The following is a 115,343-nucleotide window of genomic DNA, read 5'->3' on the forward strand; positions in this document are numbered from 1 at the left end:
GGTTTTGGAATCACGGTACGAATCGCCCCACTGGTCCCAATTGTTATTGCAACTTCACCGTCTTTAATAGCGTTTACACCGATATTTGATAGTACTCCATCGCTTGCGCCAATGACGAATTTTGTATTACTTGTAATTCCCATCTCTTTAGCAACTACTTCTTCACAACCTGTAAAGATCTTCGTGGTAGGAACTAATGAAGATAATTGTTCTTTATTTATTCCGGCTACCTGGAGTGCTTCTTCATCCCACGTAAGTTTATCTAAATTCATCATTCCTGTTGCAGAAGCGATGGAATGATCAACTACATACTCACCAAACAATTGATAGAAAATATATTCCTTAATACCAATGTATTTCTTCGTCTTTTCCGCAATCTCTGGACGTTCGTTTTGAATCCATGTAATTTTACTTAAAGGAGACATCGGATGAATAGGTGTTCCAGTTTTAAGGTAAATCTCATGCCCATTCATTTCTTGTTTAATTTTCTTCGCCCAACCAGCACTACGATTATCTGCCCACGTAATACATGGGGTAATTGCTTGATGTTGTTCATCTATGGCAATCAAACTATGCATCGCACTACTGAAAGAAATAAATGATAGATCTTCTTTATCAATACTTGATTCTTCCATTACCTGTTTAATCGTCAAGCGTACTGCTAAATATATCTCTTCCGGATCTTGCTCAGCAGTGGATACATCAGGAGTATGTAAATCATATCCGTGATTTCCTTGAGCAATGATTTCGCCCGTTTCCCGGTATAATACTGCTTTTGTACTTGTTGTGCCGATATCGACACCAAGCATATATTTATTTTGATTCAATGCTCTCCCTCACAATCTTCATTCGTTCATCGTCACTCCAAATACTTTCTACACGATTTTGGACATCATTAAAGTTTTTATAAAAAGCATTATTCACCAAGTCTGCATCTTTATTTTTTATCGATTCTACAATTAATCGATGATTTTCAATAATTCGTTCAAAGTCATTTTCATCCTCTTGCATGCGATAACGCATCGATAAGAGAATCAAGCATTCCATGACTGGCTTCAAATTAGTCCAAAGCATAGCGATATAGTGATGATTAATCGACCGGATAATCGTTTCATGAAATTCCATATCTAAGAACGAAAATTGATCGACATCTTTATACTTAATAGCTATCTTCATCATTTCGACCACTTTTTCAAGATCATTAATCAAGGATGCATTGTCCATATCTAACAATCGTTGAAAAGTAAACGATTCCATCATGAGCCTCACATCATATATTTCTTCTATATCTTTCTCTGAGATACCAATTACTACTGCTCCCATTCGCTCAGGGCGAACGATATTTTCACTGCTAAGTACTTTTAGTGCCTCTCTAATTGGAGATCGGCTGACTTGAAATTCTTTCGCTAATTGATTCTCAGATAAAACGGTTTCAGGTTCAATCGCTCGAGAAATGATACGCATTCTTAATTCGGCAACGACCTGCTCACCCTTAGAACTATTTATGATTTGTTTCCTCGGATAAAAGGCTTTCATAAATTCACCGTCCTCGACATGATGAATACTTGTATACAAGTATACTAACACCTGTAATTTTGTTTGTAAACGCTTGAATTGGATGATTTTAAAGTGGGAAAATTCTATTTTTTATTGGTTGGTTAAAATTTTATCTTGCCTATTTATTCTATTCTTCCCCATATTTCCTTATAGATTCTCTACATTAAATACAAAAATTGATGCTTTTGTCACACTATGTCGGACGGTATATGCATATATTACCAAAAAACAGATTGCTAGTTTACAAGGCTCAGGATATAATTTTCTCATTGAGCTTGTCATTTTACTGAAAAGAGGAGAAAAGATGAAAAAATCGGCATTTATTTTTTGTATTATTTTATTTTCTGCCGTTTTACCGAGTACGATCAGTGCTCAGACAAGTATTACAGAAAAAGAGTTAGAAAGGTTTGCATCTCAAATTAGTCAACAAAGAGGTTTTACGGTAACCATTGAGGATTTGGAGTATAATCTAGCTATTTATGATGCGAATTTACAAGAGTTTGAAACGATCAATGAGTTAGAGCAATTCTTGGGAGAAGTGATTAATAGGGATGGAAGTAATTTAGATTTAATCTATGAATACTATGAATTAGATAGTGATTCCCTTGAAGCATTACTTAATGAATTTGGTGAATCACTTGATGATTATATTTTTATTTATGATTTAGAATCGGCTGTCGACTTCTATATCGAAGAAAAGATAGAAAGAGATCCCTACTTTGATGAGAACCTGGAAATATATTTAAAAGAAGTGAGTGCCATTCGTGGATTTACGGTTACCAGAGAGCACATTGAGCATTCACTCTCTCTATATGAAACCACACTTGAAGAGTTTAAAACCATAGAACGTCTTTCTGATTTCTTAGCAGAAGTAATTAAAAAAGACTTGAGTAACTTAAGTGCCTATTTCGATATGAGTAAAAACGACGTTTTACAATTAATGAAAGATAATGGTTTAGATATCAATGATTATGTGTATTTAGATGATCTAGGAATCGACTTATATGAATTTATCGAATGGGACGATGAATATAGTATTGATTTCGATTATTTAATGAAGACCTATGATTTAACGGATGAAGAATTACTGCGATTAGAAGAGCACATTGGGAATATCCTTGAAAACGCTAGTGATGAAACAATTGAACGTATATGGAACTTAGCAGATAGAATGATGGCATTTGAAGAGTTCGATACTGCAACCGAGCTTACCGCATCTCAAATTGCTGAACTTGTTTCTATCTATCATGAATTTGTTTCTATATTTGAGTTTGATATTGAGTTTAGCTTAATAAAAGATGGGATAGAAGAGCCACTATCGCTAAATGCATTAATGTCTATGACAGAACTAGTAAATGCCGATTTAAAGATTAGCATTTATAACCTGCAAGGAACGTTTTTAGCAGATCTAATTATTACTGGAGAAATGGTAAGCTCTGAAACAATTAATGGCACAGGTGGCGCGATTAAAACGAAACAAACGGAATCAAAACAAACATTCGAGCCTGTACAGAAAAAAGTTGAATCCGAAGCAACTACTTCCACTGTTAAAGGAGCAAAATTACCAGAAACCGCTTCGAGCTATGTAGCAAATAGTCTGTTTGGAATTGCTACATTACTCATTGGAACACTTATTTTCATTCGAGCAAGGAAAGTAACAAGTGAAAAATAAACGTATACTTACTATTATCGGATTAATCTTTATTACTGGTGGAGCATGGGTTTTTTTGAACAATAGTAACTTATTTGTGAATGGCTATGAACTTGGTTCAACAAATGAACATACACTTATTGATAATCGTGATATTGAAAAGAAAATGGTTGAAGAACAGACAAAACAGAAACCCCCGAAGATTGGAGAAGAAATTGGGTCATTAACAATTGAACGAATAGATGCGATCATTCCTATCTTTCATGGCACGGATGAAAATGAATTAGAAAAGGGAATAGGACATTTTGCTAATAGTGTGCTTCCTGGGGAAAAAGATAATTCTGTATTATCTGGTCATAGAGATACTGTCTTTCGACGATTGGGAGAAGTGGAAATAGGTGATAGCCTTATTGTAACCACTGATACCGATACTTTTACGTATAAAGTCCGAAAAATTCGAATTGTTGACGAGGATGATCGTACGGTTATTGTTCCTAAAGCACGAGCAACATTAACTTTGAGTACATGTTATCCGTTTAATTTCATCGGATCTGCACCTGAAAGATATATATTAGAAGCTTATTTAGTAGAGTAACATTTGAAAAAGTTGGAGCTTTAGACCCCCAATAAAAAAGTCGTAGTGCCTTCCTTTTAAAAAAATATATACTATCCAAAAGTGTAGAAACAATCATAGCTTCTACGCGTTTTTTATTGAAATTTTTAGTTGTACAAGCTGTTAGATAGAATAGAATAGATATAAAACAAAGAAAATTAGGCATTGGAGGCATCACTTATGCAGACGTTCTTTAGCTATGTAATATTAGGTCTTTCTCTATCTATTCCGATTGGACCGATAAATGCAGCACAATTAGATAAAGGTATTCATCAAGGTTTTTTTCATTCCTGGCTCGTTGGAGTTGGTGGAATGTTTGCAGATGTGATTTTTATGTTACTAATTTATTTTGGTGTGGCTCCCTTCCTAACGACACCGTTTATAAAAACATTTCTTTGGGTATTTGGATGTTTTATTTTACTTTATATTGGGATTGAATCTTTAACAAAAGCCAAATCTACGCTGAGTAACACATCCAACGTTGAATCCACATCAAAATTCAACTCATTTGGAACGGGATTTATCATAGCCATTTCTAATCCAATAAGTATTATTTTTTGGCTTGGGATTTATGGTTCCGTGTTAGCTAAAACCACTGAAACTTCAACTAATAGTCAATTACTCATATACAGTTCTGGTATTTTTCTCGGTATTATCTTGTGGGATATTTTTATGGCAAGTGTAGCGACAAGCTTTCGGAAATTCTTTCACAGTAAAGCTCTTTATTGGATTTCTATCATTGCAGGTATCGTGCTTATCGGTTTTGGAATATTTTTCGGATATGAGGCATTTAGAGCCATTCAATATATACTGTTTTAGGCATGCACCTAAATGACCTTCTCCTAATAAGCTATCTTTAGGAGGAGGATTTACATGAGCATACTTTTTGATAATGTACAAATAGAACGACATTGGGAGTTACTTTCTCCTTGGAAACAAGATGCTTACCAATATTTTCAATTCATGATTGGTGAAAAAAACGACTATCCTTGTGTACCTGCACGACAAGGATTAAAGAAGAATAGGTTACGATTTGGCTTTCTTGATGATGTTGACGATACGAAGATGTTGGCATCATCACTAAAAGAATATGGAGATATTTCTAAAGCTATCGGGCAATATACTTCTCTTGTTATGTTTCTCCATATGGATGAGACACAGGCAACGATGGAGAATTATCAAGATTTATTTTGGGATTTGTTGTCTGATGTAACGAACTACGATACATCTGATTGGCCAGTAAATATACCGGATAATCCAGAACATCATGAATGGGAGTTTTGCTTCGGCGGAGAACCCTATTTCGTTTTTTGTGCAACTCCTGTTCATCAGTTGCGAAAAAGTAGATATTTCCCCTATATGATGCTTGCTTTTCAACCTCGTTTTGTTTTTGATGAACTGAATGCTTCCACTGCATATGGTCGGAAAATGAAAAAGGTCATCCGCCAACGTTTACAAGCATTCGATTCTACATCGGTTCACCCTGAATTAAAATGGTATGGAAACACCGATAATCACGAATGGAAACAGTACTTCATTGGTGAAGATGACCATAGCTTAAGTAAATGTCCATTTACCCGTTTTAAACAAAGGATATCCAACCTTACGAAGATGAAATAATACGCCAATTCTTTCTCAATCCTAACTTACAAAGAAACCTATCCCTTACGCACAAGTGGAAGTGTCATACAACGAATTCCGCCTCCGGCTTTTTCTAACTCGGAAACTTCAACTTCGATAAAATTTAACTTGTCTACTTGTGAATGTTGTTTTAATCGTTGTGTATGTGCCGCTTTGCTAATTAATATTGTCTCAGGGTTGAGATTAAGATAATTAATATCTGGCAATGAATCATACTGGTGTAGCCAATGTATATCAAAACCATGCCGCTTCAGGAACGTCTCCAACATCTCATACCGCGTGTTTGCTTCCATCGATACATGTACGGGAAAATGTCGCATGAATGCCTTGGCAATAAACACATCTTTTCCAGCGACATTCCCATTCATATCTAAATGCATCGTATCGGAGTTTCTTGGTAAATTAATCACAGCAATTTCTGAAAAACCACTAGAAAAGATAGTTTGTTTTATTTGGTCTACACTATCTAAACTTGTTCTCATCCCTGCATTGATAAGTACAGCATTTTTATTTAAGACCATAACATCTCCAAACTCTAATGCTTTTAATTCGTTGTTTTCTCTTATTTGAAACGAGTCTGGGAACCAATCTTGAAATAATATATGTGATTGCATATACTCTGGTTTTCTCATAAATGTACCTGCTTCACCTGGAATCATGGTTGTTCCAAATACACAAGCTAAATCACGCACAAAAACGCGATGAATTAATTGTTTACTTAATGCTTGGTCATTCTCCGATAAATACGAGCTATACTCAATAACTTCGACCCCAGCTACTTCCAAAGCCTGCTTCATAATCTCAAATTCTTCAACTGCTTTTTTTACATGTACAGCACCGCTCCAACGTACTTCATCCAATACTTTTGGCTCGGAAATGGATACTTCTGCTGGACGGCAAAGGATAACAGCTTTTAATTCCTCATGCTCGGAGTAACTTACTGGGTGTATAGGCTTCATTGTTGATCTTCCTTTAATAAATAAGATGCCCTTAGCGTAACCATCCCTAAAAAAGAATATGTACGATGAACCATTCATGAAAAATAAAATTTTGGGGAAAGTAAAAACGATGTGACATTCATATTAAGGAGGAATATCTATGCAACCAATGAATCAAGGGCAAGGAAATTTAGGAAATCATCAACCAAATCAAATGAAACAGCCATCTAATCAAGCTGGGATGACAAAACCTGGGCAAAGTTTAAATCACGGCGGTCATGAGTTATTTGATGCCCATGAAGTCATTGCTGGTATCATTAGCATGCTTGACCAATATCAAATGTATGAACAACATATCCAAGACCCTGCACTAAAGGATATTTTGCAACGTCAAACAACATTTGTAACGAAAACCTATAATACGATTGTTGAATCTTTTCAAACAGGTCATGATCCTAAAGTACCCACACAAGAATACAAAATGCAACAATCCAATAATATTGTTTATGGTATTCAAGCTGGTAAACCTAAGAAACCGAATGCTTCGACCAGTGAATTATCGGATCAAGGCATCTCTGCCTATATGCTTGGAAATGCTAAATCATTAACATCCTTGCTCGCTATGACAGCAGTGGAGATGACCAACCCAGTATTACGTAGAGTAATCGCTGATACAGTACCGAATTTTATTGAACTTAGCTACGAGATTTTCTTATATCAAAATAAACACGCATATTATCAGGTTCCTCAATTAGCAGAGGAAGATATGATCAATATGTTAAATAGCTATACAACTGTACAACAAACGCCGAATAACCCGCTACACTAAATTAAATAAAGTACCCTGTAGAAGGTCTTTCATAAAGCACCGTAACTTTATCTCTAGCTATATGATTATCATTATACCGGGTACTTTTATTAATTATGGTCTCAAGACTACTTTAATACAGTCATCTTCATGATCATTAAATACTTGATATGCCTGAGCTGCTTCTTTTAAGGGCAGTCTTTGTGTAATGATTTCTGTTGGGTCCAACTCTTGATCGCTAACCTTCTTATATAGCTCCGGCATTAGATGAATAACTGGCGCTTGACCCATTTTTATTTGGATATTCCTCACCCAAAAAGCACCCAATGGGAATGCATTGTAATTTCCTCCATACACGCCCGTAAGATGAACCGTACCAAATTTACGTATGGCTTTCGTAGCTATCTGTATTGGGCCAAGCGTACCGCCTTGAAGTTTGAGTTTTTGTTCCACATATTCGACAGGGGACTTTTTCCCATCCATCCCAACACAATCAATTACGACATCAGCCCCGCCTTTCGTGATTTCTTTTAAGTGCTCTCCCATATCCGGGAACCTGGTAAATTGAAATGTTTCAACTTTGTTTTTCTCTTTCGCATGTTTCAAACGGTAGTCCAAATGATCTATCGCAATAACTCGTTCAGCACCCTCCATCCAAGCAAATTTTTGAGTCATTAACCCAACTGGACCGCTTCCTAGCACTATTACCGTATCTCCTTGTTTGACTCCTGCATTTCTCACACTCCAATACGCAGTAGGTAAAACATCAGAAAGAAATAAGAGGGATTCATCTTCTAATTCACATGACTCAGGGACTAAAAAAGGAGTGAAATTACCAAATGGCACACGTAAATATTCGGCTTGCCCACCTGGATAATTCCCAAATTTCTCTGAATAGCCAAAATAGCCACCAGAATCATAATGAGGATTAGAATGATCACATTGACTTTCCATTTCATGATGACAATAATGGCAGTGGCCACATGAAACATTAAATGGAATTACTACGCGATCGCCTTTTTTCACTTTCGTAACCTCTGCACCTACTTCTTCAACTATTCCCATTGGTTCATGCCCAATAATATATCCCTTTGGCAATGGGAAATGACCTTGATATAAATGAAGGTCTGACCCACATATTGCCGTTGATGTAATTTTTACAATGATATCATCGGGCTTTTCAATTGTCGGTGCAGTTACCTGCTTGATCTCTATCTTTTTTGGACCTTGATAAGTTACAGCTCTCATCATTATCAATACACCTCAGTACTTATTTAATTAGGTTTAGTATCCACTTTCTATTTTGGTTTATTCAGCTATAATAGACGAGAGAATGTGAAACTTATTGCTAAAGTATATCGTATGAATAAAGTGAAACATCATTTAGTGGGATATTACTGCCTGTTACAAGGGGATAATTTAGAAAGGAGATTGAAAATGCACAATCAAATAGAAGAACCAACAGAGAGAATATCTGAAAAAGCTATATTTGTTTGGCGTACGATGAACAGTATTATTTTATCAGTAGCATTTATTATATTAATTGCACTATTAATCGCACATACATATTTTTCTTGGTATGACTGGATAGCATATGTATTATGGGGGCTAATTGCGCTTAGTATACTTGATATTATCTGGTCCATCTATTTAGAACCTTATTTGCTGCAGAAATATTGGCGCTATCAAGTAGATGAGGACTTTGTACAATTTAAACATGGTCGATGGAAGCTTGTTCATATCGTCATTCCTATGACAAAAATTCAGTATGTCGGTTTGAAACAGGGACCGCTACTGCGTAAATATAATTTACATACCTTATCTATCGGAACGATGGCTTCTACACATGAAATTCCAGCTATTCCAGAAGGTACAGCTCGAGCGATACGAGACCAAATCGCTGAATTGGCAAATATTAATAATGAGGAAGGAGAGGAATGATGCAATCAAAACGCATGCATCCATTAATGATTGCTTCATCCATTTTACGTTCGATTAAAGATCTATTCTTTTTAATACTAATCTTTTTTGTAATTAATATAGGATCAACATCAACCTGGGTAGTGATCGGCAGATACCTTCTAATTACAATCTTTATATTACTTATTATAACCGCTATCGTAAGGTGGTTCCGAACTTCATATGAAGTAAAAGAAAAATCGATTGTTATCCGACAAGGTGCATTTGTAATTAAACAACGGTATTTACCTTTTGATCGAGTCCAAAATGTAAAGACGAATACCCCCTTTTACTTTCGCTTTTTGCATGTAACCTCTTTAGTGCTTGAGACTGGTTCAGGAGGTGATGATGCTTCATTCACCTTCCCTGCTCTCCATTTAGCAGATGCAGAGAAAATAGAAAGTATTATCGACCGATACCGAAGAACCGATCATAAGATAGAACAAGTTGAAAAAGATCAAGCATTAACAGAGACATCACAAACCGAGAATGAACGCAACATTAAATCAGAGCAAAAACATTCTGAACGAAGAATTCACTTTACACCGACACGCAAAGATGTATTAAAAGCATCAATACTATCAGCAAGTTACATTGTATTAGTTCCCATTTTGTTATCGATTTTCCAACAGATTGATAGTGTTTATGATATCAGTACTTATCTCGAAGACGGTTACCAGTTCATATCTAACTCGTGGATGGTACTTGTCATTGCGATCACACTACTTATCTTAGCGTCTATTGCTTTTGGCGTTATACAAACATTTTTAAAGTATGGGAAGTATGAGATTGCTTCCGATGAAGAGCGAATTTATATTTCTCAAGGTGTGCTTAGTGAGAAGCATTTCTCCATCCGAAAAAAGAACGTTCAAGCCATTGAAATGCGCCAATCGATATTAAAACGCCTATTAGGAGTAACAAGCGTAAAATTAATTAGCGCTGGTGAAATGGAGCTTTCTGGGGACCCAGTTAATTCTCTATATCCATTCCTACCTACCAAAAGAGCGCTCTCTTTAGTAGAAGAATTACTGCCAGGTTTTGAAATTACGACAGAAATGGAACGAATGCCAACTTCATCGCTTGTGGCAAGAATGCTCCATATTCCATGGATATGGATTATCGCCACAGGAGTTATTCTATATTTCTTCCCACAGTGGTGGTGGACATCTATTGTTTTGCTTATTTTAACCATCATGGGACGTTATCTCGATTATCGATTTGCTAAATTTACGATTAATGGATCATTTATTCAATTACAAACTGGTGGTTGGGAAATCACTACGTTAGTTACCCAGCGTCATAAAGCGATTGAGTTTTCCGTGGAAGAAAATATCATTCAACGTCGCCTTGGGTTAATTACTCTTAAAACAAGCAATCGCGGTAAACCTGTGTATGTGAAGACCCTTGCTGACATTCCTGCACCAATGGCAAAAGAAGCCTATCATTGGTATAAACAGTAGTAGACTTCATAAAAATAGGTTCGAAAGATTTTCACATAAGTGTTAGGTTTAATTTAAAAAACGAACATTTTAGTAATATTTATATAATAATGTATGGGTTATATCAATAACTTGGCTTTGATTGTAATGGAAGACGGCGACTCCAGCAGGAATAGCACGAGCTGAAGATACAATTGAAAAGTGTTCTTCTTTTCAAGTTAGCTAAAGCCGTGCCTGCGGAAAAGCGTCCGTCTTTAATGAACATCAAAACAGCTAACATTCGGATTTCACATAAAATATCTTATTATGAAATTGATTTACATATTAAAATTAACGATATATTTATGAAGCTCAGTATTATAATATGCAAACGAATACTCCACAAGCCGGTCTCTACTATCATATGAATAACGTTCACGTTGTAATAACGGTTGTTTCTCTACTTCCAGCAGTTCGGCAACATTTTGCTCAGGAACAGATACACCGAATTCATCTTTAAACCGATAAAATCGAACCCCTTGCTGATATAACATATCATAAAGGGAATTAACAAACACTTCCGGGTCTTTTGGAAGTGCAATATGTGCAGATATATAATGACGAAAGTGAATATATGGTTTACCATTTAGTATATATAGGCGTTCAATACAATAGACTTCCTTACTGTTTAATTGATGTAGCGGCTCCGAAAGTTCTTCAACAACTGTTAAATCAATAAACTTCTTACGTAATTGATGACCTTCTCCAATTAAATATTCAGAAAAACGTTGTCCTTTCGATAATTTGGAAACCACCTGATTCGCCAAAACCGTTGTGCCGATACCACTTCTTTTCTCTACATAGCCTTCTTGAGCAAGCTGTTCTACTGCTTTACGAATCGTTATTTTGCTTACTTCAAACTCCCTCTCCAATTCTGGTTCAGACGGAATCAGAGCATTGACCTTATATTGTCCATTAATAATTCTTTCTTTCAAGATGTCTTTCACTTGAATATATAAAGAACCTTCCCTTAAATTTAATTTCATGATTGATCTACCTTTCTATATCGGGATCATGATTACTTACTAAAGCCCATACTTCTTTATCAGATGAAATTGGCGAATCACCATACGTTGTATGCGCTAAAATTCCGGCAGCCATGGCAAATTGAATGGTATCTTCTTTCGAGAATTGTTGACGTAATCCATGCATTATACCACTCGCAAATCCATCGCCTCCACCAATACGATCGAAAATTCGAAACACATAACGTTTAGAGAAATAAAAATTCGCATTTGTATATAAAAATCCTTCTATCTCATGCTTATTATCTTGTAATTGCTCTCTTATTGTACCGGCTATTGTTTGAATTCCATATTTCTCTGCTACTTTTGGTATAAGGTTTTGGATTTGTGACTTTCGCTCTACCTCATCCGTAGCGTAGCCTAAAACGTGTATAGCATCTTTTTCCGTCATAAAACATACATCACTTAACTGCAACATTTGTTGATAATCATTTCTCGCTCGTTGGATATTATTTTTCCAAAGTTTCGGCCGGAAATTACAATCAAATACTACTAAAATTCCACGTTCCTTTGCTTTTTCTGCGATAGAAAACATCGTATTTCTAGCATTCTCAGACACTGCTAATCCGATGCCGCAAAAGTGAACCATATCTGTATCTAGTAATATACGTTCCATCTGATAATCCGATGCTACTGCTTGGTGAAAAGCACTGATTTCTCTGTTGGTATATGTGACTACGGATGGACGCAAGTCGAAACCATCTTCTAAAAAGAACATCCCGATATGGTCGCCATCTCGACGAATGTCTTGCACTCCAACTCTTAACGATTGCAAATACGATAAAGCTGCTTCTCCAATATTATTATCAGGCAATGTTGTTATGAGGCTCGTTTGGTTGCCAAATTTTCCTAAAGCAGTAAGCACATTCACTCCTGTACCTGAAAAAGACATATCTAATGCGCGAGTTTGCTCCAACTTCTTGTTACCTGGAACATGTAGTCGCATCATTACCTCTCCAAATGCCTTCACTTTATTCGCCATACTGATCTCCTAATTGTTTTACAAAATGATAGATAGACTGTACATCCTCTAACTTCGTACGACCGGTAGACGCATCAATAATAGAAGAATAGACATGTGGAATAACTTTCTTCACACCTGCTCGGAGGGCAATCTCCATAATCTGCGAACTATTTTGTACATCTATACCCCCTGTTGGCTCTAAATAAAAGCCTTCTCTAGCACAAGCCTCAGCTACTGCTTCATACTCTTCTAAACGACTCGTTCCGCCCATCGGAAAAAACTTCAGTGAATTCCCGCCCATTTCTTTTGATAACTGGATCGCTGCTTCCACTTCCACAATGATTGGATCTTTATTCGTTGGACCTGTAGCAATATCGACAAAACCTGGTCGCCCCGTAGGTTTTACAAGGCTATTAATCATCGTTTGGGAATGGTTTACAGTAGCTCTTGTATATCCTACTTTTGGGAAAACTTGATTAATATGCCTCGGTTGGTATTCACGACTAATATCTGCAACCATCTTCCATTGCTCTGGGTTCCCTCCACCTAAGCCGAGTGAAATGGCTCCATCTAGTTCTTTATCATATACTTTTATATCTTCTAACGCTTCATGTACACTATTATAATTGCTAGATAATAACCCAATGAGTACATGACCATCGGTTGCTTCATAGATTTCCTTAGCATTTGTTATATCGGCAGATAATACATTTAAACAAATTCGACCGTTATAAAAGTTATGAGCCATCTCATCCACCTCCTATTAGGTTAGAAATTTTTTGTACAATAATATCCATATCTCCTGGCAATAATGGTCGAGGGTCAATATCAAAATGTCCTTCATTTGCGTGGTAATCCCTTGTGTAAATAGCAGGAATTCCGTCTTTTAATTGATTTACTAATGTTGAAGCATCCAAAGGGGCTTCTGCACCAATATGTACTCTCCCACGGTAAATTTCTCTTCCCGCTTCATCAGCCTCAATAGTTATCTTGATTCCGCTCCATTCGTTCAGTTGCTTTAGTTTATCTAAATCTGCTAATTGGTGCGATACATCCGTTTTTTCGGTGACAAATTGTTCTAATGCATGCAACAGTCCGAAGATAGCTTCTTTCCCTACTTTCATTGCTCTCCCGATTCCTTTCATGTGGAGAGTTGCATACTTTATAAGTTCAGTTTTCCCAGCTAATATGCCAGATGTAGGACCTTGAATCGCTTTGGAACCACTAAAGATTACAAGGTCTGCGAGCTCTCCATATCCAGTAATATCTTCTTCTGCCGCTGCATCAACTATAAGTGGAAGATTTTTTTGACGTGCCCATTCACTTACCTCTTGTAACGAAGGCATATTTTTTTGCACACAATGATGGGATTGTACAAAGAGAATTGCTGCTGTATTCTCCGATACTGACTGGTCGATTTGATCGATGCGACAGCCGTTCGCATACCCTATCCCTTTAGGTTTTCCACCGCCTACATGTATCATCACATCTACCGGAGCTCCATAATCTACTTGATGCCCCTTCATAATTAATATTTCTCGTTGAAGAAAAGCATCTTCATATAAGTGCTCAACAAGGTAGCGATCATCTTTTGATATAACCCCTGCTACTGCAAGGGATATCGCTGCGGATGCAGAATTTGTAATTAACGCATGTTCTGTATGTACATACTTCGCTACTTGTTGTCCGGATTCCTGCACTAGTTCTTCCATTTTAAAATAGTGTCTTCCTCCTCTAGCAATGCCTTCGAGCACATAATCAGACATCGTAGACACACCCAATATACTCATTCTTCCACTTGCATTAATCACTTTTTTCAAGTTCAACATAATTCCCTCCTATGATGACTGCTTCAGCATTAATAAGTGAATCTCCATGAATACTCGCACCGAATGAATCCGTTAATTTTTTTGATGTTTCTTTTACTGTGAAAAAAGTTAAGTCTGCAATCGATCCAGGTTGTAAGCTTCCTAATTCCGGTTTACTTAATATTTTTGCTGGTTTTATCGTAACCGCTTCGATGACCTCTTCTAAACTATATCCTAACGCTAAAAATTTACTTAATGTTGTTTCCATATTATAGACAGGTCCATTCTTTTGATTGTTTTGATAAATATCGGTTCCTAAACTATCAAAGTAGACTCCTTGTTGTTTCGCTTTTTGTGCAATTCTAAACGAAAAGCTCGAGCTTCCATGACCAACATCTAAATACACCCCTCTATCAATAGCATCTAATAATGAGGGCTCTACAGATCCATCTTCTCTAAAAATATGATTATTTTCTTTTTCATGATAACAGTGCGTTAGAATATCTCCTTTTTTCATATAACTTAATACTTTGCTTAATTCAGGCGGAGCTGTACCGACATGCACCATTAATGGCAGTGCTAATTTATTACGAAAAGTCTCAGCTATAATCAACGGTTGTATGCCATTCCCACAAACAACACTTGCACTCATTCGGGCTTTTAATCCAACTATAAATTGCGGATATTTCTCCACTGTTTGCTGAATCGCGTCAAATGATAGATTACCTAAATCTGAAAGTTCATCCTGACGCATCAGTCCAATTCGGGATATATTTAAAAAAGCGAAGACTCTCGTTTTTGCCGCTTGTGCAATTTGGTAGAATTCATCAACGTTATCTGCACCGCTGCTACCAGCATCTACAATCGTGGTTACACCTGTTTTGTAGCCAATTTGATCTGGTATCGCACAATACGGTTTATATTTTGGAAATGCATGTGTATGAAGGTCAATCCAACCTGGGGAAACATACATACCAGCTGCATCAAAAATTACATCACCTTGAACTGTAGTCGTTTCTGCTACTTCTACAATTCGCTGATTATCAATTACTATATCTACGGTTGCTCCATTTACTAGCGTTGCATTCTTTACAATTTGTACCATGGTATATACTCCTTCTCGAATAGCGCTGCAGCTAATTGATACTTCCCCCAAAATATTTTATCTATCTTGCATGTAACAGGCAGTAACCCCACACGGAATGAAGTTTCAATTTATTGTTACTGGTAGACCACCTAGAATGTCGCCTTTCCCGAACACAGTACTCGCAGCTACTTCCAATGCTGGGTAAGATACTTCATATGTACATATACATGCTTGAAGCTCCGGGAGTATAGCTACATCGTAAGGACTTTTCATTACGATTGCGATTACTGGAACATCATTTGCGGCAAGTATTTCTAAAAACAATTGTTGAACTGGATGTTGGGCTAAATATTGGACACCGAATATAACTGCATCGTACTGCTTCCAATGTTCTATTTGTTCATGTATATATTCTTCCGTCCAATCCTCTGTTAATGTTATATTTTTGGCATGTGGCTGATATGCACAAATTACATCATAAAGACGAATTGCTGCATGCGACGAATCCTCTGCTGCCGACTGTACAGCCGCTAATGGTGTGACTACTGCCATATCGCTACCACTATCAATCGGTATCAGCCCATGATTATAAACCATTGTCACACCTTGACGATAAGCTTCCTTAGCCAATTCACGATGGTCATTTCCTCCGACAAAAGAAGGTACACTTGCACTTGAATCTAAAACGGTATTATTCCAATTGATATATGTATCTTTAACACGCCTAATTCGTTTTACCGATGATAAAATAGATTCTCTGCTCAATTTCCCTGACTCTACTGCTAGTTTCACTTCTTTTAGAGCACCAATTTGCTTCTGCAACGTATGCGATACCATTGCTAGGTCCACACCTGCTTGTAACGCGGCAACGACTCCTTTCTCCGTACCAATTGTTTCCGAAATCGCATTCATTTCCATACAATCCGTCGTAATTAGCCCGGTATACCCTAATTTATCTCGAAGCAATCCCGTCATTACTTCTTTGGATAATGTAGCTGGTTTATCTTTTGCGGGTTCCAATGCAGGGAAATAGATATGTGCAGACATTATCACATCGGATTCCAAGCACTCTCGAAAAGGCCGTAACTCGATATCCTCTAACCTCCCTATATTATGGGGAATAACAGGTAAGGCTAAATGCGAATCCACTTTTGTATCACCATGACCAGGAAAGTGTTTGAGCGTCGTCACAACACCTGCATCTTGCATACCTTTCACCGCTGCTTTTGCTAAACGAGTGACACGTTCTGGTGATTCTCCGTAAGAACGAACACCAATAACTGGATTATCTGGATTTACATTCACATCAACTACTGGGGCCAAATTCCAATTAATCCCCAATGCTCTTAACTCTTTTCCGCTAGCATAACCTATCTGATATGCATTCTCTTCACTGTCACTTGCGCCAATCGTCATGCCTCCAGGAAATATTGTCGTTCCTTCTCCGAGACGTCGTACTGTACCATTTTCTTGATCAACACAAATGAGTAGTGGACGTTCATATCCTGCATCTCGTGCTTCTTTCTGCAAAGCAGCGGTTAGCGCAAGCACTTCATTAGGGCTTCCAATATTACGAGTAAAAAGAATAATGCCACCGATATGATAATTGTGGATAAGCTGTTTGATGGATTCGGGAATAACTTTACCATCAAAACCGATTACAAACAGTTCTCCTATTGTTTTTTCAATCATTTGCTACCACCTCTTTCTACATTTATTTATTCTGCACTTCATATTTTGCAAAAGTTTTCGAAACTCCCCACATTAAAATGTAGGCTGTTACACTTCCTCCAAACAAAAATAGTAATGCTGGTAAAGAATAAAAAGTAATAGATAACAGCAGACCAATTCCCACTAATAAAACCACCGTTAAAATAGGATGAATGATTCCTATAATAAATGGCCATTTGATATAGTCCATGGATTTTAAATTAAAGTGAACATAGATTGGAAAGAAAAAAGCAACTACCATGACATATAAAATTAAAATAACGACAACACTAAACTGAACCATCTGATAAATAAGACTTGTTTGTGTCCCAAGTATTTGGAATTCTATCGTTAGAAGGTATCCTATTGCCACTAGCAAAAGTCCTAATCCATTTGATTTTACAAATTCTTGACGAAATGTCTTCCAAAACAATGGAAAAATAGTAATATCCTGCTCACCCATATTCCACTTCCGAACCACTGCAAACATTGCTACGGTTGCTGGCATAAGACCAAATATTCCTAACCCTAATATAGTAAAAGCCACCCAGAGAATATTTAAATATGCAAAACGTGTTATCCAAACGGCTATTGTATAGTATCCTTGTGCAATACTCGTCATCTATCTCACCTCTCTACTCAAATCATTGTAAACAGAGACAAAAGTAGCTATCAATTCTATTACAACCTCTAGTTTCACTTGCACTGTTCCACTTTTGCCTCCGTTTATTTATTCCTTCACCGAACCAATTAGAACTCCCTTTACAAAGAAACGTTGTAAAAATGGATATACAATTAATAATGGTAGTGCAGAAACAATGATTACTGCATATTTTACTAAGGAAGCTGTTTTTACTTGTTCTGCGAACGATTGTGCAGAACCAGCAGCATTGGAAATACTACTTGCATTTACTTCATTCAAGATTAAAATTTGCCGAAGTATCAGCTGTAATGGAAACTTATCTTCTGTTCGCAAATAAATTAAAGCATTAAAGTACTGATTCCATAAAGCTACCCCATGAAAGAGTGCCATTACGGCAATAATTGGTAATGATAACGGTAGCACCACTTTAATAAATAAGTAAAAGTCACTTGCCCCATCAATTTTAGATGCTTCGACGAGTTGATCAGGTATTGTTTGTTGAAAGAATGTTCGAGCAACAAGAATCGACCAAGCTCCTACAACACCTGGGATCACTATCGCCCACATTGTATCGAGCATTTGCAAATTACGAACAACTAAGTACGTTGGGATAAGCCCTCCATTAAATAACATCGTGAATAAAATAAACCATAACCAAAGCTTCTTTCCCAATAATTCTTTACGGGACAAGGCATATGCTGCTGGCAATAAAACAAACAAGTGTACAAGCACACCAACGATCGTATATATAATCGTATTTTTATATCCCGTCCAAATCGCATCATTTTGGAAGACTCGTTGGAACCCATCAAAAGTAATATCCACCGGCCAAAGCCACATTTTCCCTGTGTTCACAGCTTGAGGATCGCTGATGGATGCGCTCAGCACAAAAATTAGTGGATAAATGATGATTATTGTAATGATCGATACAAAGAGTATATTTAACCGGTCAAAGGCTTTATCCGACAAACTAAATCTAGACATGTTGCATCCTCCTTCCTACCATAAGCTGTTCTCACTAAATTTTCGTGCGATTTGATTAACGGTAATTAAAAGAACGATATTAATCGCCGATTCAAACAAACCAACAGCAGCAGCAAAACTATATTGACCTTGTAGGATACCCGTTTCATATACAAACGTTTGGATAATATCCGACGTCTCCGAATTCAATGTATTTTGCATGAGTAGCACTTTCTCAAAGCCAATTTGCATAAAGTTTCCGATATTTAAAATAAATAATACGACGATGGTTGGCATAATACTTGGAATATTTATTCGGAAAATACGTTGCAATCTCGTGGCACCATCCACTCTTGCTGCTTCATGAAGCTCCGGGTTCACCCCTGCAAGAGCTGCCAAATAAATAATTGTACTCCACCCTAATGTTTGCCATTGACCAGACCAGACAAAGATATGTCGGAACCAATCTGGACTTGTTAAAAACGGAATTGGTTCCATCCCTAAAGCACGTATAAGATGATTGATTAACCCTGTATTGGGATCTAAAAATGCAACAAGCATTCCTACGACAACGACGACAGAAATAAAATGTGGTGCATACGTTAAGGTTTGCGTCCATTTCTTAAATGCCCCATTACGTAATTCATTAAATGCTAGTGCTAAAATAATCGGTAATGGGAATAGTATGAGCATGTATAGATTTAAGACGAGCGTATTTTTTAATAATCTCCAGAAGTAATATGAGCTAAAAAAACGCTCAAAATGTTCAAAACCAACCCAAGGACTTCCCCAGATTCCTAAGTTCGCAAAGTAATCTTTAAAAGCAATTTGAACGCCATACATTGGTATATAATGAAAAATAAAAAAGTACGAAACTACAGGTAAAAGAAATATATATAATTGCCAATTTGCAAGTAAATTCTTTTTTATTTTGTAGCCTCTACCCCTATGAGCGGGCGCTAGTTTTGCCATATTATTGTCTACCTCCTTAAACAGCTAACTAATATACAACCTTGACACGTTTACCATATCTTCCTAATGAAACAACCTTGATTGGCAATTATGTATACTTTTGAACATTGCTTCACTTACAAGTCTGAAGTTGTATTGTCATGCTGGTTACTAGGAAGTAATGCTGTTCAACAGAATCTACTCTCTTTTTCTTTTTAGCGCGTGCTCAAAAAGGACCGAGAAAAGCAAGCCAACGAGCTTCCACAGGACGTGGGCTATTTTAGTAGAAGATCCCCCAGATAATTATCATTTTCACCGGACTTTTTGAACAACCTCTTTTAGCAAAAGGTAGAAGAGAGAGGAAAAGGGGGAACCTCTCTCTTCAAATCCATCTGTAATCAAAATAATTAATTCTCTGTATAACGGTTATAAGCATTTTGATGTACTTCTACAACCTCTTCTAATCCCATTTGGTTTAGTGTGTCTACATAATTATCCCAGTTAGCTAAATCTTCATCACCAGTAATAAATTTGTCGCGCATTTCTTCGATATAGTTGTTGATATCTTGACCAGTAGATTGCAAGATAATATTCTCCTCATCGGTAAATGTGAAACGCGGCCAAATTTCTTCTGGAACAAAAGGTTCAATCTTCTCGGCAGCTTCCATGGATTGAGGAGCAGTTTCTCCACCTTGGAAGTAATCTGCTTTAATAATCCCATTAATCGATCCTAACCATGTTAACTGTTTCGATAACGCTTGTTCGAAAGTAATATCTCCTTCAGGATTTAAGATGTGATCCTTATAAACCGCTTCACCGTCTTCTATTTCAAATGTTTCACCTTCTACCCCCATATAGTAAAGTTCCGCACCTTCATCACTATAGAAATGGTCCATCCAACGTACAGTTGCGGCTGGATTCTCATTCTCACTTGTGATTACTAAGTTTGCTGGATCCCATACAGAAGAAGAAAGTTTATTATAGGTTTGATGTCCTTCTGGTCCTTCTAACGCTGCAACACTGTTATATTGAGCTCCAATATCTTCCCCAAATAATTCAATTGGATCATAGAAAATCATGCTTCCATATAAATTATCAGATGCATTCGCTAGGAATTGCCCCCACTCGATCGTAAAGATACTTTGGTCAATCAATCCTTCTTCATACAGCTTGTTAATATATTCAAGCATTTGCTTATATTCATCTGTTATAGCAAAGTTACGAACTTCACCAGAAGAATCTAAGTCATAATTCATATTCGACGTACCTTGATTCATCACACCAAAAGAACCAGCTAACCATTGAACTAATTCTTGGATTTGCGTCCCTCCATAAGGAATCGTTTTTCCTCCACCTACTGGATCAAGCTCTTTCACGGCTTTCAAGTATTCATAGAATTCATCTGTTGTTTCGGGTATTTCCATTCCTAATTCATCTAGCCACTCTTCATTCACCCATGGACGAGCACTCAGACGTAAGGATAAGAAATCCTCCTCAATAAGTGCTGGCATGGAGTAAATGTTTCCATCTGGAAACGTAACAGCTTTACGGATACTTGGATCCTGCTCCATTAACGCTGTAAGATTTGGAGCGTATTGTTCAATCAGATCATTTAACGGTAGGAATACTTCTTGCCCTCCATATCTTAATAAATCCGTACTCGTAAGCTGCGATAGGAAGAATGCGTCTGGTAAATCTCCACTACCTAAAGCTAAATTACGATTTTCTTCTAAAGCATCTGGACTCACAAGATCCCAATTCACATTGATGTTTGTTTGATCTCTATACTCATTCCAAATTAGGATATCGTTCCAATTATTGTCTTCATTTTGAGCAGGCTTGTTTGCAAAAAAAGTTAGCTCTAGCTCTTCATCGACAATAGGCATTCCTGACTCATTTACACCTTCATTTGCGGCAGTCGCATCACCGCCGTCACCACCATCTTCGCCACCTTCATCATCGCTATTACAAGCTGATAAAGCGGTTACAAACGATATTAGTAAAAGAATTAACAATAATCTTTTTACCTTCACTTTGCTTTCCCCTCCCTAGAAATATATATTTCTACAAAACTGTTGATCCCCCTATGCTTCATCAAACCAAATCTATCGTTTATGTATCACCCCTCCATTAAAATAAAATTAAGAAATTATAAAACTTAAGTAAAATTTCTACTTATTCTAAATAGTAACACTATTCTAATGTTACGTCAATATAACATTATAATGTTTGTAATGAATTTTTTAGGAAGCTGCTACTTCCTTCATGTTAAAACACTTATTTTTTTATCTACATCACTTTTACACAAACTGGTCTTGGCAGTGCGTGCCTCTGATTGGAATGTACTAATTCATTCTTCTGTGTTTTTCTCATTACCATTAACTCATTACTATGTTCGTTGGCGATAATTAAATGTTTTTCACCAGGGACCTTTGATTGAAAATGCCTTGGCCATTTGCTGCCTAATCTCGAAATCGAATAGTTCTTTAGAAGTCCATTGTTTATTATTTGATAGGTTGTAATAGAATCGTGCCCTCGATTTGACACATATAGTAATTTTCCGTTGCATTGTACTTCTGCACTATAATTTTCTTGTTTACAATTACTTGGTAACGTGGTTATTCTTTGCTGTAACTGTACGAACTCCTTTTCTACATCATATGCATATACGAGTACGGTGGAATCAAATTCATTTACAACGTATAATACTGCTATTTCTGGATGGAAATCAATATGCCTTGGTCCTGAAGGATAAGGTGTTTCCGCTTCAAATCGCTGCTGAAGTTTTCCTGTCTCTTGGTTAAAATAGAGGAAATATAACTTATGCTTTCCTAGATCTGTTGCAACATAATAATCACTTTCAGGCAAGCGCCGTATGGTATGCAATCTTGATTCAGTTGAGAAATGGACGCAATCGGTCTCTTCTTCAATCTTTCCATTTTCATTTGTTCCATAAACGACTATATTGCCACCAGTATAATTACTTACAAAAACATAGTCACCATTTACCTCAACATAACAAGGCCCACCATGGGTAGGATGACGACTCCATTCTATTAATTGCTTGTGAACTGGATTAATTCCATAACAGATGACCTCACCTTGTTCAACCTCGCTAATAGCATATAGACAAGATTTACTCGTGTTAACTTCTAAAAAAGAGGGGTGCTCAATTCCATCAAAAGCTGCTACTTTCTCAAGCTTACCGATACGTGGGTCAAAAGAAAGCCAGTGAATTGTTTCTTCATTCCTTTCTCCATAACTCCCTACAAATACATCGAATAATGAATTCATTCGCTTCTCCATCCATTTCTAGTAAATTGGTAAAACATGAAAAAATACATTAGGGGATGCCATACGATAATAATAACTACCCCACCCGAGGCCAGTAGATTGTTCGAATCTTGGTGAATAATAAAGTCTCTCTTGATCTAACTCCTCAATTTGATCTAATTCACCGTGTACAAAACGTTCAATGCGATCTTTTGTAGTTTCTAGACGATTCAATAAACCTCCATAACGTATATCAATTACTTCCCAACCAAACGGTTTATTCATTGTTAGCCATTGTCTGCGATGTGCAGATCGAAGTTCACAAACATCACTTAATAATGGCACTATCTTTGTATCTACTAATTGTGTTAACTCAGACAACTGTTTCTTATCATACGCCTGTTTTAAATTTACTCCGAGAGATGCTTTATTCGCTAATACAGTGCATAGCTTTTTAGGTACGTCAAAATGATATTTACCGTATTCGTGCGCTTCCTTTTGCTTCCGTTCGATTTGTTTAGAAAGATCTTTATAATACTCGTCTAAATCCAGTCCTTCTATATGTTTATCAAAAACACCTAATAATGGATCTTGCCATAAAAGGAACTTAGATGGATTCGTCTGCTGAAGATTTCCATCCGCTACACCAGGTGGTTGATCCAACTTGTTCAATAATAATAAGGCATCTGCATCAATTCCAGTTATAAATGTTGCTCTCTGTTTGACTTGCAATTCATCTACTTGCTCGCTAAATGCATGTTCTGCGTAATATTGTAATCCATAAAGAGAAGTGTACACATTGTTTTCATATCCATCATCACCCCATAAAGTCACAAACACATCACGAATTCCGTTATCTTTACATGCTTGAAGTGCTTTTTCACTCGCGCTTAAAGAAATATGATAGTTTGGTGCGAACGTATTCCACACCCACATGCCTCCTGCGAACGCTGGAGTCCTGCCAAACCGTTTTAATTGACCTATCATATTGTCATAGTGATCATAATCCGTTTGGTTATACTGCCAATACATAAATTGAACATTTTCTGGTAATTGTTGAATAATATATTCTGGCAGATTCGTAGATTTGTCGTACTGATCTCCTGTTTCCGATGCTAACTTTAAAAACATATCACTCCACATCATCGCTTCTAATTCATATTTATCCGTGATTTCTAATACCCTTGTTAAATGTTTCGACATCATCTCAAAGCGGGATTGATAACCATGAATATTTAGGAACCTTCCTCTACCTACTTCTTCCGCTTCGTCCATACCTATATGAATACGTTTACTGCGGAATGGTTTTGTAACCGCATGTATCATTCTATCTAGCAAATCATACGTATCTTCACTTTCCAGCAACAATGCACCTCTTGTATCCTTGTATTTATAGGCAGCATCCCATTTTAGAAATTCCTCCAAATGAGCCAGTGTCTGGATACACGGTATTAGCTCTATCCCGAATAATGCAGCGTATTCATCCAATTCACGTAGTTCGACTTCTGTGTAACGTCCACGCATGTAACCAAAGTAAGGTTCATCACTCACTTCATAGGTATCCTCCATATAAAGCATGATGCTATTATGCCCCATCATAGCTAACTTTCGGATAAAATCTTTTAATGTTGTTAATTTCATGGTCATATTCCGTGAAAGGTCGAACATCGGTCCAACAGTTGAAAATTGCATTTTTTCGTTTGTTTCCAGAGGAGTATCTTCTTGTTGTAGATGTTGAAGCAGCATACTAAAAGCGCGAAAGAATTGATTAGGGTATGCGTATGTGATGGTCCCATTTCCTTGTCTATAAGAGATTGCTAAGCCATTGAGTGTTTCTTCCTGCACACAAGTAATGTTAATCTCGGATCGTTCAGCCAATGAGAAATCATAGCTTGCTTGTAACTCGCTTAACCCTTTCATGATAATGGCACTATCGCCTGTTATCGTAAATTTCATATTCTATTCCCATCCTTTCTATTAAATTATTTCTACATGAAACCTCCTATCTAGATTTTTATCAATCAAAATTTATTATTTCAAATTTTCAACATTTTCACAACAGTATTTTTAACTTCTGTTTATGTACACTTGTACTAGATGTAGCTGGTTTCAATTATTTAGTTATTCATAGCACACAAATGAGTCTATTTTATAATCAAAATATTTTGTGTGAAGTTCGAATGTTCGCTATTTTTATTTTCATTACAGCTTTCCCCAGGCACAGCATCAGCTATTCTGAGCAGGTGTCGCCTTCTTTCATTACAATCAAAGCCAAGTGATTGCGGTTAATCTAACGTTGTTATATAAATACCAATAAAACATTCGATTTTAAATAAAACTTAGAATGATGAAATTGACTCAAATATTATAATTCACGCAACTAAAAAAACTGTCCATAGCCTTCGTTTATCACGGTGAGACTTCTGGACAGTTTGTTCATACTAGTTCATTCCGACGCTCTCTATTTGGAATTGTTCGTTTAATGATATCATTTCAAGTAACCCGAGCGCTGTTTCTGCACCTTTATTTCCAGCTTTCGTTCCTGCTCTTTCTACAGCTTGCTCAATCGACTCTGTTGTTAATACACCAAACAATACTGGTATGTTGCTATTCATCCCTACTTGGGCTACTCCCTTGGAGACTTCATTACAAACATAATCATAATGTGTAGTTGCTCCGCGGATAACTGTTCCTAACGTTAATACACCGTCATATTTTTGTGAATTAACTGCACGTTTAGTTATAAAAGGAATTTCAAAAGCGCCAGGAACCCAGATCACATCGATATTTTCTCTAGCTACGCCGTGACGAATAAGCATATCTTCTGCACCGGATAATAGTCTCGCAGTAATAAACTCATTAAATCTACTTGTTACAATCGCAATCTTCTTTCCCTGTCCATTATAGTTTCCTTCATATATTGTCATACGATCAAACTCCTCTACGATTAATTTTCTATAGCTATTTCTTTTTTTCGATATTGAACGAGATCTTCTACTGTAATTAAGGTTAAATGCCATTGTTTCGCCAGTGTTTCAAGAGCTGGATATCTTGCCATCGATCCATCATCATTTAAAATTTCACAAATATACGCCGATGGAAACGAGTTTGATAGACTTGCCAAATCAACAGCTGCTTCTGTGTGACCTCTACGTTCCAATACGCCTGCATTCTTCGCTATTAATGGAAACATATGACCCGGACGCTTGAAATCTGTCGTTTTTGATAATGGGTCAGCTAAAGCCCGTATTGTATCTGCACGATCAGCCGTAGAAATCCCTGTAGAATTGGTATAATGATCAACACTAACCGTAAATTGAGTACCATACGTATCGGTATTATTTTTAGACATTGTATCTAAATCTAATTCCACCGCTCGTTTTTCTGTAATTGGAACGCAGATTAATCCTCGTCCGTATTTAGTCATAAAATTAACATTTTCATGCGTTACCAACTCGCTGAGCCCAACAAGATCTCCTTCTGCTTCTCGGTCCGCATCATCTGCAACAATAATCAATTTTCCATTCCGCAAATCTTCTATCGCCCGCTCTATCTTGCTTTGCTCGTTCATATTTACCCTCCTTAGAATCCATTTTCTTGTAAAAAGGACTGTGATAAGGTTTGCTTGTTTGCTTGAAGAATATATTTAGCAAGCATATCCGTCTCCATATTTACGTAATCACCCACTCGACGTTGGGACAAAATCGATGCTTGCTGTGAATGGGGAATCAAACTAATCGTAAATGTATGACTAGATTTTTCTACAACCGTTAAACTGGTACCATCCAAGGTAACTGAACCTTTCGCAATGACTTCTTGCGCATATGGTATCGGCAATGTGAAGCTCATGTAATATGCATTTTGGTCTTTCCATGTACGTTTGACGGTAATAGTGGAATCTACGTGACCCGCAACGATGTGCCCTTCAAATCGATCTGTTGCACGCATCGCCCTTTCCAAATTCACAGATGAACCAATACTCACATATTGAAGATTGGTAGATCGAAATGTTTCAGGCATGACATCAGCCATAAATGTATCCTCAGCTACTTTGGTGGCAGTCAGACACACTCCATTAACAGCCATGCTGTCGCCAACGTTGTAATGCAGCAATTGCGACTCTGTTGTATGAATAACAAGTTGAATTGTTTCTCGTCGTTTCTCCACGTTCGTTACTTGCCCAATTGTTTGAACAACTCCTGTAAACAAACCATCAGCTCCTTTTATTTAATTTAATATCAGAAATGAATGTGATCTCTTTGAAGGGGGAATAATACTGAAATAGAGAGTAAGCAACTAAATTAGTCTCACTCGTAGAACGATGTAAGGAAAAATGAATTACATAATCTCCATATAAATAGCCCCGCAATATGTAGATTGCGGGGCATAGCTAACTCTAATAAACGATATGTGTAAAAATACGTAAATTTAAGACAACTAGAAACAACCTAGTTTTCTCCACGTCAATAGATATACGTATCCATACAGCTATTCTTCTCCCATCCAGACTATTACTGTCGGTTCTAGATTCTCACTAGATCCACCGCATGAAAGCGGGTCACGGACTTCAAGTTCTTACTAACTTGTCACCGCCGGTCGGGAATTACACCCTGCCCCGAAGAATACACTATTCAATTCTAAGTAAAAGTGTAAAACTTCAGATAGTTAATGTCAAATAAAATAAATAAATTAATTAAGTACGTAGCTTGCCAATACGGTTTGAACTTCATATATATTTAAGCTTTTGTTAAACTGCTTTTGGAAAGGCACAGAATTACCAGATATCCAGATTTTTAACTCCGCATCTAAATCAAAACTTCCAGCAGTTTCAATACTAAAGTGAACTATATTTTTGTAAGGTATCGAATGGATTTCCATCTTTTTACCTGTTACACCTTGTTTATCTACTAGAATTAATCGCTTGTTCGTAAAGATAAATAAATCTCGAATAAGTTTGTACGTTCTCTCAATATTTTCTGATTCCGCTAAAACTTGCTGAAATTCTTCTTCAATCTTCCCGTTATCTACTTCGGATGCATTCCCCATAATACCATCAAAAAGACCCATGTAAATTCCTCCTAAAAGTTTAGTTATATAGGTAATTATACCATATGAGTAAATTTCCATTGCTTAATTTTATAAAAACGAATAATAAGACTGAATATAAATATTAATGTTCGGATTATTAGAATTACTTGGTTTTGATTGAAATGGAAGACGGCGACTCCTGCAGGATCAGCACGAGCTGAAAATCCACTAGGAAAAGGGGGTTTTTTTCCTAGTTAGTTGAAGCCGTGCCTGCGGAAAGCGCCGTCTGCAATGGAAATCAAACAGCAATACATTCGGATTTTATTAATTATGAAATTGATTCACATATAAAATATTTCACTTTTTTTATTGACGCTAAATTCTATCGTTAATTACAAACATAAAAAAGCTCTTATTGTGATCATTTTTCTCACAATAAAAGCTCTTAATAATGTTGTCTATAAGAACATTTGTATGATTAAGCCAGTAATGAGCAGTATAATTGCTCCACCTAAGCGAGAGGAGATTTGAGCGAATGGCATTAATTCCATACGTTTGGAAGCAGATAATACTGCTACATCTCCCGTACCTCCCATGTTGGCCATACATAATCCACCTGTAATAGCTGCCTCAATTGGGTAAAATCCTACGAGTTTACCTAGTAAACCTGCACCAAGTATTGCTCCTAGTACGACAGCAAATACAGTTAGAATATATTGAAGTGTCAATGCTTCGATTACTGTATTTAAATCAGTGTACGCAACCCCGATTCCGAATAACAGTGCTAATGTCCAGTTACTAGCTACAAACTGATACCACTGACTTGCACCATCTAAAACCGTTTTTGGTAAGATATTCGCAATTTTAGTTAAAGCTACTAAGATAATCATAATAGCATACGCATGAATTGGTAAGAAATCACCTAACACAGAGCCAATTGTAAAGAAAGCAATTGCTGCAAGCAACCCTGCTCCCATTAATTTAATATCATATTTTTGTTCCTTTTTCTCTTCCGTTACTCCTTCAATAATTTGCCCGTTCCCTGTTAAAGAAGGATATTTCTTTCCAATTAAATTTAGTACACTAGCTAAAACAATCGCAAATACATTTCCTAGAGCTAGTGCAGGTACTAACATGGAGATATAGTAACTTGGACTGTTGCCTAATAGTTCTGAATAGATTTGACTCATCGGAACAGCGCCTGCTCCCATGCCTCCACCCATAATCGGTAACGTTAAAACAAGTATTGCGTCTTGAATCGTGAATCCTACAATGCTACCAATAATAGCTGCTAAAATAATCGCACCAATGATTGCTCCGAAGATAGGAACAAAGAAACGGACACCAACTTTAACTAATAGCTTAGAGCTCATTCCCAAAATACTTCCGGTAATAAGTGCTGCAATATAAAAATCAAGAAAACCGCCAGTTGTCATAAAATCAGTAACGCCTGTAACGACATACTCTGGCAATATACCGCTATATACCATAAACGCAGAGCCGAATATCGCGACAATTGCTCCCCCACCAAGGAAGGTACGTACGATTGGCGTTCTATCTCCGACGAATCCTAATAGTTCACCAATTACAATCATGACAAGTAAACTACCAATCATACCAGCTGGAAGGCTACCAGAATATATTGCGATAATCGTTATTGCTGAAAATAGAAGAAACCATAACACTGGCAATCCAAATATTTTCACTCCGGTTTGTGGAAGGGAAACTGTATTATTTTTTGTTGTATTCGTTTTCATTTCTGTAGAATCTTTCATTCTATTCACCTTTCTCATTCACTTTTGTTTTTTGAAGAGCCTCCCTATAAAAGATAAGGAAGACTCTTCCCCTCTTACATTAACTTACAGAGCTTGTTTCTTTTTCTGTTGAATAGCACTCGACATAACAGCTTGCGCAACACGTTCTGCCGCTCTCTCATCCAAGGCATTTGGGATTACCTTATCTTTAGAAACTTCCTGATCATTTAGTACATTCGCAATCCCATAAGCTGCAGCAACCTTCATTTCGGTAGTAATGTCCCTTGCTCCCGCATCAATTGCTCCTCGGAATATTCCTGGAAATGCAAGTAAATTATTGACTTGATTCGGATAATCAGAGCGCCCCGTTGCCACGACTGCTGCACCAGCTTCTATCGCCTCTTCTGGATAGATTTCTGGAATTGGATTCGCAAGTGCAAAGATAATCGGATCCTTCGCCATTGTTTGAATATGTTCTTTCTTTAATGCTCCTGGACCGGATACACCGATGAATACATCCGCCTCTGTAATCGCATCTTTTAAAGTACCGCGAACATTATCTTTATTAGTTACTTCTGCCATTTCTGCTTGCATCGGATTCAACCATTCTTCGCCTTTTGCTACAACGCCTTCTAAGCTTACTAATGTGATATTTGTCAATCCGGCATGATAGAGTAGCTTCGCTATGGCAATTCCTGCTGCACCAGCACCATTAATCACAATTTTAATTGGACGAGTTTGTTTGTTTACCACTTTTAATGCATTCGTTAATGCTGCTAGAACAACAATTGCAGTTCCATGCTGATCATCGTGGAATACTGGAATATCTAATTCTTCTTTCAGACGTTTTTCAATTTCAAAGCAGCGAGGAGCTGCAATATCTTCAAGATTAATCCCAGCAAAAGTTGGTCCCATTGCTTTTACAATATTTACAATTTCATCTACATCCGTAGTATCTAAACAAATAGGAAACCCATCAATGTTAGCGAATTTCTTGAATAATAATGCTTTTCCTTCCATCACAGGCATTGCTGCTTTTGGTCCAATATTTCCTAGGCCAAGTACTGCTGTACCGTCTGTTACAATCCCTACCATGTTTCCCCGAGATGTAAGTGTATTGATTTTTTTCGGATCGTCTGCAATCTGTTTACATACATCCGCAACCCCAGGTGTATACACAAGACTTAAATCGTCTTCACTATTTATTTCCATTTTCCCTGTGATTTCTAGCTTTCCTTTATGTTTATAATGAAGTTCAATTGCTTCATCTTTTAAATTTTTATTTACCACTATAATTACCCCCACCGTAATCGCTTTCAATTCGATTTCATATTTATTATAAATATTTGACAAAAAATTGAACGGTTTTGAAACTATTAAAAGGGTTTTGAAATTAAAAAAAGCAGCCAATTCTAAATTAGTTGCTTACATACGGATGTAAGTGATGGTCATTTTCTCTTTTATACTGATACGAATAGACTGGTCGTCCTATCCCATATGTCATCTTCTCTTCGATCCAATCAATGTCTACTAAGAACTTTAAATATTTACGTATAGATACACGGGAAATATTGGTTTGTTCTGCTAATTCATCTGTAGAGAAAAACGCGCCATGCTGTCGCCTGATTTCGGATACGATGACTTGTAACGTTGACTCTGTCAGACCTTTTGGCAACATTTTTTCTGATTCACTCGCTTCTTCTTCCACATGCATAAACTTGTCCAGTTCCTTTTGAGTCATACCTTCTTTGTCCATTAATAATTCTTGTTTTTCTTTATAAACAAGAAGTGATTGTTCTAATCGTTCAAATTCAAATGGTTTGATTAAATAATCTACAGCACCAAATCGTAGGGCTTGCCGTATACGTTCTTTATCTGATGCGGCAGTTATTAATATCACATCCACTTCCACATCCTTACTTCGAATATAAGAAAGTAGCGCTAATCCATTTTCATCTGGCATATACACATCCAGCAATAATAATTCAACTGTTTGTTGTTCCAAGATTTTCTTCGCTTCGGTTGTATTCGTTGCTATTGCTGTTACTTCGAATCCATCGATCAGCTGAATATATCTATTATTAAACTCCGCTACCATTGGATCATCTTCCACAATTAGTACCCGAATCATCGTATATCTCTCCTTATCTTATAAGGAACTTCAACTTCAAAAATAGTTCCAGCTTCAAGCGTTTCAAAACGCAGGGATCCACCCAAAGCTTCTACGCTCTGTTTTACTAAATACAAACCATACCCACGATTATTTCCTTTTGTGGAATATCCTTTTTGAAACATCTGCTGTTGTGTATTTTCATCTATACCAACACCATAATCTTGAATTCCAATATAGAGCCAATCGTTTTTATAGCTTACATACATATCAATTGTTCGGTTTTCTTTGGATATTATTGCATCGATTGCATTATCTATTAAATTGCCGATAACAGTAATTAATTTATGAACAACTTGATTATCGGGAACGGCAGGTATTTCTTCTGCAATATCTATTTGAAGATTAACATCTCTTTCCCTTGCATCGCTTAGTTTGCCTAGAAGAAATCCAGCCAAAATCGAGTCTTTTACATTCTTAACGACGTGATTGAGTTCTTCATTACGCTGATTAACAATTTGTTTAATATAGTCATCTAACTCATCGTAACTTTTTGTCGTTACCATGCCATTAATCACATGTAATTTGTTCATAAATTCATGAGACTGTGCACGTAATGCTTCTGCATACAGCTTAACACCTGATAATTGTTTGGCTAATTGTTTTAGTTCCGTTAAATCTCTAAAAGTAGAAATAGCACCTACCACTTCGTCATTCACTACGATTGGCATACGATTTGCCAAAATCGTCACTCCATTTATTTTCTGTTCAACATCCATCGCAGGTTGTTTACTTTCTAAAATTTCTTCTAAATGGGAGTGAGGAAGAACTTGTTCTACGCTTTTCCCAACAGGAGATTCAGTAATTCCTGCTTTTTCAAAAACTTTCATCGCTGCTTTATTTACTATCGTTATTTTATGGTCTGTATCGATGGTAATAATACCTTCTCTAGCAGACTCTAACGTAGCACTTCTTTCTTTTAACATCTTAGCAATCTGAAACGGCTCTAGTCCAAATAATATCCGCTTAATATAACGAGCAATAAACCAAGCTCCCAAGATTCCAATAATTAAACCAACAATCGAACTAATTAGATTGCTGATATGGTTGTTATAGATGACATCATTTATTTCTTGTAATGATATCCCCACCGATACTGCGCCAATTTGTTCGCCGTCTCCATTAAATATCGGCGAAAAAGCGCGTAATGAGTCCCCAAGCGTTCCCTCCGATATGGAAATATGCTCGATACCTTGTTCTAATACTGTATCTTCATCTCCTCCTACAAAGGGTTTTCCAATTAACTCCGAGTTCGGATGTGACTTACGTATACCATTCATATCCATTACTACAATAAATGTTAAATCCGTGGAGCGACTTATTTCATTCGTATATTCTTGTATATGTTTTTCCTCATCTTTATTCTGTAGTCCATTAATTACCCATTCGGACTTGGCCATTGTTCGAGAAATAATCACTGCTTTCTCTTCAATATTTTCTTTAAGCCGTTCACCCGTTGCATAATTAATTAACAGATCATTGGTAATGAGAACAATAATAACAACTAAACAAACAAGCGTTGTTATCAATACGCTAAGGCGTGTTTTTTTCTTACCCATCGATATTTCCCCCAAGATTATTATCACTTTATGCTATCATAGAAAATTCATATAAGAGTAGTGATCAACGAAACTTGTTTAGGTATTAGTAAAGAGTCTACATTCTTCACCAATGAGTATCCGGAAGAGTCGTTGTTAAGTTGTAAATTTTAAATAAAAGTTAATACAATTAATCTAAGATAATTGGAATGAATGCCTTTGTAAAGACGCTCACCTTGTGGTGTGGCGGTTGAGATTTGAAAAGAGGACCACGGATTACCCCGGCACAATCCGCGTTTTCTCCTAGCCCAATCCCAGAGGGCATTTCGTGGTCTAGAATTTAGAAATGTTATTGTACATTTGCGAGGGAATTCTTTAGTTTTTTGGTTATGAGAGCTGGTCTATTGACCACTTTTTTGCTTTTCTTTAGATTTTTTGTTTATGAGAGCCGGTCTATTGACCAATTTTTTTGCTTTTCTTTAGTTATTTAGGTTTTGAGACCTGCTCTATTTACCATCCCAATGATTTTCTCTAGTTGTTTTGGGTTTTTACAACTGCTTTACCTTTGAAAGAGATTTATCCAAATCGATATAAAGCTCCTGAAAAATTAATTGTTTTTCTTTCGCCGCCACTGAACTGAACCATAAACGGTTTCTCACCTTTTGTTTGTAGAAAAGATTCTACTTTTCCATTAACATTCGGTTCATAAAAGATAAAATTCCCACCTGGAATAAGTAACGGATATCCTGTTGCGTCAAGCTCTCTATCAATAAAAGAATTGCCTACCTTTACACCGAGCAATTCACTCCATGATGCAGCAATTTCTGCTCCATTTTCTACTGCAAATCCAATACTCTCCAAAGCTATATCTCCTATTGGGTGATCTGCAATAGCATTGCTTTTCTCTAAATCTTGTTTTCTCCATTCATCTGATTCGTCCCATTCAATGAAAAATGGCAATTCAGGCGATATTCCATCACGCCCTACAAATAATAACTTCCATTTGATTATACTTCCGTCTGGCCGAGTGTGGGTCCATTCACCTCAAAGCCAAGAGAAGCAAAACGTTCTGTGTCAGCTTGTAAATCTTTTGAACGTAATGCTACTCGTACAGCTCCTTCTTCTTTTTCATCTAGAACACTTTTGATAAGCCCATGATTGACCTTAGCCGCTTCGTTTGCAAGTTGTTCGCTAAATACATCAATAAACTCAATATAACTAAGGCCAAAGTAACTTAACGCGTTATAAGTCCCTAAATTCTCATGTCTTCCTCCTTGAACTGCATGGATTCCGAGTTCCTTACAACGTTCCATCGCTATCTGTGGATCGTTTACTACATGTACAAAATGATCAAATAAAAAAGACATGGATGGCCTCCCTAAATGAATAATATTATTCTACTTTTACCATTTGTTGTATCCTTTGTAAAGTTGATTATACGCTACTTATTACAGGAAAATGCAGCAGTCGTTAATATTCGGTTTCATCCTGTTCACTTAATGATTCGCTCGTAAACACCACAGTTTTTGTGTTTTTTGGAGCAACCAATACTGGCCACCAAAACGGAGTTCCTCTCCATCCTTTTTCTTCCTCTCCATTTTAACGTAATAAAAGTAAAGCCGGAATATCTGTAGCTACTTGCTTCGCTATTCTTAATTCTCCTTTTTCGCCAGCAGGGGTATCTGGAGCATCTTCATAACGGTCAGAACCAGGACGAATCCTACTCATATTTCTGCCTCGCTTCACAATACACCAAACATGCCCTTGATAGTCGGAATCGGTATGCCGGGACAAATATTCCATACTTGCTAGAAAGGCTTTTACATCCCAAGATGGTCCTGTGTTGTCATCAAATGTTTTTGCAATGGTTCGTATAATTTTCTTTGCATTATCAAGCCGTATTAAAAAAGCAACGCCATCTTTTTTACCACTCTCCCCAATCGCTCGATCGATTTTTTCTACTATTTGGCTAATATATGTCTTATATCCAGTCTGAAAACCAACTGGCAGCATTCGTTTATACGGGCGTAATGTTGTTGTTTTTGACAGTAATAATTTATTAGGGCTGCACGGAATGATTTCATTACGTAGATCTTGTTGGATAAAGACGACCCCCTGATCTTGTCCACCTTGTTCAAAAGCCTTTCGTAATCCAGCATCAAATTCATGTATCTTCATCATGACATTATAAATTTCTTTCGTTGTATAAAATCTTGTAACAGCTAAATCTTCCTTAGGCCGAAAACCATACATACGGGAATGTTGCAGAACAGTATCTTGCTGAAAGCGACGAGGATTTCTGCCATAATAAAAGCCGATTAAATTCGCAATAGTAATCCCTCTATCTAAGATTTGGCCTCCAATAAATATATTTAGTGGAGCTCTAAGTTTCAATTGTCCTGAGTTATCTAGAAGCTGATTTATATCCGTTTCTGAATTGACTTTTGAAATCAAAAGATGATCTTTCTGAAGTGCCCATAAGGTTTCAAATTGCACTTCGGCAAATGAAGGAATTTCCGCTCCTAGACTCGTTAATGACTTTTTCATGTTTTCAAATGAAGTTTTTATGAAATTAAGGAGTAATTCTGGTTGTGTATTTGCCGCTTGTTGTAAATGCCGTTTTACTTCTAAGACTATCGTTTCTTGCCACTCATGAGATAACTTAGATTGCTCGGTATGGATAATGAAGCTATACTTATTCATTCGTGTTCCTTGCTGCTTTTGTTGAATCCGGCGCATGACGCCCCCAACAACAAAATGAATAATTGAATTTCTGAGTGAGGCAATCTTATTACTTTGTAACGCTTCTTCTAATTTAAATCTTCTTCGGTCTGGCTTTTTTAAAGCAATTAATTCACCTTCGTTAATCGGTTCATATATATTGGAAGAAATAGAATCGCCTATCTTACTATCCCCAAAGTAATACTCCCCACCAATATATTCATTTGGTACAGGCACCAGTTCTGTAAATACAGGTTTTACCGGTTCAAAGACCTTTGTAGACCCATCTACTTTTAGTGTTTCCGGCTGTAAATAAAGAGAATATGGTGTTGCGGTTACTTGTAAGAAACTAACATCTGTTAGATTCCTGCGAAGACTATCAATTTGTCCAGCGATTACATTGATTTCTGTAATCTCTCGCTTTGTTTTAGAAAAGCCGATACTTGCAAAGTCTGCCTCATCATCAATTATTAGTGTTTTTTTCGTTGCTAAAGTTGGATATCTTATCGATAAAACTTCTTCCAAACGCTTCAAATTATTAGTTTCCTTTTTCACTACGATCATTTGTTTTTGCTGTAATTCATATTCAATTAGATTTTCTGGCATCGACATAATATCATGAATTTGCAAGACATCCTCATCTTCGATACCAGCAAACTCTAGGTATAAACGTTGTAATGTTTGTCTAGCTAAAGCTCTGGTTCCTTTTGTCAAAACAATGATTACATCAAAGCCATTATCCATCGCAAGCCCTGATAAACCAATAAATGTTCGAGTCTTCCCACTTTGGATTTTCCCTAGCAACATCCCTGGTCTGTTCAGCGTAGTTCCATAACGTAATAGATTTTCTAACGTTTTTTCAATACAATGCATTGTTTCATTGGAATACGTATTTTTCTCTTTTAAATATGTATAAAACATTCCTGTTGTATGTGTCTTTACTTGTTGCATATTTTCCTCCGTTGTTTCTACCCTGTTTACTCACTCTCAAGCATATATAAGTTGGTTGATTTATTGTATAATTAATATAATTGATTCTATCATAGAAATAAATTATCCCACATGAAACGGAGAGTAAAATGACCATCAAATAAAATTTCACATTATCAAACTGGTATTCATTTAATTACTAAAGGAAGTAGATAAGTAATGCTTAAAAAAGTATTCCTATGGGTAGGAATTTTACAACTACTCATTATTATATTCACACTGTTTATGTATAAAAAATTAGAGCTTCTATCTTATATTAACGTTGCTTTTGTTATAGGCTCTATTTTTTTGCTTATTTCTTTAACTCTTTTTGTTATAAAAGGACGTTTTTTTGATGTTGTATTTTTTAGTTTCCAGAATATTTTTAGCCGTATGGAAGACAAGGATAGAAGCCCATTATCTAAGTTAGTTCCCCAAAACTATTCAGCACTATTTATAGCAAGCATCGTCACCATTATTATCATGCTAGCTGCTCTACTACTACAAACTAGCTAATATACCAAACAAGGCAGCCATTCAAAATGACTGCCTTGTTGTTTTATTTATTATATTCAGTTTTATAGTTTTTAAATTCTTCTTCTGAGCAATATACGAAATGGCCTGGTGAAACCTCACGCATCGCTACTTCGTCACTTTCCTTATACTGATGTATTCTCGGATCATATGATTCTCTAGTACGAGAACGCTCATACTCAGGATCCGGAAGTGGGATAGCTGAGAGTAAGGATTTCGTATAAGGATGCAGTGGATTACGATATAAATCTTCCGCTGGAGCCAACTCTACTAATTTCCCAAAATACATAACTCCAATTCGATCACTTATATATTTCACCATCGATAAATCATGCGCAATAAATAAGTAAGTCAGTTGCTTCTCATGTTGAAGTTTTTTGAGTAAGTTAACTACTTGTGCTTGAATAGATACGTCTAATGCAGAAATCGGCTCATCGGCAATGATAAATTCAGGCTCAACCGCTAATGCTCTGGCTATGCCAATTCGCTGTCTTTGTCCGCCAGAGAATTCATGCGGGAATCGAGTAGCATGTTCTCGATTCAAACCTACTGTTTCTAAGAGTTCATACACTTTCTCCATACGTTCTCCGGTAGTTTTAGCAAGCCCATGTATATCGATACCTTCTGCAATAATATCAGATACTTTCATTCTTGGATTAAGTGAAGCATATGGATCTTGGAAAATCATTTGCATCTTTCTATTAAATTGCTTTAAATCTTCTTTGGATTTTTTACCATGAACGTTCGTTCCTTTATATAATACTTCACCATCTGTTGCATTATATAGACGAATCATCGTTCTACCAGTAGTAGATTTACCACAACCTGACTCTCCTACTAAGCCTAGTGTCTCACCTTTATATATATCAAAAGAAATATCATCTACCGCTCGTACTTCTTTTGCCTTTCCTTCATTAAAATATTGCTTTAAATTCTTTACTTCAATTAACTTTTCCGCCACATCATTTCCCCCCGTCTGACGAACTAGTTTGGTTATTGTGAAACTTATCCCATCTTTCTTTCACAGCTAGTGGGGGCTCCACTTTAGGCGCGTTAGAATGCAACAACCAAGTCGCAGCAAAATGCGTATCTGATATTTTAAACATTGGCGGTTCTTCTTCTAAATCGATTTTCATAGCATATTTATTTCGAGGAGCAAATGCATCCCCTTTTGGTGGATGAAGTAAATCTGGTGGGGTTCCAGGTATAACAAATAACTCTTCATCTTTCGTATCTAGACTTGGCATAGAACTAATTAATCCCCATGTATATGGATGTTGTGGATTATAAAAAATCTCATCCACGGTACCCACTTCTACAATTTTTCCACCATACATAACAGCAACACGGTCAGCAACATTTGCTACTACACCTAAATCATGCGTAATAAAGATAATAGAAGTTTCGATTTGCTTTTGTAAATCTTTCATTAGATCCAAGATTTGTCCTTGAATAGTTACATCTAAAGCTGTAGTCGGTTCATCCGCAATTAAAATCTTCGGTGCACAAGCAAGTGCAATAGCGATAACGACACGTTGTCGCATCCCTCCTGAAAACTGATGAGGATATTGTTTAATACGGATATCCGGTTTAGGAATCCCTACTAAATCTAAAAGTTCGATTGCTTTCTCTCTCGCAGCCGATTTACTTAAGTTACGATGTTTTATTAACGGCTCCATAATCTGCTTACCAATTGTCATCGTTGGATTCAGAGATGTCATTGGATCTTGGAAAATCATCGAGATATCTTTCCCACGTATTTTCTGCATCTCTTTTTCCGATGCACTAATAAGATTTTGGTTATTAAAGTTAATTTCACCAGACTTTATTTCTGCATTACTGGTAAGTAATTTCATGATTGATTTCGTTGTCACTGATTTACCAGAACCAGATTCACCAACAATTGCGAGTGTCTCTCCTTCATTTAATTCAAAATTAACACCTCTAATTGCTTGTACTTCACCGGCAAATGTATGAAACGAAATATTCAAATCTTTCACTTCTAATATTTTTTTCAAGTTCCGTCACCTCAGTTATTAATCGCGCATTTTTGGATCAAATGCGTCACGTAGTCCGTCACCTATTAAATTACACGTGATTAAAATAATACAAATTACAATACACGGAATAACCATTAAATGCGGTAAGAATTGGAAAGTTTTATACCCATCTTCAATTAATGTCCCTAACGATGCTTGTGGCGCTTGTAGACCGATTCCAATAAAGCTTAAAAATGCTTCAAAGAAAATAGCACTAGGAATAGTAAACATTGTATTGATAATGATTATACCTGATAGATTCGGTAATAAATGTTTAAATAATAACCTTCCATTCTTCGCCCCTAATGTACGGGAAGCAAGTATAAATTCCTGGTCTTTTAATTTCAGTACCTGTCCCCTAACGACCCTGGCCATACCTATCCAACCGGTAATTACCATTGCTAATGTAATCGATAGAATACCTGGTTCTAAAATTAGTAGCATCAATATAACAACGATAAGATTGGGAATTCCTGACATTACTTCTAATATTCGTTGCATATAATTATCTACTCTACCGCCTTTAAATCCTGACACAAGTCCATAAATTACACCGAAAGCCATGTCAATCGCAGCAGCTAATAATGCAATGTACAGAGATACTCTCGTTCCTAACCAAGTACGTGTAAATAAGTCTCGACCAAGACTATCTGTACCAAACCAATAATATTCCTCTATATTTAAATCCTCATATTTATTTGTCTCAACTCCACCAATAACCTGATTTCCATCAAATATTCCGAAATCTTCTAAAACAGGTACTCTTGGAGGTAAATTAGATTTCGACACATCTTGTGTAGTGCCATCATAAGGGGATAAATATGGACCTATAATAGCCATCAACACGATGAAACCTAAAAAGATAACGCTGATTACCGCGCCTTTATTTTTTCGAACTCTAAGCCATGCATCTTTCATAAAAGAAAGCTGAGGCTTCTCTATTTTTTCATTATTTTCATTGTCTCTTGGAGCGGGCTCAAATTGACTTTTTGGTATTTCTGTCATATTACTCATGATTTATCCCCTCCAGTCAATCGAATTCTCGGATCAATTATTCCATATAATATATCAATAATAAGAATAATTACCGTTAATAAGAAAGCAAAAAATAACGTTGTTCCCATAATAATTGGAAAATCATTTGTTTGAATCGATTTTACAAATTGCTCTCCGATACCTGGAATAGCAAATATTTGCTCAACAACCATTGAACCTGTCATCAAGCTAACAGCCATAGGACCTAATACGGTCACTAAAGGAATTAACGCATTTCGAACAGCATGTTTCATAGAAACTTCCATTCTAGAGTTTCCTTTAGCTTTTGCTAGGGTAATATAATCAGAACCAAAAACTTCGATTAGTTCTGTCCGCATGAATCTGGCGGCGGTTGCGATTGGGAATATTGCCAAAGCAATCGTAGGCATAATAGATGAGGCAAAACCATTCCATGAAGCTACCGGTAATAACTCTAGTTGTACTCCAATTACATACTGCATTAGTGCTGCTAGCACAAATGAAGGGATGGACTTACCAAGTACGGATAAAAAGGTACTTCCATAATCTATCCATGTATTTTGGAACATTGCAGCAAGTACACCTAGTAATATACCGACGATGGTCCCAATCAACATTGCTTGAAACCCTAATTGTAGTGAAGGACCGATACGATTTGCTAGCAAATCTGTTACTGGTTGATTATCAAACTGAAAAGAAACCCCTAGATCTCCTTTAGCTAGATTGGTCATATAGTTAAAGTATTGCACAGGGATTGGCTCGTCCAATCCATATTTTTCATTTAATATTTCACGTTGTTCAATAGATAACTTCTCTTCATTCTGAAAGGGCGTACCAGGTAAAAACTTCATCATAAAGAATGTCACAGAAGCTATGATAAACAACGTAATAATTAAGTATATAATACGTTTACCGATGTACTTCAACATCCTGTTTCCTCCTAATAACTCATAAATAAAAAAATTCTAATAAATACCGGAAATGGGAAAGAGAGTATTTTTTCAAATACTCTCTCTCACTATTTAAGAATTATTTGTTAATTTATATTATTTTTCGATTGTTACATTTTTCAATGTATAATCTGGTCCAAATAAATGCTCTTCTAATCCCTTAACATATGGCTTAATTAGAACTACTCTACCACGTTGGTAAACAGGAGCAATAACTGTATCTTCTTGAACTAATAGTTTTTCGGCTTCTAACATTGCTTCCCAACGTTTCTCAGGATCGTTTGCATATTTCACTTTAGCATCATCAATTAATTGATCATACTCTTCACTAGAGTAACCAGTGTTATTATTTGTACCATCAGTTACATATAAATCAAGGAAAGTCATTGGATCAAGGTAATCTGGTCCCCAACCGTGCATAACGATGTCATAGTCTTGATCAGTAGTAGTCTGTAAGCGAACTTTGAAAGGAACGTTTGTTAGTTTAATAGATAGACCTTCTAAGTTAGTCTCTAATTGATTTTGAAAATATTCAGATGTTGTTTTTGCATTTTCAGTATCATCACTTAGAAAATCAAGTTGAAGCTCTTCAACACCTAGCTCTTCTAACCCTTTTTCCCAATATTCTTTTGCTTGTTCTGGGTCATAAGAAATTAGATCTCCACTTTCTTCTCTAAAATCTTGATCAGTTTCAGGATTCTTAGCTAATCCTTCTGGAACATAACCATCAGATGGTACTGAACCATTTGCCAATACTGTCTCTGTAAATGACTCTTTATCAAATGCCATTGCTAAGGCTTTACGGATATTTTCATTAGCTAAAGGAGTTTCTTCTCCTCCACGTTCTTGGTTAAATTTAAGATACCACGAACTACCTTCTTTAAAAGTAGATGCATTTTCATCGTCTTTATACTGTCTAGCATACTCGGAACTTAAAGCAGCTGTACGATCAGCTTCATCAGTATTAAATAAGTTTACAGCTGTACTTGGTTCTTTCGAAACTTGAACATTTACTTCATCTAAACTTACATTTTCGTTATCCCAATATTGGTCATTCTTTACATACTTCCATGTTAAGCCTGAACCATTCCACTCCGTTAACTCAAATGGACCATTTGCTAACATATTTTCACTGTTTGTACCGAAGTCACTACCTTTTTCTTCTACAAATTCTTCATTTAAAGGTAGATACGTTCCAAATGCGAGAAGTGAATTTAAGTACTCAACAGGCTGTTCTAATGTTACTTCTAATGTATAATCTTCTTTAGCTTCAACGCTTAACTCTTCTGGATCTTTTTCACCATTCATAACTTCTGTTGCATTTTCAATAATTCCTGAAAACATATAAGCATATTCAGATCCTGTATCTGGATCGATTGCTCTTCTCCATGCATATACGAAATCATGCGCAGTTACTGGGTCACCATTCGACCATTTTGCATCTTCACGTAATTTGAATGTATATACTTTTCCATCTTCACTTATTTCTGGTTCACCATCTGCAATTGCAGGAATTGGTGTATCGTTTTCGTCCAAAACATATAGACCTTCCATCGTTTGTCCAAAAACAATAAAACTAGCAGCATCAGTTGCTAACGCTGGATCACCTGTAGGAATCTCAGCAGTTTCTATCATATTAAAAACTTGTTTATCAGAAGAATCAGTACTGCCACTGCCACCACTTGAACCTTCTGAATCACTACCACCGCAGGCAGCTAGTACAAGTGCTGTTACTAGTAAAATGACAGCAATGTAAAAATGTTGTGACTTTTTCATGTAGACCCCCACCTTTTTTTTAGTACTTTTCCAATTATACAACTATTGTTTTAATTGTAAATACGAACAAATGTCCGTTTATTTTATAATTATCTCACTTTTCCATACCTAAATTTTACAAATATTTACTTTTAATATTTTAAATTTAAACTTGTAATCCGCTCTACATCTGCTTTTGAAATTTTTCGGAAAATTACTACCATTTAAATACCAATTGTTAATATTTGGGTTGTTTTCCTAAAAAAATAAGCGGAAGTTTAAATTTTCAGTTAAAATTAACTATTACAAAATACATGTTTTTGTAATCTAAAAAAGCTTGCAAAGGATGGATTATCCTCTACAAGCTCTAGTAGATATTTTGTATTTAAGAAGAATGCTGTTGTAACTCTTTCATTTTCTTCACCTTAAATGGTGCATAAATAAGAACTCCAATTAAAACAAGTCCTAAATAACCAATTAATGGATAGAAGAAAGCTACAAGTTCTGTAAATCCTACAAAACTACATGCGAATCCTGCTAAGATAACAATGATATAAAAATTCTTAAATTTCTTTGTACCAACATCAGCGAATCGAGCACCGAATGAATAGAACATACTTAACGCTGTATTGAATATCATAGCGAATATAACAATTGCCATAATAAACCCTAAAATTGGAGAGATATCGTTTACAATACCAAGCATAGGCATGTCCATGCTTCCTACCTCTTCAATTTTAGAGAATATTGCTAAGTGGCTAAATACGATTAGAATACCTAATCCAAGTCCACCTACCAAACCACCAAGTGCTGCAGTTCTTGAGTCTTTTTCAGCTCCACCCATTACTAGTGCCATTGATGCCCCTACTGCAGTATTAAAGGAAGCATAGTTAATACCAGCGATAAACCAGTTTGGTAATGATGATGTGTGTTGTTGTGCAACGTTATCTAATGCAGATATAGACCCATCGAATGTAAAGAAACTATAAATGGAGATCAGTATAACAAATAAAATTAAGAATGGTGTAATACTACCAATTATAGATACTACTCTATCAATATTTACCATCCCACATATAATAACTAAAACTGTCATTAAAATAGTCCCTACAATCGCAGGTACCCCAAACTGTTGATTTAGGTTTGATCCTGCACCCGCCAGCATAACGACACCTACACCAAAGAGTGTAAAGATAAGAATGTAGTCGATAATGAGCCCAATCCACTTTCCACTAATTCGATATATCACATCTTTATGTGAATTTGTTTTCATCACACTTCCTAACCACACAAGCGCAAATCCAATATACGCAAATAAAGCGGTTGCAATTACGGCCCCAATAGTTCCCATGAGACCAAAACTAGTAAAATACTGTAACACTTCTTGGCCTGAAGCAAATCCTGCACCTACGATTACGCCGATAAAAGCGCTTCCAATCAGTAGAATTTTTTTCATGATGTATATCCTCCCAACTTGTGTCATTATATACTATATCACCTTAAATATGAAATATATTTGTGTATATACTAAAATAGACAGATACATATTTGTTTATTTGTTTAAAATTGATGGAGGAAAATGATGAATTTAAATATAGATATACTTCATAAACGCTTAAATGATATCGTCACTTCACCAAATCAATTAGCCGACAACATTGCTGATCTATTCGAGTGTCCGATTACGATAGAAGATTCTAATCACCATGTTATTTCATATAGTCAGCATAAAGATGACATCGATCAGGTACGTATTTCTACGATTATAAATAGGAAAGTACCGGATAAAGTTATTAATGCTTTTTGGAAAAAAGGTTACATGCCTAAACTAATTGATAGTGACGACCCTGTCGTGATTCCAGAAATACAAGAAGTAGGACTTGGAAATAGAATTGCTATCTCTGTTAGAAAACAAAATGAAATACTGGGATTTATCTGGGCACATACATCCGATAAAACCTTCACGGAAGCAGAAATATCCCTCTTTAAAGAAGCTGCCACCTATGTTAAAAAATATTTTTTGAAAAATCGTCAGCACAATCGAAAATCCGAAGAAGGTTATCGCGATTTCTTCTGGCAACTTCTGCGCGGGGATCTACAAAACACGGATGATATCAATCGGCAAGCAAAACAATATAACATCCAATTACAAGATGATAAAACGATTGTTGTTATTCGTTTCTCGGATGAAGTGAATGAACAAATGGAAAAACATGCGTATTATTTATCCGAGTCCCAAGTGAAAGTTAATGTTATTACACGCCTATTTGATGATAATGATTTCATTATGCTAGTAGGATTACCGACGCAGTCTGATTCAAAACAATCATTATATGAATTTATTCAACAATTCATCCACCGTATTGGAGAGCAACTAAATCTAAACAATGTATTAGGTGCTGGAGGGTTACGTTACGAACAACCGCAATTGATTGGACAATCCTATCAACAAGCGAAAAACGTATTAAAACTCCAACAACTAATACCAGAAAGAATAAATGATATCCTTTTATATGAAGATTTAGGAGTATTACAGTTTATTGATATGCTTGCAGAAACTAGAAAAGATGAACATTATTACAATCCTTACATGGAAAGACTGCGTTCTTATGATAAGCGACATCAAACTTCTTTATTAGAAACATTAGATATTTATTTGCAATGCGATAGTAATGTATATCGTGCTGCAAAGAAGCTATTTGTTCATCCGAATACGATGAATTATCGATTGAAACGGATTAAAGAAGTAAGTGGAATTGACCTGAAAAACGCGAACCAAAAAACAAACATTTATCTCGATCTGCTTATCGATAGCATTCAGAAAACATGATTTGTGTATTTGCACAAATCATGTTTTTTTATTTTATATTTTTAAATGATGAAACCGCTTCACGAAAGCTGTACGATAAGGGTAGAAATTGATAAAGGAGTTGTTTATAAATGATTATTGGTGTTCCTAAGGAAATTAAAAACAACGAGAATCGTGTTGCAATGACACCTGCTGGGGTCGTTCATTTAATAAATGCTGGTCACACTGTACAGATTGAGAAAGGTGCAGGACTAGGAAGTAATTTTACAGATGCAGAATACAAAGAAGCTGGTGCAGAACTTATCGATAGCGCTGCTAGTGTGTGGGAAAATGCAGATATGATTATGAAGGTAAAAGAACCGCTTTCTTCTGAATACAAATACTTCCGTAAAGGTCTTGTTTTATTCACTTATCTTCACCTTGCTGCTGCTCCAGAGTTAACAAAAGCATTAGTTGACAGTGAAGTAACTGCAATTGCTTATGAAACAATTACAGTAAATGGTACATTACCACTATTAACTCCAATGAGTGAAGTAGCAGGACGTATGGCTACACAAATCGGTGCACAGTATTTAGAGAAATCAGAGGGCGGAAAAGGTATCCTTCTTGGTGGGATTCCAGGAGTAAGCCGCGGTAAAGTAACTGTAATCGGTGGTGGAGTTGTTGGTACACACGCTGCTAAAATTGCTCTAGGTCTTGGAGCAGAAGTAACGATTATTGACTTAAATCCTGTACGTCTTCGTCAATTAGACGATATCTTTGGTTCAAGCATTCAGACATTAATGTCTAATCCGTACAACATTGCAGAAGCTGTAAAAGATTCTGATCTAGTTATTGGTTCTGTATTAATTCCAGGACGCAAAGCTCCAAAACTAGTTACAGATGAAATGATTCAATCTATGCAACCAGGATCTGTTCTTGTAGACGTTGCAATCGACCAAGGTGGTAACTTCGAAACTGTAGATCACCCGACTACACATGATGAGCCAATCTATGTAAAACATGATGTACTTCATTATGCGGTCGCAAACATCCCTGGTGCAGTACCACGTACAGCTACTGTTGGTTTGACAAATGTAACAGTACCATATGCGGTACAAATCGCTTCAAAAGGTGCAGTAAAAGCTATTCAAGACAACCCGGCAATCCTTTCTGGTGTAAACGTAATGAACGGTAAAGTAACTTACGAAGCAGTTGCTGCTGATCTTGGGTACGACTTTGTTTCACCTGAAGATGCAATCAAAAACACAGAATTAGTTTAATTTTATCCTTTAGAAAGAAGGATGAAATTAAACTAAGCATATTCATTATTTCATCTTTACCGAACTTTTTAACACATCCATTTTCAAGTACCCTTCCTGCTATAAGCTTAGAAGGGTACTTTTATTCTAAATGACGCAATTATGGTATAACCACCTTCAACCAATTATATTTTCCAGCCACCTAAGGAGGAATCACAATGATCCAAGGAAGTTATCGTGAAACATGGACAGAAGTATCTTTAGATGCCATCTATCATAATGTAACAGCATTTAAAAATCATATCGATCATCATACAAAGCTAATGGCAGTTGTAAAAGCTGATGGATACGGGCACGGTGCTGTAGAGGTTGCACAAGAGTCTTTAAAAGCTGGTGCGGATTATTTGGCTGTTGCAATCTTAGACGAAGCTATCCAACTAAGAGATTCAGGAATTGATACTCCGCTACTTGTTCTAGGATACACTCACCCCGATGGTTTAAGAACAGCAATCGAGCAACAGATTTCACTCACTGTTTTCACAAAAGAAGGTGCAGAACAAGTGAAAATAGCTGCTGAGTCTCTACAAATGACAGCCCGTGTACACCTTAAAATCGAATCTGGCATGAATCGTATTGGCATTGCTACGAAAGAAGAAGCTGTCGATGTAGCAAAAACACTTCATTCTTCTTTTGTCATACTTGAGGGTGCATTTACTCATTTTGCGGATGCGGACAATACAGATCCCGCGTATACAGAGATGCAGTTTCACCGTTTTAATCAGATTATTTCTTATTTAAGAACCTATTGCCATATTCCTATCGTCCATTGCTGTAATACAGCTGGGACAATTGCTTATCCAGATATGCATTTAGATATGGTTCGTGTTGGTATCGGCTTGTATGGATTATATCCAGAAACACACTTGAAAGAATTGATAGATTTAAAACAAGCAATGAGTTTAAAGACAAAACCTGTTTATGTTAAAACGGTTGATAAGGACACAGCAATTAGTTATGGTCTTACCTTTACGACAGAGCGTAAAAGCGTCATTGCAACAATGCCAATTGGTTATGCAGATGGATTTTCTCGTCTACTTTCTAACCGTGGAAATGTTGTCATAAATGGTGAACATGCTCCTATCGTCGGAAGAATTTGCATGGATCAATCTATGATAGATGTTACTGACATAGTGGAGGATGTTAGTCTAAATGATGTAATTACTATTTTTGGTGAACCTTCAGAAGGGTATATCGCGATGGAAGAAGTAGCCAATCTAATGGGGACGATACATTATGAAACAGCATGCCTAATTGGAAAGCGTGTTCCACGTATATATATGAGCCACAATGAAGTGGTCAATTATAGGGGATTAATGAAGAAAGAAATTGTTACGTCCTAGTTTCTAGGTACACAATATATTTTAAGATAGGCGGGTACTCCTTAGTATCGTTTCAGCCCGTGCTATTCCCACTGGAGTCTCCGCCTTTTCTTGCATTTTTATCCATTGCATTTTTTAACCACCAGGCATCATTCATAGTTATTTGTCATTGACAATACCATAACAGTATAAATCATGGAAAGTACCATCTTTATAAATATGGTCTTTTTGTGTTCCCTCGTAAGTCATTCCACACTTTTTCATCACCCTACCTGACGCTGGGTTGATTTTAAGATGGTATGCAAATACGCGATGGAAATTCTTTTCCGCAAAGTGCATGTTCAAAAAGGAGGATGGAAAGGATCGAGAAAATCGAGGCGGCGTAGCTTTGAGTACCGGAACGTATGCAGTTAATACGTGAGGAATGGAAAAGCAAGCTAACGAAGAAATTCGATGTGTCATTTTCACCGGACTTTTTGAACAACCTCTTCAATGCAAATTGAATCATCGCTTTACTTGCTTCTGTAACAAAGCCTCTGCCCCAAAATTCTTCCCCTAGCCAATAAGCAATTTCTCCATTTTGATGGTTTTTACGATTAGAAAGAGATATAGAACCGTAAAGTTCTCCACTATCTTTATCTGTGATGGCAAATTGGTAAAGCGTATCTTCTTTTCTATTAATTTCATGACTCGAGATCCATTCTTTTGCATTTTCTAACGTGTATGGATAAGGAATATGTAACGTTGTTTTGTATATGTTGTAGTTATCGCAGAGATTCGTGACATCTTCTGCGTCCTCTAATGTAAATGGTCGTAATGTTAATCGTTCTGTCTCTATAATTTTTGAAGCTAATGTCATGCCTACCCTTCCCCCCTTTAGTTTTCAGTATAATAAAAAAATAAAAGGTAGGCTAGTGTTAATGAAAACTACACGTTTGTTAATTAGTTGACTTAACCAATAATGTGCACCATCGAATATATTCATTACTCCATGTATAATAAACACCGCGATTATAAAGTACATCCATACACGCTTGATATCCCCTCACTATCTATAGGACTTTTTTAATCTTATTATAATTACTTGAATACATATCATTTATCACCTATATAAAAATCGCAGGTAAAATACAGTATTCTTCCCAGGCGAATTGCGATTGTATTTTACCTGCAATAAATATCTTGTTTTCTATCTATTCCATTACGTTCCCTTCAGCAGGAATTGGATTTTCTTTTAATAATTTCGCAATGTGAATAGTGTTATAAGCAAGCATCTTCACATGATTTTGTGTAAATTCATTTTCTTTCCCATTGGCTTCCATGAATGATGGACCTGGTCCTGCTTCTCCTACCCAGTAGGTATCGACATTTGGCGGAATGAGAAATCCGATATGAGATAATCCATAAATAAGGGATGTTGCAGCGTTTTTTGCACCGTCTTCATTTCCTGTAACAACAACACCACCGACTTTATTATAATAAATCGATTGTCCTTTTTCATTGGTCAACCCACTTCCACCATAAAGCCGCTCCATCGTAACGGTTGCAAGACTACTCTTCTCACCTAACCAAATCGGCGTACCAATAATAACAATATCAGCTTCTTTTACCTTTTTTAAGATTGTCGGCCATTCATCTTCACCACCTAAATCATCACTTATCCCAACAGGAATATTGTAATCCGCTACTCGTACCGTTTCGCTAACTACTCCCTCATTTTCATAAATACGTTCCACTTCTCCATATAAAGCATCTGTATTTGAATCCTCATTACTTGTTTTCAAAGAAGTATTTAAAAATAATGCTTTTAGTTTTGCCATACTTATCTCTCCTTTCTAAGTCTGTACCCGTAAATGGAGAATATAAATCAAAGTTTCTGCCACGATAAAAGCAGATATTTTTTATTTCTAGTTGCATCCTTCTATAATAGAAAAGATGAAGTGGAGGAAAAAAGATGTTACAAAAACAATTCCGCCAAAGAATTGGTTTATCCGAAAATGAAGAAGTTACTTTTAATAAACTTGAAGATATATTGATAAAAACAGCAACAACCATTCCATTTGAAAACCTATGTGTGATTCATGCGACAACGAAAAACATTACTAAACAAAATTTAGTCGATAAAATATTAATACAAAACGAAGGTGGTCTTTGTTATGAATTAAACTCTATTCTGTACTACTTTTTATTGGAAAATGAATTTGATGTTTCTTTAATACGTGGCGTCATCTATGACAATAACGCACAAGATTGGGGACCCATGGGAAAAACACATATTGCTATACTCTTGAAATATGATGGAGCCATCTATCTTGTCGATACCGGATTTGGTGGGAATCTTCCACTCAAGCCAGTACCAATAACCGGGGAAACAATTCAATCATTTAATGGAGAATTCCGGGTCATAAAACAAGATACACCACACGGAAACTTTCTTCTTCAATTAAAACTTAAATATAAAGACGCTGATTGGAAGACCGGCTATGCTTTTGACTCTAACTATATAGTTCAACATATTTCGGAATTAAATAAAATCCAAGAAACCATTATAGAACACCCACAATCTCCATTTAATAAAAGATCTTTAGCTACTAAGCTTCAATATGATGGAAGTATTACCTTGACAGAGAATTCACTTACAATTTGGAAAAACGGAGATGAAACAAAAGAATCTCTTCCACCACATTCATTTAAACAGCTATATATAAAACATTTTCAATAATATATTTTTGGTGTGCAAAACTGTCTCTTTAGTTGGGTACACCATTTTTATTTAAAAATTTTCGGAAATTTGTATTGATTTAATACAATAATGTGGTATTGTTAATATATCAAAAAGATATATCTAATTGATATAAAGAAAGGTTGTACTAAAAATGAAAATGTATAACGATACTGCTTATGTAATTTTAGGTATCTTAACAACGGAATGTACATCAGGGTATGATATTAAAAAGCTAATTGATCAGAGTCTGAATCATTTTTGGAAGATTAGCTATGGACAGATTTATCCAACGTTAAAGTTACTAGTGGAGGAAGAACTAGCGGAAGTTGCTCCATCTTTAGAAAGCGGAAAAAAAGACAAAAACGAATATTCACTAACTGAAAAAGGGGTAAACACACTAAAATCATGGTTAGAAGAACCTGTTCAACAATTACCCGTGGAAAAAAACGAAATTTTACTTAAATTATTTTTTGGAAACCATCAATCAAATAAAGCGAGCATTCGTCTTATTGAAGATTACAGGACAAAATTACAAACACGTTATCAAACCTACGTAGCAATTGAAACATCCATTAAAGAACATGACTCAGCTTCCAAAGACGCGAAGTATTGGTTATACACGTTAGATTATGGAAAGAGAACAACGAAAGCTGCCATGGATTGGTGTGCAGCAACTATCAAAAATATCCCAAAAGGAGAGGAAATGTATGAGTAAAACGATTTATACGGGTGGATATACAACGGAAAACTCCGAAGAAATAGTAGTGTTTATTATAGGAATGCGAATTAACAAGTGTCTTGCTATCCATAAATGGCTTCCTGTATTTCTAGCAATGCCGCGGATGATTAAAGAATTATATACGCAAAAAGACTCGCTTGGCTTTATTTCAATGGAAAGCTACTTTGGCCTAAGGACGACGGCAATGATTCAATATTGGAACTCAATAGAAGAGTTACATGCTTATGCAAGAAAAGACAAACATCTAACGGCATGGAGAAACTTTAATAAAAAAGTTGCCAACAATGATGCTGTCGGTATTTATCACGAAACATACCAATTAAAAAAAGGTGAGTACGAAGCAATTTACAGAAATATGCCTCATTACGGGCTAGGAAAAGCACTCACACACACTCCCATTACCCCTAAGGCTAATTCTTCGCGTAAGAGATTGGCCTAAAACATTCTACAACAGAATTGTTTTCTAATACAGTGTCACTTTATTAATAAATTTCTACGTTATGAAATGCTTATACTATGATTTTAATTCATATAAAAGAGGCATGCTGAACGCTGTGCCTCTTTTATAAACTCACCATTAACTATGACATTATCCATAAATTAATTAATTTTTAATAACTTCTCCTGCAGTACCAGCCTTCATTACTTGACCTGCTAGCTGATATCCTAAAATTCTTTCCAACTTCTTAGACGTATTTATTAATTTTTGAAGGTTGATAGAATGTTCTATAGGAATTTCCATTTCCATAAACATATGGACAATATCCTCCAAACATACGTTACCTGTAGCTCCTGGAGCAAATGGACAGCCACCTATCCCTCCCAGAGATGCATCAAAATGCCTTACCCCCGCCTTATATCCCGCAAGCAAATTCACTAATCCCATCCCTCTTGTATTATGGAGATGTAAACTAAGTTGCACGTGTGGAAAAACTTCTTTCAACGTTGTAATATAATGACGAATTTTTTTTGGATTCGCCATTCCAGTTGTGTCTGCTAAAGTAACCTTATCTATACCATTATTGATAAGTTGTTCCATTATTGAATAAACCTTACTAACATTGTATTTGCCTTCAAACGGACAACCAAATGTTGTTCCTAAACTTACATTCAGAACTGTTTGTGGCGAATTTATCAGTTTTTGTATCGAATAGACTTCTTCTAGTGACTCTCTAACTGTATGATTTACATTTTTTCTATTGTGAGTTTCACTTATTGATAATACAAAATTGATTTCATCTACACCTGATTCCAATGCGTTTTCTGCACCTTTGACGTTCGGCACTAAAGCCGCTACGGTAATTTCTTCATTCTTCAAATTCCCTACAACCTCTTTGGCATCTTTTAATTGAGGTATAGATTTTGAAGATACAAATGAAGTCGCCTCTATTCGCTTTATTCCAGCATTAAATATCCCCTGTAGAATTAATAGTTTATCCTCTGTTTCAATCCAATCCTTTTCCATTTGAAACCCATCTCGTCCGGTAACGTCGGTCAAATATACTTCAGAATCGTCCACATAGATACCCCTCTCTAACAATAATTAGAAACTGAAAAATTCATAGATTCTAGTATATATTCCAGCAAGTCTCCCTAAAGCATCTAAATTCTTTTGATCTATTTTAAAGTTATCTTTGTATAAGCTGTCATCTATAAAATAATTAACAATTTTACCAATGACTAAGGAATCTGTTCCCAGTTCAATAATTCAATCTAACTCTAACTCAAAAGATATTGGATATTTTATTACTCTTCCTAAGCTAAGTTTATTTCTTCAAGTTCCTCTTCATTCTCATTTGATTTTGAAATAATAAATGAACCAATTACTGCTATTAAAAAGTTCACTCCTAATCCAATAACTCCACCATGTACCCCAAACACTGTGCTGTTTCCAGTTAGTGTAAGAGTACCTGCAATTACTGCTCCGACCAACATACCCCAGAATACAGGTGTTGACGCCATCCTCTTCCAATATAGACCTAATACAAAGGCAGGAAATACTTGAACTAGTAGCTCAAATTTTAATATGAATATTTGATATAATGTTCCAGGAGGGTTCCAAGCAATCATTAATAAAAGAAACACTACAATTATCCCAACAATTTTTCCAACAAGAACTTTTCTCTTTTCGGGTGCATCCGGTCGTATAAATCTACCATATACGTCATTTGAAATTACAGATGAAAAACTTAATAATACAGAGTCCGCTGTAGAAATAATCGCTGCAACGATTGCTCCGAAAAAGATAATCATTACCCAATAAAATAAACCATTAATAGAGGCAATTTGGTTGGCTAGCATTCCTACAATCTGTTCGGATTGGCCATTGGATAAATCAGGAATTAAAGTAATACCCAAAATCCCAATGATAAGGACTAATCCTGTTGTAATTGGAGGCATCCAAGCCATTCTTGCAAAAGACCGTTTTAACGTTCTTTCGCTTTCAGCTGAATATATACGTTGTACCGCATGGGGATATATTGCTGCACCAAAACCTACTAATAAAAGCATGCTCAACCAATTTATTGAGGTCATAAGTTCAGGTACACCAACTTTAACAGGATCTACCTCAGCAATACGTTGAGTAATACTAGCCATATCTCCTCCGGCCAGGTAAAATGCTCCTCCCACAAATATAATTACTCCAAACATTAACACTACACCTTGCATGACATCTGTAAACGCTACTGCTTTCATTCCACCTAACCATTCATAAATCAGCATTACAAGCACAAAAAAAACTACTGCCCATTGATATGGGATCGTTCCGCCTGTTATGCCAGAAACAGCTTGACCAATAGCTACTAATTGCTCTAATAGGTAATTACCTAACCCCCATAACATCAGAAATATCGCAAGTAAGGTTACTTTATTTGATTTAAAACGATATCTAATCCAATCCGTTGGAGTTACAAAATTTCTTTTTTTGGAGATTACATATAATCGTGGCGCAAACAATAAATATACTCCAATAATAATAGTCATAAAAGAAATGGATTGCAGCCAAACAAATCCTGATCTATATGCAGTAGGAGCATAACCAACAATTGTATTCCCACTATACTGTGTTGCATAAAGTGTGAAGAAAAGAGCTATGAAACCTAGATTCTTGCCGGCCAAATAATAATTACTTAAACTATCTTGAAGATTTTTGTTCCCTCGTCCAGAATAATAACCAATGAGGAGCATGATTAAAGCATATAAAGCTAAAATAATAACTCCATCTACTCCAGCAAAAACTAAATCATTCATTCTTCTCCCCCTTTGTCACTCTCCTCTTCATCTTCAACGATGTTCCATTGGTGAATACACAACCAACTTAGGTAAGCACATAATAGTAGAGAAAAAATAACAATGATAAATGCCCAGTACGGTATTCCCAAGATTAAAGGCTTGTATGAACCAACCGAAAAATACCATGGAACATTTCCTAGTAGAATGATTACCATTACAATCCATATCCATTTTTTTCTTATCGGTTCTTTTACGTTTTTTTCACTCAAATTCACCACCCCTTTTTGTAAGCGATTACATAATTTGCATTTAAATCACTTTATTGCTTTTATAGATACTTAACTGGTCATCATCGTAATTTAATAACCTTTGATATATGTCTTCATTGTCTTTACCCACTGTCTCTGCACCTACTTTTCTAACTTCGCCCGGTGTCCTGCTTAATTTCGGAACTACTCCAGGCATTGGGAATTTACCTAATTTCGGATGATTTTTTTCAATAATCATCTCCCTTTCTTTATAATGAGGATCCTTTACAATATCTTCTATAGAATAAATTAATCCGGAGGGTACACCATACTCATGTAATAATTCTAAAATAACTTTTGATTCGTTCTCTTTTGTCCATTTTTCAATGATGCTGTCTAATTCATGCTGGTTTTCCCCTCTAGCTATATGTGAATTAAATTTTGGATGGTCACATAGAGAAGAATTTCCCATCGCCTTACAGAGACGCTTAAATACTGAATCCGAATTTGCACCAATTACAATATAAGTCTCATCTTTTGTATAATATATATTGGAAGGTGCTACATTTGGTAGAATATTCCCCATACGTTCTCTAACATAGTTTGCCAAAAGATAATCGGGGACCAAACTTTCCATTACCGAAAAAACAGATTCGTATATTGCCGTGTCTACGATTTGCCCTCTCCCAGAAGTATGCCTTTCATTTAAAGCAGTAAGTATTCCAATAGTTGCAAATAAAGCAGCCAAAGTATCCCCAATAGATATCCCGATTCTAGAAGGCGGTCTATCTGGAAATCCAGTTACATAACGGATTCCTCCCATAGCTTCTCCGACACTACCAAAACCGGCTCTATCTTTATATGGTCCAGTTTGACCGTATCCAGATGTTCTTGCCATTATAATTCTAGGATTTATTTGAGATAGCTCTTCATATGATAAATTCCACTTTTCCATCGTTCCCGGCCTGAAATTCTCAATAATGATGTCTGACTCTTGAACAAGTTCTTTAAAGATCTTTTGTCCTTCTGTTACTCGTAGATTTAAAGTTATCGACTTTTTATTCCTAGACTGAATAGGCCACCAAAGCCCCACATCTTCTTTTTTTCCTCCCCAATCTCTTAAGGGATCCACTTTATCTGGAGCTTCGATTTTTATAACTTCAGCTCCAAAATCTCCTAATAATCTCCCAGAAAAAGGTCCTGCTAAAAGCGTACCTAATTCCAAAACACGTATACCCTTTAATGGCAGATGCTCATCCATTAATTTATTCCTCCTAATCGTTGTAATTTTTTAATAATTTTGATTTGAATTAAAATTACATTATTGTATACAATTAGTCAACAGTACTTTAGTTCTATTTTATAAATAGCTTACATATCAACATTTTTATTTGTGGCAATATCAATTATTGTATACAATATATTTAAAAAGGAGATAATTATGAACGTGTATGATGCTATAAAAAATGCCATTTTTAGTGGAGAGTTCAAGCAAGGACAAAGGCTAACTGAAACTTATTTAGCTGAGTACTTTAATGTTAGTCGTACACCAATTAGAGAAGCTTTAAAACAATTAATCTCTGAAGGGATAGTACATCCATATAAAAAGAAAGGTATAATTGTAAGAAGTTTTTCTTCTGATGATATCAAAGAAATTTATAATGTAAGAGCATTATTAGAAGGTTACGGTACAGGAGAAGCTGCATTAAATAGAACAGAAGAACAAATCGCTAGAATGGAAGAGAAAAATATAGCTTATAAAGAGGCAATTTATAGTTACAATGCTTCTGATTTAAATATAACTAAAAATATCCAAGAGACGAATCAAGGTTTTCACCATGAGATATTTGTTGCTTCACACAATAATCAAATCTTAGAATTGATTGATAAGGTTGTAGTTGTTCCATTAATCTACAGATCTTTTTATTGGTATAAAGAAGAACACCTATATCAATCATTAGAAGTACATAACACAATTTTAAACTCTATTAAAGATAAAGATATCGATCGTGCAAAGTCTGCAATGCAAGAACATATCTATACAGGGAGAGACCATGTATTAAAGAATGTAATTAATAATTAATTGTTGGCTTAATAATGTTTGCCTCACAAAATTTAGTTTTCACCTAGAAAAGATTATAAAAAAAAGGAAAGAGTATTCCATGCTTTGAATTACTGTATGAAGTTTAACCCGATTTACCGACTATCATCCGTTCTATATCTATTGACACTTTTTTCCCATCTTTGCAATAATAAAATATAACTAAAATAATAATGAGTGGGAGATATGTAAAATGGATTTTGATTTACAGCAAGCGAGAACAACCGAGACTATAATGAAAGTACTTCAGAAATACCCTCATAAAATAGAAATAAAACTGGATAATATTTTAATAGATCGCAACATGACACAATTTCAATTACATAAATTAACAGGCATCCGTATGGCAACAATTAGTGAATTTATTAATGGTAAAAAGGGATCTGTGAATTTTGTACACCTCGTAACAATAATGGCAGCGCTTCGCATTACTGATATCTCTGAAATTATTAGTGTGAAGTTTGATAAAGAAGTAGAAGAAGCTTGGAAAGAAGAAATGAGTAATTATGAAGGTCGAGGACTAACAGCGAAACAACAAGAATTGGAAGAAGAAGTTGTAAAAACCATGTAACGCAGAGAAGAGGTTGAGTCTTTATTCAAAAGATAAATGAATTGGGCATAAAAAGTTTTGCATAAAACATGGATTCTAGCTAGAACATGCGCAAGAAATATACGTAGACTCCTTCAAAATCAAAAATCGATTTTCTGTGTGCGATGCAATGCTGTCAAGGTCTTCCTTGTCCTGTGGGAAGAAGGCCTCGGTAAGACCCCGGATTGCGATAGCAACGGAGGCTTACCAGCCGCCCACGGAAAACGAAGTATATTTCTGAAGCGGGATATCATAGCCAATTTACCCTACAATGATTCTCTTGCTTTTCCGGGAATTTGCGTTAATTGCACTTCATCATAAGAAGTTACATGGTTCCCTTTCTTTATATACAATTTCAAGTATGCTCCTTGTTCTAATTCCTTCTGTGCGGAGAACTCCACTTTCACTGCACTACCATTTTCTTTATAAGCAGGTAGTTCGTACCAATACGTTGACATAATCTCACCTGAATCAAGCTTTTCTTCTTCCATATAGGATGGTGCTCCAACTTGCACATAAACATTTTCTTTCCCAAATCTATTAAAGTCAACTGTAGCTAAGATTACCACAGACACTATTAATAAAATTAAAGAGATACCAATGATTTTTTTCATTTACGTAACCTCCTTTCCGCTGATAAGAATGGTTTGCTGAAAACTTCTTACTGTAATGAAATAGTAGATAATATAGATAAACGCATATGCTGCCATCCAAATAGTGACTGGTATCCATAGGTTCATTTGTAAAAGATTCGAGAATGCGATTAGTGCCACTGTTCCATGTAATAGTCCGAGTACAAGTGGGGCAATAAATATGAATCCTATTTGATAGCGGATCGTACGCTTCATTTCTCTTTTTGAGACACCTATTTTATATAAAACAGTGTATTTATCCTTATCATCCTCTGCTTCTGTCATAATTTTAAAGAAGATGACACTTCCAGTAGCCACTAGAAAAACGAGTCCTAAGAAACTACCTACGAATAACATCACTCCTGAACCTTCTAATGAATCCTGATAGTTTTGGACTGCACTGGAAAAATCTACTGTTTCCGATTTTGCTTGGAGCTCTTGTGATAACTCAAGATGTTCCTTATCATTCGTTAATTGCACGGCTTGATAGGTAGATTCATCTGCTTGTAAGTCGGTATATTCTTGTTCATTCATGACGAGCACTGTTCCAGGTATTGTATATATATTAAAGATGGAATCTCCATAAAATTGAGAGACTGTATGTGCTTCATTGTTCAGTGTTACTTCCTCTACCTCTTCAGACCATCGCTCATCGTAAAAAGGATCGACCATCAAAACCTCATCTTCGTCTAATTCCAATGATTCGATATCCCAATCTAACGCTTCTGCCAATCGTTGAAACGCTGTAGTATCAATAACGGTATATTCTCTCTCTATTTCGTTTTCTGTTACACGAATATCTTTCGTATCAATGGAAATAGAATCTTTCATAATTCCTTCATCCAAGTTTTCTTGAGGACCTTGCCACATAAAGCTAAATGGTGTATATTGCTCTACATTTTTATCCGTATTGTAGTATGTTCCAAATACCGCGCCACCTGCAGTAATGGTAGTTGCACTTAGTGTCGCTATGATAGTCAGTGTCTTCGCGTTTCCACGAACTCGATATAATAATTGGGAAGCTGTCATTAAATTTAAGCCCCTCCATGCCCAATGCTTTCTTCCTTTTAATAAATGGAGTACATATACCATGACACTATTAAACAATAGATAAGTTCCGAATACCGTTAGTCCAATAATAACAAGAGGCATCGCAACACCGAGCATTCGCCATGCACTGGATGTCATTAAATCTTGTAATGCTAACCAGTAAGCCACAAATAATGACACTATACCGAATAAAGCTGCAATCAATCTCGCTTTCGGTAATGCTTCTCTTTTATGGGAAGCATGAAACAAGTCTATTAATTTAAATTGATAAATTACGCGATATCCTTGCAGAGACGTAAAGAGAAATATAATCAAGAATACAATGATTGTTTCTACGACTGCACTTGATGAGAATGCAATGCCAATTGAGATATTCAAGCCCATTAATTTCAATAGCAAAGATAATAAAACTTGTGACAAAAAGAAACCGAGTACCACACCGATAATGAGTGAAACTAAACCAATAACGATATTTTCAAAGAATAATAGAAATCCGATAGTGCGTTTTCGAACACCCATTAAGGAGTATAATGCTACTTCTTTTTTTCGTTTTCTCATAAAGAAAGAATTCGAATAGAGAATAAAAATAGCAACAAAAATCATTAGTACAAATGCGGATGCACTCATAATACTACTAATTTGGTTCGATGTTTCTGCCAATCCACTAATATCGTTACTATGCTTTAATGTTGCAAATGTAAAAAATATAATAATCGAAAAGATGGTCGAACCAATATATAGTCCGTAGCTTTTCATATTACGACGAATGTTTTTTAGAGCTAGATCAAACAGTGTCATGTCCGTCACCGCCCAATTTTGCTAATTCATCTAATATCATTTGGAAGAATTCTTTTCGTGAATGAGTACCGCGTATCAATTCCTTAGATAATCTTCCATCACTAATAAATAGAATTCTTCTACAGAAACTTGCTGCATATGCATCATGCGTCACCATCATAATTGTCGCTTCTTGCTCAATGTTTAATGTGCTTAAGCTCTCTAGTAAATCAGTAGCTGATTTGGAATCGAGAGCTCCAGTTGGTTCATCAGCAAAAATTAACTTCGGGTTCCCTACTAACGCTCGGCATGATGCTGTTCGTTGTTTTTGTCCACCGGAAATTTGATATGGATATTTTTCCAGAATACTTTCGATACCAAATGCTTTAGCAAGTTCTTCTACTTTTATATTAATCTCTTTCGCAGAAACCTTCGCTATCGCTAACGGTAAAAGAATATTTTCCCGTACGGTTAATGAATCGAGTAAATTGTAATCTTGAAAGATAAAACCAAGATGATCTCTACGGAAATCAGCTAATTGATTTTCTTTCATTTTTGCAATATTATCATTCTCTAAATAAATATCTCCGTTTGATGGGGAGTCAATTGTTGCTAGTACGTTTAATAGCGTCGACTTTCCGGCACCAGAAGGACCCATTATTCCTACAAATTCTCCGTGATCAATTGTAAATGAAATATTTTCTAAAGCTTTAAACGTATTTATACCTTTACCGTAAACCTTTTCCACATTGTTTACTTGTAATAAAGATTCCATTATCCATGCACCTCTTTCGTATACCTTTACTATAGTCCTCCATCCTTAAACAATCTTCACGACTACCTTACAAAATCCTTAAAAACGTTTTATTCAAGAAAATTCCTGTTAAGATAGAGTTAAGCATTATAGCTAGCACGGACGAATAATAACCACAATAAGTAGTAGATAATAAGAAGGAAAAGGGTGATACGTTTGGAAAAACCACGAATTCTTATCGTCGATGATGAACAGGATCTTTGCCAATTAATGAAAACAACGCTCAACAAAGAAGGTTTTTCAGAAATTGAAACAGCAAGCACATCAGAAGAGGGTTGGAACACATTTCAAACATTTGAACCAAATCTTGCTATCTTAGATGTGATGTTGCCTGATGGAGAGGGATTTGATTTGTGTAGACAAATAAGAGAAGTATCACGCATTCCCATTCTTTTCTTATCTGCGAAATCGGATGAAGTGGATAAAATATTAGGACTCGCCATCGGTGGAGATGATTATATTACGAAGCCGTTTAGTCCGAAGGAAATGGCTTATCGTGTTAAAGCACAGCTTCGACGAGCTGGTGTATATACCTTAGATGCGGCTATCGAAAAAGTACCTGCCCAAGGAAAAACTGTAGGACCTTTTGACATAAATGCAGATGAAACCGAAGTAAAAAAAGATAACCATGTACTGGAACTGACCGCTAAGGAAGTTGGTTTAATGGCAACGTTCATGCGGAATCCAAACCAAATTATTAGTAAAGAAACGCTTTTTCGGAACGTCTGGGGTGAAGAATTTTACGGCGCGGATAATACATTAATGGTACATATTCGCAGACTTCGAGAAAAAGTAGAAGACAATCCTTCGAAACCGAGTTATATTCAAACTGTAAAAGGATTAGGCTATCGATTTGCAGCAACAAAGGCGCAAGCGCCCGTTTAGAAATGCAGCGAGTGCGCCCCTGTTTTCAGGGTACTTGGACGGTCGGTCGAACTTCCTTTGCATCACGGTAAAGTGACGAAACGATGATGTATTGTATGACGATCTCGTGAAGCCTCCTAGTTTCTAGGCGCTGGAGCTGGACGTAACCGTTTCTGCCTACGAACGATTGTAATTCCTAGTTTTTATACTTTCTTATCTTTCGAAATAAGCGCGTGCTTTTCCTTGTATGAAGTTTTTTAAATGGAAGTTAGAAAAAGGTGATGTAATATGAAATGGAAACTTACCTTTCGTTATTTGCTATCAATATTAAGTATTGTCTTTATCGTGCTGATTGCCAATACAATTATTCTTTTTGGAATACTTATTTATCAATCCACACAAGGCGGGGTGGAAGATTATGAGTATAGCTCTGGAGAAAATTTTACTCGCTCGTTCTCCCAATACCTTACATTAGAGGAAGGTCAGCCAACTGTCACTGAAGAAGGAGAACATGCATTAGAAGCTTTCGGTGCTTGGCTACAAATTTTAGACGAAAATGGAGAAGTTCTCTCTTCCTATCGCACACCAGATAATATATCCACGCATTATACTCCAATAGAGCTTGTCCATAGGTATAAGTATATGGACAATAATTTTAATACGTATTTTATCGGAGAATTTGAAGCGTACAGTTACTTGATTGGTGTACCGAATTCAAATGAAGAGCGCGCTGTGTTTATGCTCAATCCAACTACACTTCTCACTTATGCATCACAATTTCTCGGCGCAATTATTATTGTCGATTTAATTATTGCAGCTATCGTCGGTTTTCTATTCAGTACCGTCCTTACTAAACCGGTAAATCGGATTATCGAACGGATTAGTGAGTTAAAAGAACGCAAATTCCAGCCAAAGAAACCAAAACGTCCTGGTGTTTTTAAACATGTATTTTCGAACTTAAATGATGTATCTGCGACCTTGCAACAGCATGAGGATGAACGACGCAAACTGGAGAAGATGCGAAACGAATGGATGAGTAATGTTTCCCACGATATTAAAACACCACTTGCTTCCATTCGAGGTTATGCTGAACTTCTCCGTAGTGATGATATATCACCGGATGAACGGTTAGAGTATGCTGAAGTAATTGAGCGCCAATCCTTGTATATGAAAGAATTATTGGATGATTTTAATTTGACAATGCGATTACGGAATCATGAGATGCCGCTACATAAACAAGAAACAAACATGGATCGGTTTGTCCGTGAGCTTGTGATTGATTTATTAAATGATCCACAGCTTGGAAAAGATCAAATTCATTTTCAAAATGACTCACATGATTCTATTTGGAATGTTGACCAGCATTTATGGAAGCGCGCGTTACTGAACTTTATCAATAATGCAATGTTGCATAATGATGAAAATGTAGAAGTACAGGTTCATCTGTCTGACAAGACAATTACAATCCTAGATAATGGAAAAGGTATTGCAAAAGAGGATATCCATCAAATTTTCGAACGTTATTATCGAGGTACCAATACCGAAAACATTCGCGGAACTGGGTTAGGACTTGCGATATCTCGAGATATTATCGAAGCGCATGGTGGAAGTGTAGACTTACACAGTGAAGTCGATAAGGGAACGACCGTTACTATAAGAATGAACTAAAAAGGACTATAGTTGGATTGATTTTGAACTGTGAAATGCCTCGTGTCAAGTAAACAATGTGCGGTTCATTTATCCAACTATAGTTCTCTTATGGTTTGGGCATATTAAACTTCTTTTACTACCGTTTCCGCATACGTATCTTGAGGAAGCACACTACCATCTTTCCCCTCAAATCCTTTACGGTCCCCAAGATATTTAAATGTACTAAAACAATCTCGATAAGCCATTCGTTTGATAATTTGGTTTGGAGTCGGGGCTTGTCCGTCTGTCCCTTCTATTTTTAAGCCTGTTTGTTTATACCCTATTGTTTGCCCACATCTGCGAAGTTGTGCGTATTCTAATCCCCACATGACAACCGTTGGAGTGACCAATGCATGCACAGCTTCACTCTTAATTTTCTTCCGCATTAACTGCTCTACACCAATCGTAACTGCCGTTGAGATAGCTAAGTCAATAAAATACGCTTTCGTTCTTTTTTTCGTTATCGCCTTCATTTTTTCCCTACCCCCTTGTAGTTGTTACGTTATGTACGCTTATACATCAAGAATGGTTTCAATATTTTTTAATTCTCGCTATAATCATATAAACATGAATGTTACGATATGTATAGAAAGGTTACTTCAACCTCAATTATTTATATTCAAAATAGGGTATACCTAATATGAAGGAGTGATAGTGATGAACCAAAAGCAATTGGAACAAATGAAAAATAGTAAAGGATTTATCGCAGCACTGGATCAAAGTGGCGGAAGTACACCGAAGGCACTTGCAGCTTATGGAATTCCTGAAAATGCCTACAACAATGAAGATGAAATGTTTGATTTAGTTCATGAAATGCGTACAAGAATCATAACTTCCCCATCGTTCGATTCGGACTTTATTATTGGAGCAATTCTATTTGAACAGACGATGGACCGTGAAATTGAAGGCATGTATACAGGGGATTATCTAGCTGAAAAAAAAGGCATTGTACCTTTTCTAAAAGTGGATAAAGGACTCGCTGAAGAAACGAATGGCGTGCAATTAATGAAACCGATTGATAATTTAGATGAGACGTTACAACGTGCTAATGAACGTAATATATTCGGAACAAAAATGCGTTCCGTAATTAAAAAAGCGAACCCCGAAGCAATCAAAGAAGTCGTAGATCAACAATTCGATATCGGCAAGAAAATTATTGCAGCTGGATTAGTTCCGATTATCGAGCCAGAAGTAGACATTCATAGCGTAGAAAAAGAAAAGTGCGAAGACTTGTTAAAAACAGAAATACTTAACCATCTCGATCAATTAAGTGAAAATCAGAACGTTATGTTAAAATTAACAATTCCAACAAAGAAAAATTTATATAAAGAGCTTATCGACCATCCAAGAGTAGTGCGTGTTGTTGCATTATCAGGCGGCTACTCGACTGATGTCGCAAATGAAAAACTAAAAGAAAACGACGGTTTAATCGCAAGCTTTTCCCGTGCATTGAGCCAGGATTTAAATGCCGATCAATCCGATGAAGCATTTAATATATCTCTACAAAAAGCAGTAAAATCCATTTATGATGCATCTGTGTAAATACGAATAGAGGATAATGAAGTGGATTGTAAAATAGCAGCACCCTAGGCATGTAGGGTACTGCTATTTGTTTGGTTCGGTGCTTATGTTTAACTCCTGTTTATAAGATACAATTTATATTGGGGTTTTAGAGCAGATCTAGTCTATTTACTATAATTTTTGTGGTTTGGTTGTAGTTTGGTTGATAGACCCGTTCTATTCACTATAATTTTTGTGGTTCGCTTGTAGTTTGGTTGATAGGCACGTTCTATTCACTACAATTTTTGTGGTTCGCTTGTAGTTTGGTTGATAGGCACGTTCTATTCACTATAATTTTTGTGATTTGTTTGTAGTTTGGTTGATAGGCACGTTCTATTCACTACAATTTTTGTGATTTGCTTGTAGTTTGGTTGATAGGCACGTTCTATTCACTATAATTTTTGTGGTTTGGTTGATAAACAAGATTAAACGTTTTAAAAACAATATTCAAACCTAGCTAAAAAACAATCACCTACCTAAATAAGCGACTCAATTACACCACAGAACCATTACTCGACTTTCTTAAATCCCTGTGACTCAATTAATTCTATTGATTTCTCCAAACTAATTCCTTCAGACGGATCTCCTTCAAACATGGAACCTTCTAATTCCGCTATTTCACTTGCATCTGCTTCATTGTAATCTACTGTTACCTTCTCCACTACTTTATCATCTTGGTAATCAATTTCATGGGTTAAGCCATCGACATTTTGATAATCTTCGGCTAACGGTGCTAACAGCTCTTCTGCTTCTTCTTTTGTCGCAACTCCCAATGCCCTGTATTCTATCTCACTTTCTGATACTTGCTTTACAACTTTGTCATCTTCTGCTGTATAGGTGAGTGTAATCAAAATCCCATCTTCTTCAGCCTGATACTTCACCGTTTCTTCACTGTTACAAGCAACTAGAGCGAACATCGCAACAGCGATGAACAACAATCCTGCCATTCGAACCAACAAACGTTTTTCCATTCATTCCTCTCCTATCATCGCTAAGTTAATCAAAGGGTGTCTGTATAAAGATAGTTTGAGGTTAGGTAATTTAAAATTTGAAATAATATGAAGTCCAAAAAAGAATCGTTAGTCTATGTAATGGTTGCTCCATTTCCCAATTTGTTTCCGTTTATCCCTTATGAAACACACTATACAAATGTATTCCTCTGAAAAGTAATTATGCAAAAAAAAGAACCATAATTCTAGGACATCCCCCCGGGAACTATGGCTCATGTAGTGATTCCCTCCTTATTATGTTTTTCTTTTTGGGTATACATCTGTTCTGTCAGCCCAGTCTTCCCAAATGTTAATCATTTCTTTTACCAACTCGGGATAGTGATCTTTGATGTTATTCATTTCTGTTCGATCGTTATCGATGTCATATAATTCCCAGTCCATTTCCCTTACTTTGGACAATTTCCATTTTCCTTTTCTAACGCCACAATGATGTTCATGTTCAAAACAAAAAGTACGTTCTGCTACATTTTCTCCTTCAAAGGCAGGCACTAAGCTTTCTCCTTCCATTGGTAGGATTTGATTACCGTTATATTGACTTGGATACGGCGCACCAGTGATATCTACCAATGTTGCCATAATATCAATAAAATGACCTGGTCGATGGTCAACTTGACCTTCTTTTAATACCTTAGTAGGCCAATGCGCAATTAATGGAGTGCTAATTCCTCCTTCATGACTATAATGCTTATATAGTTGAAGTGGCGTACTGCTCGCATTTGCCCAGCCAGAACCGTAACTATGATACGAATCTGGGCCGCCCATTTGATTCAAATCTTCTTTCCGGTGTAGGAAATTAGATGTCGTAATCCAATTATCAAATCCCCATGGATCCCATTCGGCACATGCACCATTATCTGAACAAAATAAAATAAGTGTGTTTTCCATTTCATTATTGTTCTCTAACTCTTTCAAGACTCTACCAATATTTTGATCCATACGGTCAATCATTCCTGCATAAATCGCCATGCGCTTCGTTAAATCTTGTTGTCTGTCGGGGTCAATCGAATCCCATGCTGGATTGACACCTTGAATGTCCCGATCACGATTCCAATATTTCGCACGTGGTGACAGTTCTGTATCCTTTGATACAATGCCTAGCTTTTTCATTCTTTCTAAGCGTTCTTTTCGTATATGATCCCAACCGACTTGATATACTTTTTCATATTTTTCTATTTCTTCTTTCGGCGCTTGCAATGGAAAATGCGGTGCATTATACGATAAATATAAAAAGTATGGTTCACCCTCTGCTTTAGCATCTTCCATAAATTCTAATGCATAGTCTGTAATAGCGTCTGTGGCATAAAAATCTCCGTTGTTATAACGCTTTTCTGGTCGTCCTTTTGGAAGTCGAGAATAATCCGACTGGTCCCAAAAACTTGTGAAACCACCAAGCAGCCCATAAAACTCGTCAAACCCGCGTTCTGTAGGCCCAATCTCTCCTACATGCCATTTCCCAGACAAATACGTACGATAGCCTACTTGCTTCACTACCTCTGCCAATGTCACGCATTGATTTTTTAAAAACCCGCGATATCCCGGTGTCTCCTGATCTTCCGTCATCTCTCCGACACCTGCTTGATGAGGATACAATCCACTTAAAATAGACGCTCGGCTTGGGCAACAACGAGCAGAATTATAGAATTGTGTAAAGCGTAATCCATTCTCTGCTAATCGATCTAGATTCGGCGTATGAATCTCACTACCAAATGAACCTAAATCAGAGAAACCTAAGTCATCGGCAAGTATTAGAATAATATTCGGCCGTTTTGTCATTCAATTACCTCCAACTTTATTGCTTTTATCGATCATTCACTTCTTTTATTTTCTCTAAATCTATTTTTGGTTCTCTATTTTCTTTCAACAGACCATTAACTTCTTGCTGCACATCGGTTGTTTGTGTATAACAGTAGCCACTTACGTACGGTAATTTCTTAATGGCATCTGTAATATTTTGAAAACGCTCCAAGAACGCTTCTTTTGTAGATACTTGGTTCCCATATCCCCATCCGTTTTCATCTTGAAAAGCAATTCCACCATATTCGGTGATGATTACTGGCTGGCCCTTGTAAAAGTAGCCCTGTGCAAAAGCATACTTGCCGTTATTATGCGGGATTTTATTTTGTAAAATGGTCTCTTTATCTTTGTATCTATCATAGAAAATTTCACCTACTTCTTCGTAATCATGTAATGCGATGATATCAGAGATTGTATGCTCCCAACCGTCATTCACGATTACTGGGCGTTCATCATCAAGACTTTTTGTTAAATAATAGATTGCTTCGGTAAACGTTTGTTGTTTCTTATCGGTAAGAATATGTGGCACGCCCCACGATTCATTGAATGGCACCCATGTAATAATCGAAGGGTGATTATAATGTTGTTTCACAATCTCTTGCCATTCTCTTGTAAAATTCTCCACAGCTTCATCAGAAAACTCATATGTTGCTGCCATCTCTGACCAAACAAGTAATCCTTTTTTATCACACCAATAAAGGAATCGTTCATCTTCTACTTTTTGGTGTTTACGTACACCGTTATATCCCATTGCTAATGTCTTTTCAATATCTTCAATTATCGCTTCATCCGATGGTGGAGTTAGCATCGTATCCGTCCAATAACCTTGATCCAATAAAAGTTTTTGATAAATCGGGGAATTGTTTAATAATACTTGATCTCCTTTGATTGAAATCTTTCGCATTCCAAAATAAGATTTGACCTCATCAACCAAAGCATCTGCCACATACAATTTAAAAGTCACATCATATAAATGAGGATTTTCCGGCGTCCAATGCATGACTCTCCATTCATGAAGGTTGGAGTCTATCGACACTTCCAGCTGTTCATCCTTTCGATTGGGGTTAATGGAAAACCGTTTTACTGTATCCTCATCGAATGTAATAATTGTTTCAATGCGACACGCTTCAGTTGGCATTCGATTTAACTGATATTGAAAATCTACTGCGTTCGTATCTAATTTCGGTGTCATTTTCACATTATCGATTGATGTCTCCGGAAGAAATTCCAACCAAACTGTTTGCCATATACCTGTTTGTTGCACATACCAACAACCAAAATTATGATCGATCCAACGTTGTTTCCCTCTCGGTTGATAACAGCTCTGACTGTCCTCGACTTTGACTACTACTTCATTATCTGTATCAAGGGTAATTACATCAGATATATCAAATGAAAATGCAGCATACCCCCCAGCATGAGAACCTACAAATACGCCGTTCACCCATACTTTCGTCAAGTAATCAGATGCTTGAAAACGCAGGATGGTCCGCTTATCAGCATGTTCAGTAGGAATTTGAAATGATCGTTGATACCATACATTCGGATGAAATGTCTCTTCACCAATTCCACTTGCTTTTGTCTCATACGTAAACGGAACTTGTATTTCATCTGTAAATGATGGTTTCTTATTCCACTGGCTTTTTTCCCCGATATTATTATCATCGAAGGAGAACTTCCACGTACCGTTTAAATTTATCCATTCACTACGTTGATACTGCGGTCGCGGATATTCTGTGCGTTGATATGTTTTCGTTGTCATTGTCTCTTTCATTATGAACACTCCTCTATTATCCTTTAATTCCTGTAAAGCTGATTCCCTTTACTATTTGTTTTTCAAATATTAGAAATGCAATAATCACCGGTATAGATGCAATTGCATTTGCTGTCATCGGTAATACATAGGCTTGTGAATAGGTAGAATTAAATACTGGTAATCCTACAGGTAAGGTATATAATGTTTCGGAAAGAATTGATAAATATGGCCATAGAAAGTTATTCCAAGACCCAATAAAAGTAAAAATTCCAATTGCCGCAAGAGCAGGTTTTGCTAAAGGAAGCACAATTTTGTAATACAATCTAAAGTAGGAGCAACCATCAATAGTTGCGCTCTCTATCACTTCCTTTGGTATACCATCAAAGAAGCTTTTTAAAATGATAACTCCGAGTGGGGATGCGATCATTGGTAATATTAAACCGGTATAACTATCAATTAGCCCCATGCTTTTCACAATTTCATATAATGGAATAATCGTAGCTTCTCCCGGTATCATGAGACCTAGCAGAAAAAATATAAAAATAAAATTTTTAAATCGAAACTTCATTTGTGAGATCGCAAAAGCCGCAAAGGACGTAATAATAAGGGTAAGAATCGTTGTAATAAAAGCAACAAAGAAGCTATTAAACAACCATCGTAAGATTAAACTATCCATGACAATGTCGATGTAATTTGTAATCGTATATGGCGGTAAAAACCATTCAACCGGATTGGAAGTAGAAAAATTATCAGGTTTAATGGAAACAAATAACATCCATATAATAGGGATAAGAAATAGTAACGACACAATTACGCCTAACAGCACTTTTCCTTTTAGTAACGGATCACGGTTACGCTCCAGCGCTTTATTCCTCTTCACTTTGGTTGCCATATTAATTTCCCTCCGATCGTTGATTTTTCAATTGCACAATAGATAAAATAAGTAAGATAAAGAATAGCGCATACGACATCGTTGCTGCATAGCCTAAGTTATTTTGGGTAAAACCGACTTCGTAAATATACTGAATCAATGGACGGGTAGCTCCACCTGGTCCACCACCGGTAATTAAGAGAATTTGTGCAAATACCTTATAAGAAGCAAGGATTTGCAACAGAATAATGACACGCCCAATAGGAATGAGTTGTGGTAGAGTAATATAACGAAATTGCTCCCATCTCGTAGCACCATCAATTTCACTTGCTTCATAATAAGAATCTGGTATTTCTTGCAAACTAGTAAGGAACAAAATCATATTAAATCCAACCGACCACCATAGAGTGACAAGAACGATACTTATCCAAGCTAATGTCTTGTCTGCCATCCAAAATGGTTCTGCTTGAATACCGAATAGTTGAATAACGTTATTTATTAGACCATTGTATGGTTGCAACATAAAGATAGCTAAGAACGATATAACCGCAACGGATAAGATACTTGGTAAAAAGAACGAACTTCGGAAAAATGTTCTCCACTTTGTATTTAAGTTAGCGAGCAAGGCTAGACCTAAAGCTAATATAACCATGGTTGGTGTTGTTAATAACACAAACAATGTTGTATTCCATAATGTCTGCCAGAAGAACGGGTCATTAAACATTTCTACATAGTTTTGGATTCCTACGAACTCCATCTTTCGAACGAGATTCCAATCATATAAACTCATTTCCAACCCTTTAAAGATAGGTACTATCGTAAACAGCATATATGCAAGAAAAAAAGGTAACAAAAATGGAATCGCTTTCATATCTTTCATCCATGCTCGTTTATTCATTTATTTTTCTCTCCCTTCTCTTTAATCTTCTCCAATCAATTCTTTTACTTCTTTTTCAATTTGTTGAAAAGCAACTTCCGGTGTCACTTCATTACTCCATATTCGATCAAGGTTTCGAAGCATGATATCATTGATTCCTCGATAATAGATGTTTCGGTCAGCAAAATTTACGTAATTCGCAACTTCTGCATAGTCTTCACGATAGGGCATTTCGGTAAATGCTTTGGAATTCACTACAGTATCTTTTGCAGGAATATGACCAGCTTGTGCCCAAATCGCTCCTTTATCTGTAGCAAAATCCATAAATGCAACCGCGCCTAATTGCACATCCGGATCAATTTCTTCATAAGAAGGTAAGACAAATGTATGAGAACCGCCCCACGCTCCTTTTTCTCCAAATATGGTAGGTATCGGCATTGCTGTAAATTCTAAATCCTCAGTCCCTTCCCAAATTCCTGTAGACCAAACGCCTGTGGCAATGGTCGCTGCTCTTTCGGACTGAAAATCAGTATAAAAATCAGCAAGATTTAATGGAATGACTTCATCTTCATACCAAAATTTATGCATATATGCTGCAGCTTCAATCGCCTTTTCGGTATCTAGTACATATTTCGGGTTGTTTAAATCATCCGATACGATATTTTCACCACCTAGTTGCGTGTAAAAAGTCCACCAATGACGATAACTGTCCATTCCAACAGTAGAGAAAGCGAAGGGGAATTGATTTTCTGGCAGTTCTTCTTTTAGCGTCCCAAAAAAGTCCCTGTATCCATCTGGTGTTTCTTCCATTTTGATTGTTCCATCCCCATTGATTAATCCAGCCCCATCGAGTGCTTTGTTATTCACATACATAATGTGCGGATGGGTATCTATCGGTATCGCATAATGATCATTATCAAAAACTGTTTGTTCCAAAATATTGGGATTAAACTCAGTCCAATCCACTCCTGCTTCTGTTGCATAGTGATCAATTGGTTGTAATATTCCTAAATTAACAAGTTCTGGTAACGTATGAGAGTGAGAAATTGCAATATCTGGACCTTTACCAGCACCTAGACTTGTAATTAATTTTGTATAGTATTCATCATAATCTTGTTGGATGTTATTAATAAAGTACTTATCTTGGCTTTGGTTAAACTCGTCAACGATTGTTTGCATAAACTCCGCATCCCCGCCAGCAAATAAGTTCCACATCTTAATCTCTATGGCACCTTCTGGTACATCAGCACTTTTTCCTCGAACAAGACGATCTACACTAGAACATCCCGTTGTAGTCAATATAGCGAATACCAAGATAAAACTAATCACGACGAAATTTTTCTTCTGCATGCAACACTCCTCCTTTTATTTATTACATAAAATGTGTATATATTCTGATTTTCTGTTTATTAAATAAAATAATACGCTTATATTTCTGAAAAGTCAATAAACATTTTGAGCTAGTTCAAAATAAAAGCACACGCGCCCGTTTAGAAACGTAGCGAGTGCGCCCCTCGACAGTGGGTCGAACTCTTACCTAATAAAAAAAGATCCATTCTAAAGAATGAATCTTAAAAATCTATGAGAAATCAACAGATAATTTAATATCCTGATCATAATCTCCAAACCCTTTTCCAAACAAGTTAATCCCACCTTTATGTAGGGCACCTTCCTTGATACCTACTTTTACAGTTATATAGCTTTGTTTAGAAATATCTAACTGGCCGATGGTACAACCTGATAATCGAACATCATCAATAAAAGTTGCTTCATTTGTTACTTTCCAGGTTTTCAAGCTTCCGTATTGTGTACTGGTTGTTTCTGCCCAGAAATTAGGGTTTAACTTCCCAGGACGATCACCATAGTCTCCAGGACTTGTCCATGTACCAATGTCCATATCATTTATCCATACCGTAATATCAGATGGCCAATTGTGATCGTGGTTCGGTGCTTCCGAACATATTTCCATTGATAACTTCACATTTGTTATCTCTGCATCACGAGGGATAACAATTGGAAACGTATACTCGAAGTACCCCTTTCTGGTCCATATTAATTGTGCCTTCGAACGTTCTGGACTATAGAAATGCACGGGCTCATCCTCTGGTATAAGAAACTTTTCGTGATTGACCATTCCACACGTTGGGGCAACCTGAAAGTCGGTATACTGCCCTATTGGCATTTCTAATGTATAATTTTTTTGTTTTGATGTATAATCCTTTTGGTTGAGTTCAATATGTATATCATCAAAGTTTCTAGAGCATACTTTCATTGCTCCTCTTGTCGCTGGGCGTAACTCTGTGTGAATAAGTGATGCCTCTTCAAGTACTTTCACATGAGAAGCAGTCGTAGACACAGGAATATTTAAGGTTTCTGCCATCTGATGGATATTCATATTTCCTTCATTTAACAAATTTATTATTTGTAAGCGTACATCAGATCCTAACGCATGTGCTACTCTCTTCAATGTTTCTGGATCTTTAATTGAAAGCTCTAACACTCTAACAACCCCTCTATTTCATTAATAATTACATATTTATTGTAAATATACAGATTTTTTATTTATTAATCTCTATATTACTATAATTTCTAGAATAAATGAATCTATATATAAATTTAAAAATGAGATTCTTTTCTATAAAAAAAGCAATCCCCCTACTGATTAGGGTAGATTGCTCGTAAGACTCATTCTTACTCGAGTACATTTGATTTATCCCGGAATATCACTCAACGTTCTTTAGACTTCACAAGCACAGAATATTTATCTTAATTAATATTCTCCATCTGTTCTTCTTCCTCTTCCGCTTTTTTACGGCGTACTTGATCTCGCCATGCAGGTACGACTAAAGCAATAATCATAATCACGAACAATGTCACTGCAAGTGGGCTGGTATAGAATATACTCCACGATCCACCAGAGATCGTTAGCGACTGACGAAGTGCTTGTTCCATCATTCCACCGAGAATAAAAGCCAAAATAAAAGGCGCTGCTGGAAAAGCGAAGACACGCATAAAGTAACCTAAGATACCAAATAAAACAAGTAGGTATAAATCAAATGTGCTAAAGCTCACCGCGTATACCCCGATTAAACTCGAGATAATCACTAACGATATAAGTAGTGGCCTCGGAACTTTCAAAATCTTCACAAAATAAGGTATCAACGGAAGATTTAAGACTAATAGAAAGATATTTCCGATGTACATACTTGCGATGACACCCCAAAAGATTCCAGGATTTTCCGTCATTAATAATGGTCCTGGCTGAACACCTAAGACAAGGAATGCTCCTAGCATAACTGCTGTTGTACCTGAACCCGGAATACCTAAGCTCAGCAACGGAACGAAAGCACCACTGGTTGCAGCATTGTTCGCCGTTTCGGGAGCGGTTAGTCCTTTGACCGAGCCTTTTCCAAATTCTTTTGGATTCTTGGCTATCTTCTTTTCACTTATGTATGCCACAAAAGAAGATATTGTTGCTCCAGCGCCAGGTAACACACCTAGTATAAATCCTAGAAATGATTGCCGCGTTAATGGTCCTTTCATTTCTTTTACATCTTGTTTTGATAGTTTTAAGCTTCCTATATTGGCTAAACCATTCATCTTTTGTTTACGATTCAAAATTAAAAAACATACTTCTGCAAGGGCAAACACCCCAAGTGCAATTACTAGAAAATCAATACCATCTAATAGATTGACACTGCCGAACGTAAAACGACTGGTACCCGTTTGTGAATCAATTCCAATGGTTACTACCATAAACCCTAATACAGCAGAGATAAGAGCTTTAATCGTCGAACCATCCGATAAACTTGCAATTGCCGTTAAACCAAGCAACATAAGTGCAAAATATTCAGGAGGACCGAAGATAATTGCCACACTTGCAAGCATGGGTGCAAAAAGCATTAATAAGATAACACTAACGGTACCTCCAATAAATGAAGCAATTGCTGAAATCGCTAGCGCTTTACCAGCTTTTCCTTGCTGTGCCATTGGATATCCATCAAAGGACGCCGCCACTGTCCCTGCAACCCCAGGAGCATTTAACAAAATCGAAGAAGTAGAACCTCCGTACATGGAACCGTAGTATACACCTGCCATCATTACCAACGCTATGGTTGAATCCATTCCGTAAGTTACAGGAATCATAATCGCGATTGCACTAATTGGCCCTAGTCCTGGGATCATCCCAATAATGGTTCCAATTAATACCCCTAAAAATACAAACATAATTGCTTCTAAACTGAAAGCTACTTGGAAACCTTGTAAAATACCATCAAACATTTATCGTCTCACTCCCTTCTTTTTAAAATGGCAGAAATCCTGCTGGTAATCGAATTGCTAATGCATAATTAAACAAACTATACGCCCCGATAGAAAATAATAATGCAGTTAGAATTAACACCGTCCAGTTTTTATATCCTAAAAATCGTGAACTTACGATAATGAACACCGATGTCATAATTACAAAACCAATCACTTCTAAAATGGTGATATATAATAGAATCATTGCTAATACACCTAAGAGCATAAATACTTCTTTTTTTGGTATCACACGATTTTTCTTCTGATCTTCCGTATCTGTATCTTTCGCAAAGAAAAAGAAAATAGCTAATAATAATAATGCATATCCTAATAACTTCGGTACTAGATCTGAATCTACAGGTACAAAAATATACGCTGGTAGTTGATAGGCCATAATTAGATACCCAACCGAGATGATAATCAGCACCAAAGAAATGCCTCTATTTACCGATAACTTCATATACATCCTCCTCTATTCATCGATAAAACCAAGATCGTTCAGTATCTTCTCTAATTCGACATATTGCTCATCTAAAAAGACTTGGAATTCTTCACTATTCATAAATTGTTCGTCCCAACCATACATATCTCGAACCTCCGCAAATGCTTCTGATTCAGAGACTTTCTGGAATGCTTGTTCATAATAGTCAAGTTGTTCTTCTGTCATATCCGGAGGACCAAACACCCCTCTCCAAACGATAAATTCTGCATCAATACCTTGTTCTTTTGCTGTTGGAAGAGTTTCTAAAAATTCGTCACCTTCAATTCTCTCTGGTGCGGTTATCCCTAGAATTTTCATCTTTCCTGCGCGTGCTTGATCGGCAGCATCCATCACACCTGTTGAAATAACGTCCACGCTACCATTTAAAACCGAAGTCATTCCTCCACCATCTTGGTCGGAGACATAGCGTATCTTCGTAATATCCACACCCGCTTTATCTGCGAACATCATAAACTGAATGTGATCCATACTGCCGGGAGAAGATACACCTACTACGGTTACACTCTCTGGATCTTCACGCATATCTGCAAACAATTCATCTAATGTATCCCATTTTGCATCTTCACGAACGGCAAATGCGCCATAGTCTGCGATTAAATTCGCAATTGGAGTAAAGTCTTCATAACCATATGGGGATTGCCCATTTAAATACACAAAATGTAATGGCGGAGAACTGACAAAGATGTTATGTGGATCGTTTCGTTTATGTATGTACGACCATGCTACTGCTCCCCCACCACCAGGTTTATTGACAACCCCAAAACTTTCATCTGTTATTTTCTCTTCATCAACTGTTCTTGCTAACATTCGTGCCGTTGTATCCCATCCTCCACCAGCAGCTGCTGGAGCAATAATTTCAATAGAACGGTCGGGCACCCACTCTCCCTGGTCGTTCACTGATCCACTTTGGACAGGCAGCGAGCACCCAGCAAGTAAAATAAGCGGTAAAATAAAAAATGACACTGACCTTTTTAACAATGTAAGCGCCTCCTTTTTTGTTATTTTCTCATTTTACTTACAATTTTTGATTTTGTAACCGTTTACAAAATAATGTTCATTAAATCTCTTTTATTCATTTTGTTCATTTTGTTCATCAGTCTTTTACACTTTCGATAAAAACAGCATTAAAAATAGGCGTTTTCCATGAGCACAGAATTGACTTCAATATACTTGAAATAATCTACCAAGTAGTTACTCGTCTCGTACCGCTGGAATCGCCTATATTTCTTCTATATAGTTATATTGATTTTCACTCAGTAACATATTTGCGTTCTGGTCGACCAACAATCCCGTATTCTAATTCTGCTTTAGCTTCTCCCACAGATATTAAGTATTCCAAGTACCTTCTTGCGGTAGTCCGAGAAACGCCAATATCTTTTCCTACTTGATCTGCTGTCATACCATTGGATTGTTTCTGCAATACTCCTTTTATCTTCTTAAGTGTGAGTTCATCAATTCCTTTTGGATATTCTTGTTTTTCCATATTTTCTTGTTGAAATTGAAAGAGCTGATCTGCCAGTTGTTGTGTAAATTCTCCTTGCGACTGAATGAACTGATGATTTTTCACAGCTTTTTTTATTGATTCTGCTAGCCGATCTAGCGCAATAGGTTTTATTAAATAATCGATCACACCAGATAGGTAAGCTTTCTTCAACATTTCCATATCCGTTGCTGCGGTAATCAATATAATCTGTAGTGATGCATTTTCTTGTTTGTATGCTTCAATCATATTAATACCAAGCTCATCTGGCAAATACACATCCAATAATAATAAATCAAAACTGCCTTCTTTCAACTTAGATAATGTTTCATAAGCATTTGCGGCTCTGTCAATATAATGTATATCTTGAAACTTCTCCAAGTATTGACAATGAATATCCGCAACCCGGTAATCATCCTCTGCAACAAGAACATTCATGATTCCGCTCCCCCTTTTTTCGGAATATACACAATAAATACGGTTCCTTTTGGTTCGTTTGCTGTTATTTCTAAGAAGCCTTTTAATTCTATTAAAGCTGCTTGAACAAGGGATAACCCATACCCATGATTCTGCCCATCTTTAGTGGAATAACCTTGTTTCATAATTTTATCGTAATCATCTGTTTTAATTCCCGTCCCATTATCAGCAACCTCAATTACTAAATCATTGCCTATATCCGTAAGAAAAATATCTATCTCTGGATTCACTGTATTTACAACGGCATCAAAAGCATTATCTATAATATTACCAATAATTGTTACCAGTTGTGCTGTCATCTGCTCTGGCCATTGATAGTTTATATAACTATCTTCATTAATAGTGAATTCTATTTTTTTCTCTGAAGCTTTCGATAATTTACCGATTAAGATTGCTTGGATGGTAGAATCCGTAATTTGTTCAAATAATACCTTCTCATAACTCTGTTGTTTTCCCACCTCTTCATGAATAAATTGCTTCGCTTTATCCGTATGTCCCAACTGTAACCAACCTGAAATTACATAGAGCTTATTGGTATATTCATGTGTCTGTGCTCGTAAATCTTGCGAATACTGCTGGACCTCAGATAAGGTGTGAATAATTTCTTGTAAATCCGATCTTACTTGAAAACTAGCAACCTTACCTCCATAATCCCCATTATCATCTATAAGTTTATAGCGTACTAATAATACAGTTTGGTTAATCGTTGTTTCAAAAGAACCCTCTCGATGTTCTTTGGTTAAGACATACGCTAGCTCCGTATTAGGTAGTACTTCTTGAATTGGTTTGCCAATAACATCATCGTGTATATGTAACATTTCCTTCGCAGAGTAATTGACCAACGTTATATGACCACGTTGATCAGTGGCAATTAATCCTTCTTTTATTGATTCTAAGATCGCTCCACGTTCTTTATAAATACGAGCGATTTGATAAGGTTCTAAACCAAACGTATCTTTACGAATACTTTTGGCTAATAAAAAGCTTCCTGCAACACCAATAATAAATATTAACGATAACCAAACTAAAAATCCGATAAGACCTTGCTGAAATAAAGAATCTACATAAGAAATCATATAGCCTACCGATACAATTCCAATGATATCTCCATCACTATTGTGAATAGGCGATTTTCCACGAACAGATGCACCTAAGCTTCCATTTGCAATAGATACATAGTTTTCCCCGTCCACCAAGGCTTGTTCGTTATCTCCCCCCACCATATTCATACCGACTTTATCGGGATCAGGATGCGTATACCGAACTGAATTATGATCACCTATCACAATAAATTCTGCACCAGATTGTTCCCGTATCCGCTCAATAAATGGTTGGAGTACATCTGCATCCAATTCTTGATCAATGACATGTTGTACTTCTGGAATTTCCGATACTGCAATAGCAGTAGTCAGTGCTTGTTGACCAATTAATTGTCTTGTCTGATCTCGTTCATATGAAATATATAGAACCATCACCAGCAGCATGATGACGGTTACAAGAACGCAACCAAGAACAAGAAACTTTCTCTCTAACGACCATTTCATCTCCCCTGTCCTCCCATACAAACAGTATAGCGACTATAGGGAAAAAAGGTAAGAGGATACGAATAAATTGGGGTAGAGCATATTTTTCTCAAGTTATGTATTGACCTGTATATCAGGATTGTTTTTTTCTAATTCTTTCATAAGCCGCTGCATATCTCTTGGGGAAATCTGAGTTACTTTATAGTTACCGTACATAATCTCAACACGGTGGATGGATAGACAAGGCCCAACAAATAGATTCTTTGTATTCCGAATAGATCTAATCTCGTTGATATCAATCGACTGCTTTATCGGTCCAAAAGATATCCGGAGCGACTCATTATCGATTTTGTATCTCGTGTTGAACCAGATAGATCCCAATAAATAAATCATTACCCCCATTAGAGTGATTCCTAATATATCAAGATCAACAAACAAGCATTGGTATAAAATCCAGATGAACAAAATAATAAAAGCCCAAATCATAACGCCTATCCATATATCTTTTCTTGACGCAAAGACCATTTATATTACCTCCTTCCTAACATTCATACGCAGGCTAACTTCATTCAGTTTCATCTGAAAAAATTATCAAAATAAAAAGCTAACCTAGGATAAACTAAATTAGCTTTTTACATCATATTATTACCTGACTAATTTTGATTAGATTTTTAATACTTCACATCAAAGTTCGTGAATCCCGAGTCTTCTTCCAATTCATAAACTTGCATATCTTGAACTCTGGAAAAATTTAGTAGGCCTTGTTCTACTTCTTGTAAGAAGAAACCTATGTTTTTATCTTCGCATAGACAAGCTTCTTTAACACCTCTGCATCTTCATAGAATTGATTCACATCATCTCTATTAACAAACTCTAAATAAGCATAAGTGGGTGTATTAGTTGATGGTTCAAGTATATGAAAATAGTTTAACCACGTTGAGTAACCCTGTTCTAGAGGGTATCGTTGATATTTATCCCATTGAAAAACATGGATATTACTTATATAACCGCTTAACTGTTTTAATGCAGATACATTAGCTGCTTGTGATTTTATCCAGAGGGGCTGCCAATAGCAGTATAAGTTTGACCTACTTACTTCTTCGAAAAATTGAATGGCTGTTATTTTATCTTCTGTTACGGTCTTTTCATGTAATTCTAGATGGAGGCTTTTATTATGTTCCTGTGCCAAATCACATAGCATTTGCGTTTCTTGAACGTATTGCTTCCAATCAGAGGGTGTAATATTTCGTGGGCTCTTATTTCCACCCCAAATTCGTATTTGGTGCGCATCAATTCGATCTGCAATTTGAATACATGATTTAAAGTAATCTAACGAACTATCGTTCAACCGGTAATAGGTACCCAGTGATGGTGTTTCAATCCCGTAATATCTGCATTTTTCTTTGATGGATTGTATATATGTTGCACTTTTTTGTAAAGTTAAATGGACATCCGTCCCCCATTCAATGGCTTCCAGGCCAGATGTTGCCACCAGATGAATAACCTCTTCTGGAGATAGGTTTCTGAATGTAACCGAGCATAGTCCAGTTTTTAACATGTATTAACACCTGCCTTTTATTCTTTAATCGCACCACCAAGAATACCTGCTACAAAATACCGTTGCATAAATAAAAAGATAATAAAAATTGGAATAACCGAAATGGTTGCACCAAGCATTAGCTGGCCATAATCAATGGTATCTTGATTTGCTATTGTAGCCAAGGCTACAGGGAGTGTGTACATATCTTTTGTTATTAAAGACACTAACGGCCAGAGAAAATTATTCCATTGAAAGGTAAATAAAAAGATACTTACAGCTGCTAGAGCCGGAATCATAGTCGGTAATGCAATTCTAACAAAAATAAAGATTTCGCCCGCCCCATCAATGCGTGCAGATTCTAGCAGGGAATCTGGAATGGACTTCATATTCTGCATAATTAGAAATATAGCAAATGGATACGTCAGCTGTGGGAGAATAACAGCAATATGTGTATTAAGCAATCCAAAATTAGCAAATAAATTAAATTGGGGTATAACAAGTGCTTGATAAGGAATCATCATCGATAAAATAAACATTGCAAATATAATTTTTTTACCTTTAAAATGATACTTAGCAAAAGCAAACCCTGCAGCAGCACTTACAATGCCAGCTATAATCGTATAGGTAATCGTTATGATTGATGAATTAAGCAATGCTTTCCAGATGTCTACGGAACCCATCAAATTCTTCAAATTCTCTGCAATAAAATCCCCTGGTAAAAACTTCGGTGGATAAGATAGTATTTCATCTGTTGCGTTAGTAGATCCAATTACCATCCAATAAAAAGGGGCCACTGTAAACACTACCCCCACCAATAATAGGGCATAAATAATTAGTTTATTCATTAAAGAAGATTTCAATTTTTATCCCCTCCTAATTTAAATTGGAGATAAGTTAGTATAGCAATGAATCCCACCAATACATAGGCAATGGCAGATGCATATTCAAAATCAAAAAACTGAAATCCATTTTCATATAAATACATAGTTATAGTTGTCGTTGCGTTAACTGGACCCCCATTGGTTAGAATATAAGGCTCATCAAATAATTGAAAAGAACCAATTGTAGACATGATCAAGCAGAATAATAATACAGGTCGTAATTGAGGTATCGTAATCGAAAAGAATTGACGAATTTTAGTTGCCCCATCAATACTAGCAGCCTCATATAAGTCTTTCGAAATAGACTGTAAACCCGCAAGAATAATTACCATGTTATAGCCTGCCCATCTCCAAGTTCCTTGTAGAATAATGGATACCTTTGCCCAAAAAGGGGTGTTTAACCATCCGATTGAGTCGATACCTACTAATCCCAATAAGAAATTAATTAGTCCATTATCCTGATTCAGTAATAATAAAAATATAACGGATGCCCCAACTAGTGAGGTAACAGCGGGAGTAAAATAAGTTAACCGAAAAAAGTTCTCTAGTTTAATTAACCCCGAATTTAATAAGGTCGCTGTAAGTAATCCTAAGATAATAACCGATGGGGTTTGAATAACCCCAATGATTAAGGTGTTTTTCATCGCTTCGTAAAACAAAGGATCTTGAAACAGGCGAAGGTAATTATCAAATCCTACAAAGCTTGATTGTCCTGCTTCTGACTTTTGAAAACTAAGAAGCAAAGAACTCACAATAGGGTAAGCAATAAACAACGAAAAAAACAGAACTGCTGGTGCTAATAGAACGAGGGGTGCATGATTCTTTCCAACATCTAAACGATGAATACCCATGTTGGTTTTTTCCATATTAATCCTCCTCGCTTGATTCTCGCCCTGTGCTGGACTGTAGTTTTTTTAATACCGATTGCCAAGCTTCCTTAGGACTCTTATTTTGCAACATCATAGAAGCTAATTCATCTGAATAGGTAATGTTCGCACGTAAATAATCCGAAGTATAATTTACTTTTGGTACCTCTTCGGAAATCTCGGCAAATAACTGCAGCACCTTTTGATTTCCAAAGTACGCGTTCCCTTCCTTAAAGATTTCTTCCTCATATAAAGGGGTATAAGCAGGGAACATAAAATAGTTTTCAACTAAGCTAGTTAAACTTTCCAAGTCAGTAGTAGCAAACTTAATGAATTCATAAGCTATTCTTTGATTATCAGAAGCTTTAGGTATGACAAAATTCGATCCGCCATCTGCTGCTGCATGTGTATTGCCTTCTTTAAATTCTGGTAATTTCATTACTCTCCAATTCCCTTTTGAATTTGTTACCTGTTGCATCAAACTTCGTGACCACCAGACTGCGCCGGGTACTGTTGCAACCTGATTATTTTGCAGTGATGCAATTCTTCCATCCCAATTTGTAACATTTGCTGCTATCCCACTATGAAACAATTCGTTCATCAACAGAAATGCTTTCTTCGATTCCTTTGATTCTGTAGTAATTTCTCCGTCTTCATTAAAATAAAAACTTCCTTGTTGTTGCAATAAAATCTTATACAAAGATATATCATCATTTGCCATAAAACCGAGCATATCGATACCCGTTACTTCTTTAATAGTTTTTCCAGCATCAATATAGTCATCCCAAGTCTTTATGCTTTGCGGATCAACATTAGCATCTTCGAAAACATCAATTCGATAGAATAAACCAACAGGTCCAATATCACCTGGCAATCCAATTAAGTTTCCCTCTTCATTTGATAATGCTCCAACTTTTGCTTCAGGCAAGACATCAGCATATTGATCAAATCCAAACTCTGTTAAATCCACAAAGCTATTAGGGAAGTTGTTATTGTAAATAGGTAATCGTTGTTCTTCCATCTGCACAATATCTGGCAACTGGCTTGATTGGCCTGATGCTAGACCAGTAGTTAATCTTTGATAGACTTGCTCAACTCCTTGATTATTTACATTGATGTTTATGCCTGGATTACGTTCTTCAAAAATAGGAGCTATATCTTCTAGATGTTGAGCCCATCCACCCCATGCCCATACGGTAATTGTTTCTTGTCCTTTTCCGTCTGCAACGTTAGTGGTATTTTCCGCTTTGCTTAGAAAACTTATAATTATTACGGTGAAGATTAATAAAACAATACTAAAAATAGCACCTTTGTATTTCATCATCTCACCCTTCCCTCTGAACAAATGTTTCAGACTCACCCTGTACCACTCTGAATCCATGACGCTCTCTAAAGAAACGAGGCACATTCTCCAATACAGGAGGTTGAGTACCACCATAAATTGCTGAAACTAATAAGTTATTTCCTTGTACGATATTAGCCTCCAAAGAAGGTAAAAGAATAGGATTAGAAGTAAGAATATTCGTATTTGGCTCTGTAGTAATTACTTTCCCTCCATTATCATAACCATGCAAATTAGTAATAGTGGAATACAAGTTTCCATCCGATACATAAGAACTATTTTCCTCTTCATGTATTTCTGCGTTAGCCCCTTTTAGTACATCCGGTTTTGGGATACTAAATGCACCTTCAATTGCTTGTAATTCTCTAGTTGAATTAATTTCATGAATACGAATATGCCAATTATTAAATGGTATGAGATATGTTCGGATTTGAACGTCATGCCATGGATACCATTCTGAGAAGAGGTAGCTTTCATGTAAGGATATCTGAGCGCATTCTCTCCGAAATCGAAATAGGTCATCATATTCACTTAAAGAAAGCATGGAATCTCCAGCCACTTGTGATCGTAGATAATTGGAATGTGCAATATTAAACCCAAAAAGGTTGGAATACACAAATTTCGCATATTTTTCGGCATTATGCAGATGTTCACTTTTAGAATATTGTCCAGAAGTGTATAAATAGACTTGATCGCTTTCTGGACGGACACTTAACATTCTTGCTTCTTTTAGTAATTTTCTTTCATTTAATAATGGGAGTGGTTCTTCATTCACTTTCCAAAATGTGTGATCCTTTGATAAAGCTGTAATAATCAATGTTTTAAATGCCCAAAAGGAAGAACCCGGGCTATTATATCCTTCTGCCATAATCAGGTTTGGGTACGTATAACCAATCGGTAGAAAATTGTTATATTCAATAATTGGCTGTTTCCTCCACCAGCGCAAATTCCGAAAGATAATCCCTTTAATAACTTCCGTACGAAAAGGTTTTATGTCACAGAATGCAAGTGCACTCCAAAAAGCGGACTGAGCGAATTTATAAGTCATGCTCCTTCCGAAAGGTACTGCATCTCCTTTGGAAGAGAACCAATAAATAAAATCTTTAGCAAATATTAAGGCTCTTTCTTTATAGGCTTCCGATCTTTTTGCATCTTTTTCTTTCATAAAATAGGCATAAAGTAAACTAAAAAAATGAAATCCAAAAGAAACATAATAATCCATTTGATTTGGTGAACCATCTGAATACCATCCATTACCAAGATAAAGGCTTTCTATTACCTGTAATGATTCATTTTGTTTTTCGATATTCAAAGATACGCCGACTTTTTCTAGTCCAATATTGACGATGATTCGAAAAAAATGCCAATTATTATTTGGTAGTTCTATATGGTTAATCTGCAGTAACCAATCGACTAATTGTTCTTGTTGTTTTATAGTTAAATTATCCCAGAGTACAATTTCATTTAAAAGCAGGGCATAGCCTATTACAGCCATTTCTACGGCTCTTTGATCTCTATCGCTCAATACTCCCCAATATTTTGTAGATAACGGGTCAATACCGTCTATAATCTTATTCAAGATGGTTTTATTTATCGGTCTGTTTTCAGAATGAGCAAGTGATGCCTCTCCCCATAACGGCCTAAGTATGGATTCAATTTCAGTGATGCCTTTGCCATAGGCTGTGTCCGTATAGTCGAAAATCAATTGATTTTCATTATGAAGCTTATCTTCCACATGTTTTACATAACTTTGAATGAATTTATTTACATCATTTTTTGTTTGCAAAGCTAATCTCCCCAATACCAGTAGTTATTTGACTTGCATATAGCTTAGTTTTGCTATAACAGACGGTACAAATGAATATTGGAACACTAATTCCAAAAAACAAGGATAATCCTGGAGCTACTAGTAGAAATTGCAACCATAAAATCATAAAAAAAACGATTAATACATTTAGTGGAAAGTAGTAGAATGCTGCTATATAAGATAGTTTGATCATTTGCTTCACTGAAAATGTTTTATTGGTAGATTGAAGTAGAGCAAGATGGATAAGCACAAATATAGTTGTGATAAGAACAGTGATACTTCCATAAAAAGTTGCCATTCCGAATAGGTTGGTTATACCAAGCGTTATGTTTATATTCATTATGGCAATAATTCCAAAGAGTAGAGGGATGACGGATGCTAGATTGATTGGTATGAATGCGGATGTAAAAAAATCATAGAACTGTTTAGCGACATCTCGATAAGTAGGCGACGACTGGTTTAGTTCTTTTTGAATAGTCTTTATTGAAGCGGACATAGCAGGAACGAATCCAAATAAAACGCCACCTAAGAAAGTAAAGATGATGAAGATAATGTTAATAAAGCTAAAAAAAATTAACCACTTTAATAATCCATGAATAGACGTTATAGATACCCCCTTTAACTAAAGCGTTTACATTTGATGTTAATTTTCTAACTTTATTCTGTCTTATCAATTTCAGAAACACATTATTAAAATAAGAAATAAAAGAGTCTATACGTTATATGTTTTTGATGAATAAGCATGTCAGCAGTCTTTTCCATCCATAAGAAATTTTAAACTATTCCGCTTTAGATGCTTTTTCATATAACGCCAAAATAAAAAGCTAACCTAGCATAAACTAAATTAGCTTGTTAAATACTCTATTTTCATTTTAATATTTCACTTCAAACTTGGTAAGCCCAGCATCTTCTTCCAACTCCGTCAGTTCCATATCTTGAACTCTGGCAAACTTAGTCGGACCTTGTTCTACTTCTTTTAAGAAAGCATCCATGTTTTGCTCTTCACCCTGCGCTTCGATAAGAACACTTCCATCATCTTCATTTCTAACCCATCCAGCGATAGCATTGTCTGACGCTGCATGTTGTGTAAAATAACGAAATCCAACGCCTTGTACTTGCCCTTTTACCTTTACTTTTACGTGTCTCATCTTATCACCTCTAAATTCTATAATAACAACTCCGAATTTCACTGACTTCTAGAGATAATGATAATATTAGAAGATTTGAGAGTTTCTAGAAACAATACCCCTTAATGAATCACACATAACATTTCTATCAATATCTTGTTAAAAAAACGTATGTCCGCCTGTTCTTTCCCTAAAATTTTCTTGGAATCCTGTTTCTAAATGTAATGCTTTCCTTCATAGCTATTTCAACTTCTTTTACTTGGTCCTCAATGGCTTCCGTCCGATAGTGAACATATTCTTTAAAGTAAGATATTGTTATTTCGTTAACTCATCCATGACCCAATTTGCTCTAGCGCCACTTTCACCAGTGCTAGGGCTTTGTTTAGTTTCTGTGGTTAAATCTTTCATGATCGTTTCAATCAACGGTTGATGGACATGCTTCGGACGCTCAAATGACCATTCTTCTTGCCCATCAGCAGTTGTCAAAACGACTGGATCATCCCCATAGGTGGAAAACGTAATTTTCCCCTCGCTCCCGACAATTTCGTTTTTATCTACATTCTCAAAAGCAGTAAAACACCAATTTCCTATACCATGTACCCCAGACTCAAATCGATAGATGCCTGTTACAATATCTTCTGCTTCGTAATATCCCGCTTGATTGGACTTTATTCCATGCACTTCTTCGATAGGCCCAAGTAAGAAATCAAGAATATCTAATGTATGACTGGCAAGGTCAAAAAACAGGCCGCCCCCCGATATTTCTGGTTGTAACCGCCATGGAAGTGACGGTTGCTCTTTTATATCATCAGCGATCTTTTGATATTGCGTGGTAGACACAAAACGTACGTCACCGATGGCTCGTGCGTCCAATAGTTCCTTTACCTTTTTAAATCTAGGTTGTGCTCTTCGATAATAGGCAACATACAATGGAACGTCTGCATCTTTACACGCTTGAATCATCTCCTGGCATTCTGCCTCGTTCAATGCCATTGGTTTTTCGACATATACCGGCTTTCCTGCTTGAGCCACCTTCAATGTATACTCTTTGTGAGAACCTGGTGGAGTTGCGATATATACCGCATCCACTTCTGAATCGTTGATTAAAGCATCCGCATCATCATACCATTTTGGCACACCATGACGTTCTGCATAGTCTTTTGCTAATTCACCGGTTCTTCGCATGACTGCCACTAGTTGGGAATTGCTCACTTTTTGAAAAGCAGGTCCACTTTTTACTTCTGTTACATCCCCACAACCAATAATCCCCCAACGTACCTTTTTATATTTCATTGGATTTCTCCCTTCACATTTAAACAAATTTTCAATTTATTGATTGTAGTGTACCACTAATTCTTTATTTTTGATATGGCATTTCATTACCTTCCTGAGTAACTAGGAATAATTTCCTGAAATACTGATTTTTCTATTCTCATTTGTTTAATCTTATTCTTAAAGGGAATGGAAAATTAACACTTCTCACATTTAAAGGAGGAACCAATATGAGTAATCAAGAGCAAAACAAAAAGAACCAACAACTAGATAAATTCCGAGTTAATGATAAAGGAAAAGCACTAACAACAAATCAAGGATTAAAAATGAATGAAGATGAATTTTCACTAAAAGCAGGTGATCGTGGTCCGTCATTATTAGAAGACTTTCATTTGCGAGAGAAAATCACCCACTTTGACCATGAACGCATTCCGGAACGTGTCGTTCATGCAAGAGGATTTGCTGCCCATGGGGAATTTGAAGCTTATGAATCACTTGCCCCATATACAAAAGCAGATTTCCTTAGTGAAGCTGGCAAGAAGACACCTGTCTTTGTTCGCTTTTCTACCGTAGCAGGTTCTCGTGGATCAGGTGATTTGGCGCGTGATGTCAGAGGATTTGCAACAAAATTTTATACAGATGAAGGAAATTATGACCTAGTTGGAAATAATATTCCAGTCTTCTTTATCCAGGATGGCATTAAATTCCCAGATCTAATTCACGCGGTAAAACCTGAACCACACAATGAAATCCCACAAGCAGCATCTGCACATGATACATTTTGGGACTTTGTTGCTAATAATCAAGAAACCGCACATATGATTATGTGGCATCTATCCGACCGAGCAATTCCACGAAGTTTTCGAATGATGGAAGGCTTTGGAGTGCATACGTTCCGTTTTGTTAATGAAGAAGGACAAGCATTCTTTGTAAAATTCCACTGGAAGCCGGTTTTAGGCGTTCATTCCGTGATCTGGGATGAAGCACAAAAATTAAACGGTAATGATCCTGACTTTCAACGTCGTGACCTTTATGACGCGATCGAAAATGGCCAATATCCAGAGTACGAGCTAGGATTGCAAATCATTAAAGAAGAAGATGAATTTAACTTCGATTTTGATATTCTAGATCCAACCAAGATTTGGCCAGAAGAAGATGTTCCTGTAAAAATTGTTGGTAAAATGACATTGAATCAAAATGTAGATAATTACTTTGCGGAAACCGAGCAAGTTGCATTTCATCCAGGTCATGTCGTACCAGGAATTGATTTTACGAATGATCCGTTGTTACAAGCACGTCTATTTTCTTATACAGATACGCAACTCATTCGTTTAGGTGGACCAAATTTTCATGAACTACCAATTAATCGACCTGTCTGCCCATTCCATAATAATCAACGTGATGGATACGGCCGACAAACGATTAATTCTGGACAAGTTAGCTACCATAAAAACTCCTTAGCGGATAACACACCAACACCTGTTAGTGAAGAAGAAGGCGGTTATAAACACTACCAAGAGAAGGTGGAAGGCAAGAAAGTGCGGGCTCGAAGTGTTAGTTTTGAAGATCACTTTACACAAGCTGCTTTATTCTGGAACAGTATGAGCGATGTAGAGAAACAACATATCATTGATGCATTTAGCTTTGAACTTGGGAAATGTCAGGAAGTAGCGATTCGTGAACAAGTTCTCGATATGTTCTCAAATGTAAATCACGACTTAGTAACAGGAATTGCAGAAAACCTTGGACTAGCTGTACCGAAGAAAAAAGATATAAACTATACAAAATCTTCCCCTGCTTTAAGTCAAGCCAACACGAAGAAAAAAGCGGATACTCGTAAAGTAGGAATTATTGTCTCTGATGGATTCGATGAAGAATTATTCTCCTATATAAAAGCGCTGAACAAAGCAAACATCAATCCAGAGATCATCAGCGATCACCAAGGATCGATATCAAGTAAAGGTGGATCCAAAATTCCAGTGCACCACACCTTTATGACGGCAGATTCTGTCCTCTTTGATGCAATTCTAATTGTCAACAAAGAAGGAACAAAACCATTATTTACAAAAGAAGCTCCCAACTTCGTTAAAGAAGCTTATATGCACTATAAACCAATTGGTGCTATTCAAGATGGTGCTTCTGTACTTCATGATTTAGGACTAACAGATGAAAAAGGCGTTGTTACCAATAATGCGAAACAATTTGTAGAAGCCGTTGCCGAAGCGAGATTTTGGAATCGTGACGGGAAATAAGTGAAATATGAGCAGCTATCAACCCATTTGATAGCTGCTTTATTATCCATTACAACAAAAACCCACCATAAATTAATGCACCTGCAATTACAAATGCAGGATGTAATTTTATACGCTCCATAAGAAAATAACTAGCGACTGCTAGAATAGCTGTTTGCCAGAATCCAATACCGATGTATGATTCACTAAAGAAATTCCATGCCATCACACCCAGTAAGATTCCAATCACCGGTCGTATGTACAACGTCATTCTTTTTACTTTTGGAGAATTCTTATACCGATAAAGTATGCCTAATAGCGCAAGGATTAATACTAGCGATGGGGCGACTGTTGCAAATACAGATACCGAAGCACCGATAACACCTGCAACATCATAGCCAATATAACCTGCCATCTTCGTAGCAATTGGTCCAGGTAAAGAATTACCTAGCGCAAGCACTTCACTGAATTCTTGAACAGTCATCCAGCCGAATCGACTTACCACTTCGTTTTCGACTAATGGAATCGAAGCTGGACCTCCTCCATAACCGAGAATTCCTGGTATAAAAAAGGCGATAAATAGTTCCCAATAAACCATTACGAACCACCTTCCCTTGCTGTTCTCTCTTCCTCTTGTTCAGGTATCTTATTCTTTTTTAATAATGCTATGGCTAACAACGTTGCAATAAGAATTCCAGGATGGATGTGTAACATTTCGAGTAGAACAAAAACAATGATTAACATGATACCTGTTTGTAGCCAACCCATTCCGCTTCCGGCTTTTTCAATGAATTGCCAGGTCAATGTCGCTAGCATCACTGCTACAACAGGGATAACTGCAGCCGTCATTCCTTGCACCCAATCATATTCTCTAAAAGATGACAGTGACACTAACAAACCTACCATTAGAAAAATCGTTGGTACAATACCAGCTAGTACTGCATTAAGCATTCCCCAAAAGCCTGTAACTTGATAACCGATATAACCCGCAAGCTTGGTCGCTATTGGTCCTGGAAGTGTATTCGCAAGTGCTAATACATCACCAAAATCTTCATCATTCATCCATTTATATTTTTCCACTACTTCTTTATAAATGAGCGGTATGGAACTAGGCCCTCCACCAAATCCCAACATACCTACGCGAAAAAAAGCGATAAAAATATTCCAATGTGTTCTCATATAGCAAATTCCTTTACTAAGCTGTTGTTGTTACTTACCAAGCGGCAACCGTACCATCCGTACGGGATTCCGTTCCGCCAACCAGTACTCCTGTTTCGGGATTTCTCCAAATGATCTGTCCACGCCCAAAACTATTCGGTTCTAATTGAATACGTATGTTATGACCTTTCCTCGCTAAGTCCATTGCGATGTGGTGTGGAAAGGTGTTTTCCACTTCTACTTGTTTGTCTTTCATCCATTGCCATCTTGGTGCATCTAAAGCTGCTTGTGGATTTAACTGAAAATCAATGGTATTCATGATTACTTGTACGTGACCTTGAGGTTGCATAAACCCTCCCATCACACCAAAAGGACCAATTGGCTCGGCATCTTTTGTTAAAAATCCAGGAATAATCGTATGATACGTCCGCTTGTTTCCAGCTAGTGCATTCACATGATTCGGATCCATCGAAAAATTATGCCCGCGATTTTGCAGGGCAATTCCTGTACCAGGAACTACAAGGCCAGAACCAAATCCCATATAATTACTTTGTATAAAAGAAACCATGTTTCCTTCATTGTCTGCCGTTGCTAGATATACAGTACCACTTAGTGCTGGTTCGCCTGCTTCCGGTTGCATCGCTTCATCTTCAATTAACCCTCTTCGATACTCTCCATAAGAGTCACTTAATAAATCTTCTACCGAATGTCTCATATGATTTTCTTCTGTCAAATGTTCTTGCCCATCAGCAAAAGCCAGCTTAATCGCCTCAATCTGCCTATGGTATGTGTCGGTTGCCTCTTTCGTTCCAAATGTAAATCCTTTTAAAATATTCAATGCCTGTAGAGCGATAATCCCTTGCCCATTTGGTGGTATTTCCCAAACATCATAACCACGGTAGTTTACTTTTATTGGGTTCACCCACTCTGCTTGATGGGCTGCCAGGTCCTCTGATGTTAAAAATCCGTCATTCGCTTCCGAGAATGCACTTATTTTCGCTGCTATTTCTCCTCGGTAAAAAGATTCACTGTCAGTATCGGCAATCTCTTGTAATGTTTTGGCATGGTTAGGCGAACTCCAAATCTCTCCTGTTTCTGGAGCACGACCGTTTGGAGCAAATGTTTCAAACCATTCATGGAACATGTCATCGGATAATTCCTTTTTAAATACGGTATACGCTTTTTTCCAAAACTTACTTAACGTCGGCGACAAAGGATATCCTTCTTGTGCATAGTCAATCGCTGGTTGTAATACTTCTTGTAACGAAAGCTTGCCAAACCTCTTAGATAAAGCTGCCCAAGCGCTCGGTGCTCCAGGTACGGTAACGGGAATCCATCCATATTTAGGAATCTGTTCATTTCCTGTTTCTTTCACCTTATCAATGGAGATCGATTGAGGTGAACGGCCACTTGCATTAAGTCCATGCAGTTTACCTTTTGTCCACACTAACGCAAAAGCATCGCCGCCGATCCCATTCGAAGTCGGTTCAACGACCGTTAAACATGCCGCTGTAGCGATAGCAGCATCTATGGCATTACCACCCTTTTTTAATATCGAAAGTCCTGCTTCTGAGGCGAGTGGTTGAGATGTTGCCACCATTCCATTTTTTGCATAGGTTGCATGCCTCGGATTTGTATAAGGATATGTTTCTGTATGAAAAAAATTCATCAAATCTCCCTTTCTAGTGCGTGTTCAAAAGGAGGATGGAAAGGACCGAGAAGATCGATGCGGCGTAGCTTTAAGTACCGGAACGTATGCAGTTAATACGTGAGGAACTAAAAAAGCAAGCCAACGAGCTTCCACAGGACGTGGTGATTTCTGCGTTGCCCACAGGACGTGGACTATTTTAGCAGAAGGTCCCCCTGTTAAGTGTCATTTTCACCGGACTTTTTGAACAACCTCTTCTATTATTCTTCCACTTTTTTATTCATCTTCATATTACTATAGATTCCATAACCCATCGATATTATGGATAAGACAATTAAACCTGCTGAGATCGGACGAGTGAAAAACATAGACAGATCAGAACTTACCGACACCGCTTGACGCAAGTTTTCTTCAATCATTGGTCCTAAGATAATCCCTAAAATAAATGGTGCTAATGGAAACTTGTTCGCCTTCATCCAAAAACCGATTAGCCCGAAAATTAATAGTACCCACACATCAAAGATTCGATTATTTACAGCAAAACTTCCTAATACACATAATAATAGAACGATAGGAACTAATAAATGATGAGGGATTTGGTTAATCTTCATAAAAACTTTGATACCAAAACTTTGGATAATCAACATTAAAATGGCCGCGATGAATAATGAAATAAATATTCCATTCACAAGTACAGGCTGGTTTTGCATTAACAATGGTCCTGGTTGAATACCGTGAATTAATAAAGCTCCAAGCATCATTGCCGTAACGGCATCACCTGGGATCCCGAATGAGAGCATCGGTACAAGCGAACCACCTATGGAAGAGTTATTCGCAGATTCCGCAGCAATTAATCCATCCTTACTCCCTTTGCCAAATTCTTGAGGCTTCTTGGAAAACTTTTTCGCAACATCATAGCTTAAGATATTGGCAATACTACCACCGGCTGCTGGTAAGATACCTACTAATGTACCTACTAGGCTCGACCGGATCACATTCACTCCGGATTTCCATAAGTCTCGGATGGTTTTAAGTATAGGATAAGAAACTGAAGCACTGCTATCGAGAGATAATTGGCCTGGTGGTTTACGTATATCATCCATTAATTGAGAAAAAGCAAATATCCCAATTAGAACAGGGAGAAAGTTAAACCCAGCCATCAGTTCAGTGAACCCGAAGGTAAATCGCGACACAGCGGTAAGCGGATCGGATCCTACCATCGAAAACATTAATCCTAAACTACCAGCGATTAAGCCTTTTAACAATGAACCATCACTGAGACTTGCAATGGCACTAATACCGAATAACATGAGAGCAAACATTTCCCATGGCCCAAAGGCTAGTGCCCATTCTGCTAAAATCGGTGCAGTGAAAATTAAAATAATGCCGGATATAATCGTACCAACAAAGGAAGACCACAATCCAATCGCTAACGCCTTACCGGGTTGTCCACTTTTTGCCATGGGATAACCATCAAACGTAGTCGCCATCGCTGAAGGAGTTCCTGGAATCCCTAATAAACAAGCCGTGATTAAGCCTCCTGAACTACCACCAACTTGAACGCCCATCATCAGTGCGATTCCATTGATTGGCTCCATTCCAAAACTAAATGGCAACGTTAAAGCTACTCCCATGGTAATCGTGAAGCCGGGTATACTTCCTATAATGATACCTGCAACTACTCCCGTAAGCAGGATAAGAATGGTTTGTACATTTAAAATCGCTTCAATACTTAATAAAATAGATTCCATTTAGTTAATTCTCCTTTTAAAAGAGTATGCCAGGAGGTAGAAATACGGATAGTACCTGTTGAAATACCACATATAATATGAAAACCAATCCAATCATGAATAAACTAACGAGAATAATTTTATTCTTATTGGGTGCTAAGACGGTATATAAACTAATCAAAAATAAGATTGAAGCAATAAAATATCCAGCGTATGGCAGGATAAACACATATGCTGCGAATAACCCAAACGTGATGATGACTTTTTTATTGCTACGGAAGGCATTACGTATTGATACGTTCTTCGCTTTTGGTTCTTTCGTGAAGCGATATATACTATGCGCAAGCAAACAAACACTTAAAAACACTAATACGGCAATAATAATATTTGGAAAGAAATTGGCTTCTGTTTTTCCGAATCCTTGAATCGGTATTTGAGTTGAACCGATATAAGCTAACCCACTGAACCCTAACAAGAGAATCGCATTTAACAAATCACGTTTTGCACTAGTCAATGCCTATAAACCTCCTACTTATCTAGTAAGCCACTTTTTTCTAGTGATTCTTCCATGTCTTTTTCATTGTTTTGCAGGAAATCAACGTATTCCTCTGTTCCTTTAAAGTTCACATCTGTTCCAATTGCATCTATTCTCTCTTTAAACGAGTCGCTATTAGCCACATTCTCTAATGCTTCATTTAGTTTAGAGACAATTTCTTCCGGTGTGTCTTTTGGAACAACAATTCCACGGTTCGCTGCATTGACGACATCAATTCCTTGTTCTTGTAATGTAGGTACATCTGGTAAATCAGGATGTCTCTCTTCTCCTGTATAACCTAATAATTTCATTCGGTCATCTTTCATATAATCCTTACCTGCAGCAATAGACACACTTCCTAATTGTACGTCATTTGCTACAACTGCTTTCATTCTGTTCGCTGTGCCGTCGTAACCTACGATATTAAATTCGATATCTGACGCTGTTTGGATTAAAGCAGGTTCTAACTGGGAGGTAGATCCAATCGATGCTCCATACGTTATTTGTCCAGGATTTTCTTTTGCATCAGCTACTACTTCTTCCATTGAGTCCCACGGATTTGAAGGATTCGTAGCAACGAGTTGATATGTAGAAGTCATTAAAGATACAGGTTCAAAGTCAAAGTAACCAAAGTCTGCTTGTCCGGTTAGCTGGGACATCGCTACGGAATCATGAACAGCAAGTAGTGTATACCCATCGTTATTTGCTTGAAGCGCTTGTTGTGCTCCTACGACTCCACTTCCACCAGCTATATTCTTCACGACAACCGTTGTATTTAATTCCTTTTCCAACTCTTCTGCGACAATTCGATTAATCGCATCAGTATCTCCACCAGCGTCCCAGGGTACAATTAACTGAATATCTTTAGAAGGATAATTCTCCGCCTGTTCCCCGCTGCTCGTACTTGGGGGACTGCATGCTGCTAATAAAAATAGACAAAATAGAACTAAAACACTACATAAACGACGTTTCATGACATTTCCTCCTCTTATTTGTCAGTAATTTCATACTTTTTGTAAATTAGTTAATATAATAATAAACAACTATACGGCTGTCAATATATTTTTTGTACAATTGTAAAGTTTTGATAAAATTTTACTTACTAATTTAATGCATTTAGTAAATTTTACTTACTTTATGTTGTTAGTTATAATATTGATAACATGTCGTTTTTCTTCTTGTCATATTCTGATAAACTAAATTTAGCCTGAAATATAATTATAGGAGCCGAAAACTATGAAACTTGATAACATTGATAAAATGCTATTAGAAGAACTTTCAGAAGATGGCCGCTTATCGTATGTAGAGCTAGCAGAAAAGGTTGGCTTGTCTCGTGTTGCGGTAAAAGATCGCATTAAAAACTTAAAAGAAAAAGGTGTCATTGAAAAATTTACGGTAGTAATCAACTCAGAGAAATATGGAAAACAAGTGTCCGCATTTTTTGATATAGATGTTGAACCAATGCAATTGCAGGAGGTAGCACAAAATTTAGCCAATCATCCGCAAGTGGCTAGTATCTATCAAATGACGGGACCAAGCACCTTACACACACATGTATTAGTTGAGGATTTTCAGAAATTAGAAGTCTTTATTAATGAAGAATTGTATTCAGTTGAAGGCATTACACGTGTCGAGAGCTCAATAATATTAAAGCGTTTTAAGAGTCGTACTGGGTTTAAGTTGTAGAGGGTTTGAAAATAGGCTGACGGCCTGATTTAAACGAGTTGAACCAGCTTTGACTAATTTGAAATCATATGGAGGTACAAGTCCAATGGTAAAAGAATAATAAGAGGAAATCTATTTCATAACTATAGACTAAAGCATGTAGATTTTCTCTCTCTCATAAAATGAAAATATTTAGAAAAGAGGAAAAATAACATGTTAAATAGATTAAGTGATACTATTTATTATTTATCCAATCAAGAGGATAAGGAACGACCAACATTAGGACTGGTATGTGGTGACCGATATAGTCTAATCATAGATGCTGGCAATTCACCTCGGCATGCTAAGGACTTTTTAATCGAAATCGAGAAGCTAAATGTTCCGCAAGTTAAGTATGTTGTTATTACCCATGCACATTGGGATCATTTCCTCGGAATGAATGAATTTGATGCGACTATTATAGTTAATCATCAAACAAACGAATTGATAAAAGAATGGCAACGTTTATCCTATGATGACCGTTCACTACAAAAGTATGTGACTACTAATCAGATGAGTGCTATGTGTATGGAGATTATACAAACCGATATGCCAAACAGGGACAGGTTTAAATTGAAATCTCCAGATGTAATCTTTGAAAATACATTAACTATTGATTTAGGTAATAAAGTTTGCATTCTCGAACGTATTAAAAGTACTCATACAGATGACTCTACAATTATTTATATTCCTGATGAAAAAGTTGTTTTTTAGGTGATTGTGCATATGGGACAACGACAAATTCTTTATTTCATTACAAGCAATCCTTGTTATTGCCTATGATGAAAGACATTCAAAAATATGATGCTGAAATGTTCCTACTAGGTCATGAATCTATCTGTGATTTAAATGAAATGAATATATATTGGGAAGAGCTAACAACAGCAAGTCATGTTGTAAAGTCCATTTCACTAGAAAATGCGATAGAGTCTTTCAAGTTAGAAAATAAAAGGAATCCTAATGATAATGAATTATTTTTTATACAAGCATTTGTTAATGATCATATTATTCAGTCACAATGATCCGTTAACCAAATGACTTCTACACTAATTAAGTCTTCAGGATTTTCCTGGATCCATCTCTTATAGTTGAATAAATCATATTCCGACGTAGCCCATTGTAACCCGCTTTTGGGTTTCTCACCCTAGCTCGCTCGCCACCAACAAGCTATACACCGTATCTATATGCGGAGTATTTAAGCCATGCTCCTGACTTTTCCGATATAAAAATCCTTGAATATAATCAATTTCCATCGGGTTACCATTTAACACATCGTAATACATGCTCGTACCCATATTCGGCGGATAGCCATCATAAATATCCATAATGTCTTTTATGGTAGAATTCTCAAAATGGATCCCTTCCGCATTAGCAATCTTAATCCCTTCTTCAATCAATGATTCACACAGGTTTCTGACCTTTTCATTGGTTAAAATACGTGCGGTATTTCGACTCAATGCAGTGACGGAATTAATCCCGAGATTGACGATTAGCTTAAACCACATATCGTTAAGATAATTAGGGCTAATTTGAATAACAAGATCACTTTCCCCAATAAATTGATGTAACGCGATTGTGTCTTTATTTTCCGGTAAAATTAATTTCCGGTCACGAAAATGCGTTATCGTTTGATCTTTTTTTTGCCCGCTAATATACACTACTGCTTGATAGGTATGCGGCATATTTATTCGTTCGAGTTGCCCATAGCCATTTTGACAAATAATCGTTACTGTATTTTCATGTGAAAGCTTTTCTACAATTGGAAGCACGTTCGATAGCTGTGTTCCTTTTACTGCGATAAAAATATAATCAAGAGTTGTTTGAAAGCTGGACAGTTCTTCTACGGACAATGTTCCTTCAGACAACTGCCCTTCTCGTTCGATACGTACTTCACCAGCATTTCTTCCTAATAAATGTACACGTTGGCCATTTTCCAACAAAATTTCTGCGATTACGGAACCAACTGCCCCTGGTCCAATAACTCCAAAATTTTTCATAGCTATGCTCCTTTTTATCTACGAAACGCATTGTTAATCTATACAGATAATTCTATAATAAGTACAAGAATAAAAATAGTAGGTGACGAAAAATGAAAGCCTTGAAAGATTTCATGCGAATGAAGCATGATGGAGAAAAAATTTCCATGTTGACCGCCTATGATTATCCGAGCGCAAAGCAAGCGGAAGCTGCTGAAATAGATATGATTCTCGTCGGTGATTCGTTAGGGATGACAGTACTTGGTTATGAAAGCACTGTCGATGTAACTCTCGAGGATATGAAGCACCATGCGCGTGCAGTACGTCGTGGCGCGAAGGACACTTATGTTGTCGTCGATATGCCTTTTGGAACAATCGGTATTGATGAAAGCGCCGATACGGCATTTGCGATCGAATTATACCGAGATACCAATGCAAACGCTATAAAGATCGAAGGTGCGCATGCCGCTCCTGTTATTAAAAAATGCCATGCTATCGGTATTCCTGTCGTTGCTCATCTTGGACTGACACCGCAGAGTTTCGGTATCACAGGCTACCAACTACAAGCAACCTCCAAGGAAGCCGCTAAACAGCTAATTGAAGATGCTAAACTTGTTGAAAAAAGTGGTGCGATGATGCTTGTCTTGGAAGCAATACCGAGCGACCTCGCCCAAGTAATAACCGAGACACTAACGATTCCAGTAATTGGGATTGGTGCTGGTGTAGGAACGGATGGACAAGTACTTGTGTATCATGACGTGCTTAATTATGGTGTGGAGCATAAACCAAAGTTTGTAAAGCGCTATGGTGACTTTTCTACCGGAGTAGAAGCATTAAAAAATTATCATGACGAAGTGAAGCGACAAGCGTTTCCTGCTGAAGAATACACATATAAGAAACAAATTATGAACGAGGTAGACGAATGACAATAAGAATTACGACCATAAAAGAAATGCAAAACCTTAGTCAAACATGGAAGACAAATAATAAACAGATTGGGTTTGTACCAACCATGGGGGCATTGCATGACGGACATTTACAAATGATTAAGCAATCGATCGCGGACAATGATTATACTGTAGTCAGCATCTTTGTAAACCCACTGCAATTTGGGCCTAATGAAGATTTCGATGCTTATCCAAGAACCATGGAAGATGACCAAGCACAGTTAGATGCTTTAGGTGCCGATTATGCCTTCTACCCAAGCGTGGAAGAGATGTATCCAAAGCCTCTCGAACTTTCGATAAACGTCCATCGAATGGCGAAAGTACTAGAAGGAGCCAAGCGTCCGGGTCATTTTGACGGTGTGGTAACCGTCGTCAATAAGTTATTTAATATTATTCGTCCTGATATCGCCTATTTCGGAAAAAAGGACGCACAGCAACTGGCAATTGTCGAAAAGATGGTCGAAGAATTTAATCAACCGATTACTATTAAAGGCATGGATACCATACGTGAATCAGATGGCTTAGCAAAAAGCTCTCGCAACATCTACTTAACAGAGAATGAGCGACAAGAAGCTGTTCATTTATATCAAAGTCTATTAAAAGCTAAAGAATTATATGATGCGGGTGAACGAAATAGCGATATCATTATCGATGAAATTCACACCCATTTAACCAAACATACATCAGGGACTATTGAAGAGATCGCGGTCTATAGCTATCCCGAGCTCGTGAAACAAACTCAGATTACTGGTAGGATTTTTATATCGTTAGCGATGAAATTTTCCAAAGCAAGATTGATTGATAATATTATTGTGGAGGAAAAGTAGAGAGAGCATTGCAGTTTCTATCCGGCTGGTAAATTGTATAGTGGCATAACTAGATATTGGGCATAAGACAGATGATAGTTATATACGGAGACTCCTTGAAAATCAAAAATCGATTTTCTGCGTGCGATGTAATGCTGTCGAGGTCTTCCTTATCCTGTGGGATTGAGGCATAGGTGAGACCTCGGAATGCGAAGCATCCGAAGGCTCACCAGCCGCCGTTGGATAAGCAGAGTATAATTCTGAAGCTGGTTCTCATCATCAATTCATTCGGATTTATCATTTGAGTAAATACTTTTGTCCAACCTTTTTTTTTCATTCATACCTTAAATATATGAAATCAATGTTCCACCAATAGCCCCTGTTAGAACTATCACCCACGGTGGAAGTTTCCAATATACAAGCATACTGAATAATATCGCAGCAAAAGCAAAGTCAATTGGAGATAGAACTGCACTTGTCCATATTGGCTGATAGAAAGCTGCAATCAATATACCTACTACGGCAGCATTTACTCCCATTAACGCTCCTTTTATCTTGTGGTTGTTTCTCAAACTATTCCAAAACGGTAAGGTACCTAATATTAATAAAAATGCCGGTAAGAATATAGCTATGGTAGCAACCAAACCACCGATCCATCCATTCATAACTGCTCCTAGATAAGCAGCAAATGTAAATAATGGTCCAGGTACAGCCTGTGCAGCACCGTATCCCGCTAAGAAAGCTTCTTCACTTACCCAACCTGTAGGTACAAACTCTCTTTCCAACAGTGGAAGAACAACATGTCCACCACCAAAAACAAGCGAACCTGAGCGATAAAAGCTATCAAACATAGCAACCCAATGGGAGGTCGTTATTTCCCTTAGGATTGGGAAAAGTAATAACAAACCAAAAAACAATGACATGCAAATAAAACCAAACTTTTTCGTTAATATTTTTACGTGTGTATGTGATGCTTGTACATCATTGCTATAATTTTTGTATATAACATAACCAATCATTGCTGCAATCAAAATTACAACGACTTGTGAGTAGACTGTTTGCCATAAAAGCGTAACGACCAGGGCAACTAAGGCAATCGTTTTTCGTTGTAAATCAGGTGTTAATTTAGTTGCCATTCCAATTATTGCATGCGCTACAATAGCAACCGCAACTAATTTTAACCCATGTATCCAGCCCATTTCTCCCACATTAAAGCTTTGCATCAATAAAGCAAAGATAACGAGTGCAACAACAGATGGTATCGTGAATCCGATAAAAGAGACTATTCCACCCAGGGTACCTGCGCGCATCACACCTATTCCGATTCCCACCTGACTACTAGCTGGACCTGGTAAAAACTGTGCTAACGCAACAAGGTCCGCGTAACTTTTTTCATCCATCCATTTTCTTCTTCTTACATACTCATCGTGAAAATAACCGAGGTGCGCAATTGGCCCTCCAAAAGAAGTTAGTCCTAATCGAGTTGAAATAAATAGTATTTCCAATAACGCTTTTAATGAAGATTTTTCATTTTGTTTATAACTCATATACCATATACTCCTTTGTGAAGTTAGTCTTTGATTTCTTTAAAGAGTTCATATGCTTTTTCTCTTGCCTCTTGTAAAATTACTACTCCCTTGTCTGTTGCTGTGTAATATTTTCTAATCTTTCCTTCGACGTTCCGATCCTCTTTTAAAAGTAGTCCGTCTTTTTCCATCGAATGTAGAATTGGATAAAGCGTTCCCGCACTTATACTATATCCATGCTCTCTTAATTCTTCTAACATCCATAACCCAAAAACCGGGTGTTCATTCGCATGGTGCAGAATATGAATGTGTATAAACCCTAGAAACAGCTTTCGTAATACTCTATCCTCCAAAATTATACCTCCAATAGTGTCAGTTTCGATATCGGAATTCGTTATCGAAACTCAATAATGATCGTAACATATATACTTTTCACAAAAAAGCTAGTTTACAAAAACTTAACAAAAGAGGTTGTATACATAAGTTATAAGCGTAAAAATGAATAGGAATTAGTTTAAATTATAATATATATAAATCCAAATTGTAATGAGAGCTTATCTGCTTTTTCTATCCTATCTTATGGCCGTGATGCTAAGCTACTTTTCAAGGGCATTGTAGATAATGCACTTGAGTACTACCATTCCGTGTGTGGAGGGGGAATAAAATTCACTACAGAATGAAGTTTGACTTTGTGTTACTATTTTAATAGGTAAAATGTTATGTGTAGATAAGGGGGAATACGATGATCTTTTTCAGGCATTTGTTTGTAAAAGTCATCCGATTAAATAATTGGTTTCTTTTACTTTCGACATTCACGTTGGTTCTGGCAAGTAGTTACTTTATCTATTTTTTAGAACCTGATACATTTGCAGATCCTTTTGAGGGGCTTTGGTGGACAATGACAACAGTGACAACCGTAGGATATGGTGATGTGTCGCCAACCACTGGTCCCGGTAAAATATTCGCAATGTTTTTATATATTATTGGAATTGGAATCATGACTATTTTTATTGGTAAAGCAATTGATTTTCTAAGTGTTCGGAAACGATTAAAGGAGGCAGGCAAATTGAATATCACAACAGAAGATCATATTATCTTAATAAATTGGACAAAAAAGGCTAGTATTACGCTAGACGAATTACTAAAAACCTTTGAAGATATATCTATCGTCATCATTGATGAAGCAGTTAGCAAAATACCGATTTTACATGAACAAGTAGAGTTCGTTCATGGGAACCCAGCAAATACCGATGTATTGTTCCAAGCAAACTTACTAAAAAGTAAATCGGTAATGGTTTTTGCTTCAGAAGATAGTGTCGCAACATCCCAAGCAGATGGTCAAACGCTGTTAATTGCCACGACATTAGAAAGTATCGGAAAAGAATACGAAAAAAATATTTATACAATATGCGAGGTTTTAGAATCAAGACATATTAAAGCATTTCAACATGTCTCTGTTGAGGAATTTATCACTGCAAATGATACAGCAGCCCATTTAGCACGTTCCATTTTATACAATGGCTCAAGTGAAATTATTAGACAACTAACCAGCAATACAGCGTATGATTTGTACTCCATCAGTAAAAAAGACACCTGGCAGACCTATGATGATGCTCGTTCCGATTTAGCAGCTCAAGGTGCCATGCTGATATCAAATGGAAATGATTTATCGATTATTAAACAATTATCCGCGCCTATCCCAAATGATGCCAAGTTGTTTATTATCTGTGATGAAAGTGCTTGTGAAAAAATTATTTCTTAATATAATGAGAAGTGGTTTCTACATATTTGAAGCGATTATTTGTTAACGGGGACCGGAGTTGGATTTGCGAGGCTTGTGTAGGCTGGGGTGCTCTATTTACCACTTTTTTCCGGTTTCCTAAGCTTCGTTTTGGTTTTTGAGCCGCTCTATTAACTATTTTGCCTTTTTAGTAAGAGCTCTGTGTTAATAGATCACGTCAATAAACACTTTTTCTAATAGGTTCTTTCGAATAACTGTACTAGTATAAAAAATAAGCAGCCCCCTTCCTATGTATTGAACTTCAAAATGTTTTCTAAATTTCAGAATTTATATTGACAATAATTGTGAAATGTTTCACAATATAGATGGAAGATATTTCATATTCTAAACGATAAGGGTGTGATGTAGATGAAAACAAGTCAACAAGCAGTGAATCGTGTGGTACTCATTGGCGGTGGATCGGTTGGTATTAGTTATGCATTTGCATTGATGAATCAAGGTGTGACAGAAGAGTTAGCAATTATTGATTTAGATGCGGATAAAGCATTAGGTGATGTAATGGATTTAAATCATGGTAAAGCCTTTGCTCCTTCATTGACTAATGTATGGTTAGGAGAATACGAAGATTGTAAAGATGCAGATATCGTGTGTATTTGTGCTGGGGCTAATCAAAAGCCCGGGGAAACTCGCTTAGACCTTGTAGAAAAAAACATGATAATCTTTAAAGAAATTGTGGCTGACGTGATGAATAGTGGATTCAATGGCATCTTTTTAATCGCTACAAATCCTGTCGATGTCTTGACGCAAGCAGTCATAACATTCAGTGGTCTACCGCCTCATCGTGTAATTGGAAGCGGGACTACACTCGACACAGCGAGGCTACGCTATGAATTAGGAGAATACTTCCATCTATCACCGAAAAATATTCATGCCTACATCATTGGTGAGCACGGAGACACGGAACTCCCGTTATGGAGCACGGCGACTATTGGAACGGTACCACTACTTACGTATCTAAATCGAAGTGAAACCTATAAAAAGGAAGACTTAGATGATATCTTCATTAATGTTCGAGATGCTGCATATCGCATCATTCAGAAAAAAGGAGCAACCTTCTATGGCATTGCGATGAGTCTCGTCCGTGTAACAGAAGCAATATTAAAAGATGAACATAGCATTTTAACTACCAGCACCTTCCTTCAAGGTGAATATAGTGTAGACAATGTATGTATCGGTGTTCCAACGATTATTAATCGGAATGGCGTTTGTGAAGTAATTGAAGTTCCAATGAATGAAGAAGAACATAGAAAATTTACGCATAGCGTTCAGACACTTAAAGGCATTTACGAGCCAGCAATTCAAGCGATACATGTATGAAATATAAATAGTAATGTGTTAGTTGGATGGACCTTTTTTGAAATAGATGTTTAATTTTCCGTTATACACGGGAAAATAACTTATACGTACAAATTCAAGAAAGGATGCAATCCATATGCCACAAAATCCAAGAACGAAATATACAAATGAAGACTTTCCAAAACAATTTCAAGAACAACCAGGTATTCAAAGAGAAATGACACCTATTCCTGATTGCGGGGAAAAAACTTATAAAGGATCGGGACAACTAAAGGGGAGAAAAGCATTAATTACAGGCGGTGACTCTGGTATTGGAAGAGCTGCCGCTATCGCTTATGCTCGGGAAGGAGCAGATGTTGCGATTAACTACCTCCCTGTAGAAGAACCAGACGCATTAGAAGTAAAAGAACTGATTGAAGATGCTGGTCAAAAAGCAGTATTACTTCCTGGTGACTTACGAGATGAAGATTTCGCCCGCTCGTTAATACACAGTGCTATTAAAGAATTAGACGGATTGGACACGTTAGTGATGGTTGCCGGAGAACAGCAAGCTGTAGAGGATATCACGGAACTTTCAACAGAACAATTAGTATCCACATTCCAAACGAATGTATTCTCCATGTATTGGATGGTTCAAGAAGCGATTCCGCACCTGCCAGCAGGAAGCTCAATTATCACCACTTCTTCGGTGGAAGGCTATGATCCCTCACCAATTCTAATGGATTATGCGCCAACGAAGAGTGCCATTATTGGATTCACCAAAGGTTTAGCCAAACAATTAAGTTCCAAAGGAATCCGTGTTAATTCCGTCGCGCCCGGCCCTTACTGGTCTGCTCTGCAAATATCCGGTGGTCAGCTGCAAGAGAATATTCCGAAGTTCGGTAAAGAAACCCCGGCGACACCTTTAGGTCGTGCAGGACAACCAGCGGAGCTAGGTGGACTATATGTGTTCATTGCTTCAGAACATGCAAGCTATGCTACTGGACATGTATTTAGTGCAACTGGAGGAATGCGTGCGAACTAAATATTTGTTGACTAATATCCCATCAAACGGATGAAGTACATCACTTTTTACAGTGGTGTACTTTTTTATGGTATTCCGGATGATGGATGACCATGTAGAGCTGTTATTTATAAGGATAACGAGATATCACTTTTAATAATGTTTTAAAGAAGAACGCCTTTGTAATACAGTTGTATCCTATCATTCATTGGTATCTGGTTGATATAGGTCAAAGGCATTACCATATAAATCTTCGAAACCTACGCCCTTTCCACCAGGAACTGGTTTTGGTTCACCATGAAATATCACACCACGTGCTTTCAGTTCACAATAATCCTTCTCTATATCATCACTTAAAAACATAATCAAGACTTGGTTGGCGGCTTGTTTACCAATCATCTCTTCTTGCTCTGGTGTCTCGGCTTTGACTAATTCTAGCCTTGTTTCATTTGTAAAATCTGGTGAAACGGTCACGTACTTCCATCCCGGTGAAAATTCTAATTCTTCTCGAACAATGAATCCTAATTTTTTAGTATAAAAGTGCTTTGCTTCTTCAATGTTGTTCACTAAGATAGAAACTTGGGCTGCTTGGGTAATCATGTATTCATTCTCCTTTCTAGATAATAATAGACTATATTTTACTACAAAAAAGATGAATTAATTTCTTTCAGATTGCTACTACCTGGTCTGTGGTATCCTTTTTCGCCTCGTTTTCTATTATAATGGTAATAATATTTGAAAGAACATTTTATATTTTCACTATTGACCTTGGAGTTTAATCCAATGTTATGTTGATATAGGGGGCTGTGAGCGTGCAAATTAAAGACTTTGCTACAAAATATCAAATTCAAGCTGATACAATTCGTTATTACGAAAAAGAAAACATCTTAACACCAAAAAGACGAGAGAATGGTTACAGAGAATATAATGAAGAATGCGAGAAACAGCTACAGTTTATTATTGTATTAAAGCAATTAGGTTTTACCATAAAAGAGATTCAACAATTACTCCAGTTAAGAGACCAACCTATATCAACGGAATGTAATGTTTCCACCGTATCGTTATTAGGCGAAAAAATAATTAGTCTTGAAGAAAACATTCAGTTTTATCAAAAAGCATTGCAAGTAGTGCATAAAATCAAAGATCTAATTGACGAAGATAAATATGTAAGAAATCAAGGTGTCATCGAGGAATTAATGCTAGGATTTTTCAAAGACACTCAAGCAAGGAGGATAAGATGACGAATAAACAGATTGTTCATATTGAGTATGGAATTGCTTTTGTATTTTCATTTTATATGTATAGCCAGCTCGATTTTCCGATTTGGATGTTTTTTGTATTTTTACTCATTCCTGATATTTCTATGATTGGATATGCAGTGAACAATAGGATAGGTGCAATGATTTATAACATCGGACATAGCCTGATACTGCCGTTACTACTTATTTTTTGTTCCATCTTCTTTGCGATAGATTTATTACTTTCACTATCTATCATTTGGGTTGCACATATCTTTATGGATCGTTGTTTTGGCTACGGGTTGAAGTACCCAGATGAATTTAAGCATACACATATTCAAGAGATTTAAATTCTGCATAAAAAAGATAGATGAGCCATTTTTCTGCTACATCTATCTTTTTTATGTTATCCAACCACTTCTGATTCCAAATAAGCTGCCATCACTTTTGTTCCATTGGCTAAATCCTTTGTTTCTGTAAATTCATCTGGATGGTGGCTTATTCCTTTATGAGAAGGGATAAAAATTAATCCGCTCGGCCATTTCAATGCCATATTCATCACATCATGACCGGCACCGCTATCCATTGAAATTGTTTTAAAGCCTAATGACTTACTTACTGCAGATAGCTTGTCTTGCATGTCTTTATCTAATTGGACAGATGCATCCTTCACAAGCGTCGTGATCGTTATTGCTACGTCTCTTTTTCTCTCTACGTCGTTACAAAATTCGTTTATGGAGTCAAAAAGCTCTTGTTTCAACTCATTGTCCGTACTGCGAATATCAATTCCTAACTCAACTTCTCCAGGAATCATATTCATCGCATTGGGCTTCACATTCGCCACACTGATTGTCGCTACAATATTTGCTCCTCCTCGTTCATTCATTTTAGAAGCTTCTTCTTCGACAAAAGTGATAAGTGGAGCAATCGCGACTAGCGCATCCTGACGATTATTCATCGGGGTTGTCCCTGTATGATTTGCCATTCCCTCAGAGCGTACTATTAGACGAATTGGCCGGGCGATACCATTAACAACACCGATGTCTAACCCTTGGTCTTCCAGTATTTTACCTTGTTCAATATGTAATTCGAGGAACTGCTCCAAATCTGTCTCCGTGCGCTCTGCTTGTTGCACCGTCTCCCAGTTCAGGCCCGACTGTTCCATTGCTTGTTTGATGGTCTTGCCGTCCTGATCAGAAATAGTTTCAATCGCCTGTTTGTTTAACTCTCCCGACACTGCTTTACTACCAAGTGTAGAAACACTGAAGCGTGCTGATTCTTCAGATGCAAAACAGATAATCGCGATATTCTTTTTCGGAGTAATTTGCTTTTCTTGTAATGTCTTCACTGCTGCTAATGCACACAGCACACCAGCGACTCCATCATAACCTCCTCCGTTATATACTGTATCTAAATGGGAACCGAGTCCGATCGTTGAAGCTTGCTCATCCACTTTCCACACTGCCCATTGATTCCCTGCTTCGTCTCCAGACGTTTGCAGACCGAGTTCATTCGCAATTTTTATAAACTGCGCGTGTGCTTGTTTTTCTTCAACGGAATAGCCTAGTCGTGTGAATCCTTCCGATTGATTCATTGATGATCTTACATTTAATGCACATAACTTTTCTTCTAGCCAGTTGATCAACGTAACCTCTCCTCTATGATGTTTATATATTTATGCGAATATATTGTTCTATTATATAGGGAAACAGAAAAGTATCAATTATTATAAAAATGAGATTAAATTTCAGAGGAAAAGACAATAATGATTATGAGGTGATAAAATCATGCTACTGTTTACTATTGTCATTATAATTCTAATGTTATTAGGTTTTATGTACTTAATATGGAGACAAAACGAAAATACATTGAATGATTTCCAAGAAAAACAATATCAAGTAACCGATGAATTTAAAAAAACACTTGCGTTTGGAATATATCAACGATTTTGTACGGAAAATGAACCAATTATCCGTTCTAAAACTTTTATTAAAAATACACCTTTAGAGTTTGAAAATTTTATAGCTAATATTTTAAAACATAAATATGGTGAACACACTTATATCACCAAGAACACAGGTGATTTTGGCGTAGATATTGAGCATGGTTTTGGTGAAGATAAAGTGTTAGGACAAGTAAAATGCTATAAGGAGGACTTGTCTTTCGAACCGATTGCTATCCTACATTCAAATATGGTGAAGGAAAATGTTTCGAAGGGATATGTTGTTACTACATCAGATTTTTCAACATATGCAAAGGAGTACGCAGAAAAACTAAATATTGACCTCATTACTGGTACGGATTTAGTAGAATTGTGGTTACATTATGCTGATCCAGTATATGACTTATTGCAAGACAAGAAAACTGGCAATGTGACTAGAAGAATCGATGCACCTATTTAGTATCTTTCAAAGATTTTTAAGTTTTTACTTATCTTTCTTTTTATCAATCCAAACCCACGTATAATACGTTATCCAAAATAGTACTACAACAATAAAAGCATATAGTACATTGTCTTCTGGTAACATAAAGAATAAAGCAATTAGTATAATTACTGTTGGAATGAATAATGTGAAATATTTTCTTTTATCCAATGTGTTACCTCCTCTAATGTTTCAAATTTATAAATATACTTCTATTACCGCTTCACTTTAAAATTAAAGGAAGACTAGAATGTAAAAGCTACAGGAGAAGCTGTGTATTAACTGCTGACGGTAGAGTTAGAATGAACTTTCTATAGAATTTCCATGGTAATATTACTACTAAGGAGTAAACGAAATGAAATTTAACAACTTACGTAATCTGGGAATGCTTTCAATCATTATAAATTTCTTAAGTGTATATAATATTATATTTGGCATATGGTCTATAATTATGCTTATCTTGGCATGGTTCATATATAAGAACAGTAACGAAACACACAAATTAAATAAAGATAAAAAAATCACTGCCTATATACAAACTTTTATGGCTAGTGTATTTATGTTTTTAAGCACCGTTATGGGAGGTATAGGAATTTATATGTTTTACCTTTTTCTTCGATTTAACCTATCAAATTATGTTTACTATTCTAACAGTTCCAGGACTTATTATATACTACTACTTTGTTATTAAATTGATTAAACACTCTATTCGAATAATAAAATCAAATGGTAGTAATGATTCATGAACACACGTTATATACCTATGGCATGCATTTCTTCATACAGGAAACAAAATTACTAGTGCAGGTAAATGGTTAGGGCGCGGCTTTATGGCTGCAGGTACAGCTCTAACTGCTGGTTTTAACTATATGTATGATAACAACATTCTAGGTTTACAAGATGGTTTAGACTATGTAGGCGGAAAATTAGATGATTTCGGCAATACAGTAAAAGATTCATTTAATGATACGGTCGATAAAGCAGGAGAAGCAATCAGTAGTGGATTAGATGCTATTAATCCAATGAATTGGGGATGGAGTTAGATATATGAGTTCTGAAGCAAATATTATATTAAAAAATTTAAGATACAATTTGTTAAAAGTAGATAATGAATATTATATTATCGATAAAGATCAACCTTTCCTTATCAATTTTTTACTGTCATTCCTTTATTGTTTTTTTCCTAAAAGGGTTAGAAAAATAAGTGCGGATACAGCAGAGCAGAAACAAACTGTATCAAATAAAGAAGCTCCAACTAGCAAGGTTAGTTATATCGGTATAGGTATTTCAGTGATTCTAGCTAATTTAATCGGACCTTTACTAGTTTATCTAGATGTGGATATAACACCTTTTATTGCTTACTCAATTCTATTTTTAATCACTCTTTTGTTGGAATTATTTAGGTTGATAGTGAGCAATAAATTTAAACAATCTCTTTTTCAACAAGTCTATTTATCACCTAATCAGGTAGACGCAACTTTATGGGTATTACCTAGTAGAGTTAAGAATATTGCTGGCTTACTCTTTTCCACTATATTCATTTGGGCTTTCGTTGTTGGTAGTCTGGTTTCCTTTTCACTTTACGGGAACTTATTTTTGTTATTTGTATTTACCTTGTCATTATTTATATTGCTTTTTTTGAATATACTTTGCATTACGCCAGGTAAAGATACGATGAAAATTCGGTCTGGAAAATCATTTCTAGTAACTGCGGAAGACTAATTAATAATGAAAGGATCAAGATAAACACCGCAAGTTTTCCAATAAATGAACTTACGCGTGGGAATCGTCTATCTAACCATAGCCGCAGCCCTCGCAAAGAACGTTTATCTGGATATAGCGGATATACATTTCCTTCGTCTGTAACAACATGCATCCGATTGATCCCATACGATCCAGTCCCCACTTCAATTACTCCACCACGTACGGGAAATGCTGCAGGGAGTTTAGACGACCCGGCGTGCCTTCCATTCCGATATAATTCAGCCTTATGTTCTTCGACCCAAAATTTAAAATCCACGGCATATGTAATTGTATGATTATTTTCATCCACCAGCTCTGTATAGAATAGAGAGCGTGTAAATATATCCCATAACCGATAAGATTTTAATGGATGACCGTCTCCTTCTTTCACTTTTTTTGTTTTCCTAAGTGTTTTATAACGTTTAAGCGATCGAAACATGGAGCATAGACCCTCCTTGATTCTATTAAAGCATGAAGGAAATGACTTTTTTTACTATACGTATCTTTCTTTAAAAAAGTTTCATAGTGATTAGATGTTTACTGATTATTAAAGTTAGCGCTGGCAAACTATTTAACGAAACATGAAAACATTGCATAAACTTGCCTTTTTTATCCAAAATAACAATGTGTTTAGAAAAGGAGATGAAGATATGAAAAAGCGTATAACATTTCTGCTGTTCGCTGGGCTTTTGTTTGTTCTTTCGTTCAATTCCGAGAGGCTAACTTTTGCGAATGTTGGGTCTTCTTTAGATGTGACGCAACAAGATGTTACTGAAGAAGATTTCCCTGAGCTTAGAGGTGGACCGGAAGATGACGAACGTCAACGCCAGCAGCCTGTTGATTTGAATATTTTACAGCAACAGTATCCAGGCATTTTTTTCACAAGTGGTCCAGAAGATCAACAGCGCGTTGCATTAACATTCGATGATGGTCCAGACCCGCGTTTTACAAGCGATGTGTTAGAAGTTTTAAACCAGTATAACGTACCAGCGACATTTTTTTTACTCGGTTCTAGAGCTGCAGCATACCCTGAATTAGTTACTCAGATTCAAAATGAGGGCCATGTGATTGGGAATCACACGTACTTCCACCCTAACCTTGTCGACGAATCTGATATTGCAACGCTTGAACGAGAAGTCTCACGAACAGAAGACGCGATCAATGAAATTACTGGTTACCGAACAAGTCTATTCCGACCGCCTTATGGATTCTTATATGATGAACTTGTAGAGAAGCTGGACGAGATGCAATACTCCGTCATTGGTTGGTCAGTGGATTCGCTGGATTGGGAAGAAGAACCGCCAGAAGTGATCGCTTCTAATGTATTAGACATTATGCATCCGGGAGCAATCATTCTCATGCACGACGGTGCAGATTGGGATGGAGATCGCACGAATACCATTGAATCCCTCCATCAGATCATCCCGGCGCTTCAACAACAAGGATATGAATTTGTCACCGTCCCAGAATTATTGAATATACCCTACGCAAAATAGAAGGTTTTTTCCTTCTATTTTTTTAATCGAATAAAGGTAAAAAAACAGAAAAAAATCTAGCTTTTTGGTATCCTTATCACTAAAAACTGAGAATTCAATGTGTGCCTACATTTAATTAATATCAAATTTGTTATTAGACAAATACCCATTTTCACTTCCATGCATATAATGCTAAAGGATTTAAGAAAAGGAGTGTTTAAATAATGACAGAAAAATGGAATGTTAGTGATCCGTTTGTGTATCAAGCCTTAAGAGAATTTGAGAATAAATCGATTGCCGTCCAAACCACACACGGATCTGTCAGAGGAGTATTAAGAGAGGTTATGCCGGATCATATCGTCATCCGTATGGGCGGTTCCCCATTTTATGTGCGTACTGCTCAAATAATTTGGTTCCACGAGATGAAAGGTGAATAAGCCAAGCTCCATCTAACATAAGATATCAATGGATATTATTTAACGGATGGAGGCACAAAGCACATGATGAAACGTGTGAATAAAATCGCTATTGAACTAACTGCACCGGAACATGGCGATATGAATGCTGCTGCGGCTGTACAGGAATTAATGGGTGGTAAATTCGGTGAAATGTCCACACTAAATAATTACATGTTCCAATCTTTTAATTTTCGTAGTAAAAAAAAGTTTAAACCGTTTTACGATT

General features: G+C 36.6%; 115 protein-coding genes and 1 riboswitch (2 of these 116 only partly in view). Of the genes, 37 read left to right on the forward strand and 78 right to left on the reverse strand.

Annotated features, from left to right (window positions below; all coding sequences use genetic code 11):
• Both gntK and C794_RS17265 read right to left on the reverse strand, forming a co-directional pair.
• Window positions 1-809, reverse strand: partial view of a gluconokinase gene (gene gntK, locus C794_RS17260; protein ID WP_026133840.1) — the 5' portion only. It extends 724 nt beyond the left edge of the window; 809 of the gene's 1,533 nt are visible here — the first part of the coding sequence; it begins with the start codon at window positions 807-809; the stop codon falls past the left edge of the window.
• A 4-nt stretch (window positions 810-813) separates the two neighbouring features.
• Window positions 814-1,536, reverse strand: a complete 723-nt coding sequence (locus C794_RS17265) for a GntR family transcriptional regulator (RefSeq protein WP_039819846.1) — start codon at window positions 1,534-1,536, stop codon at window positions 814-816.
• Between the two features lie 325 nt (window positions 1,537-1,861).
• Here C794_RS17265 and C794_RS17270 point away from each other — a divergent pair, with 325 nt between their 5' ends.
• From C794_RS17270 to C794_RS17285, 4 genes are all read left to right on the forward strand, one after another.
• Window positions 1,862-3,229 carry a processed acidic surface protein gene (locus C794_RS17270; protein WP_017798427.1) on the forward strand — a complete coding sequence of 456 codons (1,368 nt, stop codon included), beginning with the start codon at window positions 1,862-1,864 and terminating at the stop codon, window positions 3,227-3,229.
• Window positions 3,219-3,803 (forward strand): class D sortase, encoded by a 585-nt coding sequence (locus C794_RS17275; RefSeq protein ID WP_017798428.1) that lies wholly within the window; start codon window positions 3,219-3,221, stop codon window positions 3,801-3,803. Before C794_RS17270 ends, C794_RS17275 begins: the two co-directional genes overlap by 11 nt.
• Before the next feature lie 198 nt (window positions 3,804-4,001).
• Entirely contained in the window at window positions 4,002-4,640 is a 639-nt protein-coding gene (locus tag C794_RS17280; protein WP_017798429.1) for a LysE family translocator, read from the forward strand.
• 54 nt (window positions 4,641-4,694) lie between these two features.
• A complete protein-coding gene (locus C794_RS17285) occupies window positions 4,695-5,441 on the forward strand; it encodes a YqcI/YcgG family protein (RefSeq protein WP_017798430.1) in 747 nt (248 codons plus the stop codon).
• 38 nt (window positions 5,442-5,479) lie between these two features.
• Here C794_RS17285 and C794_RS17290 read toward each other — a convergent pair whose 3' ends face one another.
• Window positions 5,480-6,421, reverse strand: a complete 942-nt coding sequence (locus tag C794_RS17290; RefSeq protein WP_017798431.1) for an arginine deiminase family protein — start codon at window positions 6,419-6,421, stop codon at window positions 5,480-5,482.
• 139 nt (window positions 6,422-6,560) lie between these two features.
• Here C794_RS17290 and C794_RS17295 point away from each other — a divergent pair, with 139 nt between their 5' ends.
• The gene (locus tag C794_RS17295) at window positions 6,561-7,229 is read left to right on the forward strand and encodes a spore coat protein (protein ID WP_017798432.1); all 669 of its coding nucleotides are present in this window, start codon (window positions 6,561-6,563) and stop codon (window positions 7,227-7,229) included.
• Between the two features lie 93 nt (window positions 7,230-7,322).
• Here the strand turns inward: C794_RS17295 and C794_RS17300 are convergent, their stop codons facing one another.
• On the reverse strand, window positions 7,323-8,456 hold the full coding sequence (locus tag C794_RS17300; RefSeq protein WP_026133841.1) for a zinc-dependent alcohol dehydrogenase: 1,134 nt from the start codon (window positions 8,454-8,456) through the stop codon (window positions 7,323-7,325).
• 189 nt (window positions 8,457-8,645) lie between these two features.
• On the opposite strand from C794_RS17300, the gene C794_RS17305 reads away from it, so the two are divergent.
• Both C794_RS17305 and C794_RS17310 read left to right on the forward strand, forming a co-directional pair.
• Entirely contained in the window at window positions 8,646-9,149 is a 504-nt protein-coding gene (locus tag C794_RS17305) for a PH domain-containing protein (protein WP_017798434.1), read from the forward strand.
• Complete coding sequence (locus C794_RS17310) at window positions 9,149-10,627, forward strand: PH domain-containing protein (RefSeq protein WP_017798435.1); 1,479 nt, start codon at window positions 9,149-9,151, stop codon at window positions 10,625-10,627. The genes C794_RS17305 and C794_RS17310 overlap by 1 nt, the downstream gene beginning before the upstream one ends.
• Window positions 10,628-10,923: 296 nt before the next feature.
• Here the strand turns inward: C794_RS17310 and C794_RS17315 are convergent, their stop codons facing one another.
• The 22 genes from C794_RS17315 to C794_RS21210 all read right to left on the reverse strand — a co-directional run bounded on the left by C794_RS17315 (window position 10,924) and on the right by C794_RS21210 (window position 34,926).
• On the reverse strand, window positions 10,924-11,631 hold the full coding sequence (locus C794_RS17315) for a GntR family transcriptional regulator (protein ID WP_017798436.1): 708 nt from the start codon (window positions 11,629-11,631) through the stop codon (window positions 10,924-10,926).
• A 7-nt stretch (window positions 11,632-11,638) separates the two neighbouring features.
• A complete protein-coding gene (locus tag C794_RS17320; protein ID WP_017798437.1) occupies window positions 11,639-12,652 on the reverse strand; it encodes a sugar kinase in 1,014 nt (337 codons plus the stop codon).
• Window positions 12,642-13,391, reverse strand: coding sequence for a 2-dehydro-3-deoxy-phosphogluconate aldolase (gene dagF, locus C794_RS17325; protein ID WP_026133842.1), 750 nt, complete (start codon window positions 13,389-13,391; stop codon window positions 12,642-12,644). Before dagF ends, C794_RS17320 begins: the two co-directional genes overlap by 11 nt.
• Complete coding sequence (locus C794_RS17330; RefSeq protein ID WP_017798439.1) at window positions 13,384-14,463, reverse strand: DgaE family pyridoxal phosphate-dependent ammonia lyase; 1,080 nt, start codon at window positions 14,461-14,463, stop codon at window positions 13,384-13,386. The genes dagF and C794_RS17330 overlap by 8 nt, the downstream gene beginning before the upstream one ends.
• On the reverse strand, window positions 14,438-15,547 hold the full coding sequence (locus C794_RS17335; RefSeq protein WP_017798440.1) for an amidohydrolase/deacetylase family metallohydrolase: 1,110 nt from the start codon (window positions 15,545-15,547) through the stop codon (window positions 14,438-14,440). The genes C794_RS17330 and C794_RS17335 overlap by 26 nt, the downstream gene beginning before the upstream one ends.
• 105 nt (window positions 15,548-15,652) lie before the next feature.
• The gene (gene nagZ, locus C794_RS17340) at window positions 15,653-17,221 is read right to left on the reverse strand and encodes a beta-N-acetylhexosaminidase (RefSeq protein WP_017798441.1); all 1,569 of its coding nucleotides are present in this window, start codon (window positions 17,219-17,221) and stop codon (window positions 15,653-15,655) included.
• A 22-nt stretch (window positions 17,222-17,243) separates the two neighbouring features.
• Window positions 17,244-17,861, reverse strand: a complete 618-nt coding sequence (locus C794_RS17345) for a YesL family protein (RefSeq protein ID WP_017798442.1) — start codon at window positions 17,859-17,861, stop codon at window positions 17,244-17,246.
• 108 nt (window positions 17,862-17,969) lie between these two features.
• A complete protein-coding gene (locus C794_RS17350; protein WP_017798443.1) occupies window positions 17,970-18,866 on the reverse strand; it encodes a carbohydrate ABC transporter permease in 897 nt (298 codons plus the stop codon).
• 15 nt (window positions 18,867-18,881) lie between these two features.
• On the reverse strand, window positions 18,882-19,817 hold the full coding sequence (locus tag C794_RS17355) for an ABC transporter permease (RefSeq protein ID WP_017798444.1): 936 nt from the start codon (window positions 19,815-19,817) through the stop codon (window positions 18,882-18,884).
• 386 nt (window positions 19,818-20,203) lie between these two features.
• Window positions 20,204-21,829: an ABC transporter substrate-binding protein gene (locus C794_RS17360; protein WP_017798445.1), complete on the reverse strand. Its 1,626-nt coding sequence runs from the start codon at window positions 21,827-21,829 to the stop codon at window positions 20,204-20,206.
• 256 nt (window positions 21,830-22,085) lie between these two features.
• Window positions 22,086-23,090, reverse strand: a complete 1,005-nt coding sequence (locus C794_RS17365; RefSeq protein ID WP_017798446.1) for a lactonase family protein — start codon at window positions 23,088-23,090, stop codon at window positions 22,086-22,088.
• 18 nt (window positions 23,091-23,108) lie between these two features.
• Entirely contained in the window at window positions 23,109-25,025 is a 1,917-nt protein-coding gene (locus tag C794_RS17370) for a beta-N-acetylhexosaminidase (protein WP_017798447.1), read from the reverse strand.
• A 485-nt stretch (window positions 25,026-25,510) separates the two neighbouring features.
• On the reverse strand, window positions 25,511-25,996 hold the full coding sequence (gene ribH, locus C794_RS17375; RefSeq protein WP_017798448.1) for a 6,7-dimethyl-8-ribityllumazine synthase: 486 nt from the start codon (window positions 25,994-25,996) through the stop codon (window positions 25,511-25,513).
• A gap of 20 nt (window positions 25,997-26,016) precedes the next feature.
• Window positions 26,017-26,640, reverse strand: coding sequence for a 3,4-dihydroxy-2-butanone-4-phosphate synthase (gene ribB / locus C794_RS19975; RefSeq protein ID WP_017798449.1), 624 nt, complete (start codon window positions 26,638-26,640; stop codon window positions 26,017-26,019).
• Window positions 26,641-26,651: 11 nt separating this feature from the next.
• Window positions 26,652-27,278 carry a riboflavin synthase gene (locus C794_RS17385; protein ID WP_017798450.1) on the reverse strand — a complete coding sequence of 209 codons (627 nt, stop codon included), beginning with the start codon at window positions 27,276-27,278 and terminating at the stop codon, window positions 26,652-26,654.
• Window positions 27,279-27,556: 278 nt separating this feature from the next.
• A riboswitch (FMN riboswitch) is annotated at window positions 27,557-27,696 on the reverse strand.
• 62 nt (window positions 27,697-27,758) lie between these two features.
• Window positions 27,759-28,136 carry a PH domain-containing protein gene (locus C794_RS17390; RefSeq protein ID WP_011067612.1) on the reverse strand — a complete coding sequence of 126 codons (378 nt, stop codon included), beginning with the start codon at window positions 28,134-28,136 and terminating at the stop codon, window positions 27,759-27,761.
• A 419-nt stretch (window positions 28,137-28,555) separates the two neighbouring features.
• Window positions 28,556-29,872: a 2-hydroxycarboxylate transporter family protein gene (locus tag C794_RS17395; protein WP_017798451.1), complete on the reverse strand. Its 1,317-nt coding sequence runs from the start codon at window positions 29,870-29,872 to the stop codon at window positions 28,556-28,558.
• Between the two features lie 84 nt (window positions 29,873-29,956).
• Window positions 29,957-31,141, reverse strand: coding sequence for an NAD(P)-dependent malic enzyme (locus C794_RS17400; RefSeq protein ID WP_017798452.1), 1,185 nt, complete (start codon window positions 31,139-31,141; stop codon window positions 29,957-29,959).
• A gap of 127 nt (window positions 31,142-31,268) precedes the next feature.
• A complete protein-coding gene (locus tag C794_RS17405; RefSeq protein ID WP_017798453.1) occupies window positions 31,269-31,982 on the reverse strand; it encodes a response regulator in 714 nt (237 codons plus the stop codon).
• Window positions 31,979-33,580, reverse strand: coding sequence for a sensor histidine kinase (locus tag C794_RS17410; RefSeq protein WP_017798454.1), 1,602 nt, complete (start codon window positions 33,578-33,580; stop codon window positions 31,979-31,981). The genes C794_RS17405 and C794_RS17410 overlap by 4 nt, the downstream gene beginning before the upstream one ends.
• 555 nt (window positions 33,581-34,135) lie before the next feature.
• Window positions 34,136-34,570, reverse strand: coding sequence for a VOC family protein (locus C794_RS21205; protein WP_083900535.1), 435 nt, complete (start codon window positions 34,568-34,570; stop codon window positions 34,136-34,138).
• Window positions 34,567-34,926: a VOC family protein gene (locus tag C794_RS21210; protein ID WP_017798456.1), complete on the reverse strand. Its 360-nt coding sequence runs from the start codon at window positions 34,924-34,926 to the stop codon at window positions 34,567-34,569. The genes C794_RS21205 and C794_RS21210 overlap by 4 nt, the downstream gene beginning before the upstream one ends.
• A gap of 15 nt (window positions 34,927-34,941) precedes the next feature.
• Here C794_RS21210 and C794_RS21215 point away from each other — a divergent pair, with 15 nt between their 5' ends.
• Complete coding sequence (locus C794_RS21215) at window positions 34,942-35,073, forward strand: hypothetical protein (RefSeq protein WP_268258092.1); 132 nt, start codon at window positions 34,942-34,944, stop codon at window positions 35,071-35,073.
• Between the two features lie 85 nt (window positions 35,074-35,158).
• Here C794_RS21215 and C794_RS17420 read toward each other — a convergent pair whose 3' ends face one another.
• Entirely contained in the window at window positions 35,159-37,231 is a 2,073-nt protein-coding gene (locus tag C794_RS17420; RefSeq protein WP_017798457.1) for a Z1 domain-containing protein, read from the reverse strand.
• A gap of 198 nt (window positions 37,232-37,429) precedes the next feature.
• On the opposite strand from C794_RS17420, the gene C794_RS17425 reads away from it, so the two are divergent.
• Window positions 37,430-37,765 carry a DUF3899 domain-containing protein gene (locus C794_RS17425; protein ID WP_017798458.1) on the forward strand — a complete coding sequence of 112 codons (336 nt, stop codon included), beginning with the start codon at window positions 37,430-37,432 and terminating at the stop codon, window positions 37,763-37,765.
• A gap of 43 nt (window positions 37,766-37,808) precedes the next feature.
• Here the strand turns inward: C794_RS17425 and C794_RS17430 are convergent, their stop codons facing one another.
• The 6 genes from C794_RS17430 to C794_RS17455 all read right to left on the reverse strand — a co-directional run bounded on the left by C794_RS17430 (window position 37,809) and on the right by C794_RS17455 (window position 44,997).
• The gene (locus C794_RS17430) at window positions 37,809-38,744 is read right to left on the reverse strand and encodes an ABC transporter ATP-binding protein (protein ID WP_017798459.1); all 936 of its coding nucleotides are present in this window, start codon (window positions 38,742-38,744) and stop codon (window positions 37,809-37,811) included.
• 1 nt (window position 38,745) lies between these two features.
• Window positions 38,746-39,801 (reverse strand): ABC transporter ATP-binding protein, encoded by a 1,056-nt coding sequence (locus C794_RS17435; RefSeq protein ID WP_017798460.1) that lies wholly within the window; start codon window positions 39,799-39,801, stop codon window positions 38,746-38,748.
• Window positions 39,802-39,819: 18 nt separating this feature from the next.
• Window positions 39,820-40,836 (reverse strand): oligopeptide ABC transporter permease, encoded by a 1,017-nt coding sequence (opp3C, locus tag C794_RS17440; protein WP_017798461.1) that lies wholly within the window; start codon window positions 40,834-40,836, stop codon window positions 39,820-39,822.
• Entirely contained in the window at window positions 40,833-41,765 is a 933-nt protein-coding gene (gene opp3b, locus C794_RS17445; protein ID WP_017798462.1) for an oligopeptide ABC transporter permease, read from the reverse strand. Before opp3b ends, opp3C begins: the two co-directional genes overlap by 4 nt.
• 117 nt (window positions 41,766-41,882) lie before the next feature.
• On the reverse strand, window positions 41,883-43,562 hold the full coding sequence (locus C794_RS17450) for a peptide ABC transporter substrate-binding protein (RefSeq protein WP_017798463.1): 1,680 nt from the start codon (window positions 43,560-43,562) through the stop codon (window positions 41,883-41,885).
• Between the two features lie 364 nt (window positions 43,563-43,926).
• Window positions 43,927-44,997 (reverse strand): YkvI family membrane protein, encoded by a 1,071-nt coding sequence (locus C794_RS17455; RefSeq protein WP_017798464.1) that lies wholly within the window; start codon window positions 44,995-44,997, stop codon window positions 43,927-43,929.
• Between the two features lie 126 nt (window positions 44,998-45,123).
• Between C794_RS17455 and C794_RS17460 the strand changes: the two genes are divergently transcribed.
• The 3 genes from C794_RS17460 to alr all read left to right on the forward strand — a co-directional run bounded on the left by C794_RS17460 (window position 45,124) and on the right by alr (window position 48,991).
• Complete coding sequence (locus tag C794_RS17460; protein WP_017798465.1) at window positions 45,124-46,371, forward strand: PucR family transcriptional regulator; 1,248 nt, start codon at window positions 45,124-45,126, stop codon at window positions 46,369-46,371.
• A gap of 110 nt (window positions 46,372-46,481) precedes the next feature.
• Entirely contained in the window at window positions 46,482-47,612 is a 1,131-nt protein-coding gene (ald, locus tag C794_RS17465; RefSeq protein WP_017798466.1) for an alanine dehydrogenase, read from the forward strand.
• Between the two features lie 197 nt (window positions 47,613-47,809).
• Window positions 47,810-48,991, forward strand: coding sequence for an alanine racemase (gene alr / locus C794_RS17470; protein WP_017798467.1), 1,182 nt, complete (start codon window positions 47,810-47,812; stop codon window positions 48,989-48,991).
• 138 nt (window positions 48,992-49,129) lie between these two features.
• Here the strand turns inward: alr and C794_RS21305 are convergent, their stop codons facing one another.
• The 3 genes from C794_RS21305 to C794_RS17485 form a co-directional block, all read right to left on the reverse strand.
• Window positions 49,130-49,309, reverse strand: coding sequence for a GNAT family N-acetyltransferase (locus C794_RS21305; protein WP_338112031.1), 180 nt, complete (start codon window positions 49,307-49,309; stop codon window positions 49,130-49,132).
• A complete protein-coding gene (locus C794_RS19985) occupies window positions 49,260-49,829 on the reverse strand; it encodes a GNAT family N-acetyltransferase (protein WP_017798469.1) in 570 nt (189 codons plus the stop codon). Before C794_RS19985 ends, C794_RS21305 begins: the two co-directional genes overlap by 50 nt.
• A 334-nt stretch (window positions 49,830-50,163) precedes the next feature.
• Window positions 50,164-50,790 carry a flavodoxin family protein gene (locus tag C794_RS17485; protein WP_017798470.1) on the reverse strand — a complete coding sequence of 209 codons (627 nt, stop codon included), beginning with the start codon at window positions 50,788-50,790 and terminating at the stop codon, window positions 50,164-50,166.
• Window positions 50,791-50,924: 134 nt separating this feature from the next.
• Between C794_RS17485 and C794_RS17490 the strand changes: the two genes are divergently transcribed.
• The 3 genes from C794_RS17490 (at window position 50,925) to C794_RS17500 (ending at window position 52,873) form a co-directional block, all read left to right on the forward strand.
• Window positions 50,925-51,692: an arylamine N-acetyltransferase family protein gene (locus C794_RS17490; protein WP_017798471.1), complete on the forward strand. Its 768-nt coding sequence runs from the start codon at window positions 50,925-50,927 to the stop codon at window positions 51,690-51,692.
• 154 nt (window positions 51,693-51,846) lie between these two features.
• Window positions 51,847-52,410 (forward strand): PadR family transcriptional regulator, encoded by a 564-nt coding sequence (locus C794_RS17495; protein WP_017798472.1) that lies wholly within the window; start codon window positions 51,847-51,849, stop codon window positions 52,408-52,410.
• Complete coding sequence (locus tag C794_RS17500; RefSeq protein WP_017798473.1) at window positions 52,403-52,873, forward strand: DUF4188 domain-containing protein; 471 nt, start codon at window positions 52,403-52,405, stop codon at window positions 52,871-52,873. The genes C794_RS17495 and C794_RS17500 overlap by 8 nt, the downstream gene beginning before the upstream one ends.
• 165 nt (window positions 52,874-53,038) lie before the next feature.
• On the opposite strand, the gene C794_RS17505 is transcribed toward C794_RS17500, so the two are convergent.
• The 4 genes from C794_RS17505 to C794_RS17520 form a co-directional block, all read right to left on the reverse strand.
• Window positions 53,039-53,953, reverse strand: coding sequence for a hydroxymethylglutaryl-CoA lyase (locus C794_RS17505; RefSeq protein ID WP_017798474.1), 915 nt, complete (start codon window positions 53,951-53,953; stop codon window positions 53,039-53,041).
• Between the two features lie 236 nt (window positions 53,954-54,189).
• The gene (locus tag C794_RS17510) at window positions 54,190-55,686 is read right to left on the reverse strand and encodes a sodium:solute symporter family protein (protein ID WP_017798475.1); all 1,497 of its coding nucleotides are present in this window, start codon (window positions 55,684-55,686) and stop codon (window positions 54,190-54,192) included.
• Window positions 55,683-55,937: a hypothetical protein gene (locus C794_RS17515; RefSeq protein WP_017798476.1), complete on the reverse strand. Its 255-nt coding sequence runs from the start codon at window positions 55,935-55,937 to the stop codon at window positions 55,683-55,685. Before C794_RS17515 ends, C794_RS17510 begins: the two co-directional genes overlap by 4 nt.
• A gap of 40 nt (window positions 55,938-55,977) precedes the next feature.
• Complete coding sequence (locus C794_RS17520; RefSeq protein ID WP_017798477.1) at window positions 55,978-57,177, reverse strand: CaiB/BaiF CoA transferase family protein; 1,200 nt, start codon at window positions 57,175-57,177, stop codon at window positions 55,978-55,980.
• A gap of 180 nt (window positions 57,178-57,357) precedes the next feature.
• On the opposite strand from C794_RS17520, the gene C794_RS17525 reads away from it, so the two are divergent.
• Both C794_RS17525 and C794_RS17530 read left to right on the forward strand, forming a co-directional pair.
• Window positions 57,358-57,999 (forward strand): GntR family transcriptional regulator, encoded by a 642-nt coding sequence (locus C794_RS17525; protein WP_017798478.1) that lies wholly within the window; start codon window positions 57,358-57,360, stop codon window positions 57,997-57,999.
• 211 nt (window positions 58,000-58,210) lie between these two features.
• A complete protein-coding gene (locus tag C794_RS17530) occupies window positions 58,211-58,588 on the forward strand; it encodes a helix-turn-helix domain-containing protein (protein WP_017798479.1) in 378 nt (125 codons plus the stop codon).
• A 284-nt stretch (window positions 58,589-58,872) separates the two neighbouring features.
• Here C794_RS17530 and C794_RS17535 read toward each other — a convergent pair whose 3' ends face one another.
• From C794_RS17535 to C794_RS17545, 3 genes are read right to left on the reverse strand one after another with little or no spacing between them, the layout of a single operon-like run.
• A complete protein-coding gene (locus tag C794_RS17535; RefSeq protein WP_017798480.1) occupies window positions 58,873-59,220 on the reverse strand; it encodes a YxeA family protein in 348 nt (115 codons plus the stop codon).
• Window positions 59,221-61,086: an ABC transporter permease gene (locus tag C794_RS17540; RefSeq protein ID WP_017798481.1), complete on the reverse strand. Its 1,866-nt coding sequence runs from the start codon at window positions 61,084-61,086 to the stop codon at window positions 59,221-59,223.
• Window positions 61,073-61,840 carry an ABC transporter ATP-binding protein gene (locus tag C794_RS17545; protein WP_017798482.1) on the reverse strand — a complete coding sequence of 256 codons (768 nt, stop codon included), beginning with the start codon at window positions 61,838-61,840 and terminating at the stop codon, window positions 61,073-61,075. Before C794_RS17545 ends, C794_RS17540 begins: the two co-directional genes overlap by 14 nt.
• 195 nt (window positions 61,841-62,035) lie before the next feature.
• Between C794_RS17545 and C794_RS17550 the strand changes: the two genes are divergently transcribed.
• Window positions 62,036-62,764: a response regulator transcription factor gene (locus C794_RS17550; protein WP_026133843.1), complete on the forward strand. Its 729-nt coding sequence runs from the start codon at window positions 62,036-62,038 to the stop codon at window positions 62,762-62,764.
• Between the two features lie 267 nt (window positions 62,765-63,031).
• Window positions 63,032-64,411: a sensor histidine kinase gene (locus C794_RS17555; protein ID WP_017798484.1), complete on the forward strand. Its 1,380-nt coding sequence runs from the start codon at window positions 63,032-63,034 to the stop codon at window positions 64,409-64,411.
• Window positions 64,412-64,515: 104 nt separating this feature from the next.
• Here C794_RS17555 and C794_RS17560 read toward each other — a convergent pair whose 3' ends face one another.
• The gene (locus C794_RS17560; RefSeq protein ID WP_017798485.1) at window positions 64,516-64,905 is read right to left on the reverse strand and encodes an RDD family protein; all 390 of its coding nucleotides are present in this window, start codon (window positions 64,903-64,905) and stop codon (window positions 64,516-64,518) included.
• Between the two features lie 184 nt (window positions 64,906-65,089).
• Between C794_RS17560 and C794_RS17565 the strand changes: the two genes are divergently transcribed.
• Entirely contained in the window at window positions 65,090-65,974 is an 885-nt protein-coding gene (locus tag C794_RS17565) for a fructose bisphosphate aldolase (RefSeq protein WP_017798486.1), read from the forward strand.
• A gap of 527 nt (window positions 65,975-66,501) precedes the next feature.
• On the opposite strand, the gene C794_RS17570 is transcribed toward C794_RS17565, so the two are convergent.
• The 21 genes from C794_RS17570 to C794_RS17670 form a co-directional block, all read right to left on the reverse strand.
• Window positions 66,502-66,963: a YehR family lipoprotein gene (locus C794_RS17570; protein WP_017798487.1), complete on the reverse strand. Its 462-nt coding sequence runs from the start codon at window positions 66,961-66,963 to the stop codon at window positions 66,502-66,504.
• Between the two features lie 273 nt (window positions 66,964-67,236).
• Window positions 67,237-68,775, reverse strand: a complete 1,539-nt coding sequence (locus tag C794_RS17575; protein ID WP_017798488.1) for an arylsulfatase — start codon at window positions 68,773-68,775, stop codon at window positions 67,237-67,239.
• 25 nt (window positions 68,776-68,800) lie between these two features.
• Entirely contained in the window at window positions 68,801-70,570 is a 1,770-nt protein-coding gene (locus C794_RS17580; protein WP_017798489.1) for a glycoside hydrolase family 2 protein, read from the reverse strand.
• 16 nt (window positions 70,571-70,586) lie between these two features.
• On the reverse strand, window positions 70,587-71,444 hold the full coding sequence (locus C794_RS17585; protein WP_017798490.1) for a carbohydrate ABC transporter permease: 858 nt from the start codon (window positions 71,442-71,444) through the stop codon (window positions 70,587-70,589).
• Between the two features lies 1 nt (window position 71,445).
• Complete coding sequence (locus C794_RS17590; protein WP_017798491.1) at window positions 71,446-72,321, reverse strand: carbohydrate ABC transporter permease; 876 nt, start codon at window positions 72,319-72,321, stop codon at window positions 71,446-71,448.
• Between the two features lie 21 nt (window positions 72,322-72,342).
• Complete coding sequence (locus C794_RS17595; protein WP_017798492.1) at window positions 72,343-73,650, reverse strand: extracellular solute-binding protein; 1,308 nt, start codon at window positions 73,648-73,650, stop codon at window positions 72,343-72,345.
• 229 nt (window positions 73,651-73,879) lie between these two features.
• Complete coding sequence (locus C794_RS17600; RefSeq protein ID WP_017798493.1) at window positions 73,880-74,800, reverse strand: ArsR/SmtB family transcription factor; 921 nt, start codon at window positions 74,798-74,800, stop codon at window positions 73,880-73,882.
• Window positions 74,801-75,066: 266 nt separating this feature from the next.
• The gene (locus C794_RS17605) at window positions 75,067-76,581 is read right to left on the reverse strand and encodes a tripartite tricarboxylate transporter permease (protein WP_017798494.1); all 1,515 of its coding nucleotides are present in this window, start codon (window positions 76,579-76,581) and stop codon (window positions 75,067-75,069) included.
• 22 nt (window positions 76,582-76,603) lie between these two features.
• Entirely contained in the window at window positions 76,604-77,062 is a 459-nt protein-coding gene (locus tag C794_RS17610; protein ID WP_017798495.1) for a tripartite tricarboxylate transporter TctB family protein, read from the reverse strand.
• A gap of 12 nt (window positions 77,063-77,074) precedes the next feature.
• Window positions 77,075-78,082 (reverse strand): tripartite tricarboxylate transporter substrate binding protein, encoded by a 1,008-nt coding sequence (locus tag C794_RS17615; RefSeq protein WP_017798496.1) that lies wholly within the window; start codon window positions 78,080-78,082, stop codon window positions 77,075-77,077.
• 271 nt (window positions 78,083-78,353) lie between these two features.
• Window positions 78,354-79,022 (reverse strand): response regulator, encoded by a 669-nt coding sequence (locus C794_RS17620; protein ID WP_017798497.1) that lies wholly within the window; start codon window positions 79,020-79,022, stop codon window positions 78,354-78,356.
• Window positions 79,019-80,605 carry an ATP-binding protein gene (locus C794_RS17625; RefSeq protein ID WP_017798498.1) on the reverse strand — a complete coding sequence of 529 codons (1,587 nt, stop codon included), beginning with the start codon at window positions 80,603-80,605 and terminating at the stop codon, window positions 79,019-79,021. The genes C794_RS17620 and C794_RS17625 overlap by 4 nt, the downstream gene beginning before the upstream one ends.
• 93 nt (window positions 80,606-80,698) lie before the next feature.
• Window positions 80,699-81,109, reverse strand: a complete 411-nt coding sequence (locus C794_RS17630) for a PH domain-containing protein (protein ID WP_017798499.1) — start codon at window positions 81,107-81,109, stop codon at window positions 80,699-80,701.
• Between the two features lie 262 nt (window positions 81,110-81,371).
• Window positions 81,372-82,142 (reverse strand): sugar phosphate isomerase/epimerase family protein, encoded by a 771-nt coding sequence (locus tag C794_RS17635; RefSeq protein WP_017798500.1) that lies wholly within the window; start codon window positions 82,140-82,142, stop codon window positions 81,372-81,374.
• Window positions 82,143-82,159: 17 nt separating this feature from the next.
• Window positions 82,160-82,984, reverse strand: a complete 825-nt coding sequence (locus tag C794_RS17640) for a carbohydrate ABC transporter permease (RefSeq protein ID WP_017798501.1) — start codon at window positions 82,982-82,984, stop codon at window positions 82,160-82,162.
• Complete coding sequence (locus tag C794_RS17645; RefSeq protein ID WP_017798502.1) at window positions 82,981-83,871, reverse strand: carbohydrate ABC transporter permease; 891 nt, start codon at window positions 83,869-83,871, stop codon at window positions 82,981-82,983. Before C794_RS17645 ends, C794_RS17640 begins: the two co-directional genes overlap by 4 nt.
• 1 nt (window position 83,872) lies before the next feature.
• Window positions 83,873-85,195 (reverse strand): ABC transporter substrate-binding protein, encoded by a 1,323-nt coding sequence (locus C794_RS17650; RefSeq protein ID WP_017798503.1) that lies wholly within the window; start codon window positions 85,193-85,195, stop codon window positions 83,873-83,875.
• A 1-nt stretch (window position 85,196) separates the two neighbouring features.
• Entirely contained in the window at window positions 85,197-86,999 is a 1,803-nt protein-coding gene (locus C794_RS19990; RefSeq protein ID WP_017798504.1) for a DUF2264 domain-containing protein, read from the reverse strand.
• Complete coding sequence (locus C794_RS17660; protein ID WP_083900538.1) at window positions 86,983-87,627, reverse strand: DUF624 domain-containing protein; 645 nt, start codon at window positions 87,625-87,627, stop codon at window positions 86,983-86,985. Before C794_RS17660 ends, C794_RS19990 begins: the two co-directional genes overlap by 17 nt.
• Before the next feature lie 265 nt (window positions 87,628-87,892).
• Complete coding sequence (locus C794_RS17665; RefSeq protein WP_017798506.1) at window positions 87,893-88,168, reverse strand: acylphosphatase; 276 nt, start codon at window positions 88,166-88,168, stop codon at window positions 87,893-87,895.
• A 294-nt stretch (window positions 88,169-88,462) separates the two neighbouring features.
• Entirely contained in the window at window positions 88,463-89,440 is a 978-nt protein-coding gene (locus C794_RS17670; protein ID WP_017798507.1) for a Gfo/Idh/MocA family protein, read from the reverse strand.
• Between the two features lie 209 nt (window positions 89,441-89,649).
• Between C794_RS17670 and C794_RS17675 the strand changes: the two genes are divergently transcribed.
• The gene (locus tag C794_RS17675; protein ID WP_017798508.1) at window positions 89,650-91,671 is read left to right on the forward strand and encodes a catalase; all 2,022 of its coding nucleotides are present in this window, start codon (window positions 89,650-89,652) and stop codon (window positions 91,669-91,671) included.
• Window positions 91,672-91,720: 49 nt separating this feature from the next.
• On the opposite strand, the gene C794_RS17680 is transcribed toward C794_RS17675, so the two are convergent.
• From C794_RS17680 to C794_RS17705, 6 genes are all read right to left on the reverse strand, one after another.
• A complete protein-coding gene (locus C794_RS17680; protein WP_017798509.1) occupies window positions 91,721-92,248 on the reverse strand; it encodes a chromate transporter in 528 nt (175 codons plus the stop codon).
• Window positions 92,248-92,829 (reverse strand): chromate transporter, encoded by a 582-nt coding sequence (locus C794_RS17685; protein WP_017798510.1) that lies wholly within the window; start codon window positions 92,827-92,829, stop codon window positions 92,248-92,250. Before C794_RS17685 ends, C794_RS17680 begins: the two co-directional genes overlap by 1 nt.
• 34 nt (window positions 92,830-92,863) lie before the next feature.
• The gene (locus C794_RS17690; protein ID WP_017798511.1) at window positions 92,864-94,477 is read right to left on the reverse strand and encodes a gamma-glutamyltransferase family protein; all 1,614 of its coding nucleotides are present in this window, start codon (window positions 94,475-94,477) and stop codon (window positions 92,864-92,866) included.
• A gap of 239 nt (window positions 94,478-94,716) precedes the next feature.
• Window positions 94,717-96,207 (reverse strand): tripartite tricarboxylate transporter permease, encoded by a 1,491-nt coding sequence (locus C794_RS17695; protein ID WP_017798512.1) that lies wholly within the window; start codon window positions 96,205-96,207, stop codon window positions 94,717-94,719.
• Window positions 96,208-96,223: 16 nt separating this feature from the next.
• A complete protein-coding gene (locus C794_RS17700) occupies window positions 96,224-96,700 on the reverse strand; it encodes a tripartite tricarboxylate transporter TctB family protein (RefSeq protein WP_017798513.1) in 477 nt (158 codons plus the stop codon).
• A 14-nt stretch (window positions 96,701-96,714) separates the two neighbouring features.
• Window positions 96,715-97,695, reverse strand: coding sequence for a tripartite tricarboxylate transporter substrate binding protein (locus C794_RS17705; RefSeq protein WP_017798514.1), 981 nt, complete (start codon window positions 97,693-97,695; stop codon window positions 96,715-96,717).
• 262 nt (window positions 97,696-97,957) lie between these two features.
• Here C794_RS17705 and C794_RS17710 point away from each other — a divergent pair, with 262 nt between their 5' ends.
• The 3 genes from C794_RS17710 (at window position 97,958) to C794_RS21085 (ending at window position 99,447) form a co-directional block, all read left to right on the forward strand.
• Entirely contained in the window at window positions 97,958-98,407 is a 450-nt protein-coding gene (locus C794_RS17710) for an Lrp/AsnC family transcriptional regulator (RefSeq protein WP_017798515.1), read from the forward strand.
• A gap of 192 nt (window positions 98,408-98,599) precedes the next feature.
• The gene (locus C794_RS21080) at window positions 98,600-99,139 is read left to right on the forward strand and encodes an MBL fold metallo-hydrolase (RefSeq protein WP_230199305.1); all 540 of its coding nucleotides are present in this window, start codon (window positions 98,600-98,602) and stop codon (window positions 99,137-99,139) included.
• 59 nt (window positions 99,140-99,198) lie between these two features.
• The gene (locus C794_RS21085; RefSeq protein WP_230199306.1) at window positions 99,199-99,447 is read left to right on the forward strand and encodes a hypothetical protein; all 249 of its coding nucleotides are present in this window, start codon (window positions 99,199-99,201) and stop codon (window positions 99,445-99,447) included.
• Between the two features lie 117 nt (window positions 99,448-99,564).
• On the opposite strand, the gene C794_RS17720 is transcribed toward C794_RS21085, so the two are convergent.
• Window positions 99,565-100,422 carry an oxidoreductase gene (locus tag C794_RS17720; protein WP_017798516.1) on the reverse strand — a complete coding sequence of 286 codons (858 nt, stop codon included), beginning with the start codon at window positions 100,420-100,422 and terminating at the stop codon, window positions 99,565-99,567.
• Window positions 100,423-100,514: 92 nt separating this feature from the next.
• Between C794_RS17720 and panB the strand changes: the two genes are divergently transcribed.
• A complete protein-coding gene (panB, locus tag C794_RS17725; protein ID WP_017798517.1) occupies window positions 100,515-101,327 on the forward strand; it encodes a 3-methyl-2-oxobutanoate hydroxymethyltransferase in 813 nt (270 codons plus the stop codon).
• On the forward strand, window positions 101,324-102,175 hold the full coding sequence (gene panC, locus C794_RS17730; RefSeq protein WP_017798518.1) for a pantoate--beta-alanine ligase: 852 nt from the start codon (window positions 101,324-101,326) through the stop codon (window positions 102,173-102,175). Before panB ends, panC begins: the two co-directional genes overlap by 4 nt.
• Window positions 102,176-102,498: 323 nt before the next feature.
• Here panC and C794_RS17735 read toward each other — a convergent pair whose 3' ends face one another.
• Window positions 102,499-103,701 (reverse strand): chromate transporter, encoded by a 1,203-nt coding sequence (locus C794_RS17735; protein WP_017798519.1) that lies wholly within the window; start codon window positions 103,699-103,701, stop codon window positions 102,499-102,501.
• A gap of 23 nt (window positions 103,702-103,724) precedes the next feature.
• A complete protein-coding gene (locus tag C794_RS17740; RefSeq protein WP_017798520.1) occupies window positions 103,725-104,033 on the reverse strand; it encodes a PadR family transcriptional regulator in 309 nt (102 codons plus the stop codon).
• Window positions 104,034-104,422: 389 nt separating this feature from the next.
• Here C794_RS17740 and C794_RS17745 point away from each other — a divergent pair, with 389 nt between their 5' ends.
• From C794_RS17745 to C794_RS17755, 3 genes are all read left to right on the forward strand, one after another.
• Window positions 104,423-105,442, forward strand: coding sequence for an ion channel (locus tag C794_RS17745; protein WP_017798521.1), 1,020 nt, complete (start codon window positions 104,423-104,425; stop codon window positions 105,440-105,442).
• 387 nt (window positions 105,443-105,829) lie between these two features.
• Window positions 105,830-106,798 carry an L-lactate dehydrogenase gene (locus C794_RS17750; RefSeq protein WP_017798522.1) on the forward strand — a complete coding sequence of 323 codons (969 nt, stop codon included), beginning with the start codon at window positions 105,830-105,832 and terminating at the stop codon, window positions 106,796-106,798.
• A 115-nt stretch (window positions 106,799-106,913) separates the two neighbouring features.
• The gene (locus tag C794_RS17755; protein ID WP_017798523.1) at window positions 106,914-107,801 is read left to right on the forward strand and encodes an SDR family oxidoreductase; all 888 of its coding nucleotides are present in this window, start codon (window positions 106,914-106,916) and stop codon (window positions 107,799-107,801) included.
• Window positions 107,802-107,981: 180 nt separating this feature from the next.
• Here C794_RS17755 and C794_RS17760 read toward each other — a convergent pair whose 3' ends face one another.
• Window positions 107,982-108,380 (reverse strand): VOC family protein, encoded by a 399-nt coding sequence (locus C794_RS17760; protein WP_017798524.1) that lies wholly within the window; start codon window positions 108,378-108,380, stop codon window positions 107,982-107,984.
• Window positions 108,381-108,592: 212 nt separating this feature from the next.
• Between C794_RS17760 and C794_RS17765 the strand changes: the two genes are divergently transcribed.
• Both C794_RS17765 and C794_RS17770 read left to right on the forward strand, forming a co-directional pair.
• On the forward strand, window positions 108,593-109,021 hold the full coding sequence (locus tag C794_RS17765) for a MerR family transcriptional regulator (RefSeq protein ID WP_017798525.1): 429 nt from the start codon (window positions 108,593-108,595) through the stop codon (window positions 109,019-109,021).
• On the forward strand, window positions 109,018-109,368 hold the full coding sequence (locus tag C794_RS17770; protein ID WP_017798526.1) for a DUF4260 domain-containing protein: 351 nt from the start codon (window positions 109,018-109,020) through the stop codon (window positions 109,366-109,368). Before C794_RS17765 ends, C794_RS17770 begins: the two co-directional genes overlap by 4 nt.
• Window positions 109,369-109,424: 56 nt before the next feature.
• On the opposite strand, the gene C794_RS17775 is transcribed toward C794_RS17770, so the two are convergent.
• Window positions 109,425-110,663: a M20 family metallo-hydrolase gene (locus C794_RS17775; protein WP_017798527.1), complete on the reverse strand. Its 1,239-nt coding sequence runs from the start codon at window positions 110,661-110,663 to the stop codon at window positions 109,425-109,427.
• 142 nt (window positions 110,664-110,805) lie between these two features.
• Here C794_RS17775 and C794_RS20000 point away from each other — a divergent pair, with 142 nt between their 5' ends.
• Window positions 110,806-111,420 carry a restriction endonuclease gene (locus C794_RS20000; protein WP_017798528.1) on the forward strand — a complete coding sequence of 205 codons (615 nt, stop codon included), beginning with the start codon at window positions 110,806-110,808 and terminating at the stop codon, window positions 111,418-111,420.
• A 24-nt stretch (window positions 111,421-111,444) separates the two neighbouring features.
• On the opposite strand, the gene C794_RS20735 is transcribed toward C794_RS20000, so the two are convergent.
• The gene (locus tag C794_RS20735) at window positions 111,445-111,612 is read right to left on the reverse strand and encodes a hypothetical protein (protein WP_017798529.1); all 168 of its coding nucleotides are present in this window, start codon (window positions 111,610-111,612) and stop codon (window positions 111,445-111,447) included.
• A gap of 659 nt (window positions 111,613-112,271) precedes the next feature.
• On the opposite strand from C794_RS20735, the gene C794_RS17795 reads away from it, so the two are divergent.
• Window positions 112,272-112,484: a hypothetical protein gene (locus tag C794_RS17795; protein ID WP_017798531.1), complete on the forward strand. Its 213-nt coding sequence runs from the start codon at window positions 112,272-112,274 to the stop codon at window positions 112,482-112,484.
• A 4-nt stretch (window positions 112,485-112,488) separates the two neighbouring features.
• Window positions 112,489-113,163 carry a DUF443 family protein gene (locus tag C794_RS17800; protein ID WP_017798532.1) on the forward strand — a complete coding sequence of 225 codons (675 nt, stop codon included), beginning with the start codon at window positions 112,489-112,491 and terminating at the stop codon, window positions 113,161-113,163.
• Here the strand turns inward: C794_RS17800 and C794_RS20740 are convergent.
• Window positions 113,096-113,623 carry a hypothetical protein gene (locus C794_RS20740; protein WP_154648756.1) on the reverse strand — a complete coding sequence of 176 codons (528 nt, stop codon included), beginning with the start codon at window positions 113,621-113,623 and terminating at the stop codon, window positions 113,096-113,098. The genes C794_RS17800 and C794_RS20740 overlap by 68 nt on opposite strands.
• Window positions 113,624-113,834: 211 nt before the next feature.
• Here C794_RS20740 and C794_RS17805 point away from each other — a divergent pair, with 211 nt between their 5' ends.
• From C794_RS17805 to C794_RS17815, 3 genes are all read left to right on the forward strand, one after another.
• On the forward strand, window positions 113,835-114,680 hold the full coding sequence (locus C794_RS17805) for a polysaccharide deacetylase family protein (RefSeq protein WP_017798533.1): 846 nt from the start codon (window positions 113,835-113,837) through the stop codon (window positions 114,678-114,680).
• A 203-nt stretch (window positions 114,681-114,883) separates the two neighbouring features.
• Window positions 114,884-115,096 (forward strand): YuzF family protein, encoded by a 213-nt coding sequence (locus C794_RS17810; protein ID WP_017798534.1) that lies wholly within the window; start codon window positions 114,884-114,886, stop codon window positions 115,094-115,096.
• 63 nt (window positions 115,097-115,159) lie between these two features.
• On the forward strand, window positions 115,160-115,343 hold the 5' portion of the coding sequence (locus tag C794_RS17815; protein WP_017798535.1) for a manganese catalase family protein. 707 nt of this gene lie beyond the right edge of the window; only the first 184 of its 891 coding nucleotides appear in the window; its start codon is at window positions 115,160-115,162; its stop codon lies beyond the right edge, outside the window.

The sequence above is a fragment of the Oceanobacillus kimchii X50 genome, from assembly GCF_000340475.1.
Taxonomy (GTDB): domain Bacteria; phylum Bacillota; class Bacilli; order Bacillales; family Amphibacillaceae; genus Oceanobacillus; species Oceanobacillus kimchii.

Bases quoted from the DNA above. Each gene is read 5' to 3' on its own strand.
- C794_RS17265 (WP_039819846.1), bottom strand. From the start codon at position 1,536: ATGAAAGCCTTTTATCCGAGGAAACAAATCATAAATAGTTCTAAGGGT.
- C794_RS17270 (WP_017798427.1), top strand. From the start codon at position 1,862: ATGAAAAAATCGGCATTTATTTTTTGTATTATTTTATTTTCTGCCGTT.
- C794_RS17280 (WP_017798429.1), top strand. From the start codon at position 4,002: ATGCAGACGTTCTTTAGCTATGTAATATTAGGTCTTTCTCTATCTATT.
- C794_RS17285 (WP_017798430.1), top strand. From the start codon at position 4,695: ATGAGCATACTTTTTGATAATGTACAAATAGAACGACATTGGGAGTTA.
- C794_RS17290 (WP_017798431.1), bottom strand. From the start codon at position 6,421: ATGAAGCCTATACACCCAGTAAGTTACTCCGAGCATGAGGAATTAAAA.
- C794_RS17295 (WP_017798432.1), top strand. From the start codon at position 6,561: ATGCAACCAATGAATCAAGGGCAAGGAAATTTAGGAAATCATCAACCA.
- C794_RS17300 (WP_026133841.1), bottom strand. From the start codon at position 8,456: ATGAGAGCTGTAACTTATCAAGGTCCAAAAAAGATAGAGATCAAGCAG.
- C794_RS17305 (WP_017798434.1), top strand. From the start codon at position 8,646: ATGCACAATCAAATAGAAGAACCAACAGAGAGAATATCTGAAAAAGCT.
- C794_RS17310 (WP_017798435.1), top strand. From the start codon at position 9,149: ATGCAATCAAAACGCATGCATCCATTAATGATTGCTTCATCCATTTTA.
- C794_RS17315 (WP_017798436.1), bottom strand. From the start codon at position 11,631: ATGAAATTAAATTTAAGGGAAGGTTCTTTATATATTCAAGTGAAAGAC.
- C794_RS17320 (WP_017798437.1), bottom strand. From the start codon at position 12,652: ATGGCGAATAAAGTGAAGGCATTTGGAGAGGTAATGATGCGACTACAT.
- C794_RS17330 (WP_017798439.1), bottom strand. From the start codon at position 14,463: ATGTTGAACTTGAAAAAAGTGATTAATGCAAGTGGAAGAATGAGTATA.
- C794_RS17335 (WP_017798440.1), bottom strand. From the start codon at position 15,547: ATGGTACAAATTGTAAAGAATGCAACGCTAGTAAATGGAGCAACCGTA.
- nagZ (WP_017798441.1), bottom strand. From the start codon at position 17,221: ATGATTGAAAAAACAATAGGAGAACTGTTTGTAATCGGTTTTGATGGT.
- C794_RS17345 (WP_017798442.1), bottom strand. From the start codon at position 17,861: ATGACGAGTATTGCACAAGGATACTATACAATAGCCGTTTGGATAACA.
- C794_RS17350 (WP_017798443.1), bottom strand. From the start codon at position 18,866: ATGTCTAGATTTAGTTTGTCGGATAAAGCCTTTGACCGGTTAAATATA.
- C794_RS17355 (WP_017798444.1), bottom strand. From the start codon at position 19,817: ATGGCAAAACTAGCGCCCGCTCATAGGGGTAGAGGCTACAAAATAAAA.
- C794_RS17365 (WP_017798446.1), bottom strand. From the start codon at position 23,090: ATGAATTCATTATTCGATGTATTTGTAGGGAGTTATGGAGAAAGGAAT.
- C794_RS17370 (WP_017798447.1), bottom strand. From the start codon at position 25,025: ATGAAATTTACGATAACAGGCGATAGTGCCATTATCATGAAAGGGTTA.
- ribH (WP_017798448.1), bottom strand. From the start codon at position 25,996: ATGACAATATATGAAGGAAACTATAATGGACAGGGAAAGAAGATTGCG.
- ribB (WP_017798449.1), bottom strand. From the start codon at position 26,640: ATGAACGAGCAAAGCAAGATAGAGCGGGCGATAGAAGATTTGCGGAAT.
- C794_RS17390 (WP_011067612.1), bottom strand. From the start codon at position 28,136: ATGGGTCTTTTTGATGGTATTATGGGGAATGCATCCGAAGTAGATAAC.
- C794_RS17395 (WP_017798451.1), bottom strand. From the start codon at position 29,872: ATGAAAGATTCTACAGAAATGAAAACGAATACAACAAAAAATAATACA.
- C794_RS17405 (WP_017798453.1), bottom strand. From the start codon at position 31,982: ATGATTCGGGTACTAATTGTGGAAGATGATCCAATGGTAGCGGAGTTT.
- C794_RS17410 (WP_017798454.1), bottom strand. From the start codon at position 33,580: ATGGGTAAGAAAAAAACACGCCTTAGCGTATTGATAACAACGCTTGTT.
- C794_RS21210 (WP_017798456.1), bottom strand. From the start codon at position 34,926: ATGTCTTTTTTATTTGATCATTTTGTACATGTAGTAAACGATCCACAG.
- C794_RS21215 (WP_268258092.1), top strand. From the start codon at position 34,942: ATGAATAATATTATTCTACTTTTACCATTTGTTGTATCCTTTGTAAAG.
- C794_RS17420 (WP_017798457.1), bottom strand. From the start codon at position 37,231: ATGCAACAAGTAAAGACACATACAACAGGAATGTTTTATACATATTTA.
- C794_RS17425 (WP_017798458.1), top strand. From the start codon at position 37,430: ATGCTTAAAAAAGTATTCCTATGGGTAGGAATTTTACAACTACTCATT.
- opp3C (WP_017798461.1), bottom strand. From the start codon at position 40,836: ATGAGTAATATGACAGAAATACCAAAAAGTCAATTTGAGCCCGCTCCA.
- opp3b (WP_017798462.1), bottom strand. From the start codon at position 41,765: ATGTTGAAGTACATCGGTAAACGTATTATATACTTAATTATTACGTTG.
- C794_RS17450 (WP_017798463.1), bottom strand. From the start codon at position 43,562: ATGAAAAAGTCACAACATTTTTACATTGCTGTCATTTTACTAGTAACA.
- C794_RS17455 (WP_017798464.1), bottom strand. From the start codon at position 44,997: ATGAAAAAAATTCTACTGATTGGAAGCGCTTTTATCGGCGTAATCGTA.
- C794_RS17460 (WP_017798465.1), top strand. From the start codon at position 45,124: ATGAATTTAAATATAGATATACTTCATAAACGCTTAAATGATATCGTC.
- ald (WP_017798466.1), top strand. From the start codon at position 46,482: ATGATTATTGGTGTTCCTAAGGAAATTAAAAACAACGAGAATCGTGTT.
- alr (WP_017798467.1), top strand. From the start codon at position 47,810: ATGATCCAAGGAAGTTATCGTGAAACATGGACAGAAGTATCTTTAGAT.
- C794_RS21305 (WP_338112031.1), bottom strand. From the start codon at position 49,309: ATGCACTTTGCGGAAAAGAATTTCCATCGCGTATTTGCATACCATCTT.
- C794_RS19985 (WP_017798469.1), bottom strand. From the start codon at position 49,829: ATGACATTAGCTTCAAAAATTATAGAGACAGAACGATTAACATTACGA.
- C794_RS17485 (WP_017798470.1), bottom strand. From the start codon at position 50,790: ATGGCAAAACTAAAAGCATTATTTTTAAATACTTCTTTGAAAACAAGT.
- C794_RS17490 (WP_017798471.1), top strand. From the start codon at position 50,925: ATGTTACAAAAACAATTCCGCCAAAGAATTGGTTTATCCGAAAATGAA.
- C794_RS17495 (WP_017798472.1), top strand. From the start codon at position 51,847: ATGAAAATGTATAACGATACTGCTTATGTAATTTTAGGTATCTTAACA.
- C794_RS17500 (WP_017798473.1), top strand. From the start codon at position 52,403: ATGAGTAAAACGATTTATACGGGTGGATATACAACGGAAAACTCCGAA.
- C794_RS17510 (WP_017798475.1), bottom strand. From the start codon at position 55,686: ATGAATGATTTAGTTTTTGCTGGAGTAGATGGAGTTATTATTTTAGCT.
- C794_RS17520 (WP_017798477.1), bottom strand. From the start codon at position 57,177: ATGGATGAGCATCTGCCATTAAAGGGTATACGTGTTTTGGAATTAGGT.
- C794_RS17525 (WP_017798478.1), top strand. From the start codon at position 57,358: ATGAACGTGTATGATGCTATAAAAAATGCCATTTTTAGTGGAGAGTTC.
- C794_RS17530 (WP_017798479.1), top strand. From the start codon at position 58,211: ATGGATTTTGATTTACAGCAAGCGAGAACAACCGAGACTATAATGAAA.
- C794_RS17535 (WP_017798480.1), bottom strand. From the start codon at position 59,220: ATGAAAAAAATCATTGGTATCTCTTTAATTTTATTAATAGTGTCTGTG.
- C794_RS17540 (WP_017798481.1), bottom strand. From the start codon at position 61,086: ATGACACTGTTTGATCTAGCTCTAAAAAACATTCGTCGTAATATGAAA.
- C794_RS17545 (WP_017798482.1), bottom strand. From the start codon at position 61,840: ATGGAATCTTTATTACAAGTAAACAATGTGGAAAAGGTTTACGGTAAA.
- C794_RS17555 (WP_017798484.1), top strand. From the start codon at position 63,032: ATGAAATGGAAACTTACCTTTCGTTATTTGCTATCAATATTAAGTATT.
- C794_RS17560 (WP_017798485.1), bottom strand. From the start codon at position 64,905: ATGAAGGCGATAACGAAAAAAAGAACGAAAGCGTATTTTATTGACTTA.
- C794_RS17565 (WP_017798486.1), top strand. From the start codon at position 65,090: ATGAACCAAAAGCAATTGGAACAAATGAAAAATAGTAAAGGATTTATC.
- C794_RS17570 (WP_017798487.1), bottom strand. From the start codon at position 66,963: ATGGAAAAACGTTTGTTGGTTCGAATGGCAGGATTGTTGTTCATCGCT.
- C794_RS17575 (WP_017798488.1), bottom strand. From the start codon at position 68,775: ATGACAAAACGGCCGAATATTATTCTAATACTTGCCGATGACTTAGGT.
- C794_RS17580 (WP_017798489.1), bottom strand. From the start codon at position 70,570: ATGAAAGAGACAATGACAACGAAAACATATCAACGCACAGAATATCCG.
- C794_RS17585 (WP_017798490.1), bottom strand. From the start codon at position 71,444: ATGGCAACCAAAGTGAAGAGGAATAAAGCGCTGGAGCGTAACCGTGAT.
- C794_RS17590 (WP_017798491.1), bottom strand. From the start codon at position 72,321: ATGAATAAACGAGCATGGATGAAAGATATGAAAGCGATTCCATTTTTG.
- C794_RS17595 (WP_017798492.1), bottom strand. From the start codon at position 73,650: ATGCAGAAGAAAAATTTCGTCGTGATTAGTTTTATCTTGGTATTCGCT.
- C794_RS17605 (WP_017798494.1), bottom strand. From the start codon at position 76,581: ATGTTTGATGGTATTTTACAAGGTTTCCAAGTAGCTTTCAGTTTAGAA.
- C794_RS17610 (WP_017798495.1), bottom strand. From the start codon at position 77,062: ATGAAGTTATCGGTAAATAGAGGCATTTCTTTGGTGCTGATTATCATC.
- C794_RS17620 (WP_017798497.1), bottom strand. From the start codon at position 79,022: ATGAATGTTCTTGTTGCAGAGGATGATTACCGGGTTGCGGATATTCAT.
- C794_RS17625 (WP_017798498.1), bottom strand. From the start codon at position 80,605: ATGAAATGGTCGTTAGAGAGAAAGTTTCTTGTTCTTGGTTGCGTTCTT.
- C794_RS17630 (WP_017798499.1), bottom strand. From the start codon at position 81,109: ATGGTCTTTGCGTCAAGAAAAGATATATGGATAGGCGTTATGATTTGG.
- C794_RS17635 (WP_017798500.1), bottom strand. From the start codon at position 82,142: ATGTTAAAAACTGGACTATGCTCGGTTACATTCAGAAACCTATCTCCA.
- C794_RS17645 (WP_017798502.1), bottom strand. From the start codon at position 83,871: ATGGAAAAAACCAACATGGGTATTCATCGTTTAGATGTTGGAAAGAAT.
- C794_RS17650 (WP_017798503.1), bottom strand. From the start codon at position 85,195: ATGATGAAATACAAAGGTGCTATTTTTAGTATTGTTTTATTAATCTTC.
- C794_RS17665 (WP_017798506.1), bottom strand. From the start codon at position 88,168: ATGAGACACGTAAAAGTAAAGGTAAAAGGGCAAGTACAAGGCGTTGGA.
- C794_RS17670 (WP_017798507.1), bottom strand. From the start codon at position 89,440: ATGAAATATAAAAAGGTACGTTGGGGGATTATTGGTTGTGGGGATGTA.
- C794_RS17675 (WP_017798508.1), top strand. From the start codon at position 89,650: ATGAGTAATCAAGAGCAAAACAAAAAGAACCAACAACTAGATAAATTC.
- C794_RS17680 (WP_017798509.1), bottom strand. From the start codon at position 92,248: ATGGTTTATTGGGAACTATTTATCGCCTTTTTTATACCAGGAATTCTC.
- C794_RS17685 (WP_017798510.1), bottom strand. From the start codon at position 92,829: ATGAGAACACATTGGAATATTTTTATCGCTTTTTTTCGCGTAGGTATG.
- C794_RS17690 (WP_017798511.1), bottom strand. From the start codon at position 94,477: ATGAATTTTTTTCATACAGAAACATATCCTTATACAAATCCGAGGCAT.
- C794_RS17695 (WP_017798512.1), bottom strand. From the start codon at position 96,207: ATGGAATCTATTTTATTAAGTATTGAAGCGATTTTAAATGTACAAACC.
- C794_RS17705 (WP_017798514.1), bottom strand. From the start codon at position 97,695: ATGAAACGTCGTTTATGTAGTGTTTTAGTTCTATTTTGTCTATTTTTA.
- C794_RS17710 (WP_017798515.1), top strand. From the start codon at position 97,958: ATGAAACTTGATAACATTGATAAAATGCTATTAGAAGAACTTTCAGAA.
- C794_RS21080 (WP_230199305.1), top strand. From the start codon at position 98,600: ATGTTAAATAGATTAAGTGATACTATTTATTATTTATCCAATCAAGAG.
- C794_RS17720 (WP_017798516.1), bottom strand. From the start codon at position 100,422: ATGAAAAATTTTGGAGTTATTGGACCAGGGGCAGTTGGTTCCGTAATC.
- panB (WP_017798517.1), top strand. From the start codon at position 100,515: ATGAAAGCCTTGAAAGATTTCATGCGAATGAAGCATGATGGAGAAAAA.
- panC (WP_017798518.1), top strand. From the start codon at position 101,324: ATGACAATAAGAATTACGACCATAAAAGAAATGCAAAACCTTAGTCAA.
- C794_RS17735 (WP_017798519.1), bottom strand. From the start codon at position 103,701: ATGAGTTATAAACAAAATGAAAAATCTTCATTAAAAGCGTTATTGGAA.
- C794_RS17745 (WP_017798521.1), top strand. From the start codon at position 104,423: ATGATCTTTTTCAGGCATTTGTTTGTAAAAGTCATCCGATTAAATAAT.
- C794_RS17750 (WP_017798522.1), top strand. From the start codon at position 105,830: ATGAAAACAAGTCAACAAGCAGTGAATCGTGTGGTACTCATTGGCGGT.
- C794_RS17755 (WP_017798523.1), top strand. From the start codon at position 106,914: ATGCCACAAAATCCAAGAACGAAATATACAAATGAAGACTTTCCAAAA.
- C794_RS17760 (WP_017798524.1), bottom strand. From the start codon at position 108,380: ATGATTACCCAAGCAGCCCAAGTTTCTATCTTAGTGAACAACATTGAA.
- C794_RS17770 (WP_017798526.1), top strand. From the start codon at position 109,018: ATGACGAATAAACAGATTGTTCATATTGAGTATGGAATTGCTTTTGTA.
- C794_RS20000 (WP_017798528.1), top strand. From the start codon at position 110,806: ATGCTACTGTTTACTATTGTCATTATAATTCTAATGTTATTAGGTTTT.
- C794_RS17795 (WP_017798531.1), top strand. From the start codon at position 112,272: ATGGCTGCAGGTACAGCTCTAACTGCTGGTTTTAACTATATGTATGAT.
- C794_RS17800 (WP_017798532.1), top strand. From the start codon at position 112,489: ATGAGTTCTGAAGCAAATATTATATTAAAAAATTTAAGATACAATTTG.
- C794_RS20740 (WP_154648756.1), bottom strand. From the start codon at position 113,623: ATGTTTCGATCGCTTAAACGTTATAAAACACTTAGGAAAACAAAAAAA.
- C794_RS17805 (WP_017798533.1), top strand. From the start codon at position 113,835: ATGAAAAAGCGTATAACATTTCTGCTGTTCGCTGGGCTTTTGTTTGTT.
- C794_RS17810 (WP_017798534.1), top strand. From the start codon at position 114,884: ATGACAGAAAAATGGAATGTTAGTGATCCGTTTGTGTATCAAGCCTTA.